The sequence below is a fragment of the Akkermansiaceae bacterium genome, assembly GCA_024233115.1.
GTDB lineage: Bacteria > Verrucomicrobiota > Verrucomicrobiia > Verrucomicrobiales > Akkermansiaceae > Oceaniferula.
Genome location: JACKQB010000007.1, coordinates 1 through 115,343 on the forward strand (window position 1 = coordinate 1; position 115,343 = coordinate 115,343).

At 54.9% G+C, this 115,343-nt stretch carries 90 protein-coding genes, 2 tRNA genes and 1 other RNA gene (1 of these 93 running past the window's edge); 49 read left to right on the plus strand and 44 right to left on the minus strand.

All coding sequences use genetic code 11. The features are described from left to right. Positions 1-313 (plus strand): hypothetical protein (locus H7A51_17655; GenBank protein ID MCP5538044.1); only part of this gene is annotated, 313 nt, incomplete at its 5' end. Positions 314-687: 374 nt separating this feature from the next. Here the strand turns inward: H7A51_17655 and H7A51_17660 are convergent. Further along, the gene (locus H7A51_17660; GenBank protein ID MCP5538045.1) at positions 688-2,031 is read right to left on the minus strand and encodes a hypothetical protein; all 1,344 of its coding nucleotides are present in this window, start codon (positions 2,029-2,031) and stop codon (positions 688-690) included. Between the two features lie 76 nt (positions 2,032-2,107). Next, entirely contained in the window at positions 2,108-3,022 is a 915-nt protein-coding gene (locus tag H7A51_17665; protein ID MCP5538046.1) for a hypothetical protein, read from the minus strand. Positions 3,023-3,276: 254 nt separating this feature from the next. On the opposite strand from H7A51_17665, the gene H7A51_17670 reads away from it, so the two are divergent. Genes H7A51_17670 through H7A51_17690 form a run of 5 tightly spaced genes read left to right on the plus strand, consistent with a single transcriptional unit; the run spans position 3,277 to position 8,396 of the window. Beyond that, a complete protein-coding gene (locus H7A51_17670) occupies positions 3,277-4,302 on the plus strand; it encodes a hypothetical protein (protein ID MCP5538047.1) in 1,026 nt (341 codons plus the stop codon). Between the two features lie 10 nt (positions 4,303-4,312). Beyond that, positions 4,313-5,293, plus strand: coding sequence for a hypothetical protein (locus tag H7A51_17675; protein MCP5538048.1), 981 nt, complete (start codon positions 4,313-4,315; stop codon positions 5,291-5,293). Continuing rightward, complete coding sequence (locus tag H7A51_17680; GenBank protein ID MCP5538049.1) at positions 5,286-6,293, plus strand: glycosyltransferase; 1,008 nt, start codon at positions 5,286-5,288, stop codon at positions 6,291-6,293. Before H7A51_17675 ends, H7A51_17680 begins: the two co-directional genes overlap by 8 nt. 42 nt (positions 6,294-6,335) lie before the next feature. Then, a complete protein-coding gene (locus H7A51_17685) occupies positions 6,336-7,283 on the plus strand; it encodes a glycosyltransferase family 4 protein (GenBank protein ID MCP5538050.1) in 948 nt (315 codons plus the stop codon). An 18-nt stretch (positions 7,284-7,301) separates the two neighbouring features. Beyond that, positions 7,302-8,396 carry a glycosyltransferase family 4 protein gene (locus H7A51_17690; GenBank protein ID MCP5538051.1) on the plus strand — a complete coding sequence of 365 codons (1,095 nt, stop codon included), beginning with the start codon at positions 7,302-7,304 and terminating at the stop codon, positions 8,394-8,396. On the opposite strand, the gene H7A51_17695 is transcribed toward H7A51_17690, so the two are convergent. Next, complete coding sequence (locus H7A51_17695; GenBank protein ID MCP5538052.1) at positions 8,397-10,127, minus strand: ABC transporter ATP-binding protein; 1,731 nt, start codon at positions 10,125-10,127, stop codon at positions 8,397-8,399. 118 nt (positions 10,128-10,245) lie between these two features. Here H7A51_17695 and H7A51_17700 point away from each other — a divergent pair, with 118 nt between their 5' ends. From H7A51_17700 to H7A51_17710, 3 genes are all read left to right on the plus strand, one after another. Then, positions 10,246-11,052 (plus strand): M48 family metallopeptidase, encoded by an 807-nt coding sequence (locus tag H7A51_17700; protein MCP5538053.1) that lies wholly within the window; start codon positions 10,246-10,248, stop codon positions 11,050-11,052. A gap of 142 nt (positions 11,053-11,194) precedes the next feature. Then, positions 11,195-11,770: a peptide-methionine (S)-S-oxide reductase MsrA gene (msrA, locus tag H7A51_17705; GenBank protein MCP5538054.1), complete on the plus strand. Its 576-nt coding sequence runs from the start codon at positions 11,195-11,197 to the stop codon at positions 11,768-11,770. Between the two features lie 44 nt (positions 11,771-11,814). Then, entirely contained in the window at positions 11,815-12,462 is a 648-nt protein-coding gene (locus H7A51_17710; GenBank protein MCP5538055.1) for an OmpH family outer membrane protein, read from the plus strand. An 83-nt stretch (positions 12,463-12,545) separates the two neighbouring features. On the opposite strand, the gene H7A51_17715 is transcribed toward H7A51_17710, so the two are convergent. Continuing rightward, positions 12,546-13,076 (minus strand): 8-oxo-dGTP diphosphatase, encoded by a 531-nt coding sequence (locus H7A51_17715; protein ID MCP5538056.1) that lies wholly within the window; start codon positions 13,074-13,076, stop codon positions 12,546-12,548. 138 nt (positions 13,077-13,214) lie between these two features. Between H7A51_17715 and H7A51_17720 the strand changes: the two genes are divergently transcribed. The 4 genes from H7A51_17720 (at position 13,215) to H7A51_17735 (ending at position 24,356) form a co-directional block, all read left to right on the plus strand. Beyond that, a complete protein-coding gene (locus tag H7A51_17720; protein ID MCP5538057.1) occupies positions 13,215-14,378 on the plus strand; it encodes a TIGR03862 family flavoprotein in 1,164 nt (387 codons plus the stop codon). A gap of 249 nt (positions 14,379-14,627) precedes the next feature. Then, a complete protein-coding gene (locus H7A51_17725; protein MCP5538058.1) occupies positions 14,628-20,522 on the plus strand; it encodes an alpha-2-macroglobulin family protein in 5,895 nt (1,964 codons plus the stop codon). After that, positions 20,523-22,730: a penicillin-binding protein 1C gene (gene pbpC / locus H7A51_17730; GenBank protein MCP5538059.1), complete on the plus strand. Its 2,208-nt coding sequence runs from the start codon at positions 20,523-20,525 to the stop codon at positions 22,728-22,730. A gap of 93 nt (positions 22,731-22,823) precedes the next feature. Beyond that, positions 22,824-24,356, plus strand: coding sequence for an FMN-binding glutamate synthase family protein (locus H7A51_17735; GenBank protein ID MCP5538060.1), 1,533 nt, complete (start codon positions 22,824-22,826; stop codon positions 24,354-24,356). Positions 24,357-24,374: 18 nt separating this feature from the next. On the opposite strand, the gene H7A51_17740 is transcribed toward H7A51_17735, so the two are convergent. Continuing rightward, positions 24,375-25,763 carry an MATE family efflux transporter gene (locus H7A51_17740; protein ID MCP5538061.1) on the minus strand — a complete coding sequence of 463 codons (1,389 nt, stop codon included), beginning with the start codon at positions 25,761-25,763 and terminating at the stop codon, positions 24,375-24,377. Positions 25,764-25,881: 118 nt separating this feature from the next. On the opposite strand from H7A51_17740, the gene H7A51_17745 reads away from it, so the two are divergent. Next, on the plus strand, positions 25,882-26,784 hold the full coding sequence (locus H7A51_17745) for a DMT family transporter (GenBank protein ID MCP5538062.1): 903 nt from the start codon (positions 25,882-25,884) through the stop codon (positions 26,782-26,784). Between the two features lie 19 nt (positions 26,785-26,803). Here the strand turns inward: H7A51_17745 and H7A51_17750 are convergent, their stop codons facing one another. Together H7A51_17750 and H7A51_17755 are read right to left on the minus strand one after the other, a co-directional pair. After that, positions 26,804-27,991 carry a hypothetical protein gene (locus H7A51_17750; protein MCP5538063.1) on the minus strand — a complete coding sequence of 396 codons (1,188 nt, stop codon included), beginning with the start codon at positions 27,989-27,991 and terminating at the stop codon, positions 26,804-26,806. A 6-nt stretch (positions 27,992-27,997) separates the two neighbouring features. Further along, positions 27,998-28,681, minus strand: coding sequence for a response regulator transcription factor (locus H7A51_17755; protein MCP5538064.1), 684 nt, complete (start codon positions 28,679-28,681; stop codon positions 27,998-28,000). Positions 28,682-28,886: 205 nt separating this feature from the next. Between H7A51_17755 and H7A51_17760 the strand changes: the two genes are divergently transcribed. The 5 genes from H7A51_17760 (at position 28,887) to phoU (ending at position 35,706) form a co-directional block, all read left to right on the plus strand. Then, the gene (locus tag H7A51_17760; protein MCP5538065.1) at positions 28,887-29,702 is read left to right on the plus strand and encodes a phosphate ABC transporter substrate-binding protein; all 816 of its coding nucleotides are present in this window, start codon (positions 28,887-28,889) and stop codon (positions 29,700-29,702) included. A gap of 78 nt (positions 29,703-29,780) precedes the next feature. Further along, the gene (gene pstC, locus H7A51_17765; protein MCP5538066.1) at positions 29,781-31,844 is read left to right on the plus strand and encodes a phosphate ABC transporter permease subunit PstC; all 2,064 of its coding nucleotides are present in this window, start codon (positions 29,781-29,783) and stop codon (positions 31,842-31,844) included. Positions 31,845-31,882: 38 nt separating this feature from the next. Continuing rightward, positions 31,883-34,000 (plus strand): ABC transporter permease subunit, encoded by a 2,118-nt coding sequence (locus H7A51_17770; GenBank protein MCP5538067.1) that lies wholly within the window; start codon positions 31,883-31,885, stop codon positions 33,998-34,000. 44 nt (positions 34,001-34,044) lie between these two features. Continuing rightward, positions 34,045-34,971 (plus strand): phosphate ABC transporter ATP-binding protein, encoded by a 927-nt coding sequence (gene pstB / locus H7A51_17775; protein MCP5538068.1) that lies wholly within the window; start codon positions 34,045-34,047, stop codon positions 34,969-34,971. Between the two features lie 30 nt (positions 34,972-35,001). Then, positions 35,002-35,706 (plus strand): phosphate signaling complex protein PhoU, encoded by a 705-nt coding sequence (phoU, locus tag H7A51_17780; protein ID MCP5538069.1) that lies wholly within the window; start codon positions 35,002-35,004, stop codon positions 35,704-35,706. Here phoU and H7A51_17785 read toward each other — a convergent pair. From H7A51_17785 to ssrS, 5 genes are all read right to left on the minus strand, one after another. Beyond that, positions 35,703-36,650, minus strand: coding sequence for a hypothetical protein (locus tag H7A51_17785; protein MCP5538070.1), 948 nt, complete (start codon positions 36,648-36,650; stop codon positions 35,703-35,705). The two genes, phoU and H7A51_17785, sit on opposite strands and share 4 nt — an antisense overlap. Positions 36,651-36,749: 99 nt before the next feature. Then, the gene (locus H7A51_17790; GenBank protein MCP5538071.1) at positions 36,750-37,814 is read right to left on the minus strand and encodes a CAP domain-containing protein; all 1,065 of its coding nucleotides are present in this window, start codon (positions 37,812-37,814) and stop codon (positions 36,750-36,752) included. A gap of 88 nt (positions 37,815-37,902) precedes the next feature. Then, positions 37,903-39,039, minus strand: a complete 1,137-nt coding sequence (locus H7A51_17795) for a homoserine O-acetyltransferase (protein MCP5538072.1) — start codon at positions 39,037-39,039, stop codon at positions 37,903-37,905. A 109-nt stretch (positions 39,040-39,148) separates the two neighbouring features. Further along, positions 39,149-39,490: a hypothetical protein gene (locus H7A51_17800; protein ID MCP5538073.1), complete on the minus strand. Its 342-nt coding sequence runs from the start codon at positions 39,488-39,490 to the stop codon at positions 39,149-39,151. A 72-nt stretch (positions 39,491-39,562) separates the two neighbouring features. Continuing rightward, positions 39,563-39,744: non-coding RNA, 6S RNA (gene ssrS, locus H7A51_17805), on the minus strand. A 133-nt stretch (positions 39,745-39,877) separates the two neighbouring features. Between ssrS and H7A51_17810 the strand changes: the two genes are divergently transcribed. After that, the gene (locus tag H7A51_17810; protein ID MCP5538074.1) at positions 39,878-42,394 is read left to right on the plus strand and encodes an insulinase family protein; all 2,517 of its coding nucleotides are present in this window, start codon (positions 39,878-39,880) and stop codon (positions 42,392-42,394) included. 95 nt (positions 42,395-42,489) lie between these two features. After that, positions 42,490-42,756: a DUF1844 domain-containing protein gene (locus tag H7A51_17815; protein ID MCP5538075.1), complete on the plus strand. Its 267-nt coding sequence runs from the start codon at positions 42,490-42,492 to the stop codon at positions 42,754-42,756. 53 nt (positions 42,757-42,809) lie between these two features. Here the strand turns inward: H7A51_17815 and mazG are convergent, their stop codons facing one another. Together mazG and H7A51_17825 are read right to left on the minus strand one after the other, a co-directional pair. After that, on the minus strand, positions 42,810-43,595 hold the full coding sequence (mazG, locus tag H7A51_17820; GenBank protein MCP5538076.1) for a nucleoside triphosphate pyrophosphohydrolase: 786 nt from the start codon (positions 43,593-43,595) through the stop codon (positions 42,810-42,812). Positions 43,596-43,661: 66 nt separating this feature from the next. After that, on the minus strand, positions 43,662-44,576 hold the full coding sequence (locus H7A51_17825) for a rhomboid family intramembrane serine protease (protein MCP5538077.1): 915 nt from the start codon (positions 44,574-44,576) through the stop codon (positions 43,662-43,664). Positions 44,577-44,907: 331 nt separating this feature from the next. Between H7A51_17825 and H7A51_17830 the strand changes: the two genes are divergently transcribed. From H7A51_17830 to H7A51_17845, 4 genes are all read left to right on the plus strand, one after another. Further along, positions 44,908-46,266: an LptF/LptG family permease gene (locus H7A51_17830; GenBank protein MCP5538078.1), complete on the plus strand. Its 1,359-nt coding sequence runs from the start codon at positions 44,908-44,910 to the stop codon at positions 46,264-46,266. A gap of 202 nt (positions 46,267-46,468) precedes the next feature. Then, complete coding sequence (gene rpsU / locus H7A51_17835) at positions 46,469-46,693, plus strand: 30S ribosomal protein S21 (protein MCP5538079.1); 225 nt, start codon at positions 46,469-46,471, stop codon at positions 46,691-46,693. Positions 46,694-46,932: 239 nt separating this feature from the next. After that, positions 46,933-47,008 (plus strand) — tRNA-Phe (locus H7A51_17840). A 108-nt stretch (positions 47,009-47,116) separates the two neighbouring features. Next, the gene (locus H7A51_17845) at positions 47,117-47,779 is read left to right on the plus strand and encodes a serine/threonine protein phosphatase (protein MCP5538080.1); all 663 of its coding nucleotides are present in this window, start codon (positions 47,117-47,119) and stop codon (positions 47,777-47,779) included. 217 nt (positions 47,780-47,996) lie between these two features. Here the strand turns inward: H7A51_17845 and H7A51_17850 are convergent, their stop codons facing one another. After that, positions 47,997-48,935: a LysM peptidoglycan-binding domain-containing protein gene (locus H7A51_17850; protein ID MCP5538081.1), complete on the minus strand. Its 939-nt coding sequence runs from the start codon at positions 48,933-48,935 to the stop codon at positions 47,997-47,999. A 190-nt stretch (positions 48,936-49,125) separates the two neighbouring features. On the opposite strand from H7A51_17850, the gene H7A51_17855 reads away from it, so the two are divergent. The 3 genes from H7A51_17855 to H7A51_17865 all read left to right on the plus strand — a co-directional run bounded on the left by H7A51_17855 (position 49,126) and on the right by H7A51_17865 (position 53,226). Beyond that, on the plus strand, positions 49,126-51,312 hold the full coding sequence (locus H7A51_17855) for a DUF87 domain-containing protein (protein ID MCP5538082.1): 2,187 nt from the start codon (positions 49,126-49,128) through the stop codon (positions 51,310-51,312). A gap of 67 nt (positions 51,313-51,379) precedes the next feature. Continuing rightward, positions 51,380-52,741 (plus strand): transposase, encoded by a 1,362-nt coding sequence (locus H7A51_17860; protein ID MCP5538083.1) that lies wholly within the window; start codon positions 51,380-51,382, stop codon positions 52,739-52,741. 227 nt (positions 52,742-52,968) lie between these two features. Continuing rightward, positions 52,969-53,226, plus strand: a complete 258-nt coding sequence (locus H7A51_17865) for a hypothetical protein (GenBank protein ID MCP5538084.1) — start codon at positions 52,969-52,971, stop codon at positions 53,224-53,226. Between the two features lie 9 nt (positions 53,227-53,235). Here H7A51_17865 and H7A51_17870 read toward each other — a convergent pair whose 3' ends face one another. Genes H7A51_17870 through H7A51_17900 form a run of 7 tightly spaced genes read right to left on the minus strand, consistent with a single transcriptional unit; the run spans position 53,236 to position 62,004 of the window. Further along, on the minus strand, positions 53,236-54,132 hold the full coding sequence (locus H7A51_17870; protein MCP5538085.1) for a tetratricopeptide repeat protein: 897 nt from the start codon (positions 54,130-54,132) through the stop codon (positions 53,236-53,238). Continuing rightward, positions 54,129-55,946, minus strand: a complete 1,818-nt coding sequence (locus tag H7A51_17875) for a BatD family protein (GenBank protein ID MCP5538086.1) — start codon at positions 55,944-55,946, stop codon at positions 54,129-54,131. Before H7A51_17875 ends, H7A51_17870 begins: the two co-directional genes overlap by 4 nt. Before the next feature lie 18 nt (positions 55,947-55,964). Next, complete coding sequence (locus H7A51_17880) at positions 55,965-58,136, minus strand: VWA domain-containing protein (protein ID MCP5538087.1); 2,172 nt, start codon at positions 58,134-58,136, stop codon at positions 55,965-55,967. Between the two features lie 7 nt (positions 58,137-58,143). After that, positions 58,144-59,172 (minus strand): VWA domain-containing protein, encoded by a 1,029-nt coding sequence (locus H7A51_17885; GenBank protein MCP5538088.1) that lies wholly within the window; start codon positions 59,170-59,172, stop codon positions 58,144-58,146. Continuing rightward, positions 59,169-60,116, minus strand: coding sequence for a hypothetical protein (locus H7A51_17890; protein ID MCP5538089.1), 948 nt, complete (start codon positions 60,114-60,116; stop codon positions 59,169-59,171). The genes H7A51_17885 and H7A51_17890 overlap by 4 nt, the downstream gene beginning before the upstream one ends. After that, the gene (locus H7A51_17895; GenBank protein ID MCP5538090.1) at positions 60,113-61,003 is read right to left on the minus strand and encodes a DUF58 domain-containing protein; all 891 of its coding nucleotides are present in this window, start codon (positions 61,001-61,003) and stop codon (positions 60,113-60,115) included. Before H7A51_17895 ends, H7A51_17890 begins: the two co-directional genes overlap by 4 nt. A gap of 11 nt (positions 61,004-61,014) precedes the next feature. Then, on the minus strand, positions 61,015-62,004 hold the full coding sequence (locus H7A51_17900) for a MoxR family ATPase (GenBank protein ID MCP5538091.1): 990 nt from the start codon (positions 62,002-62,004) through the stop codon (positions 61,015-61,017). Positions 62,005-62,135: 131 nt separating this feature from the next. Between H7A51_17900 and H7A51_17905 the strand changes: the two genes are divergently transcribed. Next, a complete protein-coding gene (locus H7A51_17905) occupies positions 62,136-62,585 on the plus strand; it encodes a DUF393 domain-containing protein (protein ID MCP5538092.1) in 450 nt (149 codons plus the stop codon). A 67-nt stretch (positions 62,586-62,652) separates the two neighbouring features. Beyond that, positions 62,653-64,203, plus strand: coding sequence for a hypothetical protein (locus H7A51_17910; GenBank protein ID MCP5538093.1), 1,551 nt, complete (start codon positions 62,653-62,655; stop codon positions 64,201-64,203). 2 nt (positions 64,204-64,205) lie between these two features. Here the strand turns inward: H7A51_17910 and H7A51_17915 are convergent, their stop codons facing one another. Both H7A51_17915 and recA read right to left on the minus strand, forming a co-directional pair. Beyond that, entirely contained in the window at positions 64,206-67,925 is a 3,720-nt protein-coding gene (locus H7A51_17915; GenBank protein MCP5538094.1) for a hypothetical protein, read from the minus strand. 358 nt (positions 67,926-68,283) lie between these two features. Beyond that, complete coding sequence (recA, locus tag H7A51_17920) at positions 68,284-69,318, minus strand: recombinase RecA (GenBank protein ID MCP5538095.1); 1,035 nt, start codon at positions 69,316-69,318, stop codon at positions 68,284-68,286. On the opposite strand from recA, the gene H7A51_17925 reads away from it, so the two are divergent. The 7 genes from H7A51_17925 (at position 69,317) to H7A51_17955 (ending at position 75,228) form a co-directional block, all read left to right on the plus strand. Next, a complete protein-coding gene (locus H7A51_17925) occupies positions 69,317-69,508 on the plus strand; it encodes a hypothetical protein (protein MCP5538096.1) in 192 nt (63 codons plus the stop codon). The two genes, recA and H7A51_17925, sit on opposite strands and share 2 nt — an antisense overlap. A gap of 112 nt (positions 69,509-69,620) precedes the next feature. Beyond that, positions 69,621-70,244, plus strand: coding sequence for an MBL fold metallo-hydrolase (locus H7A51_17930; protein MCP5538097.1), 624 nt, complete (start codon positions 69,621-69,623; stop codon positions 70,242-70,244). A gap of 265 nt (positions 70,245-70,509) precedes the next feature. Then, positions 70,510-70,923 carry a DUF883 family protein gene (locus H7A51_17935; GenBank protein MCP5538098.1) on the plus strand — a complete coding sequence of 138 codons (414 nt, stop codon included), beginning with the start codon at positions 70,510-70,512 and terminating at the stop codon, positions 70,921-70,923. 178 nt (positions 70,924-71,101) lie between these two features. Then, positions 71,102-71,581 (plus strand): phage holin family protein, encoded by a 480-nt coding sequence (locus tag H7A51_17940; protein ID MCP5538099.1) that lies wholly within the window; start codon positions 71,102-71,104, stop codon positions 71,579-71,581. Beyond that, positions 71,560-71,970 carry a hypothetical protein gene (locus H7A51_17945; GenBank protein MCP5538100.1) on the plus strand — a complete coding sequence of 137 codons (411 nt, stop codon included), beginning with the start codon at positions 71,560-71,562 and terminating at the stop codon, positions 71,968-71,970. The genes H7A51_17940 and H7A51_17945 overlap by 22 nt, the downstream gene beginning before the upstream one ends. A gap of 104 nt (positions 71,971-72,074) precedes the next feature. Further along, positions 72,075-74,543, plus strand: coding sequence for an LPS-assembly protein LptD (locus H7A51_17950; protein MCP5538101.1), 2,469 nt, complete (start codon positions 72,075-72,077; stop codon positions 74,541-74,543). A gap of 40 nt (positions 74,544-74,583) precedes the next feature. Beyond that, positions 74,584-75,228 (plus strand): NAD(P)H-dependent oxidoreductase, encoded by a 645-nt coding sequence (locus H7A51_17955; GenBank protein ID MCP5538102.1) that lies wholly within the window; start codon positions 74,584-74,586, stop codon positions 75,226-75,228. A 114-nt stretch (positions 75,229-75,342) separates the two neighbouring features. Here the strand turns inward: H7A51_17955 and H7A51_17960 are convergent, their stop codons facing one another. From H7A51_17960 to H7A51_17970, 3 genes are all read right to left on the minus strand, one after another. Then, positions 75,343-75,795 (minus strand): hypothetical protein, encoded by a 453-nt coding sequence (locus H7A51_17960; GenBank protein ID MCP5538103.1) that lies wholly within the window; start codon positions 75,793-75,795, stop codon positions 75,343-75,345. Positions 75,796-75,858: 63 nt separating this feature from the next. Continuing rightward, complete coding sequence (mtnP, locus tag H7A51_17965; protein MCP5538104.1) at positions 75,859-76,728, minus strand: S-methyl-5'-thioadenosine phosphorylase; 870 nt, start codon at positions 76,726-76,728, stop codon at positions 75,859-75,861. A 59-nt stretch (positions 76,729-76,787) separates the two neighbouring features. Next, a complete protein-coding gene (locus tag H7A51_17970; GenBank protein MCP5538105.1) occupies positions 76,788-77,351 on the minus strand; it encodes a L,D-transpeptidase in 564 nt (187 codons plus the stop codon). Positions 77,352-77,572: 221 nt separating this feature from the next. Here H7A51_17970 and H7A51_17975 point away from each other — a divergent pair, with 221 nt between their 5' ends. Further along, positions 77,573-78,265: a murein L,D-transpeptidase gene (locus H7A51_17975; GenBank protein MCP5538106.1), complete on the plus strand. Its 693-nt coding sequence runs from the start codon at positions 77,573-77,575 to the stop codon at positions 78,263-78,265. A gap of 196 nt (positions 78,266-78,461) precedes the next feature. Here the strand turns inward: H7A51_17975 and H7A51_17980 are convergent. From H7A51_17980 to H7A51_18000, 5 genes are all read right to left on the minus strand, one after another. Then, positions 78,462-78,550: transfer RNA gene (locus H7A51_17980), tRNA-Ser, on the minus strand. A 170-nt stretch (positions 78,551-78,720) separates the two neighbouring features. Then, positions 78,721-79,371, minus strand: a complete 651-nt coding sequence (locus H7A51_17985) for a PEP-CTERM sorting domain-containing protein (GenBank protein MCP5538107.1) — start codon at positions 79,369-79,371, stop codon at positions 78,721-78,723. Between the two features lie 23 nt (positions 79,372-79,394). Next, entirely contained in the window at positions 79,395-80,396 is a 1,002-nt protein-coding gene (locus tag H7A51_17990) for a hypothetical protein (protein MCP5538108.1), read from the minus strand. A gap of 251 nt (positions 80,397-80,647) precedes the next feature. Continuing rightward, entirely contained in the window at positions 80,648-86,089 is a 5,442-nt protein-coding gene (locus tag H7A51_17995) for a leucine-rich repeat protein (GenBank protein ID MCP5538109.1), read from the minus strand. A 319-nt stretch (positions 86,090-86,408) separates the two neighbouring features. Continuing rightward, entirely contained in the window at positions 86,409-88,277 is a 1,869-nt protein-coding gene (locus tag H7A51_18000; GenBank protein ID MCP5538110.1) for a protein kinase, read from the minus strand. 67 nt (positions 88,278-88,344) lie between these two features. On the opposite strand from H7A51_18000, the gene H7A51_18005 reads away from it, so the two are divergent. After that, complete coding sequence (locus tag H7A51_18005) at positions 88,345-88,992, plus strand: sigma-70 family RNA polymerase sigma factor (protein ID MCP5538111.1); 648 nt, start codon at positions 88,345-88,347, stop codon at positions 88,990-88,992. A 199-nt stretch (positions 88,993-89,191) separates the two neighbouring features. On the opposite strand, the gene H7A51_18010 is transcribed toward H7A51_18005, so the two are convergent. Next, positions 89,192-90,109 (minus strand): carbohydrate kinase, encoded by a 918-nt coding sequence (locus tag H7A51_18010; GenBank protein ID MCP5538112.1) that lies wholly within the window; start codon positions 90,107-90,109, stop codon positions 89,192-89,194. A 52-nt stretch (positions 90,110-90,161) separates the two neighbouring features. Further along, entirely contained in the window at positions 90,162-90,950 is a 789-nt protein-coding gene (thiE, locus tag H7A51_18015) for a thiamine phosphate synthase (protein ID MCP5538113.1), read from the minus strand. Between the two features lie 61 nt (positions 90,951-91,011). Between thiE and H7A51_18020 the strand changes: the two genes are divergently transcribed. The 7 genes from H7A51_18020 (at position 91,012) to aroB (ending at position 98,780) form a co-directional block, all read left to right on the plus strand. Then, on the plus strand, positions 91,012-91,917 hold the full coding sequence (locus H7A51_18020; GenBank protein MCP5538114.1) for a tetratricopeptide repeat protein: 906 nt from the start codon (positions 91,012-91,014) through the stop codon (positions 91,915-91,917). Positions 91,918-92,143: 226 nt separating this feature from the next. Beyond that, positions 92,144-92,572, plus strand: a complete 429-nt coding sequence (locus tag H7A51_18025) for a polymer-forming cytoskeletal protein (protein ID MCP5538115.1) — start codon at positions 92,144-92,146, stop codon at positions 92,570-92,572. A gap of 184 nt (positions 92,573-92,756) precedes the next feature. Beyond that, complete coding sequence (locus H7A51_18030) at positions 92,757-93,737, plus strand: polymer-forming cytoskeletal protein (GenBank protein MCP5538116.1); 981 nt, start codon at positions 92,757-92,759, stop codon at positions 93,735-93,737. A gap of 83 nt (positions 93,738-93,820) precedes the next feature. Continuing rightward, complete coding sequence (nadA, locus tag H7A51_18035; GenBank protein ID MCP5538117.1) at positions 93,821-94,759, plus strand: quinolinate synthase NadA; 939 nt, start codon at positions 93,821-93,823, stop codon at positions 94,757-94,759. 125 nt (positions 94,760-94,884) lie between these two features. Then, entirely contained in the window at positions 94,885-96,891 is a 2,007-nt protein-coding gene (locus tag H7A51_18040; protein ID MCP5538118.1) for a family 20 glycosylhydrolase, read from the plus strand. Positions 96,892-97,013: 122 nt separating this feature from the next. Beyond that, positions 97,014-97,610, plus strand: coding sequence for a hypothetical protein (locus H7A51_18045; GenBank protein ID MCP5538119.1), 597 nt, complete (start codon positions 97,014-97,016; stop codon positions 97,608-97,610). A 102-nt stretch (positions 97,611-97,712) separates the two neighbouring features. Beyond that, positions 97,713-98,780 carry a 3-dehydroquinate synthase gene (aroB, locus tag H7A51_18050; protein MCP5538120.1) on the plus strand — a complete coding sequence of 356 codons (1,068 nt, stop codon included), beginning with the start codon at positions 97,713-97,715 and terminating at the stop codon, positions 98,778-98,780. A 19-nt stretch (positions 98,781-98,799) separates the two neighbouring features. On the opposite strand, the gene pheS is transcribed toward aroB, so the two are convergent. From pheS to rpmI, 6 genes are all read right to left on the minus strand, one after another. After that, a complete protein-coding gene (gene pheS / locus H7A51_18055) occupies positions 98,800-99,816 on the minus strand; it encodes a phenylalanine--tRNA ligase subunit alpha (protein MCP5538121.1) in 1,017 nt (338 codons plus the stop codon). A 70-nt stretch (positions 99,817-99,886) separates the two neighbouring features. Beyond that, positions 99,887-100,483, minus strand: a complete 597-nt coding sequence (locus H7A51_18060; GenBank protein MCP5538122.1) for a hypothetical protein — start codon at positions 100,481-100,483, stop codon at positions 99,887-99,889. Positions 100,484-100,535: 52 nt separating this feature from the next. Then, positions 100,536-101,312, minus strand: coding sequence for an Hsp33 family molecular chaperone HslO (locus tag H7A51_18065; protein MCP5538123.1), 777 nt, complete (start codon positions 101,310-101,312; stop codon positions 100,536-100,538). Between the two features lie 256 nt (positions 101,313-101,568). Next, complete coding sequence (locus tag H7A51_18070) at positions 101,569-101,979, minus strand: Hsp20/alpha crystallin family protein (GenBank protein ID MCP5538124.1); 411 nt, start codon at positions 101,977-101,979, stop codon at positions 101,569-101,571. Between the two features lie 260 nt (positions 101,980-102,239). After that, positions 102,240-102,617 carry a 50S ribosomal protein L20 gene (gene rplT / locus H7A51_18075; protein MCP5538125.1) on the minus strand — a complete coding sequence of 126 codons (378 nt, stop codon included), beginning with the start codon at positions 102,615-102,617 and terminating at the stop codon, positions 102,240-102,242. Between the two features lie 179 nt (positions 102,618-102,796). Next, a complete protein-coding gene (gene rpmI / locus H7A51_18080; protein ID MCP5538126.1) occupies positions 102,797-103,006 on the minus strand; it encodes a 50S ribosomal protein L35 in 210 nt (69 codons plus the stop codon). 262 nt (positions 103,007-103,268) lie between these two features. Here rpmI and H7A51_18085 point away from each other — a divergent pair, with 262 nt between their 5' ends. The 3 genes from H7A51_18085 to H7A51_18095 are packed head-to-tail and all read left to right on the plus strand — an operon-like array spanning position 103,269 to position 108,551. Next, complete coding sequence (locus H7A51_18085) at positions 103,269-107,204, plus strand: hypothetical protein (protein MCP5538127.1); 3,936 nt, start codon at positions 103,269-103,271, stop codon at positions 107,202-107,204. Then, positions 107,182-107,565, plus strand: a complete 384-nt coding sequence (locus H7A51_18090; GenBank protein MCP5538128.1) for a hypothetical protein — start codon at positions 107,182-107,184, stop codon at positions 107,563-107,565. The genes H7A51_18085 and H7A51_18090 overlap by 23 nt, the downstream gene beginning before the upstream one ends. A 2-nt stretch (positions 107,566-107,567) precedes the next feature. Then, positions 107,568-108,551, plus strand: coding sequence for a hypothetical protein (locus tag H7A51_18095; protein MCP5538129.1), 984 nt, complete (start codon positions 107,568-107,570; stop codon positions 108,549-108,551). A 71-nt stretch (positions 108,552-108,622) separates the two neighbouring features. On the opposite strand, the gene H7A51_18100 is transcribed toward H7A51_18095, so the two are convergent. From H7A51_18100 to H7A51_18115, 4 genes are all read right to left on the minus strand, one after another. Next, positions 108,623-111,805, minus strand: coding sequence for a DUF4981 domain-containing protein (locus H7A51_18100; protein ID MCP5538130.1), 3,183 nt, complete (start codon positions 111,803-111,805; stop codon positions 108,623-108,625). Positions 111,806-112,083: 278 nt separating this feature from the next. Beyond that, complete coding sequence (locus H7A51_18105; protein ID MCP5538131.1) at positions 112,084-112,497, minus strand: hypothetical protein; 414 nt, start codon at positions 112,495-112,497, stop codon at positions 112,084-112,086. Between the two features lie 43 nt (positions 112,498-112,540). Continuing rightward, on the minus strand, positions 112,541-114,577 hold the full coding sequence (locus H7A51_18110; protein ID MCP5538132.1) for a VWA domain-containing protein: 2,037 nt from the start codon (positions 114,575-114,577) through the stop codon (positions 112,541-112,543). A gap of 276 nt (positions 114,578-114,853) precedes the next feature. After that, positions 114,854-115,343, minus strand: partial view of a hypothetical protein gene (locus H7A51_18115; protein MCP5538133.1) — the end only. The gene runs 719 nt beyond the window's last position; 490 of the gene's 1,209 nt are visible here — the last part of the coding sequence; its start codon lies beyond the right edge, outside the window — the gene reads right to left on this strand; its stop codon occupies positions 114,854-114,856.

Genomic DNA, 115,343 nt, shown 5'->3' on the forward strand with positions numbered 1-115,343 from the left:
AGGTGTCTTGAAGGATAAAAAGCGTGAAAGCCTTATGGGGGCAGCGGTAAGAGAACACGGAGAGGCGGAGGCTGTCAAACTGCTTGATGAAGGAATGGAGAAGCTCGGTCTAGAGCCAAAGCAACTTGAAGGCATGTTGAAACTCTCGCCTGAAAAACAGGCGTTGGCCGCTTGGCTTGCTTCGCAAACGCTGGTGGGAACCGAGTGGATCGCAGGAATGCTCCATATGGGTCATAGGAGTAATGTCAGCGCGGCCAAAAAGTGGGTGCGCGAGACGAAGGAAGGGCGCAAGTGGTTGCTCAAGCTGGGATAGGCTGGCAAAAGCCAACCTGCAAATGTCAGCCGCTGTCGCGGGAGGCTGATCAACTGCCGCCAACGGCCTGATCACGAGTCGTGCGTAAGCGCTCAGCGCAGCCCCCTTTGAAAGGTCTTCACCGTAGCAAAACCATGTCGTTTATGCGCAGGCATGGCACCTACGACAGAATCTTGCAACGTGGACGGGGAACCCATCAAGACCGACAGCATGGGGCGGATCAGGGTGAGTCCCGGTCATCGTGAAAACCACTCGATACATTTCAGTTCAGTGGCACGAGCGGAAAAGCCTTTGCCGGGAAACATGGCATCAAGCAACCGACCTTAAAAACGCTTGTCCTGAAGCTGGAAAACACACAGCAAAACCAGCCACGACTACCTCTTCAGGCTCAGGGCAAGCAGCTGTTCCTCAAGATCACCCGCGGAACGGTGAAAGCGGATGCTGCTGGTATCGACCATGGTTAGACGCCCTGAGTCATCGACAATAAAATCACTCGCCAGCACACCCCGACAGGATACCCCCAGCGCTTTCAAGTGGCCGGCCAGGATGTTTAACTGCCTGCTACCGTCACCTGCGGAATCGAGTGCTTGGCCTGCTACTTTTTCCAATAACAGGTAACCTCCGGCATAGGCACCATACTTTTTCCAAACCAGGCAGGCAACCGGGAGCGCCGCCGCCAGACCGACCATCCTGAGGGTGTGGCCTGCACTCCAGATATCCAATACCCGGGGAGTAGCAAGGTAATGCCTTGCCCGATAAGGCCATGATGGACATGGGTAGTGTCTCAGGATGTAACTCTTGCCACCGTGATTGACATCGACCTCGGAGTAATGCTCCCCATCATCCTTTCTCTCGCTTTTCCTGACGCTTCCCTGAAAAAATTGCCCGGGGGCATCAAGAAGCCTGCTCTTAAGCGTGGCATCGATTGCCCGGAGCGCGTGCCAGCTTTTCCCTGTGAAATCGATCTGTTCCAGCTTGCTGGAGGACCTCCTGGTCTTCCGCAGATAGCTCGACAAGCGTTTTTGAATCGCCTGGGGGACAGCCGAATCCATCGCCTGTGAAAAAGCGGCCCGATCCATTTCATCGGGACAGAGGTCGAGATAGACAGGGAAAACCTGATCAAATACCGCCCTCTGCGCCAGTGATATATTGGCGGTGAGCATGGCCATGTTTTTCACCCGGTCGCCCAGGCCGAGCACCTCCTGTTTAAGCACGCAGGACCCTGCGTCCAACATATATATCCTGCCATCACTCCAGAGGTAATTCCCCAGATGGTCATCACTCTGGTAACATCCACACCGGTGCTGGTGGCCATGCATTTCCAGTAATTGCCTGAACCCGGTGGCCAGCATTGCCTCATCGGCGTCTGCCAGAACCTCGCTCAGCGTCTGTCCGCCGGGTATGAACGTGAAGGCTACAGCCAGGGTTCCCTCACCACCCTTGGCCCGGAACAATGGTGCAGGAGTCGACAGGCCGGCCTGGTGAAGCCCCATGGAATGGAACCATTCCCGGCTGGCATCCCGTTCCTGCTTGGGGTGCCGGTCAAATACCTTCAACAGGACATCACGCCCTTGGCATGAAGCCCTCCACACGGTTCGGCGCCCCGGCAAGTGGCGCAGACACAGGGTGGTCACCAGCTCAAGCTGGTCACCTTGGGCAAAATCAGCAGCGACTGCATCAGTAACGACGAGACTGAATGTTTTGTTGTGCTGCTCCATATACAAAAAACAAAGCGGCTGGCAGAGAAGGTTAACCCCTCTCCACACAGCCGTCTTTTTCGAGATTGCTTGTCGACTAGAAACGAACGTTAAGTTGCACGCGTGCTTCAGTGCTTGGGCCGTCATCCAGAAGGCCAAAGCTTACTCCGGCATTAAGATCAACATGTGATCCAAACGGGATGATGACCTGGGGAACAACCTGGAGGCTGTTGTAATCACTTACATCACCTTGATAAACAAGCTCAACAGCCGGGTAGATCCAGGCGTTGTTGGGATTGTAGATAAGCGCGGCAGATGCATCCACCAGGAAGAACTTGTCGGAATCACTGTTAGGATGGATATCATCGGAATCCCAGTAGTAACGACCACCGATGTTACCCACGAAGGTCCAGCAGTTATTGAGCTGTCGGTCGGCTTTCAATCCGAACAGGGCAACGGCTCCCCTGTGGTTATAGCGGTCGATGCTGCCGTAGGTTTTTCCAGGTGTAGTAATCTTGGCTTCAAGATGCTGTAACACATACCCGATACCGAAGTAGGCGGCCAGGTTGTAGTCACCAGGCGAGGTGGCATGCTTGAATTGATAGTCGAGGATGAGGCTTGGGTAATCGAGTAATCCACCGCTGCCATCGATGTCCATGCTGCTTCCAGAAGCGATGTGACGAGCTTCGCCATCTGTACTGTATGGGTAGTAAAAACGCAGCTGCAGGCTGTCACTAAGGGGCACGATGATCTCGGCATCCAGTGTTGTGCCGTCAAAGCTGTCGGCTTCTTGCAGCTCAACATCCTTGAAGTCACGATAACCAGCACGAAGCGTGATCGCCTTGGCGGTCTGCGCGTAACGCGAGAAAAGCGGGCTAAGCTCGCGGGTGGAACACTCTGGTGCAGGGGGAGCAATCACTCCTTTGGGGGAGGCCTCTTCTCCGGCGTAACCGGGCAGAGCTAACACAACACCACTCATGATGGCGATTAATGGGTAGGATGGACGTTTCATAATTTTTCTTGTCTGTTATTTTCGGGGGCATTTGCATGTGCGCTGGCCATGGGCTTTTTACGATAAAAACCCTGACATCAGGGATGAGATTGCCACAACGGCCTTGCATGTCAACCACATAAGGGCTGATATAATGGTTGCCTGGATACGTTGCCAACAGCGGGATTTCCTTGCCAATGCCAACTGAATTGAAGACAATCCCACCTCAGTTCCATTTTAGCGGAACTCCCCCGCTGGAGCATTTCAAGCGCGTCATGAAAACACCCCCCACGCACCACGACGAAGTCCCCCAGGGATACACGGTCAGCCTCTATTTTTTCGGGCAAAACCGACTCCCCGAGCAGATCCTCCGCCAAACCCCCAAGGGAGAAGGCAAGTGGAAAGGCGTTCAGTTTGTTATCAACAAAACAGAGAGACCCTCCGATTTCCTGGTTGTCTTTGGTAGTGGCCACGACACGATCTATGACAGCGTGCCAAAGGAAAACACCCTGTTTATCGCCAGTGAGCCACCTGCCATCAAAACCTACCCGGCCGGATACCTTGCCCAGTTTGGCAGTGTTATTTGTTCGGACCCGGCCGCGATCCATCCGGACCTCAGTTTCCAACAACAAGGCTACCCCTGGTTCTGCGGTCTGAGCGATCACGCGATCAAGCTTTACGACGATTATAAAATCGACGAGGAGATCAAAAAAACAAAGCTCATCTCCGTCGTTTGCTCAACCAAGTGCAGCAAACCGGGGCACCGGAAACGTTTCGAGTTTGTCAATCGCCTCAAACAAGCCTTCGGGGATGAACTGGAAGTCTTCGGTAACGGCCATAACTTCGTCCCTGATAAAGCCGATGCCATTCGTCCCTACAAGTATCACATCGCCATCGAAAACAGTGTTGCACCCGACTATTGGTCGGAAAAACTCGCCGACCCCTACCTGGAAGGGGCCTTCCCGTTTTATTCCGGCTGCCCGAACATCGACCGCTACTTTGATGAAGACGCCTACCGGCTCATCAATATCGATGACCTCGACGGCACGATCCGCATGATCAGGGAAGCGATTGATAGCGGGCTCTACGAGCGCTCCCAACCGGCGCTTCAACGGGCCAAGCTAAAAGTGTTGGACGAATACAACCTTTTTAATCTCATCACCGACCATATCAGCCAGCGTGGCTACCCTCGAAACCCGACTCCACCCGCGTATAAAGCCTACCCCGGCAAGTGGTTCCGCAAAGGCCCGCTCTACCGACTCAAGTTTTCCCTCCGCGAATTATTCAAAGCTAAATCCTGATGAGCCAAGTATGCAGTGCACTTCGACCAACACCCCGGTATTATTGATTATCTTCAATCGACCGGATACCGCCAAACTAGTATTCCAAGCGATCGCCAAGGCGCGCCCCACAAAACTCTATATCGCAGCGGATGCTCCGAGACCGGGTGTTGAAGGTGAGGATGCCAAATGTCAGGCCGCCCGGGATATAGTCGGTATGGTCGATTGGGACTGTGAGGTTAAAACCCTCTACCGGGAAACAAACCTCGGTTGCAAGCTGGCTGTTTCTTCCGCTGTCGACTGGTTATTCGAACATGAGGAAGAAGGCATTATTCTGGAGGACGACTGTTTGCCGGCCGCAAGTTTCTTTGGCTATTGCGCCGAGCTTCTCTCTCGATACCGTGATGACCAGCGAATCATGATGATCGCGGGAACCAACATCCACGGTCAATCAGCCGATACCGGGAGCAGTTACTACTTCTCAAAAATCATGCATATCTGGGGGTGGGCTACATGGAAGCGGGCATGGATGTTGAATGACGTGTCCATGAAAACGTTCCCTGAATTTCTCTGCTCAGAACGTCACGAGCAACTGTTCACTGATCGGAACATCGGGTTATATTGGTTAAGGCTCTGGCTCTACACCTATGCGGGAAGAATCAATACCTGGGATTATGCCTGGGTCTACGCCTGCCACACCAACCATGGCCTGGCGATCGCGCCAACCCGGAATCTCATTTCAAACATTGGTTTCGGAAGCGATAGCACCCATACAAAAAACGTTCATTCAAAATCAGCCGACATACCACGGCACGAAATCAAGGAATTGGTTCACCCCCGACACATTTTCTGCAACGCGGAAGCCGACCAGTTGGAATACGAAGACCTCCGCGTCTATCCGGCCAAACCAAATCCATCACTGAAATACCGGCTGAAACGAAAAAGAAGGGCCATCAAATTCAAGCGCAAAATCGACGCACAACTCCTAGCCACTCCGATTCGTTGTGAATAAGCTCCTCTTCGTCGGCCATGCGTTTCATAAAAAAACCCGGTCGTCAGACTTCCTGGTTGAGTTGCTCGAAACGCAATACGAGGTATCGATGCGACATGTTGATCCTTATTCCGAGGACCCTTATGCATCGCTTCGGGGGTTGGAGGAAACCCACTTTGATGTGCTTGTTTGCTGGCAGATCAAGCCTCCGGTCACGTTCATCAACAACCACATCCACTACAGGCAGGGGGTCTTTTTCCCGATGTATGATGCCTGTCCCAGCGTATCAAAAATCGAACGCTGGTATCCCTATCGAAAATTTCACATCATTTGTTTTTCCCTTACTCTGCACCGGGCACTGCAGCGCGCGGGGTTCAGTTCCCACGGGATCCAGTATTTCCCGGAGCCCGCAGCCAGGTTTACCCCTGGCCGCCCCGACCAGGTTTTCTTCTGGAACCGCCGGGAGGATATTAATTGCGATACGCTGAAACAACTCTTCAAAAACACCCCGCTCAAACGGCTCCACATCCACAAGGCTCTCGATCCCAACAAAACATTCATTCCGCCCGACGAGCAACTGGCGGAGGAAATCACCTATTCCGAATGGTATCCACAAAAATCCGACATGCTCAGGGACATGTCCGACTGCGCAATCTATATCGCTCCACGTAAAAAAGAGGGTATCGGTATGTCCTTCCTCGAAGCCATGGCGATGGGCAGGTGTGTGGTCGCACCTGATTACCCGACGATGAACGAGTACATCACCCATGGGAAAAACGGCCTGCTCTATTCGCTTCAAAAGCCGGAGGCGCTTCCCGAACTATCCATTTCGGAAATCCAGGAAACAACCTACCAATACATGGTCGACGGCCGACAATCCTGGGAAACAAACAAACACAACATCCTCCAGTGGTTAACCCAAGCGGTGCGCGTCGACCGGAAAAAAATGTTCCTCCGGTTAGTCTTGCGTGGTATGACCCGCCCTTTCAAAATCACAAAGACCCTGCTACGCTCCCGCTAAGCCAAGCCCCCCAGCCCCTCGCCACCCAGATCATTCCCCATCATGCCAGCTTCCATCAACATCATCGCGCGCACGAATGGAGTCGGCTTGGACCGTGACGTGGATCTCATTCACAAGGCACTCAGCTCTGCGGGTTTCAAGGTCACTGTCAGCCATTGCCGGGCTATTTCTCCACTGAACCGGCTCCTGCCTGGCAAACCACGCTTCGACGCCAACATCTTCCTCGAGCGTGTCTTCCCGCGCTGGTTCGGCACCGCCAAGACCAACTTGTTGATCCCTAACCAAGAGCGTTTTCCCCATCGACATCTCAAGCACCTCAAGCAAATCGACCACATCCTCTGCAAAAGCCGTCATGCCGAGGAGATCTTCACCCAGCTCGGGCACGCGACACGCTATATCAGCTTTACCTCCACCGACCTGCGGGATGACAGCCTGCAACCCGACTACCAATCGTTTTTCCACCTCGCCGGCCGAAGCACACTCAAGGGAACCGAGACCATTCTAAAACTATGGTGCAGTCATCCGGAGTGGCCGACCCTGACCATAGTCCAGTGTCAGGAAAACGCGCCAGAACACGTACCGGACAACGTCAGGCTGATCACCGACTACATCCCCCACGAGGAGATCAAAACACAGCTCAACAGCCACGGAATCCACCTCTGCACGTCCCTGTCGGAGGGCTGGGGCCACTACATCGTCGAAGCCATGAGCTGTGGCGCCGTTGTCGTAACCACTGACGCCCCGCCCATGAATGAACTTATTACTCCGGCGAGGGGGGTGGCGGTGCCCTATCATCAATCGGAGCCGCGCCACCTGGGCACTAATTTTCTGATCGACCCCCGGAAGCTTGAAACAATCATCCAGGAGCTGTTATTGATGCCGGCGGAACAGAAAAAAGCACTTGGGGCGCACGCCCGCACATGGTTTGAGCAAAACGACCGGGATTTCTCGACCAAGTTCCCCCAGGTGGTCGCCGAACTAACAAGTTGATAGAAACAACGCACCACCATGTCTGCAAACCTACAAGATACCGAGCTTATCCTCGGCAATTCCAATCCACGGTTTTCCGGGGTGACCTCGACGATGTTACAGGTACTCCGCTACCAGAAGGATTTGATCAAGGTGGCTGTGTTAGGATCGCACCACTTACCCGAGGGAATCCAGACGGTCACTTTCCGGCAACTGGCCAAGCTCTGCAGAAAGCCCTTGCCGGACGGGAGATACCGGGTATTTCACGCCCGGCGCAACAACGAGGTCATCCAGGCGCTTCTGCTGAAAAAGCTCTTTGGGGCAAAAATCCGCATCGCCTTCACCTCCACCGCGCAACGGCAGCATAGCTGGATTACCCGCTACCTGATTCGGCAGTCGGATGCGATTATCAGCACCTGTTCGGCAGCCGCGTCCTACATCCAGGGCGGACCCGACATCATCATCCCCCACGGTATCGACCTAAACACCTACGAACCGGCTGAAGACCGCGCGGCTCTCTGGCAAGAACTCGGTTTTCCAGGAAAATACGGCATCGGTATCTTTGGCCGGGTCCGACATCAAAAAGGCGTCGATCTCCTCGTCCACGCGGCCATTCCCCTGTTGAAAAAACACCCTGATTTCACCGTCGTGATCTGTGGTGAGACGACCTCCGACCACCAAGGCTTCCAAGACAAACTCCAGGCAGAGATTGATGCCGCCGGACTCACGGAACGTTTTCTTTTCCTCGGCAAACAACCTTTTGCTGAGCTTCCCAAACTGTTCAAGGCAATGACCATTGTCACCGCGCTCAGCAGAAACGAGGGTTTCGGCCTGACGGTTCCCGAGGCGATGGCGAGCGGGGTCGCCGTGCTGGCCTCGGAAGCTGGTGCCTGGAAGGACATCGTGCGCGTGGGAACCGATGGATACATCGTCCCCTGCGATGATCCTGAGGCCACGGAAAAGCAGCTCGACCTGATGATGTCAGACCCGGACAAACTCCTCGTGATGGGGCGCAACGGCCGTGCAAGGGTCGAGCAGCACTACACCTTGGAACGGGAAGCCAGGGACTTGTGTGATTTCCTGGCGCAGCTGGCTAACAACCCCATATCTTACAACCCAGTGGCCAGCCCTTGATCAATTCTGTCGATCGTAAAGGTCGCGATACAACCCGCTTTTCTCGTAGACCTCCGCGTGGGGGCCATCGGCCACGATACGGCCGCGGTCGAACACCAGAATCCGGTCGGCTACCTTGATGGTGCTGAACCGGTGCGCGATAATAAAGGTTGTCCGCCCCTTGACCAATTCCTCAAGAGCCGTCTGGATATGGGCTTCACTCTCACTGTCCAAGGCCGAGGTGGCCTCGTCGAGGATCAGGATGGGGGCATCCTTGAGGAATGACCGTGCAATGGCGATACGTTGCCGCTGGCCACCCGAGAGCCGCGTGCCCCGTTCACCGACAAATGTCTGGTAGCCGTCATCCAATGCGCTTTCGATGAAATCGTGGGCATGTGCCTTTTTGGCAGCTTCAATCACCTCAGCATCCGAGGCATCGGGACGGCCGATCCTGATGTTCTCCAACACCGTTTCATTGAAAAGGACTGGGGTCTGGGAAACCACGGCGATCGAGTTACGCAGATCATGTTTGAGGACTGACCGCACATCCTTGCCATCGATGCTGACGCTTCCTCTGCTGACGTCATAAAAACGTGGCAGCAGGTTCGCAAAGGTGCTTTTCCCCGCACCACTTGGACCTACCAGGGCGACGACCTGTCCTGCGGGGATACTTAAATTCAGCTCACTCAACACATGCTCTGTATCGTAACAAAACGAAACATCCGTAAACGTAACCTCCCCCTGGATGTCTTCAAATGGCACAGGGTTCTCCGGCTCAGGAAGCACGTTGGGCGCGTTCAAGACATATTCCACCCGGTCAAGCGATGCAGTGGCACGCTGTATGGTCACGTGGATTTTACCCAGTTGCTTCATCGGGTCATAACACATGTAAAGCGCCATCAGCAGCGGCACGACATCCTCCTGGAAATTCATGTGGGATCTTCCTGCATAGAGAATCGTCACGGCGATTCCACACGCCGAGATAAACTCGATGATCGGACCTAACATGGTTTTGTATTTCACCACCTTCATACGCCCTTTGAAGAGGCTCATGATTTGGTGATGGAATCGTTCCACCACTCCCTGCTGCATGTTGTATGCCCTGATCTCCATGGGTGCCTGCAGACCATCGGACACATAAGATGTTAAATCGCCTGTCTCCTTCTGCACTTGGACCGCCTTGCGGAATAGTTTTTTACCCAGCATTCTGATGGGGAACACACAGATCGGGATCGACGCCAGGCATACCAGCAAGAAGAAGGCCTCGCTCTTTTCAAGGGAAAGATAAACGAGAAACCCCACCGCTCCGAACAGCTGCATCGGCTGGCGGATAATGTCATTGGAAACATCGACAATGATCTGCCTGATCCTGTCCGTATCCCCCAGCAGCCGGCTCAGCAGGTCCCCGCTTTTGTTTTCATTGAAAAATTTCAACGGCAGCTTCTGCAGGGCCGAGTACAGATCAATCTGGATATACTCCAGAACGCGGTAGCCACAGTAGCTGACAAAGTAGATGTTGATATACTGGCTTATCCCGCGGATTAAAAAAACCGCCGGCATATAGAGCGCCACCAGGATGAGCTGCAGCAAGGGGATATCCTCATGGCTGAAGATCTCGGGCAGCACCTTTTTCATCATCAACGGCAAGCCTGCACCGGAAGCCGCGCCATAGACGGCACCAGCCAGCACAGCCATGACAAATGGACCCTTGACCTGCTTGAGGTGCTTGTAATACGGTAAAAATCGTTTCATACGGGTGGGCCGCAAGCATTGCCTCCCGCCCGCCCGACTGCAACCCTAGATTTCGCCCATGCCGGATTCAACTTGTCGAAACCGTTCAGCGCGATAGCCTCATATCAAACCTGATCCATTGACACACTACCACCTTATCCTTCTGAGCCTCGTTGCCCTGGGTTTCCAGTCATGCACCTTTCGTCCCGCCATCGACGATCAGGGAGTTGTCACCGTGCGCAACCCTAACAAAATGATGCGCAACCACGGCTTCAGTGAGTTTGAGAAAATCAAGCGCACGCGAGCCATCAGCCAAGACCCCCGCCACATCCAAGCCGTGGCGCGTGTGGCGAACCGACTGAAAAAGGTCATTGAAATGCCAGACGCCGAGTGGGAGTTCGTCATTTTCAAGGACAACTCACCCAATGCCTTCGCTTTACCCGGGGGCAAGGTCGGTATCAACACGGGGCTGTTTCAGCTGATTGGCCATGGTCCGCAGGGCGATGCCCTGCTCGCTGCCGTACTTGGCCATGAAATCTCGCATGCCACAGCGAACCATGCCCAGCAACGGATGTACCGGGGTGTTGCCCTGGGCGTGTTGGCATCGATTCTCTGGTGCTCGCTGGAGCATAATGACGTTGATCACCCGCAATATACCGTCGCGGCATTCGCGACCGCCTACTATCTTGTCGACAGCCTGCCCTTTTCCAGAAAACAGGAATACGAAAGCGATAAGATCGGTGCTGTTTACATGGCAAAAGCAGGGTATGACCCCCGTGTATCGATCGAATTGTGGCGACGGCTCCTATCCTATCATACCCGCCGCGGAGGGCAAAAACCCGAGTTCCTCCGCACCCACCCACTCGACAACGCCCGGATCCGCGCGCTGGAGGTGTTTATGCCCACCGCTCTGCGCTATTATTCCAAGCACCGGGCATCGCGCTGACCCAGCTCTGGTTTGACTCTTCGCCCATAGGCATTAGACTGCGGTGATGAAACGCTTAATATCCTTCACCTTGCCTCTTGCCATCCTGGGGGGATGTCTGGTTTTCTTTGTCAGTCATCAGAGTATTCAATCAGAAGAAAGCATGGAAGATACAAAACCCGCTGCCGCCCCCGCTGTTCCCAAAGGCCACCAGACTGCGACTTTCGCAGCCGGCTGTTATTGGTGTGTTGAAGCCGTTTATCAACGCCTCGAAGGCGTGCACTCCGCAACCTCGGGCTTCATCGGCGGCCACGTCGCCAATCCGGGTTATGAAGACGTCTGCGCAGGGACCACCGGCCACGCAGAAGCCGTGCAAGTTGTTTTCGATCCCAGGAAAATCTCTTACGACACGCTCCTGGACTGGTTCTGGCGACTGCACGATCCCACCACACTGAACCGCCAGGGCGGCGATATCGGCACCCAGTACAGGTCTGGTATCTTCTACCATAGCCCCGAACAAAAAACCGCCGCTACAGCTTCACGTAACAAGGCGCAGGAAAGCTTCAGCCGCCCCATCGTCACGGAAATCACCCAGGCTTCCACATTTTACCCGGCCAAGACATCACATCAGGATTATTACCGGACCGTCGGCAATAAAAACCCCTACTGCCGTATGGTCATCGCGCCTAAGCTGAAAAAGTTGAAGCTGGATAAGGTCGGGGAGAAGCAGGATAAATAAATCCGCCGCTGGACATCCTGCCCCAAGCCCGTTAATACACACCCATGAACTTGCCCCGCATTTTCCCTGGCCTGATCACCGCTACCCTTGGCCTCCTCGTCGCACTCTGCCAAGTCGCTTCAGCTGATATCAAGTCAGCCACGGTGAACGTCAATAAGCTGATCACTGAATACCACGTTGCCAAAAAGGAAATCTCAGCCCTCCAAGGCGAGCGGGACGAATATGTCAAAGAGCGTGAAGAACGCCAAAAAGCTCTCAAGGGCGTTGAGGACAAGCTTAAGGCCTTGTTCGCCAAGCTCCGAGACAAAGCGATGCCCAAGGCCGAAAGAGATAATCTCGACGAGGAGAAAGAGGATCTGGTCAGCCAATACAACGCCCTCACCAAAGACCTGAAGGAGTCCGACCTTGGTCAGATCAATCAAACCAAAGAAAAGCTCGCGGCGGCTACACGCCGGCTACTCGACGAAATCCAAATCGTCATTCACCAGTATGCCAAGGACAATGGCTACCACTGGATCATAGATACCTCCGGTGTCAGCAATACCCAGATTTCCCCCCTCGTCTATGCCAAGGATGCCAAGGATGTCACTGAGGAAATCCTCGCCATCCTCAACAAGGACGCGCCGAAGGATGAGGAAAACTCCAAGCCAAAAACCCCGGAAACCAATCCGGAACAGCCCACCGACAGCTGACACCTGAGTAGGCGGATGATTGCTGAAGTGAAGAGCCGGCACAGAGGCGGAAGCCTACCTCAAAAATCAACATTCATCACTCGTCAATCAATTCTGCTACCGTCCACTTTCCACCCGGCCACTCCGGCATTGCCCAGCAGCAGCTCACACCACTGCATTTTCTCACCTTCAAAGACGAACTTGCCGAGAAATTTTTTCCCTTCCAACATGTGGGGAAGCCACTGGGGGTCATCTTCCCACATCCGCTCCCACGGGATTTTCTTGATGTCGGTCCACAACGGAACCGCTTCATCTGTGGCTGTTGGAACCCCGTCGAACTCACTACTCGTGAATACATGGCAATGGATGTCGTCCATATCCGACATGGCAAACCATAATTCCCCCATCTTGACGGGGTTCCTGGGAGTAATGTGAAGCTCTTCCTGACACTCACGCACCACACACTGGGCAGGTGTTTCCCCTGGATCGATCTTCCCTCCCGGGCCGTTGACTTTGCCTTTGCCAATACCCCGGAGTTTTTCAATCAACAGGATTTCCCCATCTCGGATCACAAACATCAGCGTTGCGGGCATCTCACCTTGCCAGATACTCCAATTCACGCTGCAATCATCCATACGCTGAGTATTAAACGCTCCAGCTACTTTATCAAAGAGAAATCCTGCATCTTCTCATACTGATTACTGATTACTGATTACTTCAAACTGAATACCAACCACCATATCGCCGTCATCGGTGGCGGCCCGGCCGGACTCATGGCGGCGGAATCAGCCGCCACCCTCGGTGCCCAGGTCACGGTCTACGACGCCATGCGTTCCGTAGGCCGTAAATTTCTCGTGGCCGGAAAAAGCGGACTCAATCTAACCAATGCCGAGGCCATCGACCCCTTCCTCGCCAAATACTCCGGCCATGAACTTCCCCGTGAACTCTGGCGAGACATCATCGCCAACTTCGATAACAACGCGCTCAGAAAATGGGCGGCGGACCTGGGTGTCGACACCTTTGTCGCGAGCAGCGGCAAGGTCTTCCCCTCACCCATCGACGGCTCGATCAAGGCCGCCCCACTCCTCCGCCGATGGGTCGGGCGCTTGCGGACCCTGGGCGTCAGCTTCAAAACCAAACACCGCTGGATCGGCCTGGAAAAACCCCATCTGCTCACCTTTGATCACGGGGGGGAAATCGTGACGGTTCACGCCGATGCCACCATCCTCGCACTCGGTGGTGCGTCGTGGCCACAGACGGGTTCGGATGGCCACTGGACCCAGACCCTGGCCGGACATGGCATCGACATCACCCCACTAACAGCCGCCAACTGCGGCTGGGAAGTCGACTGGCCAGTGCCTCTACTCGAAGAAGCCGAAGGCCAACCCCTCAAAAACCTCCTCCTCCAGGCTGGTGGTGATTCCCGGCACGGAGAACTTGTCATCACACGCTATGGACTCGAGGGCGGACCCATTTACCGCCTGGGCCCGGCCATACGTCAACAAAGCAACCCGCATGTCATCATCGATTTCAAACCGGACCTATCTCACGCCGATCTCGTCGCCCGCATGGGTAGGGTGACCCGCAATTTTGTCCGTGAGGCACGCCGACGCTGGAAACTCGATGCCGCCACCTGCTCCATGCTCAAATATATGCCAGACCGCGGCCCATGGAAATCGGTAGAGCAACTCGCGCATGAAATCAAACACTGCCACATCCCCCTAACACGCCCACGGCCCATCGATGAAGCCATTTCATCCGCTGGAGGAATCCGCTGGAAGGAACTCGACGAATCGCTCATGCTCAAAAAGCTCCCCGGCGTATTTGCCGCAGGTGAAATGATCGACTGGGAAGCGCCCACCGGCGGCTACCTGCTCCAGGCCAGTTTCGCCACCGGCGCCCACGTCGGCCGCAACGCTTTAAACTCCAGGTTTTAAACTCCAACTACCCAACAAACCCCATGGCCTGGGCTGGAGGGGCAAGGCTACCGATCAACCAGTGCGCCAACGGCGCATCACCAACCTGCACTTTCGCCATGTGCCTGGAAGCGGGGTCGATTGCCTAGCTCGCACACGTAACACACTGGATACGCTATCGACAACTCACCTGTGTACGCGCCGCAGCGATTTGCGTCGCAATTTTTTTTTCACGGTTTAGGTTATGTATCCATCTAACTCACTTGCTCTATGAATCATCGAAACCCTTGTTTGCCCGCCTTTATCCTCCCGGCTCTTGTCCTGATGCTCACTCTTGCTGACAGGGGAAATTCACAAACCACGGCACCTGCCGCACCGACGGAGAAAACCGAGGTGCGTGACTTGACGAAGCCGCCCGCCCGAACCCTGACGTCGTCTATTTCCATCTATCATCCGGGCTGGGACGAACAGCGGCAGCGCGCGAACGGACCTGCGGTCTACATCCGCTTCAGTGGCCCGGCAGCCCCGCTGGACCAGGTGGGCAAGGCGGTTCCGGCTGGAGCGATCAGGATGACTCCGGAGGTGGCCGGGGAATGGCAATGGCAGCGGCAGGATCAACTGGTATTCTTCCCCACCAACGGCTGGCTGCCACCGGCCAGCTATCGCTTTGAGCCAGGTGAGGGTTTGCTGTCGGAGGATTGTAAACTGAAGGCCAAAACCGCGTTTGATCACGCTTGGACGGCGCCGCCATTGACGGCGCGGTTTCACAACCGCAATTACTACATCGATCCCGCCACGCCGACGCTGCAACAACTCGTCACCACGGTGGATTTTTCCCTGCCGGTTTCCCTGGAGGAGGTGCGCCGTCATTTTTCGGTGACGAGTGTGACCGGGATCGGGATTTTCCAGCCCGGTAGCAAGGCGCAGGTGCTTCCGGATCCGAAAACACCGATGCGCTTCTATCTACGTTCACCGTTGATGAAGCCCGGCGAAAAGGAGGATCTGGTGTTGTTCAGTTTCAAGGTGGGACTCAAGGCACTAACAGGTGGAAACCCGACCGCTAACAACCTGGAAACCAAACTCACCGCCTACAGCAAGGGCTCCGCATTTTTCATCGAATCCGCCGGCAGGATGCTACGGAGAACAGCCGATGGTGAACCGGAGCAGTCGATTTTTGTGCAACTCAGCATCCCTGCCAATACCGCCTTGGTCGCGCCTGCCGTGGAGGCATGGAAACTCCCGGAAGAGCTCAAGGACAAAAACCAGCGTGCCATTGCGTGGACCAAGGAGAACGTGACGGACGAGGTTCTGGCGCGATCACATAAGCTTTCGTTAGAGCGTATCACCCATGCGGATTCACCGCCGATGGAAACGATCATTGCCTTCCGCGTCCCGTCACAACCGGGTGGCAAGGTCTTTGTCAAGGTGCCCAAGGACACCTCCGGCCCCGGCGGCTTCGTCACGGCTGAGGATTTCCGTGATGTCACTACGCTTCCTGAAATCCCGAAAGAGGCCGCTTTGATGGGAAATGGCGGCCTCATGGCACTGAACGGAGAGCGTAAACTCAATGTCCAGTCGCGGGGCCTCGACCACCTCCGCTACACAGTGGCAAGGGTCCAGACAAATCAGATCAATCACCTGGTAAGCCAGACGCGCGGCAGCTTCGAGTCGCCGCATTTCCGTAGCGGATTTGGATTTGAAAACATCTCTAACTACCAGCAATCCGTGCAGCCGATTGTGAAGAGCGGCGACTACAGCATCAATTATTCATCCTTCGATTTTTCCCCATTGCTCCAGGCAGCCCAGCCGGGGGCGGCACCCACGCATGGCTTGTTTCACCTGACACTTGAGGGCGTGCGACCCCGAACCCCGGATGATGGTGCCGCCGAGGACGGAGCACCGGACAAGGACTGGATCGCCATCCCCTCCGGTCGTAGCTCTGGCGACTACAGCTACCGCCAGCCATCCGGCAGCAGCTATCCGCTCGGCGATCAAACGCGGGATCAACGATTCATCCTGGTCACCGATCTCGGCCTGATCATGAAGGAGTCAGCCGATGGCAGCCGCTCCGTTTACGTGCTGTCCTTCAGCACCCAAGGTCCGGTGCAGGGTGTCGAAATATCCGTCCTATCCAAAAATGGCACGGTGCTGAAAAACGTCACGACCAACGACTTTGGAATGGCCGGGATTCCATCGTTGCGCGGCTTGCAGCGGGAGCAGGAGCCGGTGGCTGTGGTGGCAAAAAAAGGCGACGACCTCGCGTTCATTCCCTGGGCGAAAAACGATCGGCACCTCGATACCTCGCGTTTCGATGTCGGCGGTGTGGCCTACAGCGAGGAATCCGTGCTGGAAGCCTCGCTTTTCACAGAGCGCGGAATTTACCGGCCCGGCGAAGCCATCAACATCGGCGGCATCGTCCGCCAGCGCGACTGGTCGGGCGACCTCACAGGACTACCTCTGGAGCTGGTGGTTTACAACGCGAAAGAGGATGTCGCCGGTCGATACTCGCTGAATCTGGAAGCGGGTGGCGTTTTTTCAAAGACCATTCCGACAGCGGAGACAGCGCCCACCGGTCCATGGAGAGTGCAACTGGTGCGCCCCAAACCAGCCGATGCCGCTGCACGAGTGGGTTCGGTTTACCTCGGTGGGGTGATCGTCAGGGTGGAGGAATTCCAGCCCGACCGGCAAAAGATCAAGGCGACATTCCAACCGGGCGCAAGCGATGGATGGCGTTCGCCCGACGGCTTGCAAGTAGCGGTGCAGCTCGACACCCTCTTTGGCATCCCAGCCGCGAAACGCCGTGTTGCTGGCAAGCTTTTTCTATCCCCGACAACACCCAGTTTCGCCAAGTGGCCGGGCTGGCAATTCGGCATACCGGATTCAAAGCGGTTCGTCACCAAACAGATTCCATTAGCCGATGCCACGACCGATGAAAACGGTCACACCACCCTACCTCTCAACCTGGAAGCGCACACCGCTCCCATGCTGCGGGCACGGGTGGAGCTTGAGGGCTTCGAGGCAGACGACGGTCGCGGCGTCCGCACCGAGCTCAGCACCCTGGTTTCCCGTCAACGTTATCTCATCGGACACAAGACACCACGGAATCTGCATTATCTCGACGGCCGCGATCCGGTATCGGTCGGGGTCGTTGCGATCGGTCCGGACAGCAAGCCGGTGGCTGTGGCTGACCTGACTCGTGTGCTGGTGCAGACCAAACACGTGTCCATTCTAACCAAACAAAAAAACGGCAACCTGGCCTATCAATCGAACTCGCGCGATGAGACCCTGGAAACCGTTACCGTATCGCTCCCGGCACAGGAAGACAAGCTGGCCCTGCCTTTGGACAACCCCGGCCGGTTCCGTTACGAATTCCGCAACGCACAGGGGCAAACGCTATGCTCGATCCCGTTTTTCGTGGCAGGCAAAGGCGATGCCGCCAAGGACCTGGAACGCAGCGGCGAGTTAGGTATCAAATTTGCCGACAAAAAATGGCTCCCCGGCGAAGAGCTGGAATTCTCCCTCACCACACCGTTTGCCGGAGCGGGCCTGATCACGATTGAACGTGACAAGGTATTGGCCCAGACGTGGTTTAAGTGTGATACCAAGTCCTCCGTCCAGAAGATTCGCCTGCCTGATCATTTCGCAGGAGGAGCCTACCTACACGTCGTGATGGCGCGCGCCCTGGACTCACCCGATGTTTTTCTCAATCCCTTGGCCAGTGGCATCATGCCCATCGCCGCCGCGCGTGGAAACCGGGAGATGGCCGTCACCCTGGAGTCGCCGGATCGCGTCCGCCCCGGTCAGCGGCTGGCTATCGGCTATACCGCCCCCCAAGAAGGCCACATGCTCATTTGGGCGGTGGACGAGGGTATCCATCTGGTCAGTAACTACCAGGCACCGGACCCCTTGCACGATCTCCTACCCAGAGCCAGGCTGGAGGTGGAAACCTATCAGTTGATGGATGTCCTGCTACCCGAGTTCTCCTTGCTTCGCAAGGCGATGGCGATCGGTGGTGATGGCGAAGAGGGGGAAAGCGCAAGCATTCCCACGCTCAAACTGGGACTCAACCCCTTCAAACGCCGCCGTGATGCGCCAGTGATTTACTGGAGTGGCTTCGTACCCTGCGGGCCGGAGCGCAAGGAGGTTATCTATCAGGTACCGGAATACTTCGCCGGCAGACTCAAGATCATGGCGGTGGCGGTGGCCCCGGACGCGGTCGGGGTCGGGCAGGCGGCAAGCATCGTGAAGGGCGATTTTGTGCTGACCTCAACCACGCCGCTGTTCGTGGTTCCGGGTGATGAATTCACCGCCTCGGTGACTGTGGCCAATCAATTGGAGGGCGCTGGCGCAACGGATCAAGTGAAAGTGCAGGTCGAATCCCAAGGGGGTGTGGAAATCATCGACCGCGCACCAGAAACACAAACCATCCCAGTAGGCAAGGAAACCACGGTGAGCTACCGCTGCCGCGCCACAGATTTGTTAGGAAATGCCGAGTTGAAGTTCACCGCATCGAGCGGTGAGAGCCGGCAGGTGTCCAGCAGCTCCTTCAGTGTGCGTCCCGGTGTGGCTCGCGCGGCGAAGGTCCAGAGCGGATGGTTCCGCAACGGCTCACACGACCTCGCCACAAACCATCCCATGTTTCACGAATTCTCCGAACGGCAGGCAATCATCTCCACCACGCCGCTTGGTCTGGCTCACGGGCTGGCGGCCTTTTTAAAAGAGTATCCCCACGGCTGCACCGAGCAGATCGTCAGTCGGGCCTATCCCTGGCTAGTGCTGAAAGACGATGCCAATTTCGGAATCGATAAGGCAGAGGCTGCGCGCTCAATCGCCGATACCATGAACCAGCTTTCGCGCCGCCAGGGTCGCAATGGTGGCTTCGGCTACTGGGGAAGCAATGAACAGGACGGCTTTGACTACCTCACCGTTTACGTCGGCCATTTTCTAACCGACTGCAAAGCCAGCGGATTCCCTGTTCCGGCCCGACTCTATCAGGCTACGCTACGACGCCTGCGCTTCATGGCCGATGCCAAGATCACCGATCCCACCAAACACAATGGTCGAACCTACTACTGGCGAACCCGCTGGGAAGCAGAGATGCGGGCATCGGCGATTTACCTTCTAACGAGAAATGAGGAAGTCACCACCAACTACGCACTCAAACTCCAGGACTACCTTGATGCCAAGGTGCCAAAGGAGATATGGCATCGCGATTCCACAGCCGCCTGGCTGGCCTCTACCTGGCGACTTCTGAAAAAAGAATCCGCAGCCGTACCACTGATCGAAGCACACCGCGCCGCACTGAAACGGCCACGACCGGACAATTGGGAATACGGTTATTACTATTACACCAGCAAGCTGGCCAATGAAGCGACGGCCTTCACGATCCTCTGCCGACACTTCCCGGAGATGGCTAAAAAACTCACCTACGGGGAGATGAGGCCGCTGACGCAGATGATCGAGGCCGCGGACTTCCACACGCTCTCCGCCGCCTGGAGTATTCAGGCGCTCAAGGCCTACTCGGACTTGGCGGCGAGCAATGGCGTCAAGGCGGGTATCGCCTCGGTGCAGGGTAAGGATGTCAAGGTGCTCGCCGAGCCAGCGACGGGGCAGTTGCAGGTCAAGGTGCCGGAGGGAATGACCCGGTTTTTCTTCGCCGAGAACTCACCCGAGGGCTTGGGCGCGTGGTATCAGACGATCGAAAAAGGCTTTGCAAAAAACCTGCCCGAGAAAGCCAGCTCAACCCATATCGAAGTGCTGCGTGAGCTGGTCAATGCCGACGGACAAGCGGTCACGCAGGGCAAGCTGGGTGAAACCCTGTTTGCGACACTCACCATTCGCAACCTGACAAAAACCGAGATGCCAAACCTCGCGATCACCGAGATGCTGCCCGGCGGTTTTGAGTTTGCGCCCCCCGGCGAGCCAGACTCACTGCGCCCCGGACTCGCGACACGTCAAGGCACCGATTACGTCGACATCCGCGAAGACCGCGCACTGATCTATCTCGGGCTGCGCGCCGAGGGATCGCTCACGCTGAAATACGCGCTACGCCCTACCTGCGCCGGAACCTTCCTGGTGCCACCGCCTTATGCCGAGGACATGTACGAAGCAAAAGTCCGGGCAAACGGCGCCGGCGGAAAAATCCTTATCCAGCCACGTCAGTAAATGACACCCGTTCAAACCAAGCTCAAGACCTACTACCGCCGCTTCCTGAAGACCGGTGCTGCTTTTCTATGCCTGTCGGTCTTACTGGCGCTCGCCTACGCGTATTTACCGAAGCCCGATCTCCTCCCCCCGGAGCTGGAATACTCGCGCACCGTGCTCGACCGCGATGGCCAGGTCATTTTTCTAACAACCACCAGCGACGGAATGCTCCGCCTGCCGACCACGCTGGACGATCTAGCCCCCGAGATGCTGGAGGCTACTTTGGAAATGGAGGACCGGCGTTTTTTCAACCACTCCGGCGTGGATGGACGGTCTTTGGTACGCGCCGGATGGGGGCTGGTCTCGGGGCAAAATCTTGGCGGTGGCTCCACGATCACCATGCAGCTGAGTCGACTGCGCTGGGGGCTTAAAACACGATCGCTCTGGGGTAAATGCGAGCAGATTTTCCGTGCGATCCAGTTAGAGCGCCATTACTCGAAGCAGCAGATTGCCGCAGCCTATTTCACCATCGCACCCTACGGCGGAAATGTGGAGGGTGTCCGCGCCGCAAGTTTTCGCTGGTGCGGAAAGGACGCATCGGAATTGACCCTGCGAGAAGCCGCCAGCCTCAGCGTCATTCCGCAGAGCCCCACCGCCCGCCGACCACGCAGCGGTGGCAACCACCTGTTAGCTGTCGCCCAGGCCCGACTCATGACCCGCCTGCGCGCCAACCACGGCGAACCAGCCAACGAGCTGGATATCGAGTTCAATCTGGTGCCGACGGCCATCCCCCGCGAGGTACCCCATCTGGCGCGTCGTCGATTACGGGAAAACAGCGACAGCCTAACGGTCGCTACATCGGTCGATCTAACACAGCAGCATGTCATCGAACAGTCGATCCGTGATTTCCTGAGCCGCTGGCACGCTAAAGGGCTGCGCAACGCATCCGCTGTCTTGCTGCACGCACCCACCGGAGAGATCCGGGCGAGTGTCGGGTCAGCCGATTTCCATCATGTCGCTATCTCCGGCCAGGTCGATGGCACCCGTGCCTGGCGCTCACCCGGGTCCACGCTCAAGCCGTTTATCTATGCGCTCGCGTTGGACGCTGGACTCATCCAGCCACAGACATTGTTAGATGATGCACCGATACGATTCGCCGGCTACAATCCAGAGAACAGCGACCACCTGTTTCTCGGCCCCATCGCGGCTTGCGAGGCACTGCGCCGCAGTCGCAACATCCCGGCCATCGAGTTGGCGAATCGTTTACCCGGCGGCGGATTGGAGGGTTTTCTAAGGTCGTCCGGTGTGGACCTGCCACAACGCAGCCACGGCCTGGCCCTGGCGATCGGAGCCACCGAGATGCGGCTGGAGGACCTGGCAATGCTCTACGCGCAACTAGCCCATCCCGAGCCGGGCAAACTATCTCCGGAAGCGTGCTGGCTCACCTTGGAGGCACTAAGATGCACGGAACCCGGAGCGCCGATCGGGCTGTCATGCAAAACCGGAACGTCCAACGGCTTCCGCGATGCCTGGGCCTGTGGCGTCATGGGAGATTGGGTGCTGTGCGTTTGGGTGGGCCACTTCAATGGTCGGGGCATGCCCGGACTCTTCGCCCACGAAACGGCGGCGACGCTCCTTTGGCAAACCGCCACCCGGCTCAAACTCAACGCGGTGCCCTCGGAGGAATCCCGGCCGCCGGACGTGGTCCGGGTGCCGGTCTGCGCGGTTTCCGGTGACCTCGCCTGCAAGCTTTGTCCGAATCGCCGCGACGGCTGGTTCATCGGTGGAGTCTCCCCGATCACCTCCTGCAAAGTCCACCAGAAATCCGGTGATACCGTGGTAGAGGTCTGGCCTGCCGACCGACTCGAACAGTTTCGCAACGCGGGCTTTCCCCGGGCCAACTCCCGGCAGCTTGGCGCCGATGATATTCCGCATCACGCGACCACCATCGGACCACCGCCAAAAATAACCAGCCCCCAGTCCGCACTCACCTACTACATCCAGGCAAATGCGCCGGGACAAAACCGCCTGCTTCTCGAAGCCAATGCCGCGCCTGATATCCGCCAGATCCATTGGTTCGCCGACCGCCGCTACCTCGGAGCCAGCGCCCCTGCCGAACCGCTCGTCTGGCAGCCCATTGTGGGCGACTACGAGGTGCAAGCCATGGACGATGCAGGCCGCGTCTCCACCACCCGGATCAGCGTGCGACTGGCCGTAGGAAATCAATGAGGCAACACGCCAGTCAACATAAACATGAAATCTGCTGGAGTTCATACGGCGTAGGGTACACTGTATTCTTATCATCCACCTCATCTCAAAAACATGCATTGGTCTATCATCACCCTCATTGTCATAGGAGCCCTGTTAGTCATCATCGTCATTTACGATCTCTTGCAAAAACAGCACGCCATTTTGAGGAACTTTCCTGTTTTAGGCCACTTCCGATATATCTTTGAAGCCATCGGACCGGAGCTGCGCCAATACATCGTCACCAACAATGACGAGGAGCGTCCCTTTTCCCGCGACCAGCGCCGCTGGGTCTACGCTTCATCGAAAAAAGAGAACAACTACTTTGGTTTCGGCACCGACAACGACATCGAACTGACTCCAAACTATCTCATTCTCAAACAGACGACATTTCCCCACCTCGAAATCGCAAAGGGTGAGAGCAACTTCGATCCTCTTCACACCATCCCCTGTGCCAAGGTCATGGGGGCGGCACGCGGGCGGGAAAAAGCGTTTCGGCCACGTTCCGTCGTCAATGTCTCCGCCATGAGCTTTGGCTCGCTGGGTAGTGCCGCGGTGGAGGCGATCAACAAGGGATGCAGCATCGCTGGCTGCATGCATAACACCGGCGAAGGCGGGGTCTCCATCCACCACCAGCACGGTGGTGACCTCACTCTCCAGATCGGCACAGGCTACTTCGGGTGTCGTGCCGCGGATGGCAGCTTCTCGATGGAGGTTTTACTCAGAACCATCGAGGCAAACCCTGCCATCAAGGCGATCGAGGTCAAACTCAGCCAGGGGGCGAAGCCGGGGATTGGAGGGCTCCTCCCGAAGGAAAAAATCACGGCTGAAATCTCGGTGGCGCGGGGTATTCCCAGGGACCGTGATTGCGCAAGCCCCTCACGCCACAGCGCCTTCAGCGATGCGGACAGTATGCTGGACTTTGTAGAAGACATCGCTGCCAGGACCGGGCTTCCTGTCGGTATCAAATCGGCGGTCGGCCAGCTCGATTTCTGGCACGATCTCGCTAGCCTCATGCAGGATGGAAAACGAGGTGTCGACTTCATCGTGATCGATGGCGGCGAGGGCGGCACCGGCGCATCCCCCCTGGTCTTTGCCGATCACGTCGCACTGCCATTCAAGCTCGCCTTCGCCCGGGTTTACGCCATTTTTTCACGCGCCGGCCTGACAGAAAAAATCGTCTTCATCGGCTCTGCCAAACTAGGCTTCCCCATGGACGCCTTGTTCGCATTCGGGCTTGGCTGCGACATGGTTTCTGTCGCACGTGAGGCGATGTTATCGATCGGCTGCATCCAAGCCCAGCGTTGCCACACCGGCCACTGCCCGGCTGGTGTTGCCACACATAACAAATGGCTGATGCGGGGGCTCGACCCCACTTTAAAAGCCGCCCGACTCGCCAACTACATCGTCACCCTGCGCCATGAGATCCTCAAGCTCTGCCACGCCGCCGGATTCTGTCACCCCGCCTTTGTCACCACCGACCACTTTGAAATCCTCGACGGCCAGTTGGGCGCTGTCTCCTTCAAGGAAACCTTTGGCTACGAGCTGGTCAAACAATCGCCCTGCGAGGACGACTGCAGCAAAATCCTGGATATCATGTCGTCATAGCCTCGATCCGGGCCATTTTTATTTAAGTGCCACCAAACACGGCTTCACCCCGGCCACCCGCCAGACACGTATACCCAAGGTCAAGGCCGCGACCCCCAGTCCCAGGGCGAGCCCCCACCAGACACCGCGCGCTCCAAGTCCATAGGAAAAGGCGAGGTAGGCACCTGCGGGAATGGCGACCACCCAGTAGGCCAGGATTCCAAGGCTGGCGGGAATTCTAACATCGCCCATACCACGCAGTGCCGACGAGGAAATGACCTGTGATCCGTCGAAAATCTGGAAGACACCGGCGATCAGCAATAATCCTGTCGCCAGTTCAATTACCTCGATGTCGTTGACGATTTGCGATGCAATCCATCGGCCAAAAAGGAGAAATGCCAGCATTGACATCCCGGTAAACAACAAGCCATACGCCCAGCCACCGAGGAGGATTGTCCTCTGCCTTGTAGCACCACCGCCACCGGATGCCTCCCCCATTCTAACCGTAAGAGCCATCGCAATTCCTAACGGCACCATAAATGAGGTCGATGCGCAGGTCAGGGCAACCTGGTGGGCGGCCAAGGCAGCCACTCCGATCGTACCAATCATCAAAGAACCCGCTGCAAAAGCACAGACTTCGGCAACGAGCTGAAGCCCGACAGGAATCCCCAGTGCTAACAGCGACCTCATTTCCTGCACCCGCAAGCCACCCAACCAACGCTTTGGACTCCAATCCCTCACTTGCGCAGACCGGGAGATCCACCGAAAGAGAGCCAGTGCAGTAAAACAGCGCGAGAGCAACGTCGCCCAACCAGCCCCTTCCAATCCCAGTGCTGGCAGGCCCCAGTTTCCGAAAATCAGCAACCAATTCAGAAAGACATTCAACATCACGCCTGAAAGCATGATCCAGAACGGCACCCATGGTCGGTTCAGGGCATCGGCATAATTTTTCCATGCCATCGCCACCAAAGCGGGAACCATTGAACAGGCGGCTAGAAACAAATAACCGGGAGTCGCATCCACGACTTCCCGAGCCTGGCCAAACATGTCAAGTGCTGGCATCAGTGCACTGATACCCGCCACCACGACCAGACCCAGGCCCAGAGCAAGCCATGTGCCGTTTCGCACCGCCGCCTTCACATCATCGACCCGCTGTGCCCCCCGCCCCTGGGAAACCCGGACCGAGACGGAGGTCAGGAGGCCAATACCAAACAACATCGGCACCATCAAAAGCGTGTTGGCAAACGTCGACGCCGCCAGGGGGACAATGCCCACATGCCCGATCATCACGGTGTCCGTCACCCCCATCAGCATCTGCCCCACCTGTCCCGCAATCAGAGGCAGGGCCAGGAGCAGGGTCGCCCGGGCCTCCGTCAAAAACGAAGGCCTGCACGTATCACCGTTTTGCTTGTTGTATTTAGGCTCCATTGTCACTACGCAGCGGCGCAACAACATCGTGTAAGCCAACCCCAGAAGTCGAGTTTTTACGGTACCCCATTTTCCCCCGCTCCCATTCTTCCATGCCCTGTGCTCGCCAGCCGCTCCCATGAAACGCCCCTATCTTCAGCTTCAGTTTCTGATCCTCATCCTCGCTTTCACCGCGATTCTCGGGCGTATGATCACCCTGCCTGCGCCCATACTCGTGTTATGGCGGGTTGGGCTCTCGGCGATAATCATGCTGGCATGGCTTGCCGTCTCAAGGCGTGCGCCCATCCGGGTGAACCGCGCGTTTATCGTCCGGGCCATGGGCGTCGGTATCATTCTTGGTATCCATTGGATCACCTTTTTCGGAGCCATCAAGCTAGCAAACATCTCCATCTGCCTGGCTGGCATGGCGAGCACCTCGTTTTTCACCTCGATTACCGAGCCCATGTTCAATCGTCGAAACCCCAGGCTCAGTGAGTTGATCATCGGTCTGATGGTGATCCCCGGACTGTTATTGATTGCAGGCGCCTCATGGGATCATGCCCTCGGCCTTGGCTGTGCCCTGCTCTCGGCATTGTTGGCATCGCTCATTCCGGTGCTCAATCGAAAATTCGCGCTTGAGGGTGTTGCTCCTCAGACTTTGACACTCTACGAGATGCTTGGTGCTGTGATCATATGCTTCATTTTCACGACATCCACAGGCATGCCTGTTCTAACACAACTACCATCAGGAATGGATTGGGTCTGGATCGGGCTGCTGTCCGCTGTATGCACGGTATGGGCGTTTTCATTTCATATCAGGCTGTTGGAAAAATTCACCGCCTTCGCCAGTAACCTCGCGTTGAATTTCGAACCGGTATACGGCATCCTCCTAGCCGCTGTTATTTTCCACGAATATGAAGAGTTAAACCCTCTCTTTTATTTCGGTGCCGCGTTTATCCTCGCCGCCAACGTCATCCATGCCCTCATTGGCAAAGATGACGAGCATCCACACGCCGCCCCTGGCGAACTGCCGCTGGAGTAAGCCCCCTGCCGCACGACGACTAATCCTGATGGGGAAGTGAAATCGTAAAACACGTTTCCTGCCCCGGGACAGAGGTAGCATGAATGACTCCTCCATGCGCTTCGATGGCACGTCGCACAATCGACAGCCCCAGACCGGTGCCCTTGACCTCGCTTTGTGAGTGGTGTTTTTCGACCCGGTAAAAGCGTTTGAAAATATAAGGAAGGTCTTCGGAGGGAATCCCGATTCCATTGTCACACACCGATATCCTCGTGGCTCCATCCTGCTTCCACGCCTTGACCGTCACCCTGAGAGGAGATTCCGGGTTTTGTTTGAGTGCATTTTCCACCAAATTAAAAATGATCTGCGTCCAATAAAAACGGTCGCCGATTATCGACAAATCATCAGGCGAAACATCGATGACAATCCGGGCATGCTGCTTGGCAATCATGGATTCCAGACGATCCTGCACATCCTGCACGCAACCCTTGATCGAAAACTCATCTTTGTTCAACACCATGGAATCACCTGACTCCATTTTGGAAATCACCAGCATATCCTCGACCAGACGCGTAATCCTCTGGCCGTGTTTACGCATCGTGCCGAGAAATTTCCTCGCGGTTTCCGGCTCTTCCAGAACATCGTCGTCGAGTAGGTTTTCCAAATATCCATTGATGATCGCCATCGGGGTGCGCAGCTCATGGGAAGCATTGGCTACAAAATCGCGCCGAACCTGGTCGGCCTGGTACTCGACGGTCACATCCCGGATAACCACGCGGGTAAGGCCTTCACCTCCATGCTGCTCCATCGGTGCTGCATCAATGACCCAGGCACTCACAGCCTGTTCCCCGGCAGAGCCGAGCGGTGTAAAGGCGGAGTGCAGGATCACGCGCTCCTGCATCGGCTTGCCCGTGCGAATGCACTTCATAATGGCAACCGACAACTGGTCATCAAGAAAGGCCTCCATGAGACTCCGGCCTTGTAGTCGCCGCCCCTTTACTAATTTCCGTGCATAGTCGTTGGCGAAAACAATATGACTGGTATCATCCACCAGAAGAAAGGCATCGCCAAGTGCATCCAGGAGCTGATCGCGTTCGCGCAACGCGTCTTTTCGCACCTCACGGTTCCGCCTTTCTTGCACAATCCGGTCCTTCGAGGTTTGCCTGTGCTGCAATACAAGCATCCCGCTGAGGATGATTACAACGATGATCAGAAGGGTTTCTAGCATGAACTGTCAGGATGTGGGAATAGAAACCTTATAACCTACGCCTCTGACGGTTTCCAGCATATCCGCGCGCACGCCCAACTTTTGGCGTAGTCGTTTCATGTGGGTATCCAAGGTCCGGCTTTGCACCTCACCGCTGTATCCCATCACCTCTATCAGGATATCATGGCGGTCCTGTGGCGTGTTTTTCCGTTCACACAGATAAAGCATCAACTTGAACTCCGTTGATGTTAGATCTGTCTGCTCCCCATCAACATAGAAGAGCAGGGAATTTTTCACAAACCTGAACGGACCGCAAACCAGCTCGGCACCACTGGCAGTCCTGCCTGACCGCTTGAGTAAATTCTTCACCCGCAACATCAGCTCCTTGGGGCTGAATGGCTTGGTCATGTAATCATCCGCACCGACTTCCAGTCCGAGAATCCTGTCCTCCGTCTGCCCACGAGCTGTTAGCATAATCACGGGGATAGCCCTCGTCGCAGCATCTTTCTTGAGCTCTTTAAAAAGAGAAATCCCATCCATTCCCGGCATCATCAAATCGAGGATAACCAGGTCCGGCAACAATGATTTGGCTGCGGCAAGACCTTTCAGGCCGTCCGGTGAGAGTTCTACCTGATAGTCGTTTCTCCTGAGGTTAAAGGCCACAAGGTCTGCGATATCTTCTTCGTCTTCGATGACTAGGATCGTTTGCATGTCTTTGATTGGTTTACGCCCGATGCTTACACCCATAGGCCGTCCAGCACTCAATCTTCATGTGTGACGGAATGGTCACACACCTAGCCGAATGTGTCGCTTTTGTAACGCATCATTTTTTGCCAACCGCAGGTGTCCGTGCGAAATACTGCACGTCGCTGACAAAAAAAGAGAGCGGCACATCACTACCAACCAACTAAAAACTATGAAACTGATTCAATCCGCTACATCCCTCCTCGCTGGTCTTGCACTATGCAGCACAGCCCAGGCCCAGTCCAAACTCGTCATCAAGGGCTCCGACACACTCGGTGCCAAAATGGTCCCCCAGCTGGCCGAGGCCTACAAAGCCGCCGGTAACAACGTGAACTTTGAAATCGCGGCTGAAGGCTCTTCCCAGTGTTTCACCGCCCTGCTCGACGGCACGGCTGATTTCGGCATGTCATCCCGCGCAGTCAAGGCACAGGAGAAAAACCAATTCGCCACCAAGGGCCAGGAGCTCATTGAGCACGTTGCCGGAGTTGATATGATCGCTGTGATCGTCAACGAAGCCAATGGCGTCAAGCAACTGACCAGGGAACAAATCGAGGGCATCTTCACAGGCGCCATCACTGACTGGTCCGAGGTCGGTGGCAAGGCGGGCAAAATCAATGCCTACACCCGCAACACCGCCTCCGGCACATACAAAACCTTCCAAAAGCTCGGTATGGGCAAGAAGGACTATGGTCAGAATACCCAGAAGATGGCTGGCAACACTCAGATTGCTGACGCGGTAGCCAAGGATGTCAACGGGATCGGCTACGTCGGGCTCGCCTACGTGAAGCGCGACGGCATCTCCCCAGCATCCGTCGATGGCGTGCTGCCTACCCCCGACAAGGCTAAAGACTACGCCCTCTCCCGCAATCTCTACTACTACACCGTAGGCCAGCCAGCTGGTGAGGCCGCCAAGTTCATCACGTGGGCTACCACCTCTGAGGAAGCAGCCAAGGTGATCAGCAAAGTTGGATTCATCCCTGCCAAGTAACCCTGACAAAGCGCTTGGTTCCGTCGGGTAACACAAGACGGCTACCCGATGGTTCACCACCAACTCCGGGCACCGCATATGATCATTTCATGTGCGGTGCCCCCCACTATTCCTTTTCCTGCAATCACCAGCCTGCGCCCCCTCCTCCCCGACTTCCCCTGTCACAGCATGAGTTCATTAAAACGATCCAAAAAAGATGTCACCTTTGGCAAACCCTCAGGCTTCAGCATACTTGGCATTGGAAAACAGGAGGCCATCAAGTACTTCTTTGGTGGTAATGCCACCCTGGCGGTCATCCTTATCTTTCTCATCGTCGGGTTTCTCGCATTCCATGCCTGGAATTTCCTTCCCCAGTATAAACAAAGCCTGACTCTCTATCGACTGTCCGGTCAGGAATTCACGGACTATGCGTCCGACCAGCTTGAGGCCCAGAAAGAGCTATCCTCACTTGCTTCACAAGTTCCGGCCTACGAACTAAAACATCGCCTTGGCGCACTCTATGATCTGGAGGCCGTTCACAGTGACTTCAAAAACAAGGCCCAGAAAAAGCTGATCGCCGAGCGCAAAGATGTCCAGCGCGCCCAGAGTAATCTCGAAAACACACTGGCCCAACAGCCCCCGGTACAGGCCGATATCCAGCGTGCGAAAGATCGTGTTGCTGAATCAATCTCCACCTTGAGGAACCGGTCCCGGGAAATACTCAGCGAAATCGACTATTCAGATCTCGATAACAAAAGCCTCGTTACCGACACCAAGTATCTTGATGACATCAGGGCATCCGTCACCGACAACATCATCACCGGAGAAACCACGGGTTTCATCAAGGGTATCCGGGAACTCGAAGCAAAAGAGACCGCCATCGTCCGTGCTTTACCACATATGCAACAACTGGAGGAAGCCCGCGAAATGCTCGTCGCTCCGCAAGATGCATTTGCCGCCTACCTGAAAAAATACCGCCTGATCGCCTCCGACAACAAGGGTCAGGCAGAAACCCATTCCACGGCGGCTGAGCGCAAAGAGGCCCAACTCACCAAGGCCCGGCTGGCAACCAGCGGGGAGCAACGCAAGATCGACCTCATCAAAGCCGAGCGCATCCTCACGGAAACCCCTGACTACGACCGGCTCAACCAGCCGCTCTACCAATCTCTCGACGAGCATCTCAGCGTTCAAAAACAACTGGTTGAACACACCAGGCTCGCACTTGATTCACTCCCCGGGGCAGACGCCTTTGACGGACCTAAGGCCAGAAGCCGGATCGACAAAATCCATTCTCTCGGCAAAAAGTTCTTTGTCACCGTCGCGTCCAAGCGGGAGAAAATGGAGGCATGGTCACACACCAAGCCGGTCGGCTATGGTCAGGCGCTGAGCGGATTTTTCATGGGCACCCAATGGGTATCCAACTCGTCATGGCAGGACTTCTACGGTGTCCTGCCTCTCCTTGCCGGGTCGTGTTTGGTTGCTCTTGTCGCCATCATGCTGGCCATCCCCTTTGCCGTCGGTGGAGCGATCTATGTCAACCGTCTCTCATCTCCTTTCGAACAGCGGTGGATCAAGCCTATCATTGAATTTATTGGTGCCATACCCTCGATCGTCATGGCCTTCCTCGGCGTTGTGGTCGTTGGAGCCCTCATTCAGGAACACTCGCAAAACCCACTCATCAGTTGGCTTCCCAGCTTTCCGGTGGAGCAGGACAAAACGATTCTCACAGCAGGTATCCTGCTGGCACTCATGGCGATCCCCACCGTGTTTACCCTCGCGGAGGATGCCTTGAACAATGTGCCCAAGGCCTACAAAGAAGCGGCTCTCGCCCTCGGCTCCACCAATTTGCAAACCGTCTTCAGAGTCATCCTGCCAAGTTGTGGATCAGGTATCATCGCCGCTGTATTGTTAGGTTTTGGCCGTATCATTGGCGAAACCATGGTCGTCCTCCTGGTGATGGGCGGACGTATTGCCATCCCTGATTCCATTTCCGATCCTGCACATTCCATGACAGGAATCATGGCCCAGGAAATCGGTGAAGTCGAACAAGGCTCACTTCACTGGAGCGCCCTGTTCATGGTCGGCCTACTGCTTTTCATCATCGCCCTGACACTGAACTACCTTGCCCAGACGATCCTGAGAAGGCTCAGCAAACATTCCTGATCATCCCCCTTCATTGTTCCGCTATTCCCATCATAACCATGGAAGAAACCAACCATCCATTTTGCGCAAAGCGCAACCCACAGCATGCCAAGGAAACTTTGGTCAGGCTGATGCTCGTCTTTTTCACCTACTCCATCATTCTGGCGGCCCTCGGTATTTTTGGAAACATCCTCTATAACGGTGCCCCCGTGCTCTGGCAAAAAGGCTGGTCGTTTTTCACCAAAAAACCTCAAACCCTCTTTGTCAACCAAGTCGAGAAAAGCCGGGGTGTGGAGATCCCGGCCGACAATTTCGAGGGGCTGCTCGCCAACAATCCGGATGCCGAAAGCTGGCTGGACAATGTGACGGAGTACGATCACACCACGGAATTTGTCCAGTTCGACCTGCTTGCCAACTCCCGCATCGGCAACGGCTACCTCATGGAACTGGAAAGCCTCAATCCCGGTTTCCGCCTGGCATACACAGGACGCGACACCGACTGCCCGGTTGGGTTCCAGCTTGCAGCCGATAAAAAAATCAGCCTATCCGACAGCGACTATCACAGCCTCCGGGAAGCCGATGCCTCCCTGCTGCCGTCAGACATCACCCGGCGTGACATCAAGCTCAGCGACTTCAAAGTGACGGTCGCTGCCGGTGAATACCCCATTGGCAAAGCGGCCCATGATGCTTTGGTGCCCACGCCACTCGTTTTTAAAATGCGCCAGACATTTGCCGACGACGAGCCGGACAAAATCAACCGCACGGTCGTCCCCCATGAGCAGACAATCACCATTGATGCGACTACTTTCTATGCCGCCTTTGATGAGGACGAGCGCGGGACCCTTCCGGTCAAGGCTGAGCAGGCTGTTCCATTCACCCGCACGTTCCATGACTTCACACTCTCAGCGGGTTCACATGCGACAACCCGGGCCGCACTGGCCATTCTCGAGAAATACGGCGTCCAGCACCTTCATAACACCAGCACAGGGGCCGTCATCGTCAACGCTGATGAGCCCCAACTGACTGTGCCCAAGGCGTTCTGGAGTCAGCTCATTGCTTGCAACCCCGGCCTTCTGACCACCCGGGTCAGCAGCATCGTCAAAAGCACTCCCTATATCCGCTTTGACATCACCAGGGACACCGAGATTCAGCTCGATACTGAAGACCGGGAAAGCATCGCTTCAGCGAACGAATCCACCGGAAAATTCAAAACCACCGGCGAAGAAACACATTCATATTCCGGCGGCGGGGTGTTAGGGCCGATTATTGGCACCGGCTTGCTGGTCGTCATCTGTATGGTCATCGCATTGTTCACGGGTATTGCCGCTTCGATTTTCCTCAACGAATACGCCCATGGCGGCTCCTTCGTCAAAACCGTCCGCCTTGCCATGCTTAATCTGGCAGGTGTTCCGTCCATTGTTTTCGGACTGTTTGGTCTTGGGTTGTTTGTGATTCTGGCTCCATGCGTCACATCCACTCCAAAAGCTTCAACCACATTCATGGTTCCCCTCGTCAAGCTCGGCTCCGCCCCCGATCTTCGCACCATCGAGGAGCAACACATCCTGGTCGTAGACCAATCCAACCTGAACAGCAGCCAGCTCAGCACACAAGCTGCTGCCAGCGGTGACAAACTCATCTACGACGGATGGATCTGGCTCTCCCTGCAAGGTTGGGGCACCTCCCTGATTGCTGGCGGATTTACCCTGGCGATGATGGTCTTACCGGTGATCATTACTTCATGTGAAGAGTCTTTGCGAGCCGTGCCCATGGGATTCCGGGAAGCATCGCTTGCCTTGGGCGCCAGCAAGTGGCAATCGATCCGGACTGCCGTTCTGCCGTATGCCTTTCCAGGTATCCTAACCGCCTCCGTGTTAGGAATTACCCGTGTTGCCGGAGAAACCGCACCGATCATGTTCACCGCGGCGGTGGCGGAAAAATCAGAACTCCCGTGGCAGGGCCTGAAATCCACTGGGTTCGATGCCTTCCTCGATTTTCTCCAGAGTTCCGTCCAGGCACTCCCCTACCACATCTACACCGTGGCCGGCCGCATCCCACAGTCGGAATACACCGAGCCGATGCAATACGGCTCCGTGATGGTCTTTATGCTCATCGTGATGTTTTTTGCGGCTGTCTCAGTCTGGATGCGCATCCGAATCCGTAAAAAACTCAAATGGTAAACATCCCGCAACCCAACCATTCATTGACAAACACCACTCATCTTATGAACCAGCAGGAAATACGCAGCCTTGACCTAACAGCAAACCAGGCTGCCCAGGCAGTAGCCGTCGCCAGTCCGCAGTCACCAGACGCCCCTTTGCGCCAGGACCCAGCCCATGTTAGGCATCGATCAACGAAGGCGACCACCGAAAAAGGCATGGAACTCGAGAAACCGATGATCAAAATCGACGACCTGTCATTTTCCTATGATCATGGAAAAACCAACACCCTCCGCAACATCACCCTGGACATCCCGGAAAGGCAAGTCACGGCATTTATCGGGCCATCGGGCTGTGGTAAATCAACCTTGCTACGGTGCCTCAACCGGATGAATGACCTGGTGGAAACCGCCTGTATCACCAATGGCCACATCCAGATCATGGGACAGGACATCAATGCCAGGAACGTCTCGGCCATCGAGCTACGCAAACAAGTCGGTATGGTGTTTCAAAAATACAACCCGTTTCCCAAAAGCATCTACGACAACGTCGCTTACGGGCTGCGCATCCAGGGGATAAAAAAGAAAAACCTGCTCGATGAAGCCGTGGAACGCAGTCTGCACGGTGCAGCGCTCTGGGACGAGGTCAAAGACCGGCTCAAGGATTCTGCCCTCGGTCTCTCAGGCGGCCAACAACAACGCCTTTGCATTGCCCGCACCATTGCTGTGCGCCCCAAGGTCATCCTCATGGACGAGCCCTGCTCTGCTCTCGACCCGATTGCGACGGCCAAGGTGGAGGAGTTGATGCTCGAACTACGCAAGGACTTTACCATTGTTATCGTCACCCACTCGATGCAGCAGGCGAGTCGTATTTCCGACCGCACCGCCTTCTTCTACCTCGGCGAGCTCATCGAATACGCATCAACGTCTCACATTTTCACCAACCCGTCTGTTAGCCAAACCGAGGATTATATATCCGGTAGGTTCGGCTAATTCCCCCTACCACTTCACACCATCAATAACATGCACAATAACGAACATATCCTCAGCACGTTCAACGCGGCTATCCAGGAACTCAAGGAAACCACGCTGACCATGGCGGCGGGTACTCAACGCAATCTCCAAAATGCCATCAAAGGCCTTCTTCAAAGGGACAAACAACTCTGTAACCAGGCAATTGTCGATGATGAGGATGAGGATCAGCTTGAGATCCTCATCGATAACCTGGGTATGCAGCTGATCATCCGCTTCCGACCCGTTGCCAGCGATTTGCGTCTGGTCATCGGAACCATGAAAACGGCGACCAACCTGGAACGCATTTCCGACCAAGCCGTCAGTATTGCCAAACGGGCCCGTAAAATGTTGAAAAACGATGCGGTTCCTGAAATTGCCCGTATCGAAGGCCTCTATCAAGTCGCTGCCAGGATGCTGGCTGATTCAGTGACCGCCTACAGCGATGGTGACGCCGACCTGGCACTCACCGTGATCGAGCGGGAAACGCTTTTGAAAAAAGCCCACAAGAGCACCTCTCGCTTTTTCTCCAGGAAACTCGAAGGTGAAACCGCCCACTACCGCGACTACCTCGATCTGGTTTTCGTTTGTCGCTGGCTTGAACGCGTCGGCAACCTCGCCACCAACATTGCCGAAGACGTCATCTTCGAAGAAACCTCCGCGGATATCCGGCATGGTGGCGAACTCCCATCCGAACTCACCGATCCGTCGCACTAAATCTGATAGGTCGATGACCTTGGGGTACCCATCACATTCGGCATGAGGTCTTTATCCACGATCGTGTTCGGGGTGGTCATGCGCCCCGTTCCGATCTTCCTGCCCGGGTAGACACAGGTATTGACTCCCGTATGTACGCCGTCCCCAATGACTGCACCAAACTTCATCCGCTGGGTGTCTACCAGCCTCCCCTTGACCAAGGACTGGTGATTGGTGCCGTCGTGGCGGTTGTTTGACAAAACCGTACCGGTGCCAAGGTAGACGTGCGAGCCTATCAGCGAGTCGCCCACGTTGCACAAATGCTTAATATTTGTATGCGGGTAGATCACTGAGTTTTTAACCTCAACGGCATTTCCAATACGGCAGTGGTCACCAATCGATGTGTTGCCCCGGATATACGCATTGGGCCCGATCCGGCAGTTTTCACCAATGATCACATTGCCCTCAATGTAGACCCCTGGAAGGATCACGGACCCTTTTCCCAGATGCAGATGGCCGTCCACATAGGCCAGCGGGTTGATGTCTCCGGCAATCTCTGAGCTCTCCATCAACGAGAGCACCTCCTCATTGAGCTTCAACAAGTCCCATGGGTAGCGAATACGAAAACAGTGTGCCTGCGTCACCATGTCACCACTACAGTTCTCCGGTTTCTTAGCGCCCTTCCACGCGATCAGGTCGCCCCGGTTGTCCCTGAGACAGGTCGGTGTCCCCGATCTTGCCAGAAGACACAATGCCCCTACTTCTATCCAGTGGTCAACCGGAAGGTGCAGGGTACGGTCCGTTGCCTTGTCGTTGGCTACTATATCGAAGCCCGCCTGCATCAGCTCGTTTTTGATAAGCTCCGTGAGCTTGTGATTCGCAATCAGGCAATCACCAAGCTGGCGACCATGGGTGATGGGGGCACAGCACTGCGTGCTGAGGGGATCGTGGAGTGTAGCCTGCATATCAAAAATGTTTACATGTTCGTCACCATATAAAACGGCCGTTTTCCTTTTGGAAAGGCTAATCGAACAAAAATAACAAAAAATCCGGTCTTGGCACCCTCACTGCCTACCGGTCATCATCGTCCAGTGCCCGCCGTCAACACCGACACCTATCACATTGGAACCCCCCTTGGTAAACATGATGAATCGGTGCCCGTCAGAGCCGAACCATCCGGTATAGGCAGAGATATACGAGGGCGACCCCATATAGATGTTCTCACCTGTCCAGCTACCCTGGAATTTTGCTTTACGCGCCCTGTCGGCCGGTGATTTTTTCCCGGGAACCGGAGAGGTATGTGAAAAAAATCCGCCCGTGCGCATGTCGTTCGAGTGCCCCCATGCCGCTTCACTCAAGCGTTCTTCCAATAGCAGTGGGGGCAAGCCCATAATGGCCCGCTCATCATTAAGATGATTGGAAAAGTCCCTCTGGCTTCCATTGGCCCATTTGCTTTCGGCATTGTGTTTTTTAGCAGCGGCCATATCCGCCGCCGCTTTTTTGGTTGTATTCCATTTATCCAACTGCTCCCTCCATTCCCCAGCATCAAAACTGTCCTCGTAGACAATGTCTTCCAGCTCTTCCTGGTCGGGCAGGTCGTGGGCATTGTCCCCGTCTTCACTCCGGTCGATACTCAGTAGCTCCCATTCGATTTCCACAAGGGCCTGAAACGCAACGGTGATGCTCTTGTCAAGAGACACAGTGTTAGATCCCACCAGCCTGTGCAAGCGTTTGTGATTCCGTCCGATCCCCTCCAGCTCATTCCGGAGCATGCGGATCTTGGCGGGGTCCTTTTTCCAGTCGGTGTGAATCAGTGCCATCACACGTTCCCGCTCTGTTCCAATTTCATCAAAGAGGCGGGCGTGTTCGGAATAGGGATTGCCCCGCGTGCCCATGGCTCTACGCATCGCCCCCTGGTGGTGAAGCTTGGCTTTTTGTAATATCCTCCGGTAGCCGGGCATCGACTCCTTGCCAAGGTGCTGGAAGGTCCGATAGGCAGCCTTGCGTGTGCCCTGGTCCGAGCTTTTCATGGCGGCCAAGGCTTTTTCTTGAAACGAGGCCGACAGGTCAGCTGCGGGGGACAACAGTATCGATGCCAACAATAAAGAGATGGGTAGCAATGCACGCATGGTCTCGCGTTCTTTGTTACCCCCAATGTGGCTGTAATGGAAGCGTAATTCCACGCCCGCACACGACGGTATGACCCGCCGAAATGCCTCAAGACGAAAGCGCGTAAGCAATGTGCGGCGTATACAGTGCCGGCTCGAGAAGAAAAGAATCATGCCCCTTATCCGAGTGCACGGTGATATGCATGGTATCCACATTGGCGGCTTCGAGCCCTGTGACGATTTCGGCCTGCTCCTCAGGATAGAAACAAAAGTCAGAATCAATGCTGAAAACGAGGAATTTATGTCCGTTGTCTGCGCACTTCCCGAACAATTCCAATGGATTTTCCGCACCAGCCTCCTGGCAGGCATCATACCTTGACCACATATCAATGATGCGGAGGTAGGTATTGGCATCAAAGCGTTTCACAAATTTCTTACCTTGATGCAGCATATAGCTTTGAAACGTGTCCTGCACTCGATACCACGCGAGTGTTTCGTTGTCCTGACGCACTTCCTCCCTCGCCCGGCTCTCAATCGCATCCAGGTGCACAAATGTCTTGTGGGAAATCATCCGGGCCAAAGCCAGACCATAATCCGGATGTGGGGCATCGTAATAATCACCACCATTAAAATACGGATCATTTTCGATGGCGAGGATTTGCTCAAATAATATCAGCCGGTTCAGCACCGTGGTTTTCATACCACTGGCAATGGGAATCACCGTTTTTACCCGTTCCGGGTAGAGGGTGGCAAACGACAGGGTCACCAACCCACCCACTGATGGGCCTACGGCCGCGTGCAACACATCCACGCCCAGCCTGTCTAACAAGGCGATCTGCATCTTGACCTGATCGACCACCGAGATCTGGGGAAACTTCGATCCATACCGTTTTCCAGTCTCAGGGTTCATCGATCTAGGGCCCGTAGTACCATAACAACCGCCGAGATAGTTGGCGCAAATGATGAAGAAGCGATCCGTGTCCAGGGCTTTGCCCGGCCCCATAAAATCATCCCACCAGCCTCGGTGAAGCTCCTCTTTCCATAACTCCCCTGCCTCGGGAAGCGATGGATTATAGCCACAGGCATGGTGGGAGCCGGACAAGGCGTGCGAGAGTAAAATCACGTTCGACCTGTCCCGGTTCATGGTCCCCCAGGTCTGGTAGGCCACTTCCACCTCAGGTAACACGCCACCACACTTGAGGGTGAATGCTCCACCATCAAGTGTTACGACTTCAGTCTTCACCATCGCCGCAGGATCGGCCGTGGTATTATTTGCTACGTCGGACACGGGGGGGATTGTCCATAGATCGGCGACGAATAACACCGTTTTTTGTGACAAAAAACGTCTGCCAATATCAGAGTCCCCGTTTGATGGCAGCGTACTCGGACTTCAACGCCTCAAGTTCTGCCTCTTTCCGGACAATGCCCTCATGCACGGCAGCCAGCCTTTCCAATTTTCTTGCGAAATCGGCGGGCGAAAGCGCCGCTTGTTTTCCAACGGCGGATGGTGCCGGCTCCCCTGCTCTTTTAAGCCACTGGCCGATGGTGATCTGGCTGACCTTGAATTTCCGCGAGGCGGCGGCAGCTCCCCCGCGGCCTTTGTTGGCGTTAAAGGTATCGACATAAGCCAGAACCTCCGCCTTCTGCTGAGGTGAATAACGATTCCCCCGTGTCGATTTCTTCGCTTTTTTAGCCATTCCAATCAAATCGATTCTTTACTATTCAGAGTATGGATTAAGAAAAAAGGGGGGAGGGAAGAAAAGGGAAAAGAGGAATCCGCTGTGCCGTCCATGGTGTATGAGCCACGATTCCGTGCACTCAATAGGTTGGGGACATCCTCCGCACCGCTGTCTTCCTGAAAAGGCATGACATTGGCACGTAGGGGCCGCCCCCAGGTATAGTCTATCGGTTCGGGCGTACTACCATTAGTGGTCGCACACAGCAGACTCTGGAACCTTATGTGTAATATCGCGATTTGCAACCTGATTTTGAGTCTTCTTTTCCTCGGTGGTGGCTGCCGTATGTTCTCCAGCCGCAGTAATCAACACTTGCACAAGCCCCCCATCTGCGCACAAGTTCCCGCCATGCAGTTCCCCGCCACCCGCGCCAGTCTTCACATTCTCGAAAATGGCCTGACCGTCATCCTCGACGCGGATGCCTCGGCTCCCGTCATCAGCACCCAGGCCTGGGTGGAAACCGGCAGTATCCACGAAGGCGCCCATCTCGGCTCCGGCCTCTCCCATATGCTTGAACACATGGTTTTCAAAGGTACGAAAAGCTATGATGGCAAGGCGATCTCCGACACCGTCCAGGCCGCCGGCGGAGAGTGGAATGCCTACACCACCTTCTGCCGCACCGTTTACTACATCGATGGCCCCGCTGAAAGCGCCGAGACCTTTCTCAAAGTACTTACCGAGATGGTGTTCAAACCGACCTTTCCCACCGAGGAGTTTGAAAAGGAAAAAGATGTCATCCGACGCGAGATCGATATGGGCATGGACGACCCGGACGATAGAAACAACCAGCTTCTATACTCCACCGCCTTTGCCTACGATGCTCGCCGACAGCCGGTGATCGGACACATGGAGCTCTTCAATCAACTCACCCATGACGACATGCTGCGCTACCATCGTGAACGTTACACCACGGAAAACACCTTCCTCTGTGTTTCGGGCGATTTCAACAAGGTGGCAATGCTCGGTTTCCTCGAGAAGCTCACCTCTGATATACCTCGCAGCTTTACCCACCCTGTGTCGGTGCCGGTGGAACCCACCCAATACGGTGGCCGGTCCCGCAGGGAACAGTTCGCCGTTTCCGCAAGCAAGCTCACCCTGGCATGGCAGGTGCCGTCGTTGGAACATCCTGATGCTCCGGCGGTGGATCTGCTGGCCACGATTCTAGGCTCTGGCAGATCAAGCCGTCTCTACCAGAACATCCGCGAGAAGTGCGGACTCTGCCACCACATCGGCTCCTGGTGTATGATCGGTCCTGAGTCGGCCGGCCTGTTTGCCGTCCAGGCCATTGCCGACCACGCCAAGCGGGATGAGCTGCAACAAGTCATCCTCGCTGAAATTGAAAAGCTCTCCAGAGACGACCTCAGCAAAGAGATCGCCAAAACCACCCGCATGGTATTCGTCAGCCAGCTCCGCACCCTGGCAACGTCGTCAGGCCGGGCATCCGATCTGGCGTCCAACTGGCACGAGACACGCAATCTCGATTTCACCCGCGATTACATTGAAATGCTCGCCAGCGTCACCAGCGAGGACATCCAGCGTGCCGCCCGCACCCATTTGGTACCCGCCAAACTCACCGTGACTTCGCTCGACCCTGAAGGGTGTGAGGAAGACGATTACCTGGCCACCTCAGACAGCACACGTGGTGAGATGAAGACCCATCTGCTAGAGAATGGTCTGACCCTTGTCACCCAGCGTGACTCACGCCTCCCGACCGCCTACATCACCATCGCCACACTCGCAGGACTACCCACGGAAACACCGGAAAACAATGGCATCAATAATCTGTTAGCCAAGCTGATCCCCAAAGGAACCAGCACCCGCAGTGCCGAGGAAATAGCAACCACCATGGATGGCATGGGCGCCCGCTTCGGGGTGAGCTGTGGCAATAACACCAACCTGACTTCCGCCTCCTGCCTCAGCCCGGATCTCGATGCGACCCTGGAGATCCTCGCCGATCTTTTCCAGAACCCGACCCTGCCCGACGACGCTCTCGCACGTGAACGTGACGCGATGATTGCCGGACTTCGCGAACAGGACGAAGACCCTATGTCGGTTGCTTTCAAAAAGCTCCGTCCCTCACTCTTCGGAGAAAAAGGATACGGTCTCAACGCCTCAGGCACGGAGGCATCCTTACTCTCACTCGACCGCAGCGCCCTCATAGCCCATCACCGGAAATACTTCACCGCCAGGAACTCGGTCATCGCTATTTTTGGCGACATTGATCCAGAGGCGACTGCCGAGCTGGTCAAGCAGCACTTTGGATCGCTAACCCAAGGCGAGCGCACTGCCACCGTCCCCCAGGAAACCCCGTCTCCGACGAGCCATTTACTTCATCTCGATAAACAGCAAGCCGTACTCACCGTTGGCTACATCGGGGCCTCAGCATCGGACGAGGACACCTATGCCCTGGAACTGATCAACGACTACTGCTCGGACATGGCTGGTCCGCTTTTCACCAAAATCCGCGAAGAACTCGGTCTTGCATATTATGTTTCCGCCACCCAGTTTTACGGAGTAAACACAGGTATGTTTGCCTTCTATCTCGGCACCTCACCGGAGCAGCTTGATCTAGCCAAAGTCAATCTGTTAGCCGAAATCCAGACCATCGCAGAGAATGGTATCCCCGAAGACACCCTGGAAAGCGTCAAAACCACCTGGCTAGCATCACACGCACTTGCCAATCAAAAACTCGGCTCGTTAGCACGACTGAGCGCGATTGATTGTCTGCTTGGATTTGATCCCGACCATCATCTGCAGGCACCGGAAAAAATCAAAGCCATCACCTCCGACGCCATCAAAGCCGCCGCCAAAAAATACCTCGGCAGCAGCGAACCTGTGGTTGTCACCGTCACGCCGGAGGTTTAAACTCCACCTACTACGCCAGCTTGTCCCTCCGTAGCTTTTAGCGAAGGGGGAGGCTACGAAGGCCAAGAAGTTTTTTAAATCCAAATACCAAACCCATGTCAGATGCTCCAAAGCCAGATCCTCGCTTCAATGACTTCGTTTACCTGCAAGCACAGAACGCCGGGTTGTTTCTCGGGCAGCTGCCCCATCCTTCGACAGGTGAGAAAAGTGTGAACCTCAAAGCCGCGGCCACCGTGCTGGATTCACTCGAAATGCTCGCGGTCAAAACACGCGGCAACCTCACCGGAGATGAGGCATCATTGTTAGAAAAAGCCCTGCTCAACATCCGCGCACTGTATGCCAATGTGGAGGATCCAGGATAATTCACCGTAGAAGTGCTTTTCAAACTCTTTGCCCATTCCTGTAAACGGTTATTCTACGGCTTTGCGGACTGCCACTCGGCCTCCATCTCGTCGAGGGTCGCGGAATGGAGATCCTTGCCGGCCGCCTGCAGCGCGGTGTCCATGGCTGCGAAGCGTGATTCGAATTTCAAATTGGTCGATTCCAGTGCTATTTCGGGATCAATTTGGTGACGTCGGGCCAGGTTGATGACAGAGTATAAAAGGTCCCCTATCTCATCGCTGAGCTTCTCCTTGTCGCCAGCCTCAAGCTCGGCCTCCACTTCGGCGAGTTCCTCGCGGATTTTATCGATCACGCCTTGGTCATCGGGCCATTCGAAACCGACTTTGGCCGCCTTTTTCTGTAACTTGGCCGCACGCAGCATAGCGGGTAAACCCTTGCCGATGTTGTGTAAGTAGGGCTCTTCCTCGTCGCCCTTTTCCTGTCGTTTGATTTCGTCCCACTGATTGAGAACTCCGTCCGTATCCGCTACCGAGCTGTCGCTATAAACATGCGGATGTCTCCTAACAAGTTTGTCACTGATACCGCGGGCTACATCATCAAAACTGTATCGACCGGCTTCCTCGGCGAGTTCGCTGTGAAACACGACTTGAAGTAATAGGTCGCCAAGCTCTTCCTTGAGATGCTCCCAGTCGCCACGCTTGATGGCGTCGACTGTCTCGTAGGTTTCCTCGATCAGGTTCGGCAGCAGGCTCTCGTGGGTTTGCTCGGCATCCCATGGGCAGCCACCGGGTGCGCGCAGACGATGCATAATGGCGCGGAGGCGTGCGAGTTGTTGGTCCTGCTCAGGGCAGTCGATCATTTCCTGGTCGTTCACGACCGAGAGAAGTAAGGGATCAGCAACAAGAAGCAAGCCATGAATCCAACCCTATTTGCCTGCCAGGCGCCTGAGGACGTCTTTTTCCGCCTCGGTGAGGCTTTGCAGGCCTTCGTTAGTCACTTTGTCGAGGATGCGGTCGACTTCGGAGTCGGCTAGATTGATCTCGATGCGCGGACGGATCTTTTTCTCGCGGACGATCGTGGCATCGATCGTCGGTCGCTTTTTCGCCCGGAGCGGGCCGTCCTTGACGAACGACAACCAGCCCGGTTTTTTCATCAGGATGAATCCGAGGATGGCACCACCGAGGTGGGCCGCTTCACCGCCGGCGTTATGACCATTGGTCAATGCCATGTAGGCGGCGATACCAAGGGCGATCATCGCCATGGTCCGGATACTCATGGGGATGAAGAAATACAGCAGGACCTTGAGATTGGGCGCGATGATGGCGACTGCGACCAGAATGGCGTAAATCCCGGCGGAGGCGCCGATCATCTGCCGCCATGACTCATCCGAGGGAATCATACCGGGCGCCACCAGGAGGAGGGTGTAAAGAAGGGCTCCGGCCACACCGCTCGCGAGGTAAAACACGATGAATTTCCGGCTTCCCCACCAGCGCTCCACGTAGGGGCCGAAGAAAAACAGTGCAATCATGTTGAACAGGACATGCATGCCGTCACCATGTAAAAACTGGAAGGTGAGGAATCGCCATACCTGACCACTATAGATGGCCGCATCGACACTAAAATACCCCCAGTTCCAGATCAGGGAGTCGTGATCACGTGGGAAACCAGGCAGCGGTACCGGCGCGGAGTTGATCAGCATCTCGATGAGGTAGATCGCGATGTTGGATATCAGCAACCACTTGACCACCGGACACCCACTGAGACGGGACGGCGGCCGGGGTACACCACCATACGCCTGGTGCGGGGGGACTCGTTGGTAATGGCGGTCGGCTAATCCCATACGCTGCTTGGGTTGTTGTCGGTTCGTATCATGGGTATCATGGACGTGGGGCAAGCCATAACACGGCATCCCTGTGCCCGCAAGGCACTGTCGGACGATTCTTGAACATTGTTCCCTTTTTTAAGCAGCTTCCATCTTGTAGACAGCAACCGTTGGCCGTAGGTTGGCAGAAGCCATGAAGGAATCCGGCCAGTAAACCGGGCCGGTCATGGCTCATGAAATCCGCTAGAGCCGGGAGCCGGGAAATCGCAAGCCGACGGCACTGCGATTTTCCTTGGCATCGTGCAGCTTACGACTTGCCTCTTAACTCCGGCTCCTGCATCATTCGCGCATGCTTGGCAGCTCCTCCCTGAAACATTATGCGTGGCCCATCGTCATGTCATTGTTAGGTTTGCTGCTGTGCGCGTGGATCATCCCCAGGGAAACCCTTGCCGTCGACGAGCATATCCTCGGATTTCCCGACACCGACATCATTGGTCACAAGCTACGGCCCTTACTGCTAGGCCTGCTCTGTATGATGCCAGCCATGGCAGCCTGGTTATACAGGGCCTCGGGAAGCCTCGACCGCTATATGGCCCGGCAGTTTCTCTCGGCCTTCGCCCTCTGTATGGGTGGTTTGATGGCGGTGATGTTACTCACCGACCTGCAAAACAACATCTCGGACTTCAACCAGGCCAGCAACCCCCTGAAGGTGATGGGGAGTTATTACGGTATCTTCATCCCGGCGATGTTTGTCTTCATCCTGCCTTATGTGCTGCTGCTTGCCCTGCTGTATTGTCTCGGTAAAATGTCCAGGCACCAGGAAATCGTTGCGATGATCCAGACCGGGCGCGGGGTATTCAGAATCGTGATGCCACTTCTTGTCACCGGGGTGTTCTGCTCCGTGATCTGCCTTATTTTCAACTACCACTGGGGGCCTTGGGCGGAAGGAAACAAAAAACTCATCGTCGATATCGCCAAGGATGGTGAAGCCGACCGCGCCCGTTCCGTACTTTACCGCGACAAGGAATCCAAACGTGTCTGGCTGGTGGGCGCATTCCCCTACAAGTTTGAACAAACGGGAACCCTTCGCAACGTCACCGTCCGCTCGTTCAACGATGGTCACCACCCCACCAAAAAACTCGAAGCCAAGACGGCCGTCTGGTCGAGGGAACATAAAAACTGGACCTTTACCGATGTACAGCTCATCGACCTCCAGTCGGTACCCGTGCCGCAGAGGATCGAAACCCCCGAGTCGATCACCCGCGGCTGGCAGGAGACGCCCTGGCAAATCGTCAAACCCGGCCTCGACCAGAGCCATTTGGGAATCCCGGAACTCAACAGCTGGCTGAGCGCCCACGAAGGGGTGGAATGGGCCAACCGGCTTCCCTACCTCACCCAGTGGCACTATCGGATTGCCCAGCCCGTGATCTGCCTGATCACCATCTTGCTGGCCGCCCCACTGGGGATTGTGTTCAGTCGGCGGGGTGTGGGTGGAGGTGTCTCCATCGCCCTGTTCCTGTGCGCGGGCATGCTGTTCTCTTCCAGCTTCTTTCTGACCTTTGGAGAAGCGGGCCATTTGCCACCCATTTTAGCCGCCTGGGGAACCAATATCCTCTTTGCCCTGATCGCACTCTACCTCTTTAACCGTCGGATTTCCGGTCGCCCCATCTACGAAAGCCTGAAAAAACTCCTGCCATCGGGAGAATGAAGCCGGGAGTCAGGTGCCGGGGGGCAGGAGTCAGGCACATCCTGATTAATCAACCCCCGCCCCCCGACTCCCGGCACCTGATAAAAATTTCCCGTCTTTCAGCTTGACCAGCCGGGTTCCTCCCCCTAGTTTCCGCCCCCCGTCGCGGATAAAACCTCGATTCAAACCATTTCAACCATCCAAACCACTACCCAATCAATCTATGAGAGGCATCGATATCCAAAAAGGTGAGCCCGTTGACCGCGCCCTCAAGCGCCTCAAGACCATGCTCGACACCGAAGGCATCCTCGAGGAAATGCGCCGCCGCCGTGCATTCGAGACCGTCACCCAGCGCAAGCAACGCAAAGAGCGTTCCGCAGCCAAGCGTCACGCCATCCGTTGGCGTTTCCAAAGGGACAAACCCGCTGGCGACGAGGCCAGCGCGTAGTGTTTATCCACTGACGACCATTTTCAAAAGACACTCCGTTCGCGGCGTGTCTTTTTTTATGTCCCAGGCCAGGGGAAAGCAGCCAGGGGTTTATGTCGACAGCTGGGCGGGAACCGGTAGACGCCGGCGAGCCACCTCCTCACTTAATTCCCATTTTCCACCATTTTTCTATTGTCAATCTGACGATCCGACACTAAACCCCTCCCGCACCGCAATCAAATGCTGTGCAACACAGGTAAGGCTCCATAGCTCAGTTGGTAGAGCAGCGGATTGAAAATCCGCGTGTCCTTGGTTCGAACCCGAGTGGAGCCACCACCTTACCTGTTCTCATTCCATCTCGCGAATCACCGCTCTTTCATCAGAGCGGTTTTTATATGCCTGCTCTTCACGCCCTGCGCTTTTTAGTCTAGCCTGCTGGTCGTTATGCGAATTGCCATCGGAGATATCCACGGCTGCCATCGGGCGCTGGAGGTGATGCTGGATTTGATCCAGCCGAATCAGGACGACCTCATTGTCACCCTTGGTGACTACATCGACCGTGGCCCCGACTCCAAAGCGGTGATTGACACCCTGCTCGGACTCCAGCCTAAGCACAACTTGATCCACCTGATGGGTAACCATGAAATCCAGATGATCCGGGCACTCGAGACCCGCAGTGATCGTGAACGTTTTCTCAGCGGCATCTGTGGCGGGATGGACACCTTGAAATCCTACGGGGGAAGCTTTGGGGATGTGCCTGAGGACCATTGGAACTTTATCAGGTCGGCCGGACTCTACCATGAGTTGGATCACCATATCCTGGTGCATGCCGGGCTGGAGGCCCACTTACCGGTCGATCAACAAAACCGGGAGACCTACTACTACCAACGTTTCCACTGCCAGAAGGCGCACATTTCCGGAAAAAAAATCATCTGCGGCCACAGTATCCAGGGCGACCTTCCCACCGACCTGGGATACGCCATCTGCATCGACACCTGCGCCTACGGCGGCGGCTGGCTAACCGCTCTGGACATCGATACCGGAAAGATCTGGCAAACCAGCCAGAACGCAAAAACGAGGGAACTACACGTCGATGAGCTTGTTTAGTCCGCTGTCATTCGACAACCACGCGGTAAAACCAACGCGATCTCGTGTTGGTGTTAAAGCCCGATAGTCAACCCCAATACAAAAAAGGAAGGACGCCCGGCGGTATTAGCCTACCGGGCGCCCAGCCCTTTTTCGTCGTTATGTTCTCCCGAGGGAGAATTGTTTGCGTTTTCCTGTCGCTAACAAATGGTTCAGATGGGGTTTCCCTAGATAGTTTCTAGAATTGTGGCACGTAGAGCTCGGAGCCCTTGGCCAGCATGGTGTTCTTGCTCAGGCTCAGGCCGTTGAGCGCGTTGAGTTGGGTGGTGCTGGCGCCATACTTGCTGGCGAACTGGCCGTAAGTCATCTGCTGGTGCACGGTAATGGTGCGGATGGCCGGCTCAGAACCGGCTGCGGCTGTCGTTTTTCGATCCTGGGGGGCATTACGCACGACCTCCTTGGCCTTGGGCTGGTCGACATACTCGGCAACCGCTTTGCTTGGGGCCTTTGCCTTCGGCTTCGACGCAGGCAATTTGGAAATCGGGGTATAGGAAGCCGGTCCCTTGCTCGCTACCGGCCGGGCATTGCCGTCAATAACCAGACTCTGGCCAACATGCATACTGGTCGGGCGCACCCTGGGGTTGGCTGCCTCCAGGCTTTTGACACTTATCTTGTATTGGCGGGCGATCGAGTAGAAGGTCTCCCCGCGTTTTACCGTGTGGGTGCCAACGCTCTTCGATGGTGCCGGGGCTGGCGCCGGCTTTTGGGCCATTTCCGTCCGACCCGATGAGCTTGCAGCAGGGGCAGCAGCAGCACCAGGAATGCGCAGCTTCTGTCCAATGGTGATCCGGTCATTGCGCAGACCGTTTGCCTTCATAATCGCGGCTACCGATGTCTTGTGACGATAGGCAATACGGGTGAGGATATCACCTTTTTTTACTATATACGTGCCAGCGGCGGAGGTGCTGCCCGGGGCAGAAGCAGAGCTGGCCGCCGGGGCACCCTTCTCATCGGCATGATAGGTTCTCAGTTTGCTGAGCTCCTTCTCGAGCTGGGTGATCTTACGCTCCTGCGCATCAGCACGGGCACGGAGGGTCTCGATGTCACTCTGGCTTTGGCCGAAAAGGGAGGCGGCGGCGAGAGTGAAAACAGTGGAAGTAAGGGCGATGGTTTTCATAACGAGGTCTATTATTCTAAAAACTTTTAGTTTGACAAGTAAAAGTTTAAGATATCTTAACTATTTTAAAAGTTCGGGGCTACATTCCTAGGTTTTATAGGGTTTTGAGAAAGTTTTGGCCATAAAATTTATTTCCGAATTGGCGCAATTGTGACTTTCCAAGTCGCCCTAATCGTCCTCAAATGCAGTTATGAACATCCAAGCGGGCGATTATGAGAAACTGGGATCCTTCTATCTGGGAAGATCTTATGACCTGAAAAAAAGCGAACTTGAGGACGAATTGGTGCTCTACGACTCCAAGGATCTGGTCACTCACGGAGTGGTGCTGGGGATGACCGGCTCAGGTAAGACGGGACTTTGCCTTTCCATCCTGGAAGAGGCCGCCATGGACAACATCCCGGCGATCATCATCGATCCCAAGGGCGACATCGCCAACCTGATGCTCAGCTTCCCCGATTTCAAAGCTTCCGATTTCCGCCCGTGGATCAACGAGGACGACGCTGCGAAAAAGGGTAAAACACCCGACGAGTTTGCAGAAAAAACCGCCAACATGTGGAAAGAGGGCATCGGCTCGTGGGGCCAGAGCCCTGACCGGGTCAAAGAGTTCCGCGACAAGGTCGATATCAACATCTTCACCCCAGGCAGCAAGGCCGGTATTCCCGTTTCCATTCTCAGCTCGTTGGAAGTCCCCCCGTTTGAGGTGCTCGACGACGGCGAGCTGCTCGGCGACCGGATCGAGAGTACAGTCAGCTCGCTGCTGTCACTTGTCGGTGTCGATGCCGATCCCATTCAGAGTCCTGAAGCGGTTCTGCTGGGAACCATTTTCGGTCACTGCTGGCGAGCCGGGCAGGACCTCACCCTGGAATCCCTGATTCGCCATTTGCAAAAACCTCCTTTTGATAAAGTGGGTGTCATCGATGTTAATTCGTTTATGGACGCCAAGGAGCGCCAGAAACTTGCGCTTAGATTCAACTCGCTTTTGGCTTCCCCCGGTTTCTCGACCTGGATGGAAGGGCCGGCACTCAATATCTCGCACATGATGCATAGCCCCGAGGGTAAACCCCGGATGTCCATTTTTTCCATCGCCCACCTCAGTGACACCGAGCGGATGTTCTTTGTCAGCCTGCTGCTCAACCAGATGCTGGGATGGATGCGCACGCAAAGCGGCACCACCAGCCTACGGGCCTTGCTCTACATGGATGAGATCTACGGCTTCCTGCCGCCATCGGCGAACCCACCCAGTAAAAAGCCAATGATGACCATGCTCAAACAAGGCCGCGCATTTGGTCTTGGATGCTTGCTCGCCACCCAAAACCCGGTGGACCTCGATTACAAGGCACTCTCTAACATCGGGACATGGTGGCTGGGCCGACTGCAAACCGAACGCGACAAGGCACGTGTGCTGGACGGCCTCGAAGGGGCCGCCGCATCCCAGGAGGGGGGATTCAACCGCCAGCGCATGGAGGAGCTGCTCGCCGGTCTGGGGGCGCGGGTATTCCTGATGAACAACGTGCACGAGGACGCCCCCGTGGTCTTCCACGTCCGCTGGGTGATGAGCTACCTCTGCGGTCCCCTCACCCGCTCCAAGATCAAGAAGTTGATGGACCCGAAACGGGACCGGTTCCCCTCCGGAAAAGAAAGTCCCGCCACCGCCGCGCAGTCGTCCAACCCGATGGCCATGCCAAGTGCCGCCGCTCAGGCTACGGTGGGCGAACGCCCGGTCGTCGGCTCCGGTGTCACCGAGTACTTTGTCCCCTTCGCTGGCGAACCCGACGGCATCACCTACAAGCCGGCTCTCATCCGTGAAGCCAACGTGCATTTTTCCTCCACCAAGTGCGGTATCGACGGCTCACGTCTGATGCGTTTTACCAATGCGATCACCGACAAGGGAATCGATTGGAACCACGACGCCGGCTGCACCCATCCCATCAAGTCACTCAAAGACGAACCCCGCAAAGGCTGCGGCTTCGATGAGCTTCCAGGATTCGCCATGAATGCCGATAACTACAAACAAGTGGAAAAGGATTTCGCCGATTACATCTACCGCAATGAACGGGTGGAGATTTTCTACTGTCCACTTTTCAAAACCTATTCCCAGCTCGGCGAAAGTGAAGGCGCCTTCCGCGGTCGGCTCGCCACGCAAGCTCGTGAAGTCAGGGACGAAGCCGTGGAACAACTTCGCGACAAGTATGAAGCCAAGATCAAAACCAAGGAAAGTCAGGTCGACCGAGCCGAAAACACCCTCGCCAAGGAGGAAGCCGAAGCCAGCAGTGCCACCTGGGACATTGGCGCCAAAGTCATCGGTGGCCTGTTAGGAAAACTTCTGGGCGGCCGACGCAGCTCGTCCTCCAGCACGGTGAGTAGCCCTAATCATTAGCGACGCTGGGGATGATTCACCCTGAAGGTGATTTTGCAACTTTGACTGATATTGTGTATAAGGGGGCATGTCACGACACTACTCCCTGAAGCCGCGCAAGTTTGCAATGGAGCTAAGAACCTCGGAATCATGCTCGGTGCATGGAGGGCAACTGGCCATTGTCGGCTTGATCCGGCAAAGCGGACTAATGGGCTGGATCAGTGATTACCCGCAGCTCGAGCACCGCAAGAACCGCAACCGGGGCTTTGATCCCGAAGTCTACATCAGCACCTTTCTCTACAACTTCTGCACAGGAGGAAGCAGCCTGGCGGATGCGGAGGCTCTCAATGAAGACAAGGCACTGCTAAGGCTGTTAGGAATAAAAAAACTGCCCGACCAGAGCGCCCTGGGCGAATGGCTCCGGGCTCTGGACCCCGCGGGCCTTGATGCCCTCAAGGCGATCAACCGCCGGTTTTGCACATGGGTGCTCAAGACGGCTCCGGCCAATACATACAGCTACGGTGGCAACGAACTCGAATGGTTTTTCGATGATACCCAGATCGAAGTCAGCGGTAAAAAATTTGAAGGTGCCGCAATCAACTACAAGGGGGATGTATCGCTTGGTTGGCAGACGTTGTGGGCCGGGCCTCTCATCCTCGAATGCGAACTCGGGGGACAGCGCGGAGTAAGCGAGTGTTTCGGCAGGTTCTGCGCTAACAGCGGTAAGCTGCGTAAAAAAGGAAAACACTATCTCTACGCCGACAGCGGCAGCAGTGACGGGGAGGATCTTGAACACGCGGCCAAACACTTCACCCGCCACAGCATCAGCTACAACAAATGGACAAGTCCCCTGGAACGCATGGCCGGAGGACTTCCCGAGGAAAGTTGGGGCGAGTCCGAACTTACCCACTGGCGTGGAGGAATCAAACATCTCGTATCCTACAGCTGGGTAAGACACCAGCCCTCGGGCTGTAGGCAAGCGCATAACTTTGCGGCCCTGCGTCACAAACGGGAAGACGACATGTTCTGGAGCTACTGCTTCGTCGAAGTTGAAGAAGGACGGGGTCACACAGCGGCCCAATCCAGGGCAGCCTTTGAACGTCACCGGCTCAAGGGTGAGTGTGAACGCCGCTTTGGCGAAGTGCTCAGTGATCTAGGGCTTCACAGGCCGCCCTGCCACAGTCTCAGCGCCAACGACGGATGGTATAGCCTCGGGGCGTTGGCCTACAACATCCTCGGGGCCCTCAAGCTGTTGGTGTTGCCTGAAAAAGACCTGGCCAAGCGTCCGCGCACGGTGATGCAGCGGCTGTTGTTATTGCCCATGGAAATCAAGCGTCATGCCCGCCAACTCAAGGCGGTGGTTTACATCTGTCATGAGAGGATGAAAGCTTGGCGGCAGATCTTTGAGGAATGGATGCCGGATCACCGGCTGATGTATCCAAAGGCCTGAAGCCGCCTTGCGCAAAAAGTTCCGGTTGAAGACCTCCCGTGCCGGGGAGGAGGAAGGACAACGCCGTCGACTGGGAGTTGGGAGCAATCCAGCCTGAGAATGAGCAGGTAAAAACGCCAGAACATCGTTGCTCCATCACCGTAAGCGATCAACGCGATGGATTTACAACCCCTCAGCATGAATATCACACAAAAATTAATCCAGCCCAATCCTCGCTAACGATCAGGGTGAGTAGTGCTGGCCGTGCCTATAAACAGCGACGGGACGTAAAGATCGCCGAAAAAAAAGTCGAACAACTCGAAGAAGACATCGCCGAACTGGAAGCCGAACTTGCCGAGGAAATCGAAGAGCTTGAACTCGAATTCAACCCTGCCACGGTCAAACTCGAAAACGAGGTCATCAAACCCTACAAAAAGGATATCGATGTCCGCACCGTCGCCCTTGCATGGCTTCCATACGACCGGGATGGCGGTAAAGCGTGGTAGGGAGCATTGCTAATGCCCCACCAACTCCGCGCTATCTACCGGTAGCCAGCAGGTGTCGCCGTTGAGGAGTCGGACGTAATACCAGTCGCCCCGCTGTTCGATCACGGAGAATTCCGTGCCAGCATGTAGCGGGGAGGTGAAGGCGTTGTCGTAGATCAAGCCGTTGCCCTGACGGGCGATCACTTCGCGGGCAACCACGACACCATCGACCGGGTTATCCCAGCGTTGATGGCTGGCCAGAAGAGACAGTCCGAAAATGAGACTCAGGGTGGCGGTCGTGCCGATCGACCAGTACAGCCACCGCTCCCGGCGGTAAAACAGCATCGCAACCAAAACCCAGAATGAGGCATGGGTCAGCCCGAAACACGTGGCCCTGTGAACAAATGGCCAGCGATGCCAGAAGGTCAGCGTATCTTGTACGATCTGGGTGCGTGTTTTCGGCAGCTCATCAATCGTCAGGCTTCTGACATAGTGAAGGTTGTGAAGCACATCCCCATCCAGGGGGCTGAGGGCGAGGGCTCGTTGGTAATGCAGCACTGCCCAGCCTTGCTCACCTGCGGCGAAATAGGCATTGCCCAGGTTGGTGTGCAACCCGGCGGTGTTGACGTTCCGCTTTTCGACCAGGAATTGATATTTGAGGATAGACGACTGATAGAGGTCTTGCGCCTCGGAAGGGTTTACCAAGGCCAGGACATTCGCCTGCTCATACAAAGCGTTAGCCTCGGTGAAAACCTCCTGGTTGTCCGGTATGGCGACAGCACGGCCCACCAACAACAGCCCTGCCAGGGAAAGTAGGACAAGTTTGCAACTTGTCGGCAGGATGGGTGCCAAGCAAGTCGACAGGCTGCAAACTTGTCCTGCTTTGCACTCCCGCAATCGATGCATGAGGTTATCAATAAATATCATATCTTGTTAGATCTGTTGATGGTTTGTATACATTTCCTTGCGTTCTCTGCGAGTGAAACCAAGTCTGCCTTCACATCCTTTTCACGGTACGTCAGGTAGGCACTGCTGGCGTAGATTTCCCTGAGGGGTTCAATATCGACACGATCGCCTATGATATCCTCCAGCTCCTCAAACGTATGCGCGTGCCGGGCGAGGTTCAGTTTATCGGCAAAATATGAACGCACGATCTCATCCAGCATATTTATACCTTCGTCCGGTCCTGAGAATCGTCTCATGGACTTGTTGAATCGCTTCATCGCACCCATGGCCCGCGCCCTAACAGGATCTTTTCTCATCAGCCGGTGTTGGGCACTCGCCACGTAAAAGACGAGGAAGCCGGCAGGCGGCACGACGAGCAGCAACAGCAAGCACTGAAGTTCAGACAAGCCGGATTGATGAATGGCATCGAGCGATGCGACGTTCGCGCGTATCCCTTCGGGATTCTTTTCCACCAGGTTTTTTAATGGCCCGGTGCCGCTCATGGTGGCATCAAAGGCAGTCACCATTTCAGCGGCCTTGACCGTGATCGGGATAGGTGCGGATTCTGCAACGCCGTAGCTCTTTGTCCTGGGGTCAAAATAGGGAATCCGGACGGCAGGAATCGTCGTCGCATCCTGGGCGAGCGGGCGGAGTGTGCGGATGTAGGTTTTTTTCTTTCCCTCAATCCTGCCAGACGACTGTCTCGGCGGCATGGCAAACTGTCGAGTAAACGCAGCCTGTGCCGACAGATCGGGCAGCTCGAATACTTCGGGAAACGCATAGCCATCGACGACGATGGTCAACGTGATGGGGTCGCCCGCGTTCAGCACCGTCGGGGTGGCCGTGACAGATACCTTACAAGCTCCGACCAACCCCTGGAAGTCGTGTGGCCTGCCCGCATCGGGAAGCGGCAGCACACGTATTGTGCGCGACTTGGAAGTGGCATAGTACTTTTTGAATGTCTCACCTTCTGTTTCGGCGAAGAAGTTGTTGTTAAAGTAGCTTGGGTAGTTTGTCTTCCACCCGCCCCCCTTGTTGCGGCCCCCTGGAGGAGCCACATAGGAGGTCAACAGGGTGCTCGGGCGCATCGCAAATTCTCCGGTTTTTACGGGAGTGACAATTTTGGAAAACGATACCGTATGGAAACGCTTCCCCTCTTCCGTCAACGATCCATACCTTCCGATCACGCGCGTGTTGGCCACCGGGAAACCGATCGCCTCCTTATCATCGCCCTCGATCCAATGGTGCGGACTCCTGATTTTAAAAGCGGGATCGTAAAACAACGGCAGGTTGAATTTCACAGCACGAAACCCGTTGAGCTCCAAGGGGGACTTCCATGTGTAATCAACCATAAAAGGTTCACCCAGATAGAAATCACGCTCGGGAATCGCCCGGATGACTTCCATGCCGGGATAGCTTTCAGCTTGTTTGACATCGATAAACGCCTCCTCGTCCGTGGTCAGCACCTGGTCGCCCACCTCGACGCTTATGGAAGGAAGCATCACCGCCCCTGGACTCAGTGGCATCATGCGGTAGCGCAGCACCACCGTGGATATATCATCACGTTTGATCACCTCCTGCTTCAGAAACTGAATCGCCAGTTCGTCATCCCCTTCAGCCTCATCCGCTGTTACCTTGTCAGCCGGGCTGATGAGAATTTCGTAGAGAAACTCTTCACCGACATAAAACGACTTTGCCGACATGCTGACGTGCATTTGCGCTTCGGGAGCAGTTAGGCCAATAACCGCACTCATCATGAATGCTGCAATTGCGGTGAGTAGTTTATCAATATTCATCGTGGTTATTGTCAGTTTCTACCAATCTTTCTCGACAGGTTTCCCCTTTTTCTTGCCGCCCTCGGATTTCCGGGCTTCTTGCATGACTGCATTCTTTTTGATCACATCCTCAGGCGAGTCGTTCGGAGGAGGCAGATCGATGGATTCGAGATTCATTTTGCTCGCTTCCGTCGCTTCCGAGTCAGTCCCCTCACCATCAGCGTCACTTTCCTGGTCACCCTCGTCGCCTTCTTCATCGCCCTCACCTTCTTCGCTTTCGCCTTCCTCGTCACCTTCCTCTCCTTCGCCTTCCTGGTCGTCAGCGCTATCGGGATCACGAGGAAGTGCTTCCAAGGCGGCACGCAGGGCGGTCAGTGCCAAATCCTCTTGAACGTAGGCGTCGTGCGGATGATGCAGCATGTACTCAATCGCCGTCGCCTCGTCATCAAGGGCCTTGCCAAGCTGTGCCATGGTTTCGCCCAAGGGACTGACTTCTGGTGGCAGGTCCTTGAAAAACTTCTGGTTGGTGGCAGAGGTGAGTTCAATGGCCACGGCTGTGGATTGCTTCAGGGACTGCTCCTTATCGAGCAACGACCTGAGACGTGATGGTTCGGGCACGGGCATCATCAAACAATCATCCGTGTCCTTAAGATTGCGCGCTTGACCAGCTATCAGCAGCTCAATGGACTCTTTCAGTTTTGCCAGCGCGTCCTTCATTTCCTTGCGGCGTTTTTCATCTTCGGCGATTTGCTTTTGCAAGCCACGTCGTTCGATCTTCGCCAGTTCCATATTTACAGCCGCATCACGGTCATCTGGGTTCTGTAAAATGACCCGACGAAACATGGTCACACTTTGGTTCATCAGCGAGAGGGCGGTGTATAAATCCTCGGCATTTTTGGACTGATGGAAATAGGCATTACCGAGGTTATAGGTAATGTCCCTGATCAACCATCCCTCGGGCTGCCGTTTGAGGGCATCCTCGTAGCTCAACACCGCTTCTTCATAGCGGGCTAACCGGTACTGGCTGTTCCCCTTTTTATACCATACCCGGGCGTCCTCGGATTTTTCTGCGAGCACTTCATAAATTTCCAGGGCTTGCTGAAACTGCCCGGCTTCAAAAGCCTGGTCCGCCACATCAACCTGGGCCGAATCGACTGTTTGTATCAAGCCAAACATCAACATCGCTGTCGCAACCGCTGACTTCTTGAGTCGACGCGTCAGGGTGTGAGGCACCATCACCATCGCTGCCAACAGAATCAGCGCAAGCCCGATGAAAATCTGAAAAACCTCATCGTAAACCACCACGGATTCCTCCGCGAGCTGTTGTTTTTTCTCCTGCTCACTGATGCGCTTGTAGATATCGCCCAGTTTCATTTGCCGAGTTCCCACGGCCAGGAATGCTCCTTGGTGTGCCTGTTTGACCATGTGGCTGAGTTGCAAGGTATCGAGCCGGCTCCACACTTCCTGATCCTTATAAAGCATGTAATCTGACTTGGCACCCACCTGCGGAATCCTCGCCCCTTTTTTCTCATCCCCGAGACCAATGGCAATCAACTTCACCTGCTTCTCATTCACCAGCTCCATTGCCTTGGTCAGACTTTCACCATGGTCACCGCCATCCGTGAGCAGTACGATATCCTTATAACCCTGGTCGGAATCAGAAAACAATTTATCGCATACCTTCAACAGCGCATCGCCCACACGCGTTCCTCCATGCGCTACGCTATCAGGCCCCGCTTTATCCAGGCTGTTGAGAAAAAACTCCTTGTCCACGGTCAGCGGGCAGGCGATCGATGAGGAGCCGGCAAAAACAACCAGTCCCAGTCGGTGGTCCTGAAGGTCCTTGACACAATCCGCGATAGCCATCTTGGCCGACTGCAAACGGTTCGGCAGTCGATCCTCTGCCAGCATACTCTTGGAAACATCGAGCAGGAAAACCACGTCGCGCCCTTCCCGTTGGAGCATTCTCGGGTGTGGGTTGACCGCAGGCCGGGTGAGAGCCAATATGATCAGGACGACTGCCACCACTAACAAAACCAAGCGCCACAACTCCATCGAGCGGTGTTCGGAACCTCGCCATGCTGCATCTTCACCAAAAGCCTGCATGTCTTGTTTGCGCCTCGCCATGCGGACACGGAAAACCACGATGAATACCGCCACCAAGGGCAGCAGCCACAGCATTTCCGGTTGTTGGATAATGACCTCACTCATAGCACAATCAGGGGGAAATCCTAAGCAAGGTTGAGGTTAACAAATAGCGGGTCAATAGCAGAGCGAGTGCGGCGAGCGCCAAGGCAGCAAAGGCTTCGTCGTAGTCAAGAAAGTCAACTTCCTGCACCTTGGTTTTTTCCAGCTCATTGATCTCCCCGTAGACCGCTTGCAGTGAGTCCATATCATGGGCTGTACGGAAAATCCCACCTGTGGACGTCGCCATTTTCTCCAGGATCTGATCGGACTCCGTAGGGGCTTTCGGTTTGAGGAATGTTCCATTCTCCGTCTTCAAAACCGTCGGCCGACTCGTCTCCTGCAAGCTGATCGTGTAAATACGAATCCCCCACTCCCTGGCCATGGCCGCCGCCTGGAGTGGCATTTGCTCACCGCAGTTATTCTCACCATCGGTGAGTAGTAATATGACTTTACTCTTTAACGCACCCTCATGATCCTCCTGTGCCTTGAGTTGCGCTGCCGCCAAGGCCGTGGCATCCCCGTAGGCCGTCCCATCCTCGTTTGGCCGGTCATTGATTGTTATTTCCCGGATCATATAGACGACTGCATCATGGCCTAGCGTCATCGGGCAGATGCTATCGGAATAGCGTGCAAATGAAATCACCCCGATCATATCATCGGGGCGACCCGACAAGTCATTACCATCCCCGGCGACAAACTCCTCCATCACCTTTTTGGCGACCTCCATCCGGGTCATCGGCCCGTCATCTGTCTGCACATCCATGTCCATGCTACTCGAAACATCGACTAACATCTGGATGGCAATACCCTCACGGTCCTCGCGATGTCCAGTCGCCTCGACCTGGGGTCGAGCCAAACATAACACCAGGCAAGCCAATGCCAGATAAAGACACAGGGGGGGCAAAAACAACAACCACTGGCGCCAGGTCCGGCCACTACCGGCAAAAAAAGTAAACGACGGGTAGCGAATCGCCTCTTTCCTCCTTTGCCTACGCTGATAGATCATCAGCAATGGCAACAGGGTAAGCAGGCAAAGGTAGTATGGCTCGGCCAGGATCATGTCACCATCTCCTTTGCCTGCTGGTTGATAATTGATTCAAAATGGGTGTAAAGACCCCTTACCTCACTCTCATCCACGGTGCGACGAGCATACTGAATCCTCTCGTAGGACGCGATAGCATCACCCAGGCCAGCGACTTGCGTGATCGGGCCACCAAGAGCTTCCCGCAAACCGGCAAAATCAACTTTTGTTAGCTTGATTCCCCACTGCTGTGCCAGGACTCTACAAACCACCCGCTCGATACCGCTCATCACCTCGACCACTGGGGCTGTCTTAAGATTTTCAAAATCCTGATACAGTCGACCATCCCCAATCTTCTTATTTCGTTTCCTCGACAACCACAACAATATCAGGCCGATTACGACGGTCACGTTGAAGATCACGAGAGCTATTTGCCATCGCGGCGAGCCATCTTGCTCCACGACACGGTCGTTCGGGGCAATATCTTGGATATTGTTTTCTCCGTTAACCAGCACAGAGGCCACCTTCACAGCTACTGGTTGGCTGGTTACCTTGACCGACTTCCCACTGGCATCATCACCCGTAACGGTAAGACCTGTAACCATACTTACACCCGGAATATCTGGCTCCAGGATATAGATACTACTCTGCACAACCATGCCCTCTTCATCCAGCCTTGCAGGAGAGGTTCGACTTTCAAATACAAGAAAATCACCCCACTTTCCGGTTGATTCATTGAGCTCTGGCATTGTTACCTTCAACGATTCCGCAGAACGAACCACCACCTCCACACGCAGCATCTCACTGGTGGTGATTTTATCCGATGCAACATGCACGGATAGATGAAGCCCCTCAACCGAGGCTTCACGCAAGACACCTCCACCTTTTGTTGGAGCCGTTTTCTGCTCACAACCGACGAATGCCGTGAATGCAGCGGCAAACAGAATGCGCAATACCCAATGTATGACATCACCTCGCATCATCGCGTATCAGCACTCCGGTTATTCCGGTCCCTGAAGAACCGGATGATTTCGTAAAGAAAGTCGTCTTCCGTGCCCAGTGGCAGCAAGTCGGCATTGACCTCATGGCACAAATCCTGGAGTTGATGCCGTTGGCTCGCCGACTGCATTTTCACACGCTCACGGAGTCGGCCGTCACTACAGTCGATCGTCCGCATGACACCCGTTTCCGCATCCACCATTTCCAACATTCCAGTTCGCGGCAACTCACGCTCCCTCAGGTCGCTGAGGGAAACACAAACCAAGTCGTGGCGCTGTGCCGCCTGACGCAGGATGTCTTCGTATCCTTGATCGAGAAAATCCGAAAACAGGAAGGTAATACAGCGGCGACTCCTCACCTGGTTGAAAAAATCCAAAGCCCCGCCAATATCCGTGCCTCTGGACATGGGTTCGTGGCGCATGAGCAGATCGATCATCCGCATCACGTGGTTTTTCCCCTTCGCGGCCTTCACATGGAGTTCGATCTGGTCGCTGAAGAGAATCAGGCCAACGTTGTCGTGATTATGCGCCGAGGCAAATGCCAGCAAAGCAAAGATCCTTGCCGCCATCTCTCTCTTGGTGAACTGACCACTGCCGAAATCACTGGACCCGGACACATCGATGAGGAAGTAAAGCGACAACTCACGCTCCTCCATAAAGGTCTTCACATGGGGCTTGCCGGTGCGGGCGGTCACATTCCAATCGATGGTCCGCACATCATCACCGTGGCAATATTCCCTAACATCCTCGAACTCGATTCCCATCCCCTTGAAGCAACTCCGGTATTCACCCGCCAACACCTCCAGCACCACCTTACGGCTATGCACCTGGATGTGACGCACTTTACTCTCGAGTTCGCTCTGGTTCATCATGAGCCCTACGATTACTCCACGGTTTCCACCGTCGATAAAATCCGCTTCAGGATGTATTCCACATCCTTGCCTTCGGCCTCGGCCTTGTAAGTGATCGACACCCTGTGCCTGAGCACATCCATGGCGATCCACTTGACGTCCTGCGGTGTCACATAGTCGCGCCCTTCTAACAAGGCATGCGCACGTGAACCTTTCATCAGAAAAATACTCGCGCGTGGTGAAACACCGTGATTGATCAGGGGAGACAATTCCTCCAGGCCATAAGCAGCGGGATTACGTGTGGCATCGACGATGCGGAGCACATATTTCTCAATCGCCTCATTGGCATGAATGCTGTCGAGCGACTCCCTCATTGTCATGATCTCACCGGCACTCATCACCGTGCTTACCGCCATTTTGGGAGTATTCACCGACATACGTTTCATGATCTCATGCTCTTCGTCAAGGGTCGGGTAATCGACATTCACCTTGAGCATAAACCGGTCAAGTTGCGCTTCCGGCAAGGGATAGGTCCCCTCTTGCTCGATCGGGTTCTGGGTGGCAAGCACGAGAAACGGCTCCTCCAAAGCATAGCTGTCGGTGCCAATGGTCACCTGTTTTTCCTGCATCGCCTCCAACAGGGCACTCTGCACCTTCGCCGGTGACCGGTTAATTTCATCGGCCAACACAATATTGGCAAATACCGGCCCTTTGTGCGGTGTAAAATCCCCCGTTTGCTGGTTGTAGATCAAGGTTCCGATCAGATCACCGGGAAGCAGGTCGGGGGTAAATTGGATCCGACTGAAATCAACGCCCAGTGTCTGCGCCATCGTGCTGACCGTGAGGGTCTTGGCGAGTCCGGGAACTCCTTCGATGAGCACGTGGCCATTGCAGAGCAGCGAGACGAGTAGCCGGTCGACCAAGTCTCCCAAACCAACCACGACCTGCCCAATCTCGTTCCGAACTTCGGTGAGTTTTTGGTTTTCTTCAATAAACGATTTGTCAGCAATCACGGCAGTCATAGTGGTCTTTTGGGGGCGATCTGTCCAACCACTTAAACATTAAATTTGGGAGGCTGTTTCAAGGATTCTCGAAAAAGGCTGACATACCATCGCCCAGTCGTGGTAGAATGCGCGTATCAGTAATAACGACCATGGCCAGCCGACAACCTTCCGAACCCGACAGACACATCCTCTTCCTCGATGGTGAATGCCTGTTCTGTCAAACATCCGCCCGGGTCCTGTATCGATGGGACCGGTCGAAAAAAATTTATTTCTCGACGCTTCAGGGGGAAACGGCAGGCCGGCTGCCGGACGACTGGAAAAAACTCACCGACGACCACGGACGGCCAGCAGGAACGGCGGTATTGATTGAAAACGCGAATCAGCCCGATGAACGCCAATGGAGAAGTGCTGATGCGATCCTGCGATCCCTGAAACTCACCGGCAGTATACTGGCCGTGTTCTGGGTGTTCTCCTACGTGCCAGGCGCCATTAAAAATGGTCTTTACCGCTTGCTCGCCCGCAATCGACACCGGCTGACGTGGGGGAAGCGCTCTTGCCCCTTGCCTGAACAAGATTTCAAAAAACGTTTTCTACCCTAGTCGACCGTATTTCACTTGAGCTAAGCATGTCCGGCTTTAAGTTGTTCCGAATCTTGTGATGACCCGGATGAGTAGAAAAACTGTATTTGTTGTTTGTGCCTTGATCACTTTGTTCCAGGCAAAGCTCGAGGCGCTCGTCATCCGCACCTACTCATCCAGCGAGCACGACCGTTTTCTCAACTTTCCAGACAACCCGGGTCACAACCCTGACTTCATCCACGCCAACCTGGACCTAACAGGCGTAGGCTGGTATGAGGCGGGAGCCCCTATTCAACAACGTGGCCTGACGATGGTATCCCCCATCCACTTTCTGGGCGCAAACCATGCACAGCCCGGCATTGGCAAGGTAGTCCGATTTTTATCCACTGACGGACAGTTGAAAAGTTTCACCGTAGCCACACAAACGGCTATCACTAACTTCAATGGCGACCCGTATGATGTCCTTCTGGGCACCCTGTCCAATCGAATCGAACCAGGTGACAACATTGCCTATCATCCGTATCTCAACTACAATAACAACTTGTCCTACTATGGTGCCCCCCTTGTTATGCTCGGAAGAAACGGACAAGGTGCCAGGCAAACCGTTTTTTCCATAGGCTACCTCACTGCGCCTAGCATTAACCAGACCAGAGCCATACTCAGCAAATACTTCAGCTCGGGGGGGAGCGACGACGCTTATTTCAACAATGGAGATTCGGGCAGCCCCTCATTCATCGCCTACAACGGCATGGCGGCCATCGTCGGTATCCATAGTGTGGTAGCCACCAGTTCCTACCCCTACACCAACTACGACTGTTTTATCCCCCACTACATTGACGAGCTCAACGCGATCATGGAAACAGACGGATACCGGATGACAAAAGCGATTCCTGGCAGTACGACACTTACAGCCACCCGCACGACCACGTCACCGGTCATCCGGGCCGGCCATCCGTTTACCATCGATTTCACCATCAACAACACGGGTAATACCTTAGCTGAAAACATCAAACTCACCAATACCTTCCCCGCTGGAACAATCGTGGCAAACTCGAACGGGACAGACTGGTTTGACGAAACTACGGCAGCCACCATCAAAGCCCGCAAAGCAAGCCTGGTGAAAAACAGCCCGAGCAACTACAGCATCACCCTCTCCATTCCGGCGGCGGGCACAGCCAGTCATCAAATGGGCTATGCGTGCGATCAGTTTTCCGCAGCAACGGAAAATTTCAACATCACCGTAATTGAATCGTTTGTGAGTTGGGCCGCCAACCTGGACGATTTCACAAGTGAAGGAGATGACGATAACGATGGCATTGGCAATTTACTCGAATATGCCTTTGGTGGAGAACCAGATGTCGCCTCCCAATATCACCCTAACACAACCGAGCCGCTGGTTCCCCAATATGCAAATAGCAAAATCAGCTATATCAGGAGAACGGATGCAAGCACGCGGGCCTTATCCTACCAGCTTAAAACATCCACTACATTGGAGGGCGGCACCTGGTCAGATGCCGCCCCGATGGTCAGCCAGACAAGCGTCGCTCCAATGGCCGGCGACTTCGAGCGCGTCACCCATACCCTTACTGCGTCGGACACTGAGCGGTTTTTCAGAGTTGAGGTTACGCTCAGCGAGTAGGTTTACCATCCTGACCGACTGAACCCGGACCCGCTCGAAAAACTACTGCTACTGAACCCGGACGAGCTGGACGAACCACCAAACGAGGAGGAGCTGGAGGAGGAACTGCTGAATCCTGATGAGCTATTGAAACTCGAAGATGCCCGGCGACGTGCAGCGGCTTCCCTTTGTCGGCGAATCGTAGCTTCTTGCACTTCTGCTGCTGCAATGGCTTGGCGTGCACGCGTGCGCGCAAAGGCTGCCGTTCTACTGGCATCATCATACTGCCCTTGCGAGAGAAGTTCGTGGGCTGTTTGGACATGGTTCGCCCCTGGGGAGCCGGCAATTCTAACACCGTAGCTACCCGACCACATGACAGCCCTATTAACCTCAACGCGGGCGGCGCGGATGCTGTCGACTGCTTGGCGCGCTTTGCGCAGTTCGTCCTTGAGGCCTGCCATGGCCACGCCAAGACGGGTATGCTGGCTGTTGATTTCCTTCATCAGCTCACGCCATGGCGAGTGTTCTGTTTCCAGGGTCCTTCTGCACTCCTGGAGTGCTGCGCGGCAATGCTCAATTTGACCCACAAAATCGTGGGTGGCACTGCTGTCCGGAATACCATCTGTTTGTGACACGTTGATCACCCTGGCAGCATCCGCAGCGGCGGTTTCAGCGGCCACTATCAATTGCTCGGCCTCGGCATACGCTTCACGGTCGGTGCTAATTCTTGTTTCCATCGCCTCGAGCCGTGCATCCAGTTCATCAAGCGCAAGCTCGGACAGATACGGATTCGACTCACCGTAGGGTGCCTTAACGGATCGTTCCGCATCCCTGGAAAAGGTTTCCAACTGGGCGAACGCGGCAAGGGTATCGGCACAGATCCTAGGGTCAGCAGTCGCGTCTTGCATACCCGTCAACGAGGCAAGGGCATCAACGATACGGATCGAATTTTGTTCGTCCAGCGCAGTTAGATCCGACTGACGCTGTTGAAGCCCACCGTGCAAGGTCAAGACCCGTTGATGACAATCCTCTGCCTCGATAAGATGATTGCGGGCCGTGATGATCCTGCCTGCCCGATAGACCTCATCGGCTGAGGTGATGGCAGATGTCATGGCCTGGACAGCCGACTGCATTGTTTCGCCTGCCGTTGCAAAGGTATCTCCCCCATCACTACCTGGCTCATAGCACAGCGCCAACCCGGCATAGTGTTTTCTGAGATCATCCAAAACTTGTATCCCCTCGACTTTACGGGATTCAGCTTCGCCGGCCAGAGTTTGGGCATGGGTATAACGTGCCTGGAACTCAGACGAGGCCGTGATTGTTTCCCGGATCAGTTTCTCTGCTAGAGAAAGGGCCGCGCGTGAAGACTGCATGGCATCCGCGGCAAGCTCGACAGCTCCATGATCGAGACTCGACTCTGCGGTTTGCCTTAGCCCGACTGACTCAGCCAGTAAAATGTCCGGGTTCCACTCGTCCCGTTCGGTCAGGATTTCCTGTCGTGACAGATGAAGCTCGCGGCTGAGTTTGCCACGGGCATCATCGGCTGCCCGACGCAGTGTGTCGGTTATTCTGGGTAACTCCCTTCCAGACTGCCCTGAGAGGTCCAGTGCCTTGGCCACCCTATCAGCCAGGGCATGCAATCCATCGCGGAACAATTCGCATCCAGCTTGTACACTTTGTTGAGTACCTGCCTCAGCCAGGGCATTGAGACCGTCACCAGCCAATTTGATGGCGTCATTGATCCAACCTGTCTTCCTCCCGTCACGGCGCAACGACCTGGTCTGATCCAGGATCACCGGCAAGCTGTTGGTTCTAAAACCGGAGACCACCTCGAGGACAAACAGCATCTCATTGGCCATGACCTCGGCCCGAGGGATTGGACCCAACGGAGCATCCAATGCGGCTACCGGATCATGTTTACCTAGGTCAATGCCCTGGGCATGAAGTTTACGAGCCGTGGGATGCCAGGTGGAGAACAGCTTTTCGGCAGAGAGCCATCCATCACTGAGTGATGCGGATTTCACATCGCGCTCCTTCCTAACAATCCTGCTTAATACTAAACCAAGCTCACCCGTCCGGGCTGAGATGGTTTCCCATGCCGTATCCACCCTATCCAAGGAGGCGGTCGCAGAATCAAGTGTGCTATCGAATTGTTGGATCAAACTGGCAAAGGCGAGCGGCGTGGTTAGCTGTGAGCATTGCGGGCCGTCCTTGGCCCTATCACCTAACAAAGAGTTTTCATCGCGGTCCGCCACCTTGATTCTTCCGTACCCCGCAACGACCGGTTGACGCTCCAGGAGTTCAATGGCCCGTTCGTAGCGGGATCTGGAGAATACGTTTACAAGTTTTGTCCCCAGCCATGAGGGATGAATCAACGACTCCACCCGCTCAATGATGTCATCGACACCGGAGGACAGGATAAAGGCCTTGTCGACGGCCCTGATCGCATTGATTGATTCACTCCGTGTCTCGCCCTCGTAGCCGCGCCCGGACAAATCCTTTTCCGATCCAACCACAACACCCGCCCGGTCCATCACCTCAAACAACCGGTCAAACCGGCCCTTCATCTGCTCGTGCCAATGTGCAAACACCTGCTCGGCATGTTGTTTACTTTTCCGTCGACGTCGGTTCGCCCCAAACCCTAACAAACAAACAGCCAGAGTTGCAACGGAGCCTCCAACAGTCGACAGATTTTTAATTTTTTCCGCACGCTCACGCTCGCGGCGTGCACGGTTTTCCTTTTCACGCACAGCCAACGCATTGGCGGATTCGAGTTTATTGAGAGCATGGATCGTCTGGTTGAATGGTGCCGCATAGGCCGACTGGCCGGCACTGTGCCCGGCCTTGCTTTTGGCATACAGCTCTTGCACAGCCGCCAGCATTTCCGCACCTCTTCTATTTTCGTCGACCAGGGTAACCTGGTCGATACGCAAACCGACCTTCTTCAGTTCTTCTCCATCATGGTACCAATCCTGGATCAATTGATGGTGGTTGGCAAGCTTGGCTCTCACCGTGGATACGGCGGTCGATGCTGTTTCCACGTGACCCGCTTTCAAGGCATCGCCTGCGGCATCCAGATCACGTTGCCACCCGGGGATGGGAGGAGACGCCAGGTCGCCGTTACGCACAGCCGCTTGCGCGCGGAACTCCCCCACTTCATTTTGCAATTCATCCAGCTGGTGACGGACATCGACTATTTCACGTTGGGTCATTCTCCGCAGCCGTTCGCGTTGCTCCGCGGCCTCGCGTTTTAATCGTTTCTCGTAGTCGATACGCTGGGTCAATCTGCTTTCGATGTAAGTGACCGTGTTTTTAACAGCCTCAATGATCCTGCCACCGTTACGCATGGCGTCCCGGGCTGGCCCGTCGAGGTTTCCCGCCCATGCGGATTCACCGAGGCCCCGGTGGTCAAATGCATCGGAGCCAAAGTAGGAGAACTTTCGCTCGTTCAGAAACAGAACAAATACAGCGCCGTTAGACTGGCCGGTGCGAAGGTCTTTGAGATCTGAAAACCGCTTCGTATTTCCCAATCCACGCCCCAGGGCATTTTCCACGGCATCCATCCCGTAGTAGCTCACTCCCCGGGTGTCTTTCCACACTTCTCCGCTGGCGCTCTCCATCAGGACAACCGTCCAGTTTTTACCATGCTGGTCCAACCACGTTTCGAGTCCGTCAAGCGATGGCTGACCTATCCGCAGGTTGCCTTTTACATACAAGTGCTGGCTCGGTGACCAACGGCTCAAAACGTCATTGGACAAGTGGATCATTTGCGCTGATTCACCTGCCCTAACGGATAGAGGGACAAGCGACATGACAGCCATCAACGTAACAAGCGATGTCAGCCACCGACTAAAAGCAAGGCAGGCCCCTGTTTGCCGATCCTTCGGGGCGTCCGTGGTTAACCCGGCTCTTTTTATGGTCCTTGGCATATGCCCTTGATAGCCATTTTATCCCCTCATGCAAGCACCGCCTCCCCTGGCAAACCGCAGCCAGACCGCAGCTGATACAGCAGACCACACCGCAGCCGCAGGTAAAAACAAACGGGGCCCCCGTATGGAGACCCCGCTGACCTTACAATAAAACAGAGCTAACAATAAAAAATCACGCTTTGTCCTCAGACATCGCCTCCTTCACCTTGGCTTCAATCTCGTCATAGAGAGACTGGTCCTCCTTGAGAGCCACTTTGGCCGCATCGCGTCCCTGGGCGAGCTGGTTACCTGAATAGCTGAACCAGCTACCGCGTTTCTGGATGATATCGAATTCAATGGCGAGGTCAATGAGTGAGCCAACGGAAGAGATGCCTTCGTTATACATGATATCGAACTCGGCTTCCTTGAACGGGGCGGCAACTTTGTTTTTGACGACCTTGATCCGGGTGCGGCTCCCCGCGACGCTGCCATCGGTCGCCTTGATCTGGCCAATGCGGCGGATATCCACACGGACGGAAGAGAAAAACTTGAGGGCGCGGCCACCGGGGGTCGTTTCAGGATTGCCAAACATCACACCGATTTTCTCGCGGATCTGGTTGGTGAAGATGCAGGTGGTGCGGGCCTTGGAAATAAGAGCTGTTAGTTTACGCATGGCTGCACTCATCAAGCGGGCCTGGGTGCCCACGGTGCTATCGCCGATCTCACCCGCGAGTTCTTGTTTGGTGACCAGGGCGGCTACGGAGTCGAGCACGATGACGTCGATGGCGTTAGAGCGCACAAGGGTTTCGACAATTTGCAGCGCTTCCTCGCCGGAGTTTGGTTGGGAAACCAGAAGATCGTCGATCTTGACACCCAGCTTTTCGGCGTATGCGGGGTCGAGAGCGTGTTCAACATCAACAAAGGCAGCCAGGCCGCCAGCTTTCTGGGCCTGGGCGACCACCGTCAGGGTGAGAGTGGTTTTCCCTGATGATTCCGGTCCGTAGACCTCGATCATACGCCCACGCGGGAAACCACCGACACCGAGAGCACGGTCGATCAGCAGGTTTCCTGTCGGGATGACATCGACATCGACACGATGGCCGTCGCCGAGACGCATGATGGCGGTTTCGCCGAAATCCTTCTGGATTTGGGAAATTGCGAGATCGAGATTCTTTTTGCGGGCTGCCGCGACTTTATCGTCGGGGGGGGGCGTGTTTTTGGATGCCATGGATTTTTTGGTTTTTGATGAAGGCGATTCCACTGGAGCTTCCGCGACTGCGGTGGCGGATTTGGAAGCGGAGGAATTGGTGGCGGATGAACTAGGTTTAGCTGTTGCGGTACTCATGACAATGGTTGTTTTTGGTTTTCCGCACTTTAGGGGGCGTCTTCAGCGAAGTCAACAAAAAACTGTTCAATAGATCACTGTTAAATAGAACATGTTCATTTGACGGGAGTTGCAGCCTGTCCCTGGTCGAAGAATTGACAGAAAAAGGGGTGGTCGAAGTGTGGATACTGGGCATGATCAGGGGCATGGACTCACAGGATCTGAATATCAGAAGTTACACAGGAGGCATGGCACAGACCAATGGCTACCTGCTTGGATCAGGCAAAGAGGGGGGCGCCTGCCTCCTCATTGACGCGCCGCTGGGGATCAGCCGGTGGCTGGAGAAGCTCGGCGAACTGCCGACCGACCTCTTGCTCACACACCAGCACTATGACCACGTGGAGGATGTCGCCAAGCTGGCGGCAAAGGGGGTGCGACTGCATGCCTACGCCCCTTATTCCGACGAACTCACTCTGGAAAAACTCCTCCAGCAGTCGGGTATCCCGATCCATGTAGAGCCATACACCATTGAGAACCTGCTTGAAGGAAAAGCCGGACTCGAGGCCGGGGGCCTTGAATTTTCACTTGAGCACGTGCCCGGACACTCACCCGACAGCGTGGTGTTTGTTCATGACGGGCTGGCGTTTGGTGGTGACACCTTGTTTGCCGGCGGCGTGGGCAGAGCTGATTTGCCGGGTGGGGATATGGAGCTGCTACTTCAGGGTATCCGTGGCAAACTGTTCACTTTACCCCCGGAAACCAGGGTCTTCCCCGGCCACGGACCGGCCACCACGATTGCGACGGAGCAGTCGACCAACCCGTTCCTTTGAGAGAGATTGCCGGAACCTGTGTCCGGGGTGATGACAAGAAACCTACAAATTACCGACACGACCACTTGCGTTCTACCAAGAAAAGTGCCAACCTAGGGCAGAGGGCGGCGTGTAGCCGCAATATTCTAACCACCGAACAAACAGAGAAACATAAAATGCATGCGCGTGCTACAGCGTAGCCGCCAACAGAGTTCCGTGAGATCATCACCCACCACGGACCACCAAGCAACCCATCAACCGACTCACCATTAACCTAACGAAAACCATGGAAGAAACATACGCAGACCCAAATTTCGCATCCGACTCACCCTTCAGTGAGACACCACCATCCCAACAAGCAGCCAACGACCTTCGGGCCGCTGCGGGGGATGCCGCCAACAAGGCCAAGCAAGTGGCACATGAAGCCAGCGTCAAGGCCCAGCAATTCAAACAAGCCGCTGTGGACAAAGCCCAGCAATTCCGCGAGTTTGCGGGTTCGAAGGCCAGCGACCTCAAGGAGACGGCTAGCGTCAAGGCCCAGCAGATCAAGCAAACCGCCGGTGAGCAAATGCAACAAGGCCGCGTCAAAGTACGTGAGGTCCACGCCGACACCGAGGAATACATCCGCCAACACCCTACCAAATCCGTTTTAACGGCTCTGGGAATTGGCTTTGTCATTGGCCTCGCCATCCGTCGCTAACAGAATAACGATCAAACCGCTACCACACAGGGGGGCATCCCCCCTTGTGGCAGCCGGGGTTGTGTGTTGGCTGATGTCTGTTTGCCGTTGTGTCGGTTTCCCTCAACCTGATTGACCAGACCGCACGAGATACCGGCAACGTAGATTCCCTCATTAGCTAACACCCCCACTCATTGCCATGGCTTCCAAGTCAGCATTTTCCAAAACCAGCCTTGAGGCTTCTCAACGGGATATGGACCTCGACACATCGATCGATGAGCCAAGTCTCGGAGAAACATCAAGCCAGATGAAGAGCTCACTCTCCAGCTTTGTGGCCGCCCGTATTGAGCTGGCCTCCATCGAGGCGAAGGAGGCAGCGCAGTTTGCAGCAAGCAAGGCGGTTCAGGGAATCATCCTCGGCATCTCAGTCTTCTTTTTCTGGACGCTGGTGCTTGCAGGGCTTACCGGAGTGTTGGCACCGGTCGCCGACAACTGGCTGAAAGACAAGGCAGACTGGCTTCCGGGCTGGGCCGCCGTGCTCTTTGCACTCGCGGTCATCCACGCCATCGTTGCGGTGGTCATCCTCATCTGCCTGAAGAAAAAGCCAGCCTCTCCGCTGTTTGAACTTTCACGCCAGGAACTAGAAAACGACAAACAATGGCTCAAGCAAAACAAGTAGCAAAAAACCGCAAGCAAGAGCTAGCGGCCCAGCTCGCCGACGCCAGGCAGGCACTCAGCCATGGTCGCGTGGCGCTCAAAAGCCAACTGCAGGTGAAGAAACAACTGCGCCGGTTTGTTGTCGGCAAACCGAAGGCCATCTTCGCGGGTTCCGTTGTGGCAGGCCTGGTCCTGACACTGCTTTTAAAACGACCTGGAAAATCAAAAAAACAGGCGGCCAGGACCACACGCCAGATGCTGCTCGGCTGGGGGCTCTCGCTGGCCAAACCTGCCGCCAAAGCCTGGCTTGTCACCCGCGCTAAAAAATTGGCCGCCGAGCGCATCAGCCAATTGCAGGCACCGGGCTCCTCCCACGGGGATATCGGCGGGCAGGATGCGTGGCCGGGCTAATTGGTCCGCCGACCATCGCTGTAACCAGGCAATGGAGCCAGGTATGAAATTGCCCCTGCTTTCCTCTTTACTCTGCGGCCATGTTTCGACCAGAATAAACCCCAATGAGGCAATTCGGTATCAGCATCCTCCCGTCCCTGTGTTCCATCCTGTGTATTCTGCCCCTCCAGGCGCAGGACCCCCAGGATAATAACGGTGCAGCGGACGAAAACGGCCTTCTGGGAGCAGGCTTCAGTGACACCCCGGAAATGCCAAAAAGCATCCGGGTCACCAACGACGGCAAGCTGGAGTTTGACTCCGAAATGGGCACCTTTCTGTTTCAGGGCAGCGTTGTTGTCCAAGGTGACAATGGCGTGGTGCTCAAAGCCGGACGCGTGCTGGTGAATTCCAAGAACGAGACCGCCAGCCTCACAGGCCGCGTCTCCGTCAAACAAAAATCCACCCAAGCCGAAAACGGGACGATCATCCCCGGCATCCAGCTTTTTGCCAATAAGGTTCTGCTCAACGCCAAATCAAAAACGATCACCCTCGATGGTGATGTCAGTATCTACCAGGGTCCCACGCTTCACCGTGGTAATCATGCCGTTTACAACTACGGTACGGGGCAATTGGAAACCAAGGGCCTCGCCAGTGGCCTCGGACCAATCCTGCTGGAATCGGATCGCTTCCGAATGATCGACCACAACGGAAAAAAGGCATTTGTTGGCGAACACGCCGGCATCACCACCCACGACGTCGCCGACCCCAATTACTGGCTACGCTCAGACCAGACCACCATTTACCCGGGCGACCGTATCATCTTTAAAAACCTCCGCCTCTACGCGGGTGACACCCCGGTTTTCTGGCTCCCCTATCTATCACAACCACTGGATGCAGACCTCGGCTACCACTTCATCCCCGGTGCACGGACCAACTGGGGTCTCTACCTGCTGAACAGCTACGGTATCATGCTCGGCGGCGAGGCGGACGAACTGACGGGCGAGCGTGAGGGCGCATGGCTACTGTCCCAGTGGCACCTCGACCTGATGAGCCGACGCGGCGTCGGTATGGGGGTGGACCTGCTCGACACCCGCCTCAACGACAACAACAACCTAACCGGTTTCAAATTGTATTATCTCAACGACCTGGACCCATCCCTTGAACGGACATCCGAGCCAAGGGGATTTGTCGACAGCAACCGATGGAAACTTGAACTCAAACACCGTATCGACCTCGCCGAGCGTGATCAGACCAGTACCTACCTCGACTTCAATCTCACCTCTCTCAGTGACCGGTTTTTCCTCGAGGATTTTGAGCCCGGCACCTACAAGATCAACCCCAACCCTGGGAATGAAGTCGGTATTTTTCACCGTAACCCCAAATACCTTGCCGGTCTCTACACCCGGTTCCGGCTCAACGATTTCTTCCAAACGGATACCCGCATGCCGGAACTCTTTTTTGACCAGATCAAGAGCCCGATCCTCGATTCCCCCATACTCCATGAAGGCCAGACCACCTTTGGCATCTATGACGAGCACTTGGCCGACTTCCGTGAGGACGCCCTCAGGGCCAAGGCCATGACACTGCCCCCAGGGGCCGAGCTTGACGCGATCAACAGGATACTCGATGACCGGGGTTACACCCGGTTCCATACATGGCACGAATTCAGCGCACCTCTTAACCCTGGCGGGAAAATCGCCGTCACCCCGAGAGCTGGCATCGGATACACCAATTACTGGTCACTCGACAATGGCGCCAACTCGTTTGATCGCACCCATCTATCCGCCGGAGTCGACACCTCGGTAAAATTCACCCGGGCATACCCTAACCTCGTCAATGAAAAATGGGGTATCGACGGGATGCTGCATATTTTCCAACCCTACGCCAACTTCTCCCAGCTTTCGACCAACGAGCTCGACCGCTCGTTCAGGGGTATCGAGCTACTGACACCCTCGACCCGCCCCCGGCCGCTTGAGGTAGGCCGTTTTACAGCCACTGACAGCCTGATGGACTGGTCCATCATCCGACTCGGCGCACGGAACCGCTTACTGACCAAACGTGACGGGGATTCCCACGAATGGCTCGTCATGGACACCTACATGGACATCTTCATGAATGACCCCGAGTTCGACCGGGATTATTCCAACCTCTACAACGACATCATCTGGCAGCCCCTCCCATGGATGAAGGTCGACCTGGAAACGCAGTTCCCCGTTGTGGCAAGTGGCTCCGGGTTCCGTGAGTTCGCTGGAAACGTCACCTTCATGCCTAACGACTCCCTTGAGTTCATCGTGGGTTACCGCCAACTCGACAACCACCCGATCCTGCAGGACTCCAACCGTATTGACCTGCGCGCCTACGCACGCATCAGTGAATCGTGGGGTGTAGGTTTCTATCAACGTTGGGAACTGGACGACAGCACACCGGAAGTCCAGCAATTTAACGTCTACCGTGATTTCGATAGCTGGACGGCTTCGCTTGGATTCATTGTGCGTGATAACCGCGATGACAGCAATGAATATGGCCTGATGCTGAACTTCACCTTGAAGGAGTTTCCCGGAGTCCGCCTGCCGCTCTCCATTGACAACGAATAAGGTTTAACATTGAGCGTTTTTGATTTAGCATGCCGCTTCCATGACTATTTCACCCGAGAATCTGATTGATTGCCTGCGCTGGCGGTATGCCACCAAGGAGTTTGACCCCGAAAAAAAGATCCCTGCCGACACCTGGGCCGCCATCGAACAAAGCATGGTCCTCACCCCGTCGTCTTTCGGACTTCAACCGTGGAAATTCATCACCGTCACCAACCAGGAAACCAAGACCGATCTTCTCGAACACTCCTGGCACCAGCGTCAGACCACCGACTGCTCACACATGGTGGTCCTGTGCGCCAGAGACAGCATGGATCAGGAGGATATCGAGGCATGGTTGGCGCAGCTGGTCGAAACACGGGGGGTGACCAGGGAAAGCCTTGATGGCTACGCCGGCATGATGACCGGATTTTTTGGCAGCATGGACCCTGACAAGACCTTGTCCTGGGCCAAAAACCAGGTCTACATCGCACTCGGCCAGTTGTTGTCGACTGCCGCCGTGTTAGGGGTCGACGCCTGTCCTATGGAGGGGATCGTGCCCACTGAGTACGACCGCATCCTGGGCCTCGAGGGCTCTGGGTTCTCCACCACTGTGGCCTGCGCCATGGGCTTTCGCTCGGCCGGTGACAAGTATGCCGAGCTCCCCAAGGTGCGTTATCACAGCTCCAGGGTGCTGGAGACTATCTGATTTCAGTTTCCAGTTTTCAGTTTCCAGTTTTCAGTTTTCGCTCCAGAGTGGGTTGGCATTCCTCCGTAGAAACCGACAACCGACAACCGACAACCGACAACCGACAACCGACACCTATGGTGAAGCAGGTGGTGCACCTGGCTCAGAAGGAGGCGCGCTGATCCCCTTCACTTTTTCATAATAACTGCTCACGATTGACTGCAGGATCTTCTGGGCAAGATCCTTGTTTTTATCCTGGTAGGTGACCTTCACAACCATAGCCTCCAGCTTGACGGTGAACTTTTGTTTGATCCGCTCCTTGGCAGCGGCTGCATCCGCCACCCCCCATACATCAACCAGCTGATGGCTCTCAACCACTTTGTCGAGTGTATCCTCGGAAAGAACAGCCTGCTTGAAAATTTCTTTGTCGAAGCCCTCGCGAGCCTTCCCCATGGTTCCCTCGAAGCGGAACTCCTGGTTTTGTTTGGCCTTGTATTTTTTATACCCTTTATAGGCCACAAACATACCCACGCCACCCAGGACCACGAGAATGAAAGCCACCAAGGAAAATGTCGTGTTGCGTTTCATGGTGGAATACTACACAAGCATAACCCACTGCCAAGTATATACAGCCGGTCGCCCCCTCCTGTTTTAGCTGTATTTCCCGAGGATCGGTAGTAAATTGGCGACTGTTTTTTCAGGCCATAACTCCTTGGGGGTCATCAAAGCCGGTGCCAGGGCATCGTGTTCCGGCCAGTCTGCTGACTGGGGAATCGCTGCCACCGCCCGGGCGACAATTTTTTGCGCATTGGCGGCATTGGCCATCAAATTCCCAATCACTGTCTGCACACTCACATCCTCTTCCTCCTCGTGCCAGCAATCGTAATCCGTCACCATACACAGGGTCGCCAGGGCGATTTCCGCCTCACGTGCCAATTTTGCCTCAGGCAGGTTGGTCATCCCCACGATATCAAAGCCAAGCTGCCTGTTGGCCTCGCTTTCTGCCCGTGTGGAGAATGCGGGACCGTCCATGTTCACATACGTGCCCCGGTCATGCACCGTGCACCCTTGTGCAAGGGATGACTCCCGCAGGATTTCCCGGAGGCCCGGACTAACTGGATCGCCAAAACCCACATGTGCAACAATTCCATGACCAAAAAACGTGTGGTGTTCACGCCGACTTGTGCGGTCGAAATACTGGTCCGGAAGGACGATATGCCTCGGCGCATACTCTTCCTTCAAACTCCCGACCGCCGTCACACAGATGAGCCATCTTACGCCCAGACTGCGCATCGCCCAGATATTGGCTCGGTGGTTGATTTCATGGGGTAGCAAGCGGTGGCCACGACCATGCCTGGGTAGAAACCAGACTTGCCGGCCTGCGATCACACCACCGACCAGGGCGTCGGACGGCTCACCAAAGGGCGTCCTGATGATTCTTTCCTCCGTCTGCTCAAAGCCCTCCATCTCATAGAGGCCGCTCCCACCTATGATTCCTATTGCGTCTGCTTGTTTGCTCATTTTTTGACAGAATTAACAGAATTTACAGAATTACCAAGCCTATGAGTCCTGACGCACTACTATCTAAAAAGCCCAAACTTCTCCTTCCCGGCCATTTCCAAGGTAAGGCTTTCATCATGCACCGTGACGGATGTTCCCACGGTCACTTTTTTGTAAATCAACGGCTGTGCCTTGTGATAGACGCGGATACAGCCAAAACTGCACCGCGTCCGTTTGGGAAACTTCCCCACGTGCATCCCCACCCCATGCCAGGTCAGCCTCATCCAGTAGGGCATTTCAATCCCCTCATAAACCGTGCCCTCAGGTGGAGGCCCCTCGTGCAACCAGGTCTTGGGCACAACAACTTTTCCTGAACCCTCCTTCACATATTTTCCATATTTGTTAGAACGCTTGTCCTTGAGCATCTCCAGCACCTTATGCTCACCCGGCGGCGTCTCGTGGCCCGGCACGCCGGTGGATACGTCGGTCTTCAGTACCACCCTGCCCTGCTTGTCCAGCAGCCAGGCTTTTTGGTCGTGGATCGATACCACCACCCGCGTTTCCGAGGCATCAGCCTGTCGGTACCGCTGTTTATTGACCTGCCAACTTGGATCCGACTTAGGAAACAGCTGGCAAGATGTCATTATACTTGCTAGAAACATCAACACTATGATCCTCGTATATATCCTGAGCGACATGGGCTGACTTTAAGTTTTAAGATTCAAACGCCAAACTCCAAATTCAAAAAAACAGCCCGCAATCCGCTACCACGCACCCCACTATGAAAACCGCCATCATCGCCATCCTCTGCCTCACAAGCGCGGCTGGAAGCATCTACTGGTTCGGGTTTCACCGCCAAGCTCCCATGACCCCCTCCGATCACATAAGCACTTTGAGCGAAGCCGATTACGCACGTGGAGAGCTACGGGAAAAAGACGCCGTCACCCGGATGACACCACGTATGAGCCGTGAACTCAACGAGATAGGGCTGTCGCTTGGCTCCCCCGTGTACATCCGGGTCTTCAAGGAATCACGGGAGCTTGAGATCTGGTGCCTTCACCAGGCATCCGGGCGATACCGGCATTTTAAAACCTGGCGCATCGCCGCCATGTCCGGCCTACTCGGCCCCAAGCTGGCCGAAGGTGATTTCCAAGCACCCGAGGGATTTTACCACGCAAAAAAATCGCAGCTGAGACCGGACAGCAACTATCACCTCGCCATCAACGTCGGCTACCCGAACCGCTACGATCTGGCGCACAAGCGCACCGGCGACTTCATCATGATCCACGGCAACCGCCTATCAGCCGGATGCCTTGCCATGACCGATCCCTCGATGGAGGAAATCTATACCCTCTGTCACTCGGCTTTAGCGAACGGCCAGCCGTTTTTCCGTATCCACATCTTCCCCTTCCGCATGACGGATGAGCGGCTCGCCGGGGAAACCCAGCACCGCTGGTACGATTTCTGGATGAATCTGAAGGAAGGGTATGATTGGTTTGAGGAAAAGGAAACCCCGCCGGATGTTTCCGTTAAGAACAAGAGGTATGTGTTCCAGTAGGTTCGATCTGGAGTGCGGACGGCTTGCCTCCGCTTTCTCCTAAGTTGGCTTGCCAACTTTACTTTCAGCTCAAGCTGCACTTCCTCTTAATTCCGTGCACAAGATATAGCCCAGTACGCTGAATCCCCGCCACATGGAGCAAGCTCCAGCCACCACAAAGCGGAGGCAAGCCGTCCGCACTCCACATTGAAGGGAGCAGAGGGAATGGGATTCGAACCCATGGTGGGGTATTAGCCCACACTCGATTTCGAATCGAGCGCCTTAAACCAACTCAGCCATCCCTCCTTCGCGGGGTGCACACAAAAGTCATCGACCGCGTGCGGCAGAAAACTATTCCATGGTTCCTGTCTGGCAAGCAAGTTTTTTGCTTTCCGGCCCAATCGACCCAAATCCATCAACAAAAAACGAGACCCCAGTCACCCGGAGCCTCGTTGTTGTGAATGTTATTTTTCCAATTACTTGCGCCGACGCAGGATGAGCGCCAGTCCACCAAGGCCGAGAAGGGCGGTGGTGGTGGGCTCGGGGACGACAGACATTGCAAAAGACGATGATCCTGTATAATTATCATTACTAAGCAAATTGGTGGCATCAACTGTTTTTGCGCCACCAACGGTTCCGAACAATAGGCTACCATCATTGACGATCATTTGGTTGTCATCCACACCTGGTGCTGATCCATCAGCATCAATTACATCATCGTGTCTATAGAGAATAAATTGGTTTGATGATGCAATATCGGCCCCATTTCCCATCAGAGAATATAGAGTTTTGTTATTCTGGGCATCTAAAGTACCTTTGCCATAATCGAACGATTTCAGATACATACCTTCGTCCTCAAAACTACCAGACACAATAGATTGAAAGCCCGCCAGCGTACTTGTCATTCCGGCAGCAGTAGCACCAGCAGTCACAACAGAATCAGCAACATTAAAGTATCCTAGCGCAACAAAACCGGTACCTACTGCGATTGCATTGCCTGCGTTGTCAGTGATAACAATATCACCACCAACACCGTCAATGATGTTGGTTCCTGTGACAACACCTGCATTAGCACTTAACGTTGCACAAGAAGCAGAGACCAAAATCGCGGTTTTAATTTTATTCATAATATTTAGATATGTCGTTACATTTACAAATTCGAGTAGCCCGAAGGGGTAGTAAGGGTGGCATTTTTACTAGCACCTTTTCTCTGAATAAAAATTCCATGGGGTAAAACTACGTCTCCTACAACGTCCGCATTGGTCGTTGCATTTCGCCATACATTGCTTGTATGATAAAAATAGCGATCATATTCACCTGAACCATTTGGAACCCACACGATATCAGCTAGGGTTGAGATAACACCAGCTTGTAGAGACGCATTGAGACCCGAATTTTGAAGAGTTGCGCCAACTGGGGCAACAATACTAACAGGGTTAAAGCCTGTGGACAAAGCCACTACCGTATTATTGGCTTTAACACTCCCTGTGAGAACCAAATTCACTTCGGCTCCTTTGCGCTGAATAAAGAGGGCATCGGTGTATACCAGAGGCACATTAGGTGCTACAGCATTCGTCGCAGCATTTTTCCACTGGTTTGTGTTAGACAGGAAATACCGATCATATCCTCCCGACAAATTAGGAATCCACAAGATGTCGGCCAGTGTAGAAATAACACCTTTCTGCAACACTGAATTGGTTGTTCCGAAAACCTCCTCCAAAGTGGGGGCTTTTCTAAGTTGATACTTCGCACCATTATTAGCTCCACTAGTGGTCTCACCAGCCAATCCATCTGACCCGAGGTCATCAGGCGTTGTCAAAGTCGTTGCCGTCCAGGACGTAATCTCTTGAATGGTTCCTACCAACGAAGGATCAGCCGTATTCTCAGTGATCTCCAGGATATATGTATTACCGGTGGTCAACACACTAGTAAAATCGACATTCGTATCGGTAAGAGTAGTACCTGAGACTGTTTCAAACGCACCGGAAATAGCAATAGGTGAGTGCAATGTCAGTCCAATTAGATTAAACTTCCCCGCTTTCAGAGTATGAGTAACAAACCCCGAAGGCTTGGTGTAAGCAGTCGTCTGGGCAATGGCTCCAGCTGAGCCTAGCAGCAAAGCTGCCAAAGTTGTGATCGTGGTGTATTTCATGGTATTGGTTGGTTGGTGTTTCTTGGTTTTGTTTATGATCGCTATATTGGTTATAGCTTCACTATGACTCAGACGCATCTCCTGACCAGTTTTGCATCTTTTTCAACAAAAAATCTGCCCAACCAGTCCCGAGAGCGACTCTCCACGCTGCCGATTGGTGGAATTATGTATTTTGCCCATCCTGATGTCAACTGGTAAAACGTGGAAATGTTGGAAATTTTTCATGACTTAAAATGCCTGGCATTCCTTCCTTAATCCTTGGTTACCGCCACCCTGACAAAGAGCTTCGGGGTGGTAGCAGGGTCGTAGGGTTCATCTATGGTGACGCGCTCATAGTCGTCGTTAATGCTTGTGACCACGGGAGTTCCTGTCATTGGGCTGAAACCATTCATCGATGTTGATTGTTGCGGGGTGTAGGTCAGTCCGCTATCCTTCCGCCGCACATACTCGACCCGCCAGACGGGTTGACCTCCTGAATTGTTGGTAGAGTATGAAGTAGGGAGTCCTGATGTCCCGCCAATTTCCATGGTTGCAGCATCAGGCCCTGCGAGGTTCATGTTGAAAGCAAATTTCAGCAGATTGGGAACACCGTCATTAAAGGGCGTCGCGTCTGGCTCGGCATCGTCTCCGGTGAGATTTGCATCGGCCATTGCTTTATCAAAACCAATATTGGCGTCAAATCCATGTAATGTTAGAACTAAGCCATTCCAATTGTCCCCTGCCTCCCCGTAGGAGGATAGATAATCCGGAGAAACCATTGCTTTAGATCCTAATCGGACGCCTTCAAACGCATCGTATTCCACTGATAATGGAGCAGCACCATCAAATATAATTTCAGTAAGGATCTCACAACCCCTAAAAGCAGAGTAACCAATCGAACTCACGCCGTTTGGTATAGTTATTTTTTCTAAGGCCTTACAGCGCATAAAAGCTCGATTATTGATGGTAGCAAGAGATGCAGGAAGGGTTATCTCTTTAAGCGACGAACAATCCATGAAGGCTCCCGTCTCAATAGACGTGACTGACCCAGGCAACATCACATTTGTAAGCTGCATGCATTTTAAAAACGCATATTTTCTGATCGTGGTGACTTGACTAGGGACAATATAAACCGCAGCATTCTTACCTTCAGGGTATCGAACCAGTGTTGACAGACCTTTTGAAAACAAAACTCCATCCTGCGCCTGATAATCAAGGTTATCGGCGTGAGTTCCAAATGCAGAGAGGCGTTCGCAATACGAAAATGCCACCGGATCAATTGCAGAAACATATTTAGGTATATGAATTTCCGAGATATAGTCACACTTATAGAAAGCCAAGTCCTTGATAGCCACCACTTTTTCACCATCTATCTGGAGAGGTATTTCTACATTCCCGTTCACCTCACTGGAGCAACCTGTAATTTCGATTCCATCGTCTGTAGAAACCCATTCGAGATCGTGCTGCTCAAAATGACGGTAGTTGATAAACAACCCATTCCATTTACCATTTTCAATATCGAAAGTCTGCTCATGTTGACGCCAACAATACACAGCAGCAAACGAATCAATATTAGCAAAGTTACCCCAATCTACTATCGCTGGAGAAGCACTCCCAAAATAAAATTTTGTTAAATGAGGGGAATCACGAAATGCAGCTACTCCAACTGAAACCCCACCCCCGTCAATATACACCGTTGTTAGAACTTCACATGAAACAAATGAGGCTCTTCTTATATTATTTACACTTTCAGGGATGTCTGCAACTTTAAGGTATTTACAGTCCGTGCACGCTTCTTCACCTATAGTTTTTACACCCGATGGGATTGCGTAGACCTCCGCTGTGCGACCAGCAGGGTAACGAACGAGCTCCTGCATATTTTTTGTGTAAAGTACCCCGTCGGCGGACACATAGCTAGGATTCTCAAGATCCACATTGATCTCGCTCAATTTAATACAATAACCAAACGCAGAACCTGGAACCGACGTAATGTTCCTCGGAATATCTACCGACGTGAGCCCCCCACATGAAATGAAAGCATTCGCTCCGATTGCCTCGATAGGAATACCATTGATGACACTAGGAATTACTAGACTCCCTTCCACATCAGAAGAGCAGTTCACAATCGTCCCCACTCCATCTTCAACTTCAACAGTAAAAACTCCATCTTGAATTGGCAGGTTGACAATTCTTACCTCCCTTGACGCAACCTTCCCGTCATACTCCACTGTGATAGTAACAAATTCGTCGGCTTCAACTTGATTTGTATTCAACCTCTTCTCAGCCGACAACTGAGCGTGTTCCCCCTCCAAAGTCCACCTAGCAAGAGCCGTAACATCAGAATAATCACCGAATCCGTATTTCAATCGACATGTATAATCTCCTGAAAAACCTTCATTCACACTGAATGGTCCTACTAGCTCTAGAGAACTCGGAACATCCTTGATAACCACATCTCTGCTCGCTGTCTTACCCAAGTAGGAAGCGCTCACCGTGACTGTCTGATCAGCTGAGACTAGACTTGCCTCGAGACTTGCCCCAATCATAACCGCTGAACCTCCTGTCACAGTCCACTCTACATCTTCTGTCACATCCACGGAACTACCACCACTGAATACTGCCGTGCAACTATATTCAGGTTCTGCTATACTTCCTTCGTCGACCGTTATCGGTCCATTCAGATATATGTAGAGTAATTCAGGAACATTTTTGATTTCAACGGTGTGAGTGTCTGATTCGCCGTCATAGGAAGCCGTAATTGTGACCGTCTGTGTACTATCGACTGCACCAGCCGTGACTGTCGATCCTGTAATAGATGCATACCCACTATTCTCACTCCAGCTTGCACTTTCCGTAATATCTTCTGACTGACCATCACTATAGAATACGGTGCAGATGTATGCAGCGGTGTCATTTTCATTGATCGAATCTGAACCAGAGATAGAAATTTTATCAATAGGCCGATTCTTTATCGTCACAGAAAAATTGTCAGACTCCCCGCCGTAACTTACGTTGAGATCCAGAAATTTATCAGATGAAATCAAAGACGTGTTAAGACTCGATCCCGTCATGGTTGCATATACACTATTCACACTCCACGTGGCACTTGAAGTCACGTCAACCGTGCTGTCATCACTGTAAGTTGCGATGCATGTGTAAAGTGAAGTACTTCCTTCATTTACAGAAGTTGAGCCATGTATCGCAATACTAGACAAAATCTTAGGCTCTGTCACAGTTATAGCCTTAGTGAACTCATTATCATTCTCATTAGTTTCAGGTATAACACTAGTGGAATCCGTCTTTATTTTCAGAATATGCTCACCCGCCGAAAAGCTCCCCAGAGAATAGTCATATCTAAAGGTCCAGAATCTTGAACTCAGTCCGGTAGTCTCCCATGTATGAACTAACACATCATCGACATATAAATCTGTGTAAAAGGTAGTCGGTATATTAACTGAACTATTATTATAAATCGCCCAATCAAGGTAAACCGTGTCCTGTGTCGTAAAATTCTGCGTGTTCTCACTAGTTCCCTCAGACTTCGAAACGATAAAATGGCCATTCGTCCAGTATTTAGTATAGTCCAGATTGGGGAACGAATGGGTCACCGTTAACTTGGCGGCACCTGCCTTGAACAACACCATGTTGTTATCCTCGCGGGTTTCGCTCACTGACTCACCAGAGTCGATTATCCAGCCTACATAGTAGTCCCCAGCATTCAATGACGAGGGAACCTTCGCGTTGATCAGGTTTATCTTGTCATTACCCCCGCCAGAGATACTTGACATGCTTACTGTGCCCAGCAGCACATCCGTTGAGTTGATTGCTGAATCCGAGGACAAGTATACGTTCACTTTGAAGTCTCCACTCGCAATGTTACCCTCGTTAACTACGATCCCTTGCACCCTCACTGTGCCTCCAGCATAGACACTCGTGGAACTTAGTATGTGGTGATTGGTTCCATCGTCTTTCAGATCCACGATTGCCCCTGGAGGGACATCGCTAATTGTCACAACGTGATCGTCACTTTTTCCTTCATAGTTTGCGGTAACAGTCACGGCCTGATCCGACGCCACCTGACTCGCGGTCAGTGTATTGCCCGACATTCCGGCGTAGATGCTGTCCTCACTCCACGTTGCAACCGATGAAACATCAGTCTCCAACCCATTATTGTAGGTGGCAATGCAAGTATAAGTAGCCGTTCCTCCTTCATTCATGTAGCCAGGGCCTGAGACCGTCAAAGAGTTGATTACTGGAGTCTGCCAATACCCAGAATTGGAATCGCCGGGTCCGAGGCCAACCACAAAAACCCAGTAATAGTATGTGGTGTCCCCAAGAGCGGTCTCATCTACAAATTCAAGGGACTTGGTTGTGGTAAGCACTCTCCTACCATTACTATTGAGGTTATTCTCTGTGTGTCGATGGACTTCATACTCCACATTTTCGCCTCCTGATGGCCAGGCAACCTTGATCTGACCGTCATAGTCTCCATCAGATGCCTGGGGAGTAACCTTTCGAGTTATTCCTCTCTGAATAACCTCATGCGTATTGCCGCTAATTGAAACGATCCCTCTCCGCGTGTGAACAGAAGGATTCGGCTGAACGGTAATTGCAACCGAACCATTGCCCGATCCGCTGGTGGGCGACACGCCAAGCCAATCCTTGGTCTCGCTGGCAGTCCACGATGTATTGGAGCTTACAGAAAAAGAATAAGCCCCACCCGAGGCTGCAACCGTATTTTCGAAGTAGTTGATCGATGTTTGAGGTTGCATCCGTGAGCCCGAGGCGACTTGAGAAAACCCTAATGTTTGGCTTGGATTGTCTGGATTCCAATCAACGCTGACCCCGGACTGCAAGTTATTGCTTGCAATTAGCCCCATGTTGGAGGTTGGGGTAACAACTGCAAGGTGCGCCACTTCGGACTCAGGAAAATTGAGGAGGAGGGGAAATGTATTAACTGCGGGCAAATTAATTGCTGTAATTCGGAAAAAAATATCCCGGTGGTTTCCTGTTGCGTCATGAGCGGAGAGATCGATCAGATTGTCTTCACTGTTTACATATTCATCCGAATCCGAATTAAGATTATACGGTTCCAGCAGACCGGTCGAAAAAGACGCGATCGGCTTATCGACAGTAAATGGAATATAATCGGAGAGTTCCCTCTCAAAAAACTCGATTCGGTATCCGGCTTGCCAACTACCAGTGTTCGTCGCCTTAACGTGAACCAAATCTTTTTCGCCTTTTTGGGTGGATTGTGGTATTGAGATTTCGAATTTTGCCGCATACCGAGGCCCCTGAGGGACGACAAAGTTGTAGTTCCCAGACCAAAAGTGGCGAGGCCCACCCCTTCCCTTGTAAAAATAGGTAGATCCCCACGAAGTCTGAGTGTCGATATGGGATCCACTGAAAGCCCCGGTAACGCTCTCCTTAAAAACCCATAGCTTCAATTGTTCACTCGTCTCCCCTTTCCATAGTTCTATCCCAACACTATTTTGCCACACCGCTTTCTCCGACGACAATGCGTTACCTGAAAAGAGAACGAGCAGAAAAAGGCTGAAGTATATCGACGGCTTCCAGCCAAAGGCTTCTGAGCGGCACAGTTTCCTGAGCGCCTGCTGGCACAGTTTCCCTTTTAGGCGCGATACCTGGAGCCGTTGACACGGAGGTCGAAATCGAGACGAAAGGATACTGCTGGGAAAGGGTGTGGGGGGCATAGCTATAATAGTAGTTCTACTAGGTCATTATCATAAGTTCTTAACTCTTCTCCAGACAGTGAAAACTGCCGATATTAGACAACACTTACATCGTTAGCTGAATCAAAAATCTCACAACAAGATCAAATTTTGGTGTGATAATTTCCTAATAGCCGATGGTGACAACGTGAATTACCATTAACAGACTCATGTAATCTCTCAAATAATGAGAGCTTAAAATACCCGCAACTCATTGATGTGCAACAATCATACTCAACACAACCCAGTTCTAGCTCATTCACCCATCCAAAATAAAGTGCCTTTTATCAGTTTTTACCAATCAACGTGCCAGACTCCGCACATCCTCTTTCCCCGGAATCCTCAGCTTCGCCGGCACAACATTCCCATCCCCCGTCTTTGTTTCCAGTATTTTTCCTCTGAAACCGATCACCTCACAGTAGTTGATGCGCATATCCGGCAGGTGGCGGTCGTCGCTGAAGTCGGCCCAGATGACGAGTTCGTTTTTGCCGTCATGGTTGGTGTCTTCGCAGTGGACGGAGCGGATTCTGGCGTGTTGGGGGTCGAGGATGCGATACCAGAGGGTCATGCTGTCTTTGCCTTTCAGCTCCCCTTGGCCTGGTGGGGCGGCGTGGTGGCCTGGGATGCGTGGGTTGAGTAGGCCGGTGACGGTTCGCCATTTTAAGTCTTTTGCTGGGAGTTTGATTGGGTAATCCCTAGGAGGGATGCTGAGGCGGTTGTTCAGGCCGACAAAGGACAGCATGGGCAGTGAGTTGGCGGTTTCACGGAAAAAGTGGATGTGCTCGGGATGAATGTGGCCGGGGTGCCAGTAACAGGCGGTGAGTTTCCCTCTGGTGCTTAAAAATTGCAGGGCGGTGGGGTACCAGTTTTCCACGTTGCGGGCGACCACGACCAGCTCCTTTCCTTTTTTACCATCCAAGTCGGCTGCTTTGAAACCAAAACAAGCCATCTGATCGGCTCCGAAACCTGGGTAGTTCTGGAACTCCAGGGTGGTGTCGTGTTGCCAGCGTAGTGTTCCATTGGCGTTGTAAACCAGCAGTCGGCCAGTCTCCTTGCTGCCGGTATCGCGGATGGCACAAACCACTTCCGGTGAGCCGTCTTCGTCGAGATCGATCACATCGGCTTGCACAATGGTTCCTGTCAGCTGTTTTTTCCACAGCAGCCGGCCATTTTTCTCAGCAAATACGGAGAGCAGCCCCTCTTCAATCCCGGCGTAGGCAGGTGGCGGCACGAGCTCTTGCCCAGATTCCGGTTTTCTTGAAGTTAGAAATAACCACACGCCGATCGCGAGTAAAATGAGCGTCAGCGGCAGCGGCCACAGCCTGTATCTGCCGGCAGCTGGGAGAGCCTTGCCCCCTGACATGCGCTTGAGGAAAGCCAATAACTCAGTGGCATCGACCAACCGAGCTTCTGGTTGCGGGTCGCAGCAACGATCCAGCAAATCAACCACCTCCGCAAAGCGAGGGTCTTGATAGATCGCTTCCGGCAATTGAGGATATTGATCGGCTGGATGCATACCCGAGACCATCTGGTAGAACACCTTACCCAGCGAATAAACATCCGAGGCAGTGCTCGAATGACCTTCGGGAGGGCTGAACCCCCGGCTGACAGCAGGTAGCTCCTCCGTGTCAAAACTGGTCAGCCCTGGGTCTGCTACTACGGGACGACCGTCGATGATCAAGATATTCGAGGAACTGATGTCACGGTGCACAAGCCCAGCTTCGTGCATGGCAGCCACCCCGGAACTAATGCCCTTAAGAAAATCAAGCGCTTGCGCGACTGGCATCGCCCCTTCGCGATGAATCATGTCGTCCAGAGTCAGCGGCTCAAAGGTCTGGATATCCATTTCCCTACAAGGGCGACAGGTGGCTGCATTATCAGCCAAGGGCATGACGTAATAAAACATATCCCCACCATCACCGCGTCCGACCGTATAAATATGGATCAAGCTGTGATGGTTCAGAGCTACATCCTCAAATTTCTTGACTCCTTCAAACTCAAGCTGGAATAGATGTTCCACATCGGCGTCCGCCCCCTCATTCTGCTCAAACTGTTCACGCCTGACGACTTTAACCGCCCGTAATTTACCCGTCACCGTACGTGCCAACCAAACTTCACCAAAACCACCTTCTCCAATGGCTCGGATCAAATCGTGATTAGTAATTCTCATATACCGCATAACAATCAACGCATGACGGCTTGCCTTTCTCACATAATTCTGCCTAACTGATAGAGCAATGCATGAATCCCCCCCTGAAAACATGGCTGAATTTTCAGAAGCACCACCATCGCCTTCGCCCAAGGGGAAAAGGAGGGCAACACGAAAGACGCTGATCCAGCGGGTGCAGCAAGAGGGGGACAAGGCGAGCTGGGACGATTTTTACCATTCGTACAAAGGTTTCATCATCGCCATCAGTATGAAGGCAGGCCTCAATGCACATGATGCGGAGGATCTGATGAGCCGGGTCTTTGAGGAGGTGCACCGGAAGTTTTGTGTAGACCCCGATCTCAGTTTCGACCAACAGTCATTCGGTGGCTGGCTGGGCAACCTGGTCAAATGGCGTATCAAGGACTTCTACCGTAAAAAACAGAACACGGCCGAAGCCATGAATGACGATATTCTTGAACTGCTCGGATCAGAAAAGCCCTTTGATAAAATCTGGAAAGCGGAGTGGAAGAAAAAACTCGTGGAAATGGCACTCACCAGAGTCAATGAATCCCCGAGAAACTTGCTTGTTTTTGTTGACCTCGCCATCAAGGAGGTGGCGGTGTCCACGGTATGCAAGAGATACGACATCTCGCGTAGCAATGTGGACACCATCAAATCACGCGTTTTAAAAAAACTGGAGCCTGTTATTCTCAAGCTCAACAAAGGGGTGCTGTAGAACCAGGTAGGAGCCTGGTATTACCCATCCATGACCGGCACGCCGCGTCTATGATTTGAGATCATTTTGAGCGCAGAATCAACGCGATATGCAAACCTGCTTCACCGGGGCTACAAAGTTGAGACGGAAAGGCTCGGGATGTTTGTGCCTGGCTTGCGCGGCCGGGTTGATGCGGGATGCAATCCCGCGCTCCATGGGCTCAATCCCAGTGGGTCATTGCCTTGAGACCACTGAGTCGACTCTCGATCTCCGCGTCGGTGACGGTTTCCAGTCTGCGGGTGGAAAAATCCTCGCAGGTGAAGCTGGCCAGGATGGATCCGCGCAAAATTGCGTTACGGATTTGCTCAAAGGAAAACCCGGTGCCTCCTTGTGATGCGAGGTATCCCGCCATGGCGCCTAGAAAAGTATCGCCGGCACCTGTCGGATCGACGATTTCGCGCAGCGGCCAGGCATGGAAGCGGAAGATTGCATGATCGGGGCCAAAGAGGATGGCCCCAAACTCACCGAGCTTGATGACGACGTATTGCGGCCCCTTTTCCAATAGCTTCTCCCCCGCCAGGATCAGGTTGCTCACCCCGGCGTATTCACGCGCCTCGCCCTCGTTGATCACCAGCAGGTCGATGCGCTGCATCACCTCGTCGAGTCGGTCCCGGGCGATCTCGATCCAGAGGTCCATGGTGTCGGCGACGACAAACTTTTCTGCCGCAGTGCATTGGTCGAGCATCTGGATCTGGTTGTCGGGCGACATGTTGGCAGGCACGACGATACGGCTACCGGCCATCTCCCCGGGAATCCGGACCTCCCAGTTTTCCAGCACATTCAGCCCGACCCGGTGCGTGGTCCGGTCGTTCATGTTCTCATGGTATTCCCCCGTCCAGGTAAACGACTCACCTTCGGACCTGGCGACGCCTGCCAGCGACACCCCGTGCCCCTCCAGCATTTTCAAGTGCTCTTCAGGATAATCATGGCCAACCACGCCCACCAGATAGGCGGGTTTGCAGAAGTAGCTGGCGGCCAGCGACGCGTAGGCAGCCGAGCCGCCTAACAAATTTTCAGCTTCAGCTGTGGGAGTGGATACGTTGTCGATGGCGATGGTTCCGCCGATGATGATAGACATGGTTGTGAATGGATAATTGGATGATTGAAAAATGGATGATTGCGTGGGTTGATCACGCTTTGAGCCGGGTGACCACTTCGCGTGTCGCGGCGGAGATATCGTCGGCCTGGAGCAGCGCGGAGACAATGACCACGCGACGGGCACCTGAGGCAAGAACCAATTCAAGATTATCGGGTTTGATGCCACCGATACAAAACACGGGGACACGTGAACCCACTTCGTTTTCCACTGCGGAAACATTCTCCAGTCCGATTCCCGGCCGGCCTTTTTTGGTAGGCGTGGGAAACAACGGCCCGAAGCCGATGTAGTCGAACCCTTCCTCCAGCGCCGCCTTCGCCTGCTCCGGGGAATGGGTCGACCTGCCGACGATCATTGTTTCCCCGACCACCCGCCTGACCTCCGCAAGCGAGCCATCGTCCTGGCCAATATGGACACCATCGGCACCCACGGCCATGGCCACCTCCGGAAAATCATTGATGACCAATGGCACCGCATAAGCCCGGCATAACCCGACCAAACCCGTGGCAGGCCCCTCAAGCAAGCGCATCACGCCAGCCGCATCGTATCCTTTGGCACGGAGTTGCAGCACGCCCACCCCACCCTGGAGCAGCTGTTCCGCGACCTGCTCCATCCCCTCCACCGCCACATAACCCATGTCCAGGATTCCATAGAGCAGGGCATTATCGATCGATTTTCCAGGTCTTGGTTGTTGGTCAGTCGCTTGCACGCCATTGGCACTAAATGATAAATGACAAATGATAAATGCTAAATTCAATTGCCATCCCGTCTTTCCTCGGCTATCACGCGCCCGCACAGCCGACGAGTGCTCATTCTCGTGCATCCATTTTTATCCATTTTTTCCATTTCCTATCTCTTTCCACCAGTATCCACCATCCACCGCCATGGCTGAATCACCATCATCAACCAAGTCTCCCGCACCGATTGCAGAAATCGATCACGGCCCCAGCAAACTCGACCAGTTTCTCGAGGATCACTCTAAAAAACTCGTCATCGCCGCGATCCTCATTGCCCTTGGGGTCGTTGCCTACGTCGTTTACGACGGCCTCGCCGAAGCCAAGGCCCAGGAAGCTGGCTCGGCCCTCCTTGAGGCTCAGAAAGTCGCTGATTACCAGGACGTTATCAAAAAATGGCCCGACAGCAACGCCGCTGCCAGCGCCCTCCCACTCATGGCGGAACTCCAGTGGACCGATTCCCAACCCGACTCGATTGCAACGCTTGAGGAATTCATCAGTAAACACCCTGGGCATCCGTCCATCGCAACGGCCAAAGTCAGCCTCGGACTCCGACTGCTCGAACAGGGAAAAACCGACGAGGCGTCGGAAATCCTCAGCGAGATTGCTGACAGTGACAAGGCCACCTACATCGCCCCCCTCGCCTGTATCGCCCTGGGTGACATCGCCAAGGCCGCCAACAAGCCGGATGATGCCAAGCAATGGTATGAAAAAGCCCAGACGGACCCCTCCGAGCAAGGCAATGCCTTTAAGGACATCGCGGCGGCCCGCCTCATTCTGGTCAATGCCAAACCACCGGTAAAAATCAAACCGGCACTCCCGGAGCCACCCAAGCCAGACAGCCCGGCAACCCCGACTGTACCCGCTCCTCTTCTCGAGCAGCCGGATACTCCGGAGACCGCCCCCGAAACCGCCCCGGAGACAACTCCCCAGACAACTCCAGAAACCGATCCCCCCAGCCCGACTCCGCCCGCTTCCGCTCCGGCAGCTCCAGCGCCACCTGCCCCCCCGGTTGAAAACGAGCCGGCGAAACCCGCTCCGACGCCCGCCCCATAAAAAAGTTTTTTAAATTTCCCCTTGATATCTAGGGGGTTTTACGACTTATTCACATAACAACCACATCCATTCCACCGTGTTTCAAAAAGTAATAGGACAAAAACCAGAATCCGGCACATCTTCCGCCGGACCCGCCAAGAACGACACCCCAGCAAGTGCTCCGGCATCGAGCGCCAGCAGCGCTTCGCCTGCCCGCCCGAGTGCATCAAGTCCCAGTGGACGCAATGTGCTCAGCTCTGATGTGGAAATCAAAGGTAGTATCAAATTTTCCAATGATCTTGTGGTAGACGGCAAGATTGAAGGCCAGATTGAGTCCGATGGCTCACTCACTGTCGGCGAAAACGCCCGTATCAAGGCCGAGATCAAAACCCGCTCCGTCATCATCTACGGTAAAGTCCACGGCAACATTGAAGTCACCGACAAGGTAGAACTCAAAGCGAACGCCGAACTGGTAGGCGACATCAAAGCCGCGTCCCTCTCGATCGAGCCTGGTGCCGTCTTTGTCGGTAAGTCCACCGTTGGCACCCCCTCTTTGAAACCACAGCAAACCCCGGGAGGCAACCAAGGACCATCCAACCAGCCCAACCAACCGAATAAGGGAAACCCACAAAGTGGCGGACAGCAGGGCGGCTCCAAGTTAGCAAACGCCTCCTAACGGCATCTCAGGGACTTGATTCCCCCTAGATAACAATTCCTAACACCCGCCGCAGGTATCCACCCGCAGGCGGGTTTTTTTTCTTCCCTGTCCCCTGTCCCCTGGTCCTCATTCGCATCCTGCAAGATACCGGCACCCGAACAACCATCCACCCCGGCAACACCACCCACACGCCCCCCAATCCATGCCTCTTTTTTTCAACAGAAAACGGTCCACTTCAGACGATAAAACCAGCGTCAGAAAAAACACCATCAGTCTGACTTGCCCGGAGTGCGGTTTCGAGCAATTCGAATCCAAAATGGCGGTGTCCACCTATTGCCGTGGTTGTGGTGGACATTATAAAATCATCGAAGGGAAAGCCATCAAAACCAAAAAAAACCCCAGCAATCCTTATGCATCACTGAAAGACAGTAGTTCAAAGCCCCGGGTGCGCGATACCGACGACACCACCAGTACGGGTGACACAAAAACCACCGGCCAGCCCGGCCCCCAATCGGAGACACAGCCACACAAGCCTGTCAGCCCCCCGATCAAGCCCGGCACGCCACCCGGCTCCAACCCAGGCACCCACCCCAGGCCCGTCCCTCCCACCTCGGAACTCGTTCGCAAAGCAGCCGCCGGCACAGGCTTCTTTCAAACCAAGGTTCCAGCACGCAACGTCAAGTGTTTCGATTGCGGTAAAGAACACCGGGCACCTGGTGAGGCCAGCTCGACACTTTGCCCTGCTTGCGGTGCCTATATTGCCCTGAAAGACTACGAGATACACGACAACTGGAATCGGCGTATCCAGACCCGCGGCAATGTTACCATCCACAAGAAAGCCACCGTCACCGGCATCACCATCCGCTGCCATCACCTGCTGGTGAATGGTGCCCTAACAGGTGGAGTCGATTGCTCCGGCGACTTCACCCTCCGAAGCCATGGAAAAATCATGGGGAAAGTCCACTGCAAACGACTCATCATCGAAAAGCGCGCCAAGGTGGAGTTCTCCAACCCGGTCGTCTGTGAAGATGCGATCATCGACGGCAACGTCGTGGGTCATTTTACCTGCACCGGCAAGCTCCACTTGAAAAAGAAGGCTACCCTCACCGGCGATATCAAGGTGGCCACCATGGCCGTCGAAGAAGGTGCACGCCACCACGGAAGAATGTCCATAGGGCAGTGAGCATTCCTTGATAGAAAACCGGAAGCGACCAAGCTTACCATCTTCCATCTTGCAGTCTGCCGTCTTGTGTCTAAATTACTCCCATGCCAAGTAATTCCCTTGACCTCCGTAATGAAATCCTGCGGCTGAAAAAAGAACGCAACGCCGTCATTCTAGCCCATAATTACCAAACCGGTGATATCCAGGACATTGCCGACTACGTGGGCGACTCACTCGGGCTCGCCTACCGTGCCCAGGAAACGGATGCCGATGTCATCGCCTTCTGTGGTGTCCATTTCATGGCCGAAACCGCCAAGATCGTCAACCCTAACAAAACCGTCGTCCTCCCCGACAAGGACGCCGGTTGTTCTCTGGAGGAATCCTGCCCCGCCGATGATTTGGAAAAATACCTCAACGATAACGCTGAGAAAAATTACTACGTCATTGCCTACATCAACTGCTCCGCCGGAGTCAAGGCTCTCTGTGATGTGATCTGCACCTCCGGCAACGCCGTAAAAATCGTCAACCAAGCCCCCAAGGATCGCCCCATCCTCTTTGTCCCCGACGCCAATCTCGGTGCCTGGGTCATGGAACAGACAGGTCGGAAAATGGATCTCTGGCAGGGCTCGTGCTACGTCCACGTCGAGTTCACCCGCGACTCGATCAATAAAATCAAAGCCGAATACCCGGACGCCCTCGTCGTCGCCCACCCCGAATGCACCACAGCTGTTAGAATGCTGGCCGACGAGGTGTGCTCGACCGAGAAAATGGTTGGCTACTGCAAAAATGCACCCGTCAAGAACATCATCGTGGTAACGGAGAGCGGTATGCTCCACAGACTGCAAAAAGAAGCTCCGGACAAGAACCTCATCGCCGGCCCCACCGATCGCTGCGCATGCAATGACTGCAAGTTCATGAAGATGAACACCCTCCAGAAACTCCACGATTGCCTGGATAAGCTCGAGCCTCAAGTTGTGCTACCCGAGAACGTCCGCAAGCGTGCCGAAGCCCCATTGCTGCGCATGCTCGAGCAGAGCAAGTAACCACGCCTCCCCATCTGCGCGAGCGGATACCGAGGATCTGTGCTCATCCGTTTCTTCTGTGTTAAAAAACAAATCTTCAACACCGCCCCGCCATCTCCAAGCCGAATACACCTAACAGCAACATCATGAAAACCATCAAAGCCATTATCATGACCTCCACCTTGGCCATTCTAACACCATCCGTCCAAGCGGAGAGTCTTCCCATCATTCCCAAGCCACTCAAGGCAACCCAGCTGGAAGGTCATTACGCGATCAATGCCCAGACTGCAATCCGCTACCAGGCCAGCCTTCGGAAAGAAGCCGGGCTGCTCGCCGCGGGTATTGAAAAAGCCACCGGCATAGCACCCAAACTCTACGACGCCCGGCTTCGTATCGCACTGCCATCGCCGATCTTGCTCAGTATCGACGGCGATGACGCTCTCCGGGAGGCCTACGACATGGAGGTAGGTCCGAAAGGCATCACCATCAGGGGCACCGACTCCGCTGGCGTTTTCTATGGCTGCCAATCCCTGCTCCAACTAATCCCGCTGGAAGGTGAAAAAAATGTTCCCGCCTGTAAGATTTCCGACCAGCCGCGCTTTGGCTGGCGTGGTATGCACCTCGACGTGGGCCGACACATGTTTGCCCCCAAGGACATCAAGAAATTCATCGACTGGCTTGCAGTCCACAAGATGAACACCTTCCATTGGCACCTGACTGAAGACCAGGGCTGGCGCATTGAGATTAAGAAATACCCGAAACTTACCAGCATCGGTGGATTCCGCGCATCCTCGCCACCCTACGGAAACCGTGGTGGCTCGGACGGTACACGCTATGGTGGTTTTTACACACAGGAACAGATCAAGGACATCGTCGCCTATGCCCGGGAGCGCCACATCACCATCGTTCCGGAAATCGATATGCCCGGTCACATGGCGGCGGCCATCACCGCCTACCCGTGGCTCGGAAACGATGATATCCCTAACTACAAACCACAGGTCTACGGTCGCTGGGGAGTTCACCCCTATGTGCTTGCGCCCAAAGAAGAAACCTTCAAGTGGATCGACGATGTGCTCACTGAGCTCTGTGAGCTTTTCCCCTCCACCTACATCCACATCGGTGGTGACGAGGCCCCCAAGGGACAGTGGAAACAATCCAAATTCGCCCAGTCGGTGATGCAACGTGAAGGCTGTAAAAACGAACACGATCTCCAGTCCTACTTCATTGGCAGGGTCGATCAAATGCTTACCAAGCGCGGACGCAAACTGATCGGCTGGGACGAGATCCGCGAGGGTGGACTCTCACCCAACGCCACGATGATGCTGTGGCGCGGCTGGGATCACGCGATTGCATCTGTCAATGAAGGTCATGATGTGGTGATGGCGCCAGGCTCGCACACCTACTTCGACCACTATCAGTATGACCCGGCCGCGATCCTGAGTCAGGGACCCGAGTATGAGGCTATCGGAGGACACCGCACCATTGAAAGCGTTTACTCCTTCAACCCGGTGCCCAAGGAATTCCAAGGTACGCCCAAGGCCAGGCATATCCTCGGTTGCCAGGCCCAGCTCTGGACCGAATACATGAAAACCTGGGACAAGGTGGAGTATCGCGCCTTCCCCCGGATCGCAGCCCTTGCAGAGGTCGCGTGGACCGCACAGGACAAGCGTGAATTCAAGGACTTCATGACCCGACTCAAACCGATGCTCGCCCGCTACAAGGCGGCTGGCATCAATACATTCGATCCGTTTAACCCACCGGCCATCAAGGCCAAAAATGGCATGAAGGCAGACACCAATCTGCCAACCCACGGAGGCAATGACCCGGTTTTTGCGATCGACGGCAACTTGAAAACGCGCTTCTGGTCGTCCAGAGCCGTTGAAGAAGGCGACCACTTCACCGTTACATTGCCGAAAGCTAGTGCCAAGCCACATACCGTGAGTGTCTTCACCGGTGACCAGGACGGCGGCAAGGACATGCTCGAAAACGGGGTGCTCGAAGCCCTTACCGACGGAGGCGACTGGAAAAGCATTGGCACGTTTTCCAAAGGTGGCGCAAGCGGCACGGCTCCCAGCGGCACAACCCAGGTCCGGCTCAAGGCGACCAAGGGGCAAGGCACCTGGCTGATCATCCGTGAAATCGACATCAAGTAACGTGGCCGTGCTGCCTCCCCTGCGCGGTCTCCACACCCGCCCGGCTCCCCGATTGAATTTGAAGACACCACTTTCACCACATCGTAAGGGCCAGGCTGGCTGCCACATTTGATTCACTCCCCATGGCAGGCCATCCCACATTTCCAAGAAAACGTGTTATCCGGTACAGTCTGGCCGTCATTCCCATGGTATTGACCGGGATGAGCGCCACGATTATCTATCAAGGTCACAAGCTGGCCAAACCCGACAGGCGTGCATTACAAGCCTATCACCAGGAATGGCTCCAGAAACCCGGGGAGCATGGAATATCCGTCACCCATTGCACCTTGATCGACGGCAAAGTCCCCTGCCTGCTGGTCACCCCTGATAGTGGGGTGCCCCTGGGCAGACGTGGCAAGTTGTTGCGCCGGCAAGTCCGTGAGCTCGGTCGTCCGCTGCAAGCCCATGGACACATTTCAGGGAACATCGTCCTGCTACATGGTCGTAATGGCAGGAAAGAAGATCTTCTCCCGGTTGCCGAACGATTCTGCGCCGTCGGCCTGCGCTGCATCATCCCCGATCTTCCGGCCCATGGTGAAAATCCGATACCCACCGTTCAATTTGGCCTAAGTGACTGGGAAAGGGAACTACCCTACAACGTCCTCACCACCCCCATGCCACTCTACGCCGCCATGGCCGGTTGGATTCTGAAACACATGCCTTTGCCTCCGAATCAGTAGGGCAGAGGTAATTCTTGCGCAGGAAGATACCCACCTATAAAACGCCCCTGGTGAGTTTTTTACATTCAAAATTCACTATTCAAAATTCACCATTCCTCCCCCATGCCCACCGTTCATCTCGACCTCGCCGACCGATCCTACGATATCCTTGTCGATGACGGATTACTCGACCGCGCCGGTGAACTCATCAGCGGTGTTGGTTTGTCAGGAAAAGCCGCCATCATCACCGATAGCCATGTGGCCCCTCACTACGCCGAACGTTTGCTTGCCCAGATTCCAAACGCCAGCCTGCACACCGTGCCCGCGGGGGAAGCGAGTAAGTCGATGTTGCAAACGGCGGAGCTCTGCGGCGAAATGAATCGCGCAGGACACGACCGGGCCTCATTTGCCATCGCCCTCGGAGGCGGTGTCGTCGGTGACCTCGCCGGTTTTGTCGCCTCCATTTTCTATCGGGGAATTCCCTTCGTTCAGATCCCCACCACCATTGTCGCCCAGGTCGATAGCTCGGCAGGAGGAAAAACCGGGGTGAATGCATCCGAAGGAAAAAACCTGATCGGCTGCTTCCACCAGCCACGGCTGGTCATCGTCGATCCCCTCACCCTCAAAACCCTGCCGGGTCGTGAATACCGGGAAGGCTATGCCGAGGCCATCAAACACGCCGCCATCCGTGATGCCGCCATGGTCGATGACCTTGCTGCTCTCAACCCTGCGGACCAACATCCGTCGGCTGCCCTGTTAGCCCGCAACCTGGCCATCAAAGCCCGCATTGTGGAGGAGGATGAACGTGAAACCTCGGGGACGCGCGCGCTGCTCAACTTTGGTCATACCATTGGCCACGGCATCGAGGCGTCGCTCCCCTACGGCACCATGCTACACGGCGAAGCCATCTCGCTCGGAATCAAAGCGGCACTTTTCCTCTCGGAAAAAATCAACCATTTCCCAGCCGGGGACAGCCAGCGCATCTTGAGGTTACTCGAGAATTTCCAACTCCCCCTGACCCTGCCTGAGGGCATTGCAACGGCAACCATCATGGATAAGCTTGGTCGTGATAAAAAGTTCACCGGCGGCAGCATCAAGTTTGTGCTGCTCACCGCATTAGGTGCGGCGGAGGTTTCCACCAAGGTCAAGCTGGAGGATATACACGAGGCCGTGGAGTTCTTGCGCGGGTAGTGCGACTGTGCAGGTCGCGCTACGCAAACTGCTTGAGAAAACGGATGTCGTTTTCAATGAGCAGGCGGATGTCCTTGATGCCCCACTTGATCATGGCAAGGCGGTCGATGCCCATACCGAAGGCAAAGCCGGTTACCTTCTCCGGGTTGAAGACATCATCGCCACGGGTCTCGCAGAGTGATTCGAAAACAGCGGGGTCGACCATGCCGCAGCCTGCGATCTCAATCCATTTCGGCTCCTGACCCTTGGCGTGCAGCTTGATATCGATTTCAAAACTTGGCTCGGTGAAGGGGAAGAAGTGCGGCCGGAAACGCACCTCGGTATCGTCGCCAAACATACTGCGGAGGAAAAACTCGAGTGTGCCCTTGAGATCGCCAAGACTCACGTCGGTATCGACGTAGAGGCCCTCTAACTGATTGAACACCGAGAGGTGGGTGGCATCGATTTCGTCCCGGCGGTAGGCCGAGCCGGGGGCAATGATACGCACGGGTGGTGTCGCTTTTTCCATGGTCCGGATCTGCACGCTGGAGGTGTGCGTGCGCAGCAGCTTGCCACTATCGAAATAGAAGGTGTCCTTCTCATTGCGTGCCGGGTGGTCTTCGGGTGTGTTCAGCGCATCGAAGCAGTGGAACTCGTCCTCGATTTCCGGCCCCTCGGCAAGGGCGAAGCCCATGCGGCGCAGCACCTGGATGGACCGGTCCCGGACCTGGGTCAGGGGGTGAATGGCACCGGTGGGCAGTGGCCGGGACGGCAGAGTCAGGTCGATACCTTGCACGGACTTTTTATCGGCTTCGTCAGCCAAGGACGCCTGTTTGCCCTCGATGGCGGATGTGATCGCCTGACGTGCGGCATTCAGCAGCTGGCCCATTTTGGGTTTATCGGCAGGAGACAGGTCCTTCATACCGGCCGAGGCGAGCGTGAGGCGTCCTTTTTTTCCGAGAAAGGCCACGCGGGCATCGTCGAGGGACCTTTCATCACCTGCCGCTGCAATAGCGGTCAAGGCATCAGTCTGGATGGCTTCAATTTCCTGATTCATAGGCGGGGTTTTGTGTAGGCGAATATGGGCGTATGTAAATAGGTAAATGCGTTCACCGTCCCCGGGATACCTACTTAGCCACCACCTTCTTGCGCAACACCATGGGGTTTTTCCAATCAAAGGGCACGCCAAACCCACCTGCGGCCAGTTTTTCCACCCACTCGCCCTGGGGGTCATCGATCACGGCGCCGGCATTCTGTTTTTCCACCTCGTTCCCCTGCGCATCCTTTTTGGTATCAGGGTCATTCCTGCCTTTGATCTTGCCGTCGGCAATCAGTTTTCTAAAGGCATCATTATCGGGTGACCAAATCAGGAATTCGTTGTTTCCTCCCCCCAGGAGGTACCACCGCCGTTCACCTTTCTCATCGGGTTCGTAGTTGAGAAACACGTAATCATTTGATGACCTGATAGAGATTTTCGCAGCCTCACCCTGCTCTTCACCCTCTTTTTTTGCCGGTGTGAACAGAATCTCCCCCTTGGTCGCGTTCGTAACCTCGATCCGGCCTATCACCTCACCGTCCTTATTGATCCACTCGCCACTGATATCCTGTGCGCCCACGGCGGTTAGGTCAACGGGTTCAGCTCCAACAAGCTGCTTCGACCGGATGTTGGAGCAACTGGTGGTGATGGCGACAAGGACGGGGAGCAGGAGAATCAGTGTTTTCATGATACTTCAATCTACCCCCTCTGACGGCATGGTCAAGCCATGGCGGAGCGAATCACCCCATGAGATCCGCTGGGGTCACCACGTAGTGGGCACCACAGCGCGGGCAGTTGACCTTGATCGAGCCCTCACCCTGGAACAGCTCGTCGGGTTTGTTTTTCCAGGAGCTGAGCGTGGGTAGAATGCGCTCTTTGCTACAGCCGCAGTTGAAGTGAAACTTACGTGTCTCCAGCAGCTTCGTTTGTTCGGTTTCGGTGATGGCCGCTACTTTTCCAGCGTCCAGCGCATCAAACCATTCCTCATCGAAATCAGGCTGGGCCGCGACGAGGGCGTATTGTTCATCGTCGAGACGAAAACACTTCGCAGGGCGCTGCTCGCTCTGCCGGTAGTAGTGTTCGATCCATTCGATCGGGTCGTTGCTATCCAGATCGACCGTTGTTGTCCGGGGTTCCTGACCGGATACGCTGGTCTGACTGTAGAGCAGATTTCGGTCGGGCTCGCGGATATCCTTGGTAAAGAGGCGACCGGTGATGTTTTCGAAGGTGCTGCTGCCGGTAACAAAGTAATTCACCCTCGGGGCGCGGAGGTTCGCCGTCCAGGCGATGGTCTCCGCCCACGGACGGGCCGTCAGGTGCAGTGTCATCACCGCAAGCATATCCTTGAGCGTGGCATCCATCGCATTTTCATATCGAAGCTGATGCTCCATCAGGTGGATGTAGTAGCCCGTGAAGACAGGCGTGAACTGGCCACGCACCAGCAGGCAGTTGCGGTGGCGGACAAAAACCGACTCTACCTTGGTGAAGTCTTCGACGGGTTGCATGGGTTCAGGCATGGGGGGAAAAGGATTCAGTTTGAAGTATTCAGGATTCAGGAAACCGGTGGGGCGGCCTCGCGATGCGCAGCGTCATAAACTGAATACGGAATACTTCAAACTGAATACTCCCGCGCAGCGGGGAAAAAAAGATCAGGCCCGCCGAAAACACAAACGACGGACCTGATACACACCTACACTATGTATACAAAACAATGAAAAAAACACTGAGTTTTTATACAGCGGGCACTCGCTACAGCAGCAGCGCGGTGCTCGCTCAGTTTACTACGATCGACTTTGGCTCAGCTTTCACGCGATGTGGAATTTCCAGGTAAAGAATTCCATTTTCCAGTCGGGCCTTGATATTGTCGGCATCGACATCGTCGGAAATCCTGACACGACGCTGCTCCTTGCCCAGGAAACGACGCTCCTCGTCATCGGTTTCAGCGGTGATGGTCAGAAAACGCTGGTCCACGCTGAGCTTCACCTCCTCCTTGGTGTAGCCGGGGAGTTCGAGACGGATTTTCCAGCCGTCGGTATCGTTTTGGATCGACTCGATATCCTGGCTGGCAGGGGCCGTGCATTGTCCGCCGTTGCAGCGGTTTACATGATCAGCTTCGAGAGCCTGGCTGACAAACCGGTTGAGTTCATTAAAAACGCCGTTGTTGAATGGGTAATGGGTAATCATGGTATTTTTTTGGGTTGTGGGTTGGTTGATGGGTTAATCGGCTTTCATAGTTGCAAGCTGTGTGCCAACAACATAAAAGAACCCTATCTCGTTCATCGTAGGCCACATAGGACTTATAAGACTGATAGAAAAACCTCCGAAAACCTCGCGATCAGGACAAAATGACACGCCATATTGTCTCACGGTGACAGATTTTCCAATAAAAAACGGCCACCGGGAAAACCCGGTGGCCGTTGGAATAATGTTTGTGACGCGCTGAATCAAGCGGTCGCAGGAGCCTTCTTGTCGAGGGCTGCCTTGGCTTGCTCTACGATGCTGTTGAAGGCATCGATATCGTGCACTGCGAGGTCGGCAAGGATCTTGCGGTCCACCTCGATATTGGCGGCTTTGAGGCCTTCAATAAAACGTGAATAGGTGAGGTCCTGGGCACGTGCACCAGCGCTGATACGCTGAATCCACAGGCGCCGGAACTGTCCCTTACGCTTTTTACGGTCACGATACTCATAAGTTTGTGCCTTGCGGACGGCGTCCTTGGCATACTTATAGAGTTTCGAGCGGAAACCGCGGAAACCTTTGGCGCGTTTGAGAATGCGCTTCCGGCGTTTGCGGCTTGCTGGGCTGTTTGTTGCTCTTGGCATGTTTCTGTTTTCTGGAACGGACGGTTATTTTCACACCTCCCGCAGTCTCGTCCATTCGATCCCGGTTTTCTTTTCTTCATGAAGTCTAGATCGCCGGGAAGGCTGCGTGGAGGCCGCTCGTGATGCGAGCGGTTGGCGTTGGGCGCCGCATTGGCGTGTTATACGCCGATTCTTGTTGATCAGGCAAAAGGAAGAGAAGCCTTGACGGCTTTCAAGTCAGCGTCGGAAACGAGGGTCGCCTTACCCAGATTGCGTTTCCGCTTCTGGTTTTTCTTGGTAAGAATGTGGCGTTTTCCCTGTTTACGGCGCAGAATCTTCCCTGTGCCCGTCACTTTGAATCTCTTAGCGACGGCCTTCCGGGTTTTTGCTGTACCTTTCGATTTGGCCATGGGGCGCGGAACCTAGCTGGAACCAACAAGATTGCAAGGGGTTTTTACCCATATCATAAAAAAAATAAAGCCCCCCGCCTGGCCAGGATTGTCCACTATCTATTTGCGCCTCGAAAAATTATAATGTATATGCAAATTCACGATGGGGCGTACGCTGTAGTCCGTCGTTTCCAAACGAGGTCTGCTCCCAACCCAAAAGCACCACCCTCAAGCCCCCAGCCTGATTCAAGCTTACTTTCCATAGCACATAGACACCATACAAATGAAGCTCCCCAGCAGCCGCACACTCCCCACCACCTTACGCACCAGACGCGGATTTGCCCTGGTTGCCACCATATCGGTCATGATCCTGCTGGTCATGATCGCCCTGGCCATGCTCAGCCTGGCGACCCTCGAAATGCGGGCATCCAGAAATTCAGACGCGCGCATCGAAGCCCAGGCAAATGCCAGACTGGCACTGCTATTGGCGATCGGACAAGCCCAGGAACAGCTTGGTCCAGACCAGATATCCACGGCACAAGCCGCCATCCTGGTAGCAGGAGCCCGAGGCGACTCCACATTTCCGTCGCCTGACCCATCCAACCCCGCCAACGAATACCTGACAGGCTCGAACCCGGTCAGGAACCCGCATTGGCTGGGTACCTTTCCAACCTACGAACCCAACCCGGCCGACCCGTTTGACAAAAGCAGACCGTGGATCAGGCGTCCTGTCGACACCGGTGACAGCAGCGAACTCTACCTCTACGATGCCCGGTTCAGCAGCCATCGGATGACGGAAAAACCATCGATCAACCGTGCGCAATACGCACAATGGCTGGTCAGCAACCCCAGCCCGTCGGTGACACTCAATCCGGCGACGATGACCCCCAAACCACTCACCGGCACCTTGAGCGACTTCGACCCCTTGGTTGCCAACGGGGCGTTCAACGGACCCTTGATGTATCCATCCACCACATCGGGTGTGTTTCAGGAGGCCCTTCCCCATCCTGAAAATGCTCCGGCACTCGCCACCATAGAGGCCCGGGCCCCGATCGTCCCCATTAAAAACTCCGCCGGCGTGATCACCGGTGGATATGCTTACATGCTGAGCGACGAGTCCCTGAAGTACAAAACAGCGCTGGCTCATTCCGTCGAACAGACGGCCAGCAACGCACCCAACATCAACGATCCGGAAAGCTACGCCCAACTGGTCACCCCGCAGAATGTCCACTTGGAAGGACTGCTGCGCCACGGCTCGGTCGATGACATGTTACAACACCTGTCCCACGATTCCGGGGTCCAGCCATACAAACAAATCACCCTGGCGTCGGTCCCCCTGCAAGCGGACGCCCTGAAAGACACCCCCGCCACCCATTTCTCCCCGTTTTTCCGTCATAGCCTCACCGTTTATGGACACGGTTTATTGACAAACCCTGTCAGTGGGGGATTAAAACGCAACCTCTCGTCCTACCTCGAACGCCCGTCCACAGGCGCCAACAGGAATGAGCAGATCACCCCCATCACAGCTGCCCGTGAGATCGGTAACAAGGCCAGTTCCGCCCTGCCCGACAGCATTTCCGATGTTTCATCCATTCTCCTCGCTTACAATGAAAGGGATAGCGAAACAGGTGCCTCGCATGTCCATGGGTCGATGACCACGGCAACTGATGGCGACCAGAAGCTCTCCCTGATGGCGCCGGTGCTGGAACAGCTCCGCAGCTTCGTGCAACTACGGAATACCACATCGAACCCCGACAACAAACTCACCCTGAAAAACCCCGAGATTGCAAGCAAGCCGGCCGCACAGGCAACAAGGGCACTGCTCGCATACTCATCCTACATGGGTGACCGCAGCTCGGCGGAATCGTTGCCCAGAATCGGATGGACAGGCTCCTACGCCGGCACCGCCTACGTTCCCGGGCAAGGAAACAACAGCCATCTAGCACCCGACAGCGGAGCGCACCCGGTCCTGCTGAAAGCGGCCGCCTACCTCCATCCGGCTTACGACTCGACCGCGCGTTTTGTCACTACGCTCATACTGCCACGCGTTGTTCTCTACAACCCCTACAATGTCAGGCTCAAACCCGGGAAGTACGTCGTCAATATCACCCATTGCACCTTTGGTGCTACCCGCCCTAGGTTTAGGTTTATACGTATCCAGTCCGATGGCTCCACTTTGGAAAAAAACTCCTATCCATATCTTTCATGGAATGGCTATAACTCAAATCAATCACTCTTTAACTTCCCGGGAGTCCGGGGCGACCTGACCTTCATCCTTGATAATGCCGAAGGTATGGAGCCCGGTGAATCCTTGTTGTTCTGCCCGGATGCCACCCGGGGTATCGCGGTCAAAGGCAGTAAATACGCCGAGCTGCAATTCTCGGGTGACGGTGATGTCAGTGCCAATGTCCTGAGTGCTCGGGTCAACCCGGATGACGGCTCCGGTTATTACCTGAAAAAGGACGGCTACAACCCGGATTTCCCTGAGTGGACTGGCGCATCCGATGTCTCGGCCAGGTGTGAAATAAGAACCGATAAGCACAGCTCAGGAAACCACCAGCTCTTTCAACTGGTCAAACTCTACCAGCCGTCCAGCAGCGCCAACCTTGCCGCCGGGTTGCAGCACTCGGAACTACTCAATTACAACCTGCTGCAGGTGGCTCACAACCAGGGAACCTACGAGGATAAAAATGCCGCCAGTTGGTGGCGGAATGCCCATTACGGCACCCTCACGCGCTCCCAGGTTCCGGACCTCTCAAAGGAAGATTTTTATGCATCCAGTTTAAGCGACGCATCATTGCAGTACCATGCACTGGGAATGCGGCTATTGAAGGACCAGGAAGCGAATGATCGAAACAATATCCCGTCCATCGCAAACCAATACCCGCTGTTTGCCCAGCGTGACCTGCGCGCGCCCTATATCGGCCAGGTCTGGTCGCTGACACAATTCGGTGCCGGGGCCAGATCGCTGACACCCCGAAACTGGGTCGAGTCCGGCGGCACCAACTATAAACACTCGGCCTACTTCTTCCCCCTGGGCGACTGGTGGATCAGCACCCACGAAGGCGGTGTTGGCGCCGCCAACATTGACGACCCCCTGCACATCAGCAACGACGCGCCTATCAGGGGAGTCACTGGGCGCAGCGAAATCAATGTCCTGCACCCGTTTTCGAGAACGGGAACCGGCGGGGTGGATGCTGACAATACCCCCGTGCCACTTTATGAATTACCCCGCCAGGAGGTGCCCATCACATCACTCGCCTTCTTCCGCCATTGCCCGATCAACCCCCACGTCGGAGGCCCCACCTACACCATTGGCACCTCACATGGCACAAGGATGAGCCCCCGCAACTCGACCGCCACCACCTGGTCGGATCTTCAGACATCCTTGCTTGTCACCGATGGGTATCTGCGCAATGCCAAGTCTTACACAACTATCTCCAGCCCCCAACAGTCCCGCAGTGGATCGTGGTACAGCAACCCGCACGCGCGCTATCAGATTTACGATTACAGCTACGAGGCAAACCATGGACTTTTTGACCGGTTCTTTCTCACGGGGATCGAGGGGGACCCCGGTAGTGGAAGCCAGTCCGGGGCGGCCGCTTCACTCCCCAGCGACTCGACGGACGCTTCTCGCGTTGACCGCAGCGTCAAACTCCCCAACAGCCGACTGCTCGCCAACCCCTTTACTGACAGCCCCCCGCTCAAAACGGATATCACCGGCTATTACACCGCAGCGAACAGCCTGGTCATCGATGGTGCATTCAACGTCAACAGCACCGATCCGCTTGCCTGGCAAGCCTTGCTCAGCAGCTTCCGCAACCTTGATTTACCTCGCAACGACGGGGGCTCACAAGACCTCAGCGAGCGATCAAGTTTCTCACGCCTGCTCAGCAGCTTGTTAGGAACCGGCGACGAGCCCACCGGAGTGAGTGGCTACGTGCCGGTATGGCAACAGACCCGCGCTCTCACGGACAAACAAATCGAAACACTGAGCCTCAGCATTGTCCAACAGGTGAAGCGCCGGAGGCCCTTTGTATCGCTGGCAGACTTTGTGAACCGTCGACTGGTCGGCGGTGATCCTTATGCCGGCCAGATGTTTGGCCCGTCATCGGAAACCGAGTGGTCCAAGCTCGGCTTGCGAGGCGCCCTGGATGCCGCGATCGAGGCTTCCGGGATCAACAACACCACAGCGGATGGCGCTGGCTCCCCATCCTAACCCCGTGGTCGCTGGGTCGGAAAACGCCTACACCCCCACCAGCGGCGGCTCGCCTAACAAGTATGCGGATGCTCCGGGCTACATCAACCAAGGCGACATCCTGGAAAAACTTGGCTCTGTCCTAACAATACGGGGAGACACCTTCACCATACGAGCATACGGAGATGCCCGCGATGCATCCGGAAAAATCATTGCACAAGCGCGATGCGAAGCTACCATCCAGCGTGTTCCCGAATACATGGATGCGGAGGAGGATGAATACCCGGAAGCCGCTTACGCCCAGCTCAGGTCTGAACTTAACAAACGCTATGGCCGGAAATTCAGACTCATCGCCTTCCGCTGGCTGAATCAAAGCGAATAATCATGAACCCGTCCAACTTGCATCAAACCGTCAAATCTACGCTTAGCTGGCTTATGGCTGCCGCCATCTGTACGCCGGTCAGCCTCACCGCCCAGGCAAAACCAACGGGTCCGGCGACGGCCAAACAAAACGAGCCCCTCCCGGTCACCATCAGCCTGGCTGCATTGGGACACGCCAAACCTGTCGCTTACACCAGCCCCGAGAATTACTTGAAAAAGTTCCGGGGCATCGACCTGGAAATGGACAAGCACTGTGAGTTGATTATCCGCGAGGGCAAACAGTATCCCATCACCATACCACCCAACCCCGATGATAGCCCGCCCAAGGCATTGAACATCATGGTGGACCGGAAAAAATACGTTGATTTCTCGCTGAGTATTGGCGCGGTCACCCAACGGATTCCTGTGGCCCGGGGAAAGCCGGTCACCATTTACCAACAAAAGCTTATTCAAAACACAAGTGGTGATCATGAGGCCGCACCAGGGCTTTCCGTGAAGCGGAAAGTTCTCCACAAGCTGCCCCTGTCTGAGCGGGCCCAACACATGTTGATGTTGTTTATCCAACCGAAACACGAGTATTCGTGGTCTAACCATACCGTAAAACAGATTGATGTCTCACCGGACAAGTTGCCGGATGGCAGCATCGTGTTTCTGAACCTTTCGTCCGAACCTTTGTTTTTCAGCCCAACCAGCAGCGTCAATATCAAAGACGGCATTCTCATGCCTGTCGGCGCACTGACCCAATACCAACTGCCGGAGGATAAACGCAGTGCCCGGTATTTCTATTTCTCAAAAAGCAATCCCAAGAAAATAATCAGCGCGGTTCGCTGCAACAAACGCAAGGGCTATATCTCTCTCGTCTATGCCCAGGACCTCATTCAACCGGACCAACAAGGCCAGGTCACGGTGCGGGTTCTGCAAATCAAAGCAGAGCCGCTCAACTGGGATGAAGTGATCAAAGTAAGGGAACGGGCGAGAACGGAATAGCAGGTTTCATCCTGTCCGGATACTCAACATCTCCTGCCCCCCACCGCTTAGATTGGAGAATGGGTGCTGGGTCAGCGCAGCGACGACAGGGTGATGCTCCAGTGGTAGGTTTTGCCGGGATGGATTTGGTAGGCGTCGTTCACCGGCAGCCCCCACGAGTTGTCACCGCCGACACCCATCTGGATGCGGTCTAACTGGATGGTGACGGTGTCCCGCTTGGGGAGTTCGTTTGGGTGTTTGGCCTGGCTCAGGTCGCTGGCGGTATACGGCCAGGCGCTGGCGGAGAATGGAGTGCCCTGCGCGCTCACCCGGATGCCGTTTTGATGGGAATCAGAGAATTGGATCCAGCGGATGGCGTCGCGGTTCGCGTTTTCCTGAGGGCGGACGTAGCGGGTCACCCAGGCCGGCACGGTGGATTGGTGGATGGCTATTTCCGCGCCTCCGCAGCGGTCTGCTTGCGTCTCCCACGGCCCGCAGCCATACCAGCGGACGTTTTCCATCGCGCGGGGAATCGCGAAAGTCACCCCCATGCGCGGCGGCATGGTTTCGCCGCTTTTGTTAGACGCTTCAAACTGCACCTCCATCCGTAGTTTGTTCCCGGGTGTTAGACTGTAACGCACTTGCATGGTCAGTGGTCGCCCGGGAACTTCCACCGTCGCGACGAATGCCACGGGAATCCCTTCGTCGACGGCGAAGGCGTGGGATTTCACCCGTGCCTTCGCTCCCGCCATGCGCCAGGCACCTCGAAGTTTGTCCATTTTCCAACCCAGGTCATTGTCGGTCGGCACCCGCCAGAAGTTCCATTGCATCGGCGCGACGAGGATTTGCTGATCACCGACGAACCATTGGTCCGGCAGTCCGGTGGATTTTGAAATGCGCACCCTGCCGCCGTCGCAGGGGATCGTGACATGATCCTTCGCCACCGTGAGCACGAGGCGGCGGGTTTGCTCTCGCTGGTTCGTTTCAGGTTTCGACCAAATGCATTGCTGCCAAGCCACCACGTGACCCGCCGGTGCCCAATCCGTGGCGTTGGGGAGGGAAAAAGAAAACGTGATCAGAACCTCGCCGCCATCGGCAGCGGCAGCCTTTTTCGCGGCGGTGATGGCGGGGGTGACATCCACATCGCCCGTAGCACCGGCTATGAGATCGACGCGCGGCAGTGTTTGCACTTCTCGGGTTTCGCCATTGCTGCGGATTTTATATGAGAACTCGAACGCAGAGAGATTGATGCCGAGGTAGCGGTTGGTGATTTTCAAACGTCCGTCGCGCAGGGCTGTGGCCTCGAAACCGACCCGTTGATAGACATGGCGGACTTCGTGATAATGCGGGTGCGGGAGCCGATCCGCGCCGACGATGCCATTGACGCAGAAATTGCCATCGTTGGGAAAATCGCCGAAATCGCCACCGTAAACGAAGCCGCTGTCGGGGTTCTGTGGATCGCGATAGAGCGACTGATCCACCCAGTCCCAGATAAAGCCGCCGGCGAGCATGGGTTGCGCTAGAATGAGATCCCAATAGTCCTGTAAATTGCCGCCGCTATTGCCCATGGCGTGGGCGTATTCGTTCATGACAAAGGGTTTTCCGGAGGGGTAGGCACCGTGTTGTTGTTCGTTCGACGCCTGTCCCTGCTCGCCCTTGCGTTGGGCTTTGTTCTGCACGTGCAGGCGCAGCCACTCCACGGTGGGGTAGGTCTGACTGTCGACATCCGCGGCCAGGTTCATGTCGGCATACTGGATCAAGCGCTGTTCGGGGTCGGCGGCGTGGCAGGCGCGGCGCATCGCGGGAAAGGCATCGCCATAACCGGCTTCATTACCGAGCGACCACATCACGACACTGGGGTGTTGGCGGTTGGCGATGGTCATGCGCTGCACGCGGTCCACACAGGCAGCCGTCCACGCGGGATCATCGCCGGGAAGCACCCGCTTGTGGTAACTCAGGCCGTGCGATTCCACATTGGCTTCGTCCATCACCATCATCCCGAGTTCATCGCAGAGCCGATACCAGCGCGGATCGGTTGGGTAATGGGCATTGCGGACAAAATCGATGTTCGCCTGCTTCATCAGCCGGAGGTCCGTGCGCATGGTTTTTTCATCAACCACATAGCCCGACGCCGGATCGAACTCATGGCGGTTCACCCCGCGGATTTTCACCGGCGCGCCATTCAACAAAAGGCGTTCGCCTTCGACTTCGATTTTGCGAAACGCGACCGGCAGATGGAATTGCTCAAGGGGCTCGCCCGAAGCCGCGTCCGAGACCGTGACCAGCGCGCGATAGAGCACAGGGGATTCCGGATACCACGGGCGTGCGTTTTCCAGCGCGATACGCTTCGTTCCAGAGCCAACGACCTTGCCGTCCGGGTCGATCAGCGAGAAAGCGACCTCGGGTGATGCGCCCGGCCATGGCGTGGAATGCAGTGTGACCGACGCCTTTCCGGATTTCGGATCGAATGTGGGTTCGGCATAAACGTCCCACAGTCCGTGCGCGGGCACCGCCGTGAGCAGCACGTCGCGGAAGATGCCCGAGAGTCGCCAGAAATCCTGATCCTCCAAATACGAGGCGTCCGAGAACTTATAAACCTCCACCGCGAGGAGGTTCGTGCCCGGTTTCAGCGCGTCCGTGATATCGAACTCCGCGGGAAGGCGGGAGCCCTGCGAGTAGCCGATTTTTCGCCCATTGATCCAGAGGAAAAACGCCGAGCGCACCCCGCCGAAATGGAGTACCACCCGCTTGCCCTTCCAATCCTTCGGCAGTTCGAATGAGCGACGATAAGAGCCCACGGGATTGCGTTCCATAAACGTGGTGAACGCGGGTTTAGGCTCGCCCATCACGCGCGGCGGGTCCACGTGAAATGGATACTTGTAATTGGTATAGAGAGGCGTGCCGTGGCCATGGCGCTCCCAAGTCGATGGCACGGGGAGCGTGGTCCATGCCGAGTCGTCAAAGGCGGGCTGGAAAAAGTCGTGCGGGCGTTGTTCCGGGCGCGGGCTCCAGTGAAACTTCCACTCCCCATTCAGCGAAACCACCCACGGCGAGGCGGCATACGGGTAGTGGTGGGCTTTCGGTTGGGGAATCGTCGCCGGCAGCGGCCAGTGGGTGCCGCGCGGCGAAAGTTTGTGCACGCCGATGATCCCGGGGTTTTCAATTTCACCGGGCACCGGCGCGGCATGGGCGAGCCAGGTGGAAACCGCAAGAAAAAAAGGCAGCACGACGAAGGACAGCGCGCGGGTGGGCTGTTTCAAGGGGATGTGATTCATGATTATTTCGATCCTATCTAGAGCCTGTCCCAAGCGCTGCAGCCTTTGCAGCTGCGGTCTTCACTCTATGTTAGAAATGAGACATGAGGGGCGTTTTTGCCTCCCATGCCTCAAATTGTTGGTCTATCATTTGTTTACTACAGCGAATCATACACCGAACGATGTAAATTATTGCCTACCAAACCCACCTTCGTCCAGCCCTTCCTCTCGTAAATGGACCGAAAGAATATCGTGAGCAACGCGATCTCTTTATCCGTCTCGACGAATTACTTCGCCAGTCAGGCCTTGAGCATGAGTTTATCAAGCTCTCCATGGAGCATCGTCAAATTGATCTTGGCAAGCAAAGCGCGAAACAGGCTGAGAACCTCAGCCAGGGTTGCGTGCGTGCCCTGCGCAGCAACATCGCCCGCCATCCCACCGGAACGAAGCACCGGGGATTTTGCATCCGTCTTGCCGACAGCCCGCTGCTGCAGTGGTTCCTTCAAATTGGAGGGGTCGATGGAGTCACGGCCTTTACAAAAAGCACCGGTTCGCGATTCGCCCACTGCACCGACGAAGCCGGCCTCCAGGCTATTAACGCCAGGCTCATCGCCTTGCTCAACAATGATCGAGGCGGTGTTGCGCTCGGACTTGCGAAACCTATCAGTTTTGATGATGTTTACTTCGGCAGCGTATGTTTCACCATGTGTCACCCATTTTCCCGATTTTCCCAATTTCCCCGGAACCAGTCGTTCATTATTCCCTGGTCACTGGGGTGATCAGAATAGGGATGCGGTGAAGTATGACCCCACCCTGTCCGGATACAAACCGGATTTCGCAATCACCCGCTTCGGCTGGAGCCATAACACGGAGTGGCGAGCCTTTGGAGGTGTACGCAAATTTCCCATATTTGCCCTCCTTCGTATCCTTGGGGACGATCGTAATGTAGTCCCTTGGATTGCTTGGCCCGGTCCAGTGGACCACCACTTCACTGCCCGCCGCTGCTTGAGCCTCTGCCTTCAGTGTGATCTCGGCCTTCACCACCTTGAGACCAACCCTTCCGAGCACGAGCCGTTTTTGGCCGCTCATGTAACGGATTTCACAATCGCCCGGATCGATGGGCGCCACGACCCTCGTTGGGCTGCCATCCCTGGTATAGGCGTATTTGGCATAGGTGCCGTCGGCAGCATTTTTCGGAACAATCGTCAGGAAATCGCCGCGGTTGTCCGGACCTGTCCAGTCGATCAGCACAGGAGAGCCCGCCACCGTCTCGCTATCGGCTTTGAGGATGATCTTTGCTGCCTCCACCTCAATGGGGATGCGAGCCAGGACTTTCCTCCCCTGCCCCGAGTAATAACGGACTTCACACGCTCCGGCATCGACCGGGGCGTCGACCCCGATCTTCGCACCCTTTGCCGTATATTCGTATCTCAGGTATTTCCCGTCCTCGGTATTTTTCGGGACAATGGTGATGAAATCCCCCTTGTTATTGGGGCCAGTCCATTCGATCTGCACCGTATTCCCGACGGTGCATCTCCCCGGGGCCTTGAGCGTGACTTCGGCTTTGTTCACCTTGATATCTGTACGACCAAGAACCACCCGCTCCCTGCCACTCATGTAGCGTATTTCACAATCTCCTGGATCGACTGGAGCGACCACTTTGACGGGTGACCCTTCCTGAGTATAGGCGTATCTCTTGTAATTCCCGTCCTCGATTTTCTTCGGCACGATCGTGATAAAATCACCTTTGTTATTGGGCCCGGTCCATTCGATGGTGACTTCGGCCCCCGCCAAACATTCCGCATCAGCCTTGAGGGTCGCCTGCACAGGGGTAACCTCGATGTCGGCACGACCTAGAACCTTGCCACCCTTCGCCGCCATGTAGCGGAGCTCCGCAGGCCCGACGTCCATCAACGCGGTGAGCTTGAGAGGACTTCCGTTGCGCGTGTAGCCGTAGTACTTGTAGCGTCCGTCCTCCCAGGCCTTGGGAACAATGGTGATGTAGTCGCCCTTGTTATCAGGCCCCGTCCATTCGACCTGAAACTCTGAACCTGCGGCCACTTTTGCCGGACCTTTGACAGTGGCGGGGTCGAGTTTGATCTCGGGTTGTCTTTCCTCACGCACTTCGTCGATGGCCATCTGCAGTGCATCGGCCAGCGTGCCCGCATCATTGGCCGTCAGAAAGCGGCCCCCGGTCTCCCTGGCGATACACTCGATGGACTTGGCATCCTTTTCCGAAAGGTCAAAGGCAACCACGTGCGCGGTAAAATCGACACCCAGCTTTTCCAGTTTCTTCGCAGCCTCGCAGGGGTCACGGTCACAGGTTTCCTTGCCATCGGAAACCAGGATCACACTGGCTTTCTGCTCTTTGAATGCGAGATTCTCGGCCGCAAATTCAATCGCACTTGTTAGTGGAGTCATCCCCTTGGGAGTGATGTTATCCACCACGTTGATAAAGCGTTTACTGTCGACCTTGCCCGGCTCGATCAGCAATTGGATGTCCGAGCAGTCTCCCTTTTTCCTGTGCCCATACGCCACCAGGCCAAGGTGAACGTTCTCTGGCAGCCTGGTGACAAGCTGACGGATGACACGGCGTGCGATCACTATTTTTGCCTCGCCATTGACCTGTCCCCACATACTGCCCGAGGCATCAAGTACGATGATGGCGTAACCCGGGTCCGATTTGGCGGCTGCCGAAGGCTGGCGTCCCGCGTCTTCCTGGGCAGAAGACATCGATAAAAACATGGCATAAAATGCCGCGATGATGATTGTGGTCAAGAGCTTGGATTTCATGATTGTCGAATAGTTTAGAGGGTATCCTATGATTTTTTCTGTGCTAATGTCAATAGCCATCGCCCGGCCATCGCGCATCGGAATATATTTGTATTCGAAAGGACAGGTTTCCGGAGGGCTTTGTTTCTTTTATTCGTTCTCTGATTCGTTCTCTGCCGAGTTCGTAAGGGAGCTCCACAAGTCAGTGCACCCTGCCGGGCGCACCCCAAAAAGGTGCCCCACCAGATCGGCGGGGCACCCCAACGTGTTGCTCGCAGTTGCGAGAGGATTAGCAACCTAAGGCCTGATCTTGACGCGAACCGCACGGGTCGCGTTCGCTGCGCACGGTGGGATGACGGTCTTTGCTGGTGCCACGGTAGGCATCATGAGGCGAAGGCTCTTGCGGTCGCCGGTGAAGCGGAACTTGCCGCTGTGCTGGACGATCATCCGGCGGGTGGCGCCGAGGTTGTTCCACACCACGATACGGTCGGTATCCCAGTTGTCACCACCAATACCTCCGCCGAAGGTAGTGGTGAACTCGATCGCGGCGATGTCTACCTTGCGCACCGGGCTCAGCAGCCGCACTTGGGCGAATTCGTCGTAGTTGCTAAGCCAGCGTGCGCCGCAGTTGACGTTCGGCATCGTCATCCGCGTGCCGTTGCGCAGGTGCAGCGTCATGTTGACGTTGTCGCGCCCGCCGCGCAGGTCGTCTTCACCGGTGCAGAACTCGACCACCAGCTCGCGCAGGATGCCATCATCGGGATAGTTCGGCGTGCCGATACTCGGA

Excerpts from the sequence above, each read along its gene's own strand:
- rpmI (MCP5538126.1), bottom strand. The coding sequence starts at position 103,006 with ATGGCCAAATCGAAAGGTACAGCAAAAACCCGGAAGGCCGTCGCTAAG.
- H7A51_18060 (MCP5538122.1), bottom strand. The coding sequence starts at position 100,483 with ATGAAAACACTGATTCTCCTGCTCCCCGTCCTTGTCGCCATCACCACC.
- H7A51_17755 (MCP5538064.1), bottom strand. The coding sequence starts at position 28,681 with ATGCAAACGATCCTAGTCATCGAAGACGAAGAAGATATCGCAGACCTT.
- H7A51_17925 (MCP5538096.1), top strand. The coding sequence starts at position 69,317 with ATGGATTTTTTGGTTTTTGATGAAGGCGATTCCACTGGAGCTTCCGCG.
- H7A51_17725 (MCP5538058.1), top strand. The coding sequence starts at position 14,628 with ATGAATCATCGAAACCCTTGTTTGCCCGCCTTTATCCTCCCGGCTCTT.
- rplT (MCP5538125.1), bottom strand. The coding sequence starts at position 102,617 with ATGCCAAGAGCAACAAACAGCCCAGCAAGCCGCAAACGCCGGAAGCGC.
- H7A51_17690 (MCP5538051.1), top strand. The coding sequence starts at position 7,302 with ATGTCTGCAAACCTACAAGATACCGAGCTTATCCTCGGCAATTCCAAT.
- aroB (MCP5538120.1), top strand. The coding sequence starts at position 97,713 with ATGCCCACCGTTCATCTCGACCTCGCCGACCGATCCTACGATATCCTT.
- H7A51_17905 (MCP5538092.1), top strand. The coding sequence starts at position 62,136 with ATGGCCAGCCGACAACCTTCCGAACCCGACAGACACATCCTCTTCCTC.
- H7A51_18065 (MCP5538123.1), bottom strand. The coding sequence starts at position 101,312 with ATGCCTGAACCCATGCAACCCGTCGAAGACTTCACCAAGGTAGAGTCG.
- H7A51_18040 (MCP5538118.1), top strand. The coding sequence starts at position 94,885 with ATGAAAACCATCAAAGCCATTATCATGACCTCCACCTTGGCCATTCTA.
- H7A51_17745 (MCP5538062.1), top strand. The coding sequence starts at position 25,882 with ATGAAACGCCCCTATCTTCAGCTTCAGTTTCTGATCCTCATCCTCGCT.
- H7A51_18110 (MCP5538132.1), bottom strand. The coding sequence starts at position 114,577 with ATGAAATCCAAGCTCTTGACCACAATCATCATCGCGGCATTTTATGCC.
- H7A51_17815 (MCP5538075.1), top strand. The coding sequence starts at position 42,490 with ATGTCAGATGCTCCAAAGCCAGATCCTCGCTTCAATGACTTCGTTTAC.
- H7A51_17830 (MCP5538078.1), top strand. The coding sequence starts at position 44,908 with ATGCTTGGCAGCTCCTCCCTGAAACATTATGCGTGGCCCATCGTCATG.
- pbpC (MCP5538059.1), top strand. The coding sequence starts at position 20,523 with ATGACACCCGTTCAAACCAAGCTCAAGACCTACTACCGCCGCTTCCTG.
- H7A51_17910 (MCP5538093.1), top strand. The coding sequence starts at position 62,653 with ATGAGTAGAAAAACTGTATTTGTTGTTTGTGCCTTGATCACTTTGTTC.
- H7A51_17715 (MCP5538056.1), bottom strand. The coding sequence starts at position 13,076 with ATGGATGATTGCAGCGTGAATTGGAGTATCTGGCAAGGTGAGATGCCC.
- H7A51_17790 (MCP5538071.1), bottom strand. The coding sequence starts at position 37,814 with ATGCGTGCATTGCTACCCATCTCTTTATTGTTGGCATCGATACTGTTG.
- H7A51_18020 (MCP5538114.1), top strand. The coding sequence starts at position 91,012 with ATGGCTGAATCACCATCATCAACCAAGTCTCCCGCACCGATTGCAGAA.
- H7A51_17825 (MCP5538077.1), bottom strand. The coding sequence starts at position 44,576 with ATGGGATTAGCCGACCGCCATTACCAACGAGTCCCCCCGCACCAGGCG.
- H7A51_17695 (MCP5538052.1), bottom strand. The coding sequence starts at position 10,127 with ATGAAACGATTTTTACCGTATTACAAGCACCTCAAGCAGGTCAAGGGT.
- H7A51_17735 (MCP5538060.1), top strand. The coding sequence starts at position 22,824 with ATGCATTGGTCTATCATCACCCTCATTGTCATAGGAGCCCTGTTAGTC.
- H7A51_17955 (MCP5538102.1), top strand. The coding sequence starts at position 74,584 with ATGACTATTTCACCCGAGAATCTGATTGATTGCCTGCGCTGGCGGTAT.
- H7A51_17670 (MCP5538047.1), top strand. The coding sequence starts at position 3,277 with ATGAAAACACCCCCCACGCACCACGACGAAGTCCCCCAGGGATACACG.
- H7A51_17880 (MCP5538087.1), bottom strand. The coding sequence starts at position 58,136 with ATGAGTGAGGTCATTATCCAACAACCGGAAATGCTGTGGCTGCTGCCC.
- H7A51_17795 (MCP5538072.1), bottom strand. The coding sequence starts at position 39,039 with ATGGTGAAGACTGAAGTCGTAACACTTGATGGTGGAGCATTCACCCTC.
- rpsU (MCP5538079.1), top strand. The coding sequence starts at position 46,469 with ATGAGAGGCATCGATATCCAAAAAGGTGAGCCCGTTGACCGCGCCCTC.
- H7A51_17975 (MCP5538106.1), top strand. The coding sequence starts at position 77,573 with ATGACCCCCTCCGATCACATAAGCACTTTGAGCGAAGCCGATTACGCA.
- H7A51_18045 (MCP5538119.1), top strand. The coding sequence starts at position 97,014 with ATGGCAGGCCATCCCACATTTCCAAGAAAACGTGTTATCCGGTACAGT.
- H7A51_18085 (MCP5538127.1), top strand. The coding sequence starts at position 103,269 with ATGAAGCTCCCCAGCAGCCGCACACTCCCCACCACCTTACGCACCAGA.
- H7A51_17900 (MCP5538091.1), bottom strand. The coding sequence starts at position 62,004 with ATGACTGCCGTGATTGCTGACAAATCGTTTATTGAAGAAAACCAAAAA.
- H7A51_17710 (MCP5538055.1), top strand. The coding sequence starts at position 11,815 with ATGAACTTGCCCCGCATTTTCCCTGGCCTGATCACCGCTACCCTTGGC.
- H7A51_17845 (MCP5538080.1), top strand. The coding sequence starts at position 47,117 with ATGCGAATTGCCATCGGAGATATCCACGGCTGCCATCGGGCGCTGGAG.
- H7A51_17875 (MCP5538086.1), bottom strand. The coding sequence starts at position 55,946 with ATGAATATTGATAAACTACTCACCGCAATTGCAGCATTCATGATGAGT.
- H7A51_17850 (MCP5538081.1), bottom strand. The coding sequence starts at position 48,935 with ATGAAAACCATCGCCCTTACTTCCACTGTTTTCACTCTCGCCGCCGCC.
- H7A51_17810 (MCP5538074.1), top strand. The coding sequence starts at position 39,878 with ATGCAGTTCCCCGCCACCCGCGCCAGTCTTCACATTCTCGAAAATGGC.
- pstB (MCP5538068.1), top strand. The coding sequence starts at position 34,045 with ATGAACCAGCAGGAAATACGCAGCCTTGACCTAACAGCAAACCAGGCT.
- H7A51_17760 (MCP5538065.1), top strand. The coding sequence starts at position 28,887 with ATGAAACTGATTCAATCCGCTACATCCCTCCTCGCTGGTCTTGCACTA.
- H7A51_17660 (MCP5538045.1), bottom strand. The coding sequence starts at position 2,031 with ATGGAGCAGCACAACAAAACATTCAGTCTCGTCGTTACTGATGCAGTC.
- msrA (MCP5538054.1), top strand. The coding sequence starts at position 11,195 with ATGGAAGATACAAAACCCGCTGCCGCCCCCGCTGTTCCCAAAGGCCAC.
- H7A51_17945 (MCP5538100.1), top strand. The coding sequence starts at position 71,560 with ATGGCTCAAGCAAAACAAGTAGCAAAAAACCGCAAGCAAGAGCTAGCG.
- thiE (MCP5538113.1), bottom strand. The coding sequence starts at position 90,950 with ATGCACGAGAATGAGCACTCGTCGGCTGTGCGGGCGCGTGATAGCCGA.
- H7A51_17930 (MCP5538097.1), top strand. The coding sequence starts at position 69,621 with ATGGACTCACAGGATCTGAATATCAGAAGTTACACAGGAGGCATGGCA.
- H7A51_17785 (MCP5538070.1), bottom strand. The coding sequence starts at position 36,650 with ATGCAGGCTACACTCCACGATCCCCTCAGCACGCAGTGCTGTGCCCCC.
- H7A51_18095 (MCP5538129.1), top strand. The coding sequence starts at position 107,568 with ATGAACCCGTCCAACTTGCATCAAACCGTCAAATCTACGCTTAGCTGG.
- H7A51_17935 (MCP5538098.1), top strand. The coding sequence starts at position 70,510 with ATGGAAGAAACATACGCAGACCCAAATTTCGCATCCGACTCACCCTTC.
- H7A51_17985 (MCP5538107.1), bottom strand. The coding sequence starts at position 79,371 with ATGAATAAAATTAAAACCGCGATTTTGGTCTCTGCTTCTTGTGCAACG.
- H7A51_17665 (MCP5538046.1), bottom strand. The coding sequence starts at position 3,022 with ATGAAACGTCCATCCTACCCATTAATCGCCATCATGAGTGGTGTTGTG.
- H7A51_18010 (MCP5538112.1), bottom strand. The coding sequence starts at position 90,109 with ATGTCTATCATCATCGGCGGAACCATCGCCATCGACAACGTATCCACT.
- H7A51_18005 (MCP5538111.1), top strand. The coding sequence starts at position 88,345 with ATGCATGAATCCCCCCCTGAAAACATGGCTGAATTTTCAGAAGCACCA.
- pstC (MCP5538066.1), top strand. The coding sequence starts at position 29,781 with ATGATCATTTCATGTGCGGTGCCCCCCACTATTCCTTTTCCTGCAATC.
- mtnP (MCP5538104.1), bottom strand. The coding sequence starts at position 76,728 with ATGAGCAAACAAGCAGACGCAATAGGAATCATAGGTGGGAGCGGCCTC.
- H7A51_17750 (MCP5538063.1), bottom strand. The coding sequence starts at position 27,991 with ATGCTAGAAACCCTTCTGATCATCGTTGTAATCATCCTCAGCGGGATG.
- phoU (MCP5538069.1), top strand. The coding sequence starts at position 35,002 with ATGCACAATAACGAACATATCCTCAGCACGTTCAACGCGGCTATCCAG.
- H7A51_17940 (MCP5538099.1), top strand. The coding sequence starts at position 71,102 with ATGGCTTCCAAGTCAGCATTTTCCAAAACCAGCCTTGAGGCTTCTCAA.
- H7A51_17950 (MCP5538101.1), top strand. The coding sequence starts at position 72,075 with ATGAGGCAATTCGGTATCAGCATCCTCCCGTCCCTGTGTTCCATCCTG.
- H7A51_17890 (MCP5538089.1), bottom strand. The coding sequence starts at position 60,116 with ATGATGCGAGGTGATGTCATACATTGGGTATTGCGCATTCTGTTTGCC.
- H7A51_17990 (MCP5538108.1), bottom strand. The coding sequence starts at position 80,396 with ATGAAATACACCACGATCACAACTTTGGCAGCTTTGCTGCTAGGCTCA.
- mazG (MCP5538076.1), bottom strand. The coding sequence starts at position 43,595 with ATGATCGACTGCCCTGAGCAGGACCAACAACTCGCACGCCTCCGCGCC.
- H7A51_18030 (MCP5538116.1), top strand. The coding sequence starts at position 92,757 with ATGCCTCTTTTTTTCAACAGAAAACGGTCCACTTCAGACGATAAAACC.
- H7A51_17885 (MCP5538088.1), bottom strand. The coding sequence starts at position 59,172 with ATGATCCTGGCCGAGCCATACTACCTTTGCCTGCTTACCCTGTTGCCA.
- nadA (MCP5538117.1), top strand. The coding sequence starts at position 93,821 with ATGCCAAGTAATTCCCTTGACCTCCGTAATGAAATCCTGCGGCTGAAA.
- recA (MCP5538095.1), bottom strand. The coding sequence starts at position 69,318 with ATGGCATCCAAAAACACGCCCCCCCCCGACGATAAAGTCGCGGCAGCC.
- H7A51_17870 (MCP5538085.1), bottom strand. The coding sequence starts at position 54,132 with ATGATATTTATTGATAACCTCATGCATCGATTGCGGGAGTGCAAAGCA.
- H7A51_17740 (MCP5538061.1), bottom strand. The coding sequence starts at position 25,763 with ATGGAGCCTAAATACAACAAGCAAAACGGTGATACGTGCAGGCCTTCG.
- H7A51_18000 (MCP5538110.1), bottom strand. The coding sequence starts at position 88,277 with ATGAGAATTACTAATCACGATTTGATCCGAGCCATTGGAGAAGGTGGT.
- H7A51_17675 (MCP5538048.1), top strand. The coding sequence starts at position 4,313 with ATGCAGTGCACTTCGACCAACACCCCGGTATTATTGATTATCTTCAAT.
- H7A51_17720 (MCP5538057.1), top strand. The coding sequence starts at position 13,215 with ATGGCGGCGGAATCAGCCGCCACCCTCGGTGCCCAGGTCACGGTCTAC.
- H7A51_18070 (MCP5538124.1), bottom strand. The coding sequence starts at position 101,979 with ATGATTACCCATTACCCATTCAACAACGGCGTTTTTAATGAACTCAAC.
- H7A51_17685 (MCP5538050.1), top strand. The coding sequence starts at position 6,336 with ATGCCAGCTTCCATCAACATCATCGCGCGCACGAATGGAGTCGGCTTG.
- pheS (MCP5538121.1), bottom strand. The coding sequence starts at position 99,816 with ATGAATCAGGAAATTGAAGCCATCCAGACTGATGCCTTGACCGCTATT.
- H7A51_17855 (MCP5538082.1), top strand. The coding sequence starts at position 49,126 with ATGAACATCCAAGCGGGCGATTATGAGAAACTGGGATCCTTCTATCTG.
- H7A51_17800 (MCP5538073.1), bottom strand. The coding sequence starts at position 39,490 with ATGGCTAAAAAAGCGAAGAAATCGACACGGGGGAATCGTTATTCACCT.
- H7A51_17895 (MCP5538090.1), bottom strand. The coding sequence starts at position 61,003 with ATGATGAACCAGAGCGAACTCGAGAGTAAAGTGCGTCACATCCAGGTG.
- H7A51_17995 (MCP5538109.1), bottom strand. The coding sequence starts at position 86,089 with ATGCCCCCCACACCCTTTCCCAGCAGTATCCTTTCGTCTCGATTTCGA.
- H7A51_17860 (MCP5538083.1), top strand. The coding sequence starts at position 51,380 with ATGTCACGACACTACTCCCTGAAGCCGCGCAAGTTTGCAATGGAGCTA.
- H7A51_17970 (MCP5538105.1), bottom strand. The coding sequence starts at position 77,351 with ATGACATCTTGCCAGCTGTTTCCTAAGTCGGATCCAAGTTGGCAGGTC.
- H7A51_18100 (MCP5538130.1), bottom strand. The coding sequence starts at position 111,805 with ATGAATCACATCCCCTTGAAACAGCCCACCCGCGCGCTGTCCTTCGTC.
- H7A51_18090 (MCP5538128.1), top strand. The coding sequence starts at position 107,182 with ATGGCGCTGGCTCCCCATCCTAACCCCGTGGTCGCTGGGTCGGAAAAC.
- H7A51_17770 (MCP5538067.1), top strand. The coding sequence starts at position 31,883 with ATGGAAGAAACCAACCATCCATTTTGCGCAAAGCGCAACCCACAGCAT.
- H7A51_17960 (MCP5538103.1), bottom strand. The coding sequence starts at position 75,795 with ATGAAACGCAACACGACATTTTCCTTGGTGGCTTTCATTCTCGTGGTC.